The sequence below is a fragment of the Mesorhizobium sp. LNJC391B00 genome, assembly GCF_000502535.1.
Classification (GTDB): Bacteria; Pseudomonadota; Alphaproteobacteria; order Rhizobiales; family Rhizobiaceae; genus Mesorhizobium.
Genome location: NZ_AYWI01000025.1, coordinates 1 through 98,041 on the forward strand (window position 1 = coordinate 1; position 98,041 = coordinate 98,041).

A 98,041-nucleotide genomic window follows, 5' to 3' on the forward strand; every position below is an offset into this window, starting at 1 on the left:
CCGACCCTGCCAGCGGCGGTTTCAAGATGGCGCATCTGACCGCCAGCTATGCCTTCGTCATCGCTTTCCCGTATTTCGACCAGTATCCGATAAATTACGCCACGACTGTCACGGTGCCCCTGGTTGCAAGCTAGGATACGGCCGGCTTGGTTGAGTTGGCGGCCCTGTATTCAGCTTCCCAAGGCAATGCGTCGAAGTCGGGCTTGTGCCCCGCTTCACGGTAGTCAGCCTGAGTGAGGAAACCTGCTTTGTCCCGCGCCACAACGCAAACTAATGGCGGAGTGCCCGGGCACCTATAAACGCCTACAGCTTTTTCCATGCAACAGGTGTGCTACGGGTGCTCGGAGATGTCGTCCTTCATTGCGATGACAGAACATGAGCGAGGATAGTAGCGGCCCGGCATCACTGAAGGTGCGGGTTGGTCAAATTCGTGCAACTCTTTTCATTGCAGAGAGAGTTTCGGCGAGCTTATTAATGTGTCGTTTGCCATTGCCTTTTCTGGGAGGCTGCGATGGTTGCAACGCCCATAGATATCGCTCGATCGGCCACTACGGCCACCTGCTCATGCGCCAGAAGTCCATGGCGGAACCCGCCACATTTCGCTGGGACATGGATCAATCGCGCAGGGCCATCCGAGCCTCACGCGAGCTTCTGAAGCGCCTTCGTCAACGTCGTCGCGACGTGGCGCTAGGCTGGGAAGATGCCGACCCGTCTACTGTTGCCGTCTCCGCGTTTCAAGCCGACGTTTTCCGCTCTGCATTCCGAGCCCTAGTAGGGGAAACGGGTACGCCTGAGTGTCAATAACGTGATTTAGCCAAGGCCCTGGTGCGCGATTTCACTGGGTGCGAGCTGATCGAAACTGGCTTGGTGGATTGGATCATCAGCAAGTAGCCGCTGCCCGCCAGCGGCCCAGCAGCCGTCTGCGGGACTTTGCAGCGGGCGCGCTGGGCCTGACCGGTGGGGCGGTGTGGTATCCGCCGGCTGGCGAACATATGCGCCTCCTCCCAACGCCAGCGAAACATCCAAACGAACGAGGTGATCTAACCGCGATCTCGCCATCCAAGGCCAACATATAGGCCGATAGCAAAGGCCTATAATAGCTGAGAGAACGAAAATGGCCGACGCCCATGGTTGGGGAACCCGGGTGGGTAGGCGCCGGCCACAAGCGGAACAGGCCCGCCGCGCCACACACATGGCTGATTTGTCATCACGTGGTTATGGTGTGATCGCGTAGGGCTAGACCAGCGGAACCTAGTAAACGCCGCTTGGTAAGCGATCCTCGACGCGATCGTTCATCGCCACGACGACTTGGGAAACTTGACGGTTGCAGCCCTCTGCCATGTCGAGCTCAAGTCATGAACATCGGCCCTCCGATCATGAGCAGGCATGCGCCCATCCTACCATATCGCGCTCCCGGTTTCGCAAGGCGCGGGGCAGCAAGGGGGAGCGACCAGAGCCGATGTGAAGGGGACTAGGCAGCTAATATTCGCTTGCGCTAATTTAAAAGTGCCGTAACGTCATGCTCAGGCTTTTGGGGAGGCGCAACGGTGGGAAGTATGATGAGAGTTGCTGCGTTTTGCGCGGCGATCGTGATCGCTGGGACTGGTGTCGCTGTTGCCAAGGAGAAGAAGGTGGTGGTGAGTGACGCCACGGACCTTTGCTCTACGAAGCACTCGGCTAAGAAGCAGGTGCTCGAGCTGGACTGCAGGCCGACCGGAACCGCCAAATTGCCGGCCGGTGGAACGCCGGAAAAGCCGCGCCTCGGATACGACACCGATCCGTGGCTGGTTAAAGGCCTTTAGACACTAGGCGACGGCAACACAGCGCGGCTAAGGGGAATGTGCGCTGGCGGTGAAGCCTTCTTTGTTCTCTCGTCGGTGGAACATTGTCGCCTGGAAACGCTTCGGACGGTGCACTGCCCCATCAGTGCAACGTTCCCTTCCTTGTTTGCACTGGCCGGCTGCCGAAAGGTGGCCGGCTTTTTTGCATATAACCGCGACCTGATGTTTGAGGCTTGTTGATTGGACAGCAGCGAGTGGCCGCTGCTGGCTTAGCGTCTAGTTTAGGATTGGAATCTGTAAAGGCGAGATCACCGAGGCAGGGATGACCAGACTAAATAACGGTTTCGTCTGTTAGCCGCGACGCGGGCGATAATTGAATTCAGAAGGGCGTCGGCCCGGCTGCACAGCCGGGCCAAGGCTGGAAAGAGTTCCGCTCCCGCCCGGCATGATACGCATCGCACCTGGGCGCAAGCGGTACCAACGGCTCGCCTATTCCGCCGCGCCTTTTCGGCAGGAATCCCTCGGCCTCATCACAATGGAGGGCGACATTCGCAGCGCCCTATGGAACCATCCAGAGTGACATGGGCTGTTTCATGGAACTTACTGATGACATCAGGAGGCCTGTTAAGCATGCCAGTTGTTCGCGCTCTTAGCTCAGATGCAGGTTTGACCCTGCCCAGTGCGTCGGTCGGGGAAGCGAGAACTAGGAACCGGGAGTGCTACGAATAGATTGCCGCAGTCGACCTTTTATCAGAGCATGGCAAGGGCTGCCTTTCTCTCCACGTTGGCAGTCGTCCTGTTGCTCGCCCTATTGCCAGACCACCTGCTGCACGCCCTCGGATTGGCCTTTACGTCTCATCACGACAAGCTCAACCACGCCGCTGCGTTCGCCACCTTGTCGGCTTTGGGTAGCCTCGGCTGGCCCCAACAGGTGGTCCGGCTGGCGGTTCTACTTGCTTTAACGGGCGCAGCGATCGAAATCCTTCAATGCGTCACAGGGCGTGACATGAGCGTCTTCGACTGGTTTGCCGACTGCGCCGGAATGGCATACGGGCTGAGAACCATGAGCTGGCTAAAGGAGATTCTAGGGGAACCGGTTATTTGATCGCCACAGGCTCCGCCTTACCGCCGCCGTCTTGGCCCACTTGCCAGCCTCACGCCCGGGGCCGCCCTCGAACCCTCGCTATTTTCAATTTCCGACGCAAAGGCCGACACCAAGGCGAATGGGTTTCAGGGCCGCTCACCATTTAGACTTAGGTCCGATTCTTTCGAGCAAATGGCCGAACCCGGAAACATTTCTCCTTGTACTTTGTTGCAGTGGCCGTGCCGCTGAGGAGAACATGCACAGTGCCTCTATCAAATGAACTGCGCGACGTACCTTTAGAATTCCAATGCCCCTCCTGTTCACGCCCTATGGTGAGAAGGGGATCCTGGCTGCAAACGATTGCCGGTTTCAAATGCGATAGCTGCAGGTCCAGAGTGCGGCTCGGCTACGAAGAGAAGCTGGCCATATTCGACCGGCACCTTAAGCGAGGCGCGCCGGATCTGGGCCGACGACCAATGGAGTGCGATCCCGGCAACGGTTCCTGAGAGTGTGTCGGCAATTCAAGCTCCAACTGCTTGCGGTCTGCCGCAAGTCCAAGCTTTCATCTGGTCGCAAGGTCAGGAGGCTCTTTCGTCCATACGGAACCGATGATGGCGAGAGGTTTCGATGCGCTCGGAGCACCGAGCAGGTCGACACGTTTCTGGTAGCGACCACCAATCTCTAGCTGACCGCTTCCACGTTCTGACGAGGTGCGAGCAACTTGATCTTCAATAGTCTTTTTCGAGCCAGCATGCTCGCCGCCTCTGCGATACGGTCTCCGTAAGCATCGGCGACGAATGATAGCGTCGACAGGTCGATAATGAGGTCGTCGATCGCGCCCGCCAAGACACTGGACCCGCGCCCAAATTGATGCACCAGCGCCCGCACTTCCTTAAGTGCCGTCGAGGCTTCACCCGCATCCAGCAGCGCCTCGATGTCATCGAAAACCTGCATCCCGACCCTCCCGCTTTAAAACGGTGGCAATTTCGCGCGAAAAGAAAGCGCCTGCCAAGGTGCTCACGCGCGAAGGCGGCTATTCAGACAACAAGAAAGACCCTGGTGGCCCAACGATGAAGGGCGTCCATGGAGGGCGTTCAGCGAGACGCAACCGAGATCCGGCGCGACATTAAACGACAGCGATGCTTGAGCCGCGCTCTCTTACGAGCAATCCGAGCAGCGCCCAGCCGCCAGCCGATCGAAGATGTACGCCAAGACCGACAAGCTGGTGCAGCGTTTTGCCAAGGCTGAAGACGCGGTGAAATCCTTCAGCGAAGACATGACCGGGGTGAGGCGGCCACTGCCGAGGTGACCCTGTGGAAGTTGATGGGCCTCGGCGCATTCGGCTCACTGCATCGCAGCGGCGGCGCTCGCGTCGCTAGTTACGCCCTATTGGTCTATCTGGCGCGTGCTGCGTGGCGGATCACGAGTTCTATCCGTGCTGCTAAGTCAGCAGAATTCCACACCACCTCCGGATAGGCCGTATAGATCAGGTAACCGCACATTCTTGAGCACATTGTACGATTGTTACGCAAAGCAGCGGCCGCATCGACTCTCATCATCTTGGAACTACATTGCCACAATGGCTCAGCTCTTAGAATCCGCCCCAGTGAACGCTTCATATCAGCTGATCGTGGACCACTATGAGACAGCGGTTTCACTCCAGGAGCGCATTGTCACTCGCGTTCGACAACGCGGTTTGTCAACGAAAAGTGATGACGAATTCCTGGAGCATCTGAATGCCGTCTTAGCGCGGGCGCGCCAAAGGTTGGCTCAGGCCGATCAACGCAATTAAATAAAAATGGGACATCCGCGGTCCGCAGGCATAGAGTGTGCCATCGACGGCAACTCCAAGGGCGTCCGTCGGCTGTGAGCGATCAACATGCTTCCGCCCCGATAGGGAGAGGGAGCTATGACAGACTCCAGNAAGGGCGTCCGTCGGCTGTGAGCGATCAACATGCTTCCGCCCCGATAGGGAGAGGGAGCTATGACAGACTCCAGGTCACAAACTCACACTGCCGCGCAACGCGACACCGGCCAAAATTCCATCTATCGCAATTCGCTACTGCTTCGAATGTGCTCGGCAGATTTGGCATTGCTGCAACCTCATTTCGAAAGCGTCTCCCTTGGGCTGAAGACGCATCTCGAAGTGGCGGGGTCACCGATCAGCACCGTGTACTTCTTCGAGAGCGGTCTCGGGTCAGTGGTGGGCGAGCTGCGGCCTGGTATCGAAGCTGAGATCGGAATCATTGGTTGTGAGGGCATGACCGGCTCAGCGCTCGTCATGGGCGATGACCGATCAACGCACGATTGTTACGTGCAATTAGAAGCCCGAGCCTTTGGTATAGACGCGGGCCTCTTCAGCAAGGCGCTTTTGACAAGCCCAACCCTGCGAACTTTTCTGCTCCGCTACGTTCACTACTTTCACCTCCAGGCAAGCTTCACCGCTCTCGGCAATGCCCGGATGAACATCGTCGACAGGCTCTCAAGATGGCTGGTGATGTGTGATGATCGCGTCGACGGGAACCGCTTTGCGATTACGCACGAGTTCTTATCAGTTATGCTCGGTGTCAGGCGGCCCGGCGTCACCATAGCGCTGCAAANGCTTTGCGATTACGCACGAGTTCTTATCAGTTATGCTCGGTGTCAGGCGGCCCGGCGTCACCATAGCGCTGCAAACCTTGGAGGGCCAAGGTCTGATACGATCGATGCGAGGAGAGGTCGTCATCCTTGATCGCGCCCGTCTCATTGCGCTTGCCGATGGGTCCTATGGCAGGGCTGAAGCCGAATACGCTCGGCTGATCGGCCAACTGCATTGAGGGCAGACGCCGCGCCCGTGCACAGTGCCCCTGAAACAGAGCCCGCCGGCTGAGCCACGGGTGTTTTTGCGTCAGGCGGGAACATTCCCGCTCTGAGGCTGTTTGGCCACAGCTGGCTCGTTCTTCAGCGGTCCGTGCCGGTGACCAAGATGTCCTCTCCACTCGTCATGGTCGGCCCGCGCAGCCCCCGAAGCAGGCGCGGGCCATCCCTGCAGACGTCGCCAGACGTCAGCGGGCTTTTTATCATTCGCCGTTTATCATGGAAGATTTGCAAGTTCGCGCCTGCCTATCGCGAGCCGGAATGCATAACGGTTCCGGATGTGGCTGTTAAAATAGACGCCCTTGGCAAAGGCAGCTTTGAACGCGGCAAACGCCTCAGCAGGTACGTCCAAAAACTCGTATTTCTTCCCGCTCGCTACAAACCAAACCGAGAGAACCCTGGTGTTCGGGTCATAGTCGAACTTGCGTATCGAGGTCGACGGCATGGTATGCCATTCAAAAACTNGAGAGAACCCTGGTGTTCGGGTCATAGTCGAACTTGCGTATCGAGGTCGACGGCATGGTATGCCATTCAAAAACTCAGTAGCCGAGTTGGATCGCCACCTACAGGCTGAAACTGTATTCGAATATGTGGCCGCGCTTTTCGTCGGCAACCCTGATCCAGATGGGCTCGCTGGTGCGCAGAGTGACGTCGCGCTCTGTCGCTTCCCGCGCCGCCCTGATCGGCGTGACCTGGCGAAAATCGCGCATATCAATCTGTTGCCCGCAAACAGGGCAAGGGAGGAAATGCGCGAGTTCGCTCGCGGGCGGGCCTTCATGTCGGTGCCCGATTAGTGGTCTGCCGAGATCAGACAGCCTGGTCATTGTTTCCGCAGCGCCTTGGCTACCCGCTCCAAAGTCTCGCGTTGGTTGCCGTGCTTCGCGATCAGCTCTTTGACCTGCTGGGGTGTGATGCCGGTCTTTGTTGCGAAATATTCAACTTCATAANGTGCATGCGTTTGAAGTTCATCGAGCCGTTGATGCCGACCCTTGTGGAGAAGCCTCCCGAGGGTGAAGGCTGGACCCACGAAGTCAAGTTCGACGGCTACCGATCGCAGATGATCATTGATGAAGTCGGCACGCGCATTTATACGCGCAATGGCCACGACTGGACGGCAAAATATCGCGACATGGTGAGAGAGGCCAAGCGCCTTGGTGCCGAAAGCGCCATTGTCGACGGCGAGATCGTCGTTCTGAACGACAAGGGCCTTTCGGACTTCGCAGCGCTGCGCAGAGCTATCACCCGCCGGCAGCACGACTTGTATTTTGTTGCCTTTGATCTGCTTCACCTTAACGGCCATGATCTGCGAGACATGGCGCTGGAGGAGCGGCGCGAGATCCTGTCCAGCATGATCGGGCCCGGCGGGCGTATTCAGTTCAGCGAGCCCTTGCCGGGGGAAGCCAAGGCCATCTTTCACTTGCTCGACCAGGCCGGACATGAAGGCATGGTGTCGAAGCGGAAGGGCAGCAAATACCGAAGCGGTCCGTCGACCAACTGGCTGAAGGCCAAGTGCTATGCGATTGACGAGTTCGATCTGCTCGGCGTCGAGCGTGAAGCTGGCAAGCCGGCTTTCGCTCTCATGGCCGAGCGGGGCACAGGGCGCTATGTCGGCAGCGCGTTCGTCACCTTGAACCGGGAAATGCGCGAGAGGCTATGGAAACGCGTCCAGGAGCACCCAGGCACGGCGCCCAAGGGCATCATGAAGCGGCCAGCGACGCAATGGATCAAGCCAGGGCTGATCGGTCGTGTGAAGCACCTGCGCGGCGAGGATGACCTGCGGCATGCATCGCTGCAGGACTTCCACGAGGAGAACAAATAGCAGCTCCACAACTGGTCATCGCTTTTGCGAGAGGCGCGCATCCTAACGCCGCAAAGGCGGAGCTGAACGCGATACCGCAGGAACTCGCCTCACGCTTGTCAACGGTTAACACGGCTAAGAACGCCTAACACAATTCACTTCGTCACTGTCATTGCCAAGAATAGGTATGGAGTTTTTAGATATTCATTCATCTATTCGTGCTTCTAATGAGCTATGTCTTTCAGCATCTTCACCCGGATCTGGTTTGGAGGATGTCGTGGTCACGATCATAATTAATGCCGACAGCGGAGGTTTCCGCATGGCACATCTTACGGCCGATACGCGTATCTGATCGCGTTCCCGTTTTTCGATCAATACCCAATCAATCACTCAACGACCACACCGTCCCGCTGGTTGCGAGCTAAAACACCGCCGGCCTTGGTTTGAAAAATGGGCTGACAGCCTTGGAGGCGCATTATGACAAAGATCTTTGATATCCTGGTGGGAAGCATGGCCATTGGAGCCGTTCTCGCAAATCTTTGCATGCCGGCGAACGCCGCAGTTGGCGACGACGGAACCACTGCACCCATTGGCACGAGCGGTGCCACTGTCGGAACCGAGTCCCCCGACAATCCGACCAATACGGATCTGACTCGCATTGTCGACGCTATGTCGAGCGCCGAAATCACTCGGTTCAAGAAGCGCTGCATCGACGTGATCGAGAGCCGGGGCGCTTATGATCGTGACCTGCGCCAGCTCTGCCTGCTGATCTGGCGCCACTAACCAATCGTTCGCAAGTGCCGGAGCTGTCGACATGACACTCTCCAGTTCCGACACTGGAGGCCCGCCCACCGAAAGGTTGGCGGGCTTTTAGATAGCGGCCCTTACCCTACGGTTGGGTAAGTGTTTCCGCCCGATTACCGCGCCGCATCCCGCTCCATCGCGATCTTCACTGCACTTCCCAATCAATCCCACCGTCTGAGTCCGAATGCTTGGCCCTGAAGGTTTCAAGATAGTCGACTATTTGAGGGTCGTTCGGGTCCAATGCTTGCCAATGTGGATCATCGTCGACGTTGGCCAGATCAAGAAATTCGGTGATGTCCACCCCGCCATTGAGGGCGGCAACGCCAGAGTTCAAAACCAAATATCTCAGGTTGAAGTCAACGCGAAAATCGGGTGACCGGAAGAACTTGGCCCTGCCGCAATTCGCGAAGGGCCGGGCTCGGAAGTGGTCCATCAGGCGCTGCTTTTCAGCAATACCTTCAGTCACTGAAAGCACGTATATTTCCGGCCGTGACAGGCTTTCGTTGATCGGGCCGGCCGGCTTTCTCATGGCGCCCCAGAGATGAGGCAAGCCAATCGCAGAGAAGAAATCCTGGCCGATCGGTTCGCCGGGCCAAAATTTGGCGTTGTATGGTCGAACGACAACACGATCGCGCCGAGTGCCGCAACAAACGGTCGCAGGATTTCCTGGAAATCGAGTTGATATTCCGCGACTTCGATGGGGCCCGTAAGGTAGTCTTTGACGCATGCGAATACACGCTCTCAAGCAAGTGATCGAAGCGCCGCAGATAAAACACCACTTCACCTCGGCGCCAACATCCAACAGGCCTTCGAAAAAGGATGGATGAGCGCTTGCTCTAGAAAATTGCTCGCCTGACATTAGTGCGGTTTCTAAATGCTTTAGATCCATCGCGGCCTCCCTTCCGGCGAAGGGATTTATTCACTCTTTTTTTGCAAAGGAGGTTCAAAGGTACGGTTTCGTACAGGGGAGGCCCCCGGCCTAATCGGCCAACATTGAGCGTGGTCGGCGCTGTCGGGGGCAACGTTACAGTTGGGTGACGTGACGGTGCCGACCACACTGGAGAGTGGCATTAACCACACCCCGATCCTACCCGCAGAATGACAGCGCAGCAATTAAGCCTGATGGTCTAATCCGCGCTGCAACCATAACCCGATTTAAACTCGGTCCCTTCCCGAGTGCCCGTATGAGTTTGAGCTGTGAAGCACCTGCGCGGCGAGGAGGACCTCCGCCACGCCTCACTGCAGGACTTCCGCGAGGAGAACTAGCCCGGAGGCTTCTCCCGCGGCTGTGCCGGTCCTGTCATGTTCGGCTGGATGAATGGCGCCCTCTTGCCGGTAATGGTCTGAACCGACTTCAACAGCGGTCGATGGACCTCACGTAGAGCTTGGTAGTGCTCGCTGTGATACGCCAGGAGCGGCCCGACGATGCCCTTGTGCAGCGCTTCGGCTGCCGCGATGAAGCGCTCGATTTCAGCCCGGGAAAGCTGTTCGGAAGGTTTGGTTCTGGCCATTGGCGATCTCCGCTTGAGGGGGTCGCCGCAACGAGGACTACAATCCTACATGCCGGACTGCCTCACAATAGGGCTCGCTGGCCTACTTCGAGGGAAGCGATAGGACCAGCGTCAGCATGATCCTCATTGCCCCCGTCCGCAAGCGGCCACCGAAGACCCTATTTCCTCAGCCTATCTGGTCTCGGCAAAATGACGCGCGAGGCTCCCCTGGAGCCTTGCGGAATCTTGGGCAGATACCCTCTCTATTCTCTACTCAGGAGCCGAATGCTGGTATCGCGACGCAGTTCGGAATCGGCGCGATCGACGCCTTCAACCGTGATCGCGATTGTCCCGTTCTCAATTCTTGCAATCCACCCCTTTGCCTTCATGTACCAGAGATGAAACTCCAGATGCTCTGGTGGACAGCCTAACAACCGTTCGATTTCGACGTCGCCAATGCCCGGATTGCCGACATCCTGGCGGCGCTTCACATAGAGCAGCGAAAGCAGTTTGGCCTGGACCAAAGCGTCCTTCTCGACCCCTTTGGGGTCGCTTGCCTCCTCGACCAATTTAAGCCGCTCACCGGCATGCTCTCGATAGGAGATATCGTACTGGGCGCGCTTAACGGGATCCCTCAAGACGTTGTGTGCTTCTACTATTTCGCTGAAGCGGGCTTCGTTTCCAGTTTGCTGATTGTCGGGATGATAGCGCATCGCAAAGTAGCGGAATATTCGCTCAAGTGTCTCCGAGTTGGCGTTTGGGCTGATCTCCAAGAGTTCGTAGTAATCGACGAACAATGCGCTGCTCCCTCAAACATCGCTCGACAGCCGCGGGGGCCGACCGCCTACATGGCGATGCAGTGCCCTCACTCGTCGAGTTCATATACGGACAATACATTGCGCCCGGGGTCAAGATGAGCGGGAGCTAATGGACGTCAGCCAAGGCGGCTCCCGCGCGGGTGCAACGAAAATGGCCGGCGCCGCAGTGGGAGATTGCCTGATCAGCGCCGGCCGGACGGTAATCAGGTCCGCCGCAACACAAGCGATATCTGATTCTTGACGTTACGTCATGCGTCTGGCGGGGCTCTGTGAGGACGTTGGAGATACAGTCGAAGGTCGCTTCCGTGACCAGATTCTAGATCGAACCGGATTCGATGTGAATCATCCCCTCGGAACATTGTAGCCTCGAAACACTTCGGGCGTTGCACTGCCCCATCAGTGCACCGTTCCCTTCTGTTGGAACTGGCCGGCTGCCGAAAGGTGGCCGGCTTTTTTGCGTTTGGGAACACAGCGGGCCTTTTGCCGTTTGGTGCAATGGAACAGCTTCGCAGCCAGATGCAGGTATTCGCAGATCCGGGCCTGTGGGTCGCCTTGGCGGCAGTGCTGATCCCTTATGGGATTGGTGTCGCACTGCTTCTGTGGGTAGCCGGTTGACGGACCTGCCGGCCGAAAGCTTTTGCGCAAGGCAAAACAGCGGGTCGTCACGGTGTGTCTAGGACTTGATGCTTGGGGACGGTGGTTTCACCATCACGCGCAGTTGCATCTGGTCGATCGTTGCGACGATGGCAGCAGCCAGCGCTTCCGCCTCATCCATGAGCCCCGGCCCATAGAGACCGTTCACCGCTTCCTCGCTGGGCAGCACGCCAGGCGGGCAGTGGTCCTCAATTGTGCGCCGGATGAGCGTCAGCGCTGCCCGGCATTCGTCGGCTTCGATCTTCATACCCTTCAAACATGCAATTCGTCTAAAATGTTCCGGAACCGATTTCAGGCTGGCGGCTTGAATCGCCGGGTGTGGGTCAGTGTGCATGCGTTTGAAGTTCATCGAGCCGTTAATGCCGACCTTGGTGGAGAAGCCTCCCGAGGGCGATGGATGGACTCATGAGGTGAAGTTCGACGGCTTCGTTCCCAGATGATCATCGACGAGGACGGCACGCGGATCTACACCCGTCGCGGGCTCGACTGGACAACCAAATACCGCGACATCGTGGCTGCAAGCGCAGAGCTCGGCGCCGAGAGCGCAATCATAGACGGAGAAATCATCGTCCTGAACGAAGCCGGCCTTTCCGACTTCGCCGCGCTGCGCAAGGCGATCACACGCCGGCAGCACGACCTCTATTTCGTTGCCTTTGATCTCCTCTATTTGAACGGTCACGATCTGCGGGAAATGGACCTCGAAGACCGTCGCGAAATCCTGGAAGGCCTCATCTTCCCTGATGACCGCATCCAGTTCAGCCAGGCGCTGCCCGGTGACGCAAAAGCCATATTCCACCTGATCGATGAAGCCGGCCTTGAGGGCATGGTATCGAAGCGCCGTGACAGCAAATAGCGCAGCGGCCGGTCGACAGCCTGGCTGAAGATCAAAAGCTACATCGTGGAGGAATATGATTTGCTAGGCGTCGAGCGGGAACCCGGCAAGCCGGCCTTTGCGTTGATGGCCGATCGGAAAACCGGGCAGTATGTCGGCTCAGCGTTCATCAACTCCAGCCAGGCAATCCGCGAACGGCTATGGAAGCGCGTCCAGGAGCACGCTGGGCCGGCGCCGAAGGGCATGAAGCGGCCGGCGACACAGTGGGTTAAGCTCGGCATCATCGGCCGCGTGAAGCACTTGCGTGGTGAGGAAGATTTGCGGCACGCTTCTCTGCAAGATTTTCGAGAGGACGACACAGATAGCGGTGGCTAAGAAGGATCAGGAGCGTGCCACCTATGCGTGGATGTACGGTGCTCAAGCGCAGAAGGACGGCAAGGAGCGCGCCGCCCCGCCTTACTGGCAGGAGCATGCCGACGCCTGGCTACAAGGCTTGACGGTGTGCCGATGGCCGGTTTGGGCAAGAGCAAGACGGTCAGCGACGAGATGGAAGCCGAGGTCGACGAAGCCGCCGTCGAGCGCCCCGACGAATAGCCATTTTCGTTTTTGATTGAAGAAAGGGTTTCGTAGGGCCCATAAAGATTGCGTTTACCATTGCCTTTTGGGGGGATGCGATGGGTGCAACGCCCCTAGATATCGCTCAAGCGGCCACTGCGACTACGGCCACCTTGCTGAAGTGGCAGAAGGAACGGATCCGTCTGAATCTCGACAAGTTCGTGCGGCTTTAATTTTATCGGTCGCGCGGCTTTGCCGGTTCTGTCACCATTCCACTGGATGAACTGTGCCTTCTGGCCGGTGATACGAGCCCTTGAGCTACGGCTGAGTCTGGTGAGGCCACTGCGACTAACCGGGATCGAGGGCCAACGAACAGCTTGCCTGCCCTCCTCAGCATTTGGACTTAGGTCTGATCCCTCCGCGTAAATGGCCGAGCCGCGAAACATTTCACCTTCTACTTTGTTGCATTGGCCGTGCCGCTTAGGAGAACATACACAGTGCCTCTATCAAATGAACTGCGCGACGTACCTATAGAATTCCAATGTCCCTCCTGTTCGTGCCCAATGGTGAGAAGGGGATCCTGGCTGAAAACGATTGCCGGTTTCAACTGCGATAGCTGCAGATCCAGAGTGCGGATCGGCTACGAAGAGAAGCTGGCCATATTCGACCGGCACCTTAGAAAGGTGAGCGCAGCACAAATTCAGTGAACAACCGCCCTTGTTAGCGGCCGCTTTAGAGATCGGGTTGCAGAGGAGGGTACACGGGCTTTTCTCCTTATCCTTTTTTCTCCCTGCGGCGCCACTGTCTATTATCGGTGGCGAGGCTGCTATCACCTTCTGAGCGGGCTAACGATGGAGTGCCTTCGACTGTGAAGATGATTCCGGCGTCTTCAAACGCTTTGCGGACGGCCGCGATGTTGTGGGGACGCGATTTGCTGAATCCGTTCTCAAGATCGCTGATCACCATTTCGCTAACATTGGCCTTTGCGGCAAGTCGCACACGCGACCAGTTCAGTAGGGCTCGTGCTGCTCTGGATTGATCTGCTGAGAGTAAGGTTCGGCTGTCCATAAACAGTCGAACATTCAATATCGCTAAAATGTTCCTCTTGACCTTCTGCGATTTCTAACGGCGTGAGGCCGGCCTCTCGGGTAACGCGGCGGGGCTTTCCAATAACTTTGCGGAACGCTGATCGTCACGCCGCAACGTCTTCTTTTTCGGCTTGGTCTTCTCAACCAGATCTGGCCTTTTCGCTATCAGGTAGTCAGCCTTGTTCGTTCGATAGTCTTCTTTGTGGATGGACATTTCTACAATCTCCATTGTGGAGATCAACGCGGCCGGAAGCCGACACGTTCCCAAAAATCGCTTGTTCAAGGCCGAGCCGAACGGCGCACGGATGCCAAAAACGCGAAAAGGGCGCGGTTCGTGACGCGCCCTTTATTTGAACAGGCTCAACTGTCGTATCCTACGAGTCTTGTCGGCCATACCAGTCGTCGACGTCTCGCCGCACGCGATCCTTCTCAATGCCGTAGCGCTCCTGGATCGTACCTTCGAGCTGATCGCGGTTGCCGGCTATGCGGTCGAGATCATCATCAGTGAGCTTGCCCCACNGTTCCAGTCCATGATGGCGATCTCCTTTCGTTGTCCTTTCGAATAACGGTCGTAGTGGCCATCAGGTTCCGCTGCAGGTAAGCGCGCTTGCTGGTGATCTAGCAATGGAACTTAATGCCCGTCGACCGCTTGTGTGCGCCGGCCTTTTCAGTTTGGAACACAGCGTTGGGTGCAATGGAACAGCTTCGCAGCCAGATGCAGGTATTCGCCGATCCGGGCCTGTGGGTCGCCTTGGCGGCACTGCTGATCCCTTATGGGATCGGTGTCGCACTGCTTCTGCGGGTAGCCGGTTGACGGACCTGCCAGCTCTCGCGTTAAGATGAGCGGATTCCAATAGAAGGCGCCTTAACCTGCGGCTGGGGGTCTTCGCGTTCGGCCATCTGTTCCAAGAGCTTCCGTGACGCAGCCAGGACGCGGCGTGTCTCGTCGATGGTCGTACGTAGGGAGTTGAGTTCGCCAACCGCCCGGCGTTGGTTCCGGCGAGCGCTTTCGAGGTACGAATCGTCAGGCTTCCAACCGTCTGTCATCGGAATGTGCAGCCCGCGTCACGTCACACGTGACTTTCACCTCAAACAGCGAAATGTTGGTGCCGTCATGAACTTGGAAGGCGACTTGGCGGAATGTGCCGCCCGGCACCTGGTCTTTCACTATTTCAAACAACGCCCTTGCCGCCTCATCTTCAGCGGCGGCCGAGTTTGCAAGCTCGGTGCCTTCGGTATCCCGGTAGGGGATAGTTTTCGGTTAGATCGAAGAAGAAGCGGGCCATGGTGCCCTAACAGCGAAGCTTTGAAAAGGTTTCCTCGATCCCGAATCACAGCGGCCAGGTGACGGCCACGGCGCACAAGGGCATTATGAAGCGGCCGGCGACGCAATGTGTCAAGCCGGGCCTGATCGGTCGCGTGAAGCACCTGCGCGCCGAGGCTGACCTGCGGCATGCATCGCTGCAGGATTTCGCAAAGAGGAATAGCGGATCGCATTGCAATGCCTCATTGTGAAAGGCGCCGATTGCTGTAGGCGGCAGACCTTCTCACAAAAGGTGAGTTAATGAATCGATTGTTGTTTTCAGCCGCCGATTTCCTTTCGCGGCCGCCAGGCTTCTACGTGATGCTAGTTGTGATGGCCATATGCACGCTGCTGGTGCCGTTTGGCCTAACGAACGCGGTCACCTATGCTTTGTCTGTCGCTGCAATCATCATCACTGGGGTCGTACTGATCCAGGGCTATCGCGACACTGCAGCAATTCACCCCAAACTGGACGAGATCATTGTGGCTCTAAACGAGACCCGGAATGACGTTGTCGGTTTGGAACACGAGGATCCCGAGACGATCAAGACAAGGCTTGGCAAGCTTGAGAAGGAGGCCTCAACCCGTCCTTCATCCAGACGCAAAAAACGAGAATGAGTCCCATCGGCGCGCGAGGTGACCCGATCGCCTCCAGCGACTTGGCCGATCGACAGCCCGCGCAACAACACGCCGGACATCATCGAAAACATGGGTTTAGGGCCAACCGACCCTTCTGCTCTGTTCCGGCAGCAGGCCAAATCGCGGCAGGAAAATTCGCTCTAGGCAGGAACAGGTTGCCATTGGCCGAGTTCACTTCACAACAACAGGAGTGGAAAACCGTGAACACGTCAATCAGCAACGACCCCACTGGATCATCGAGCGACCTGAACTGGCTACACACTAACGATGCCGAGGTGGCCGACAGCAGCAAGGAAGCGCTCGGCAAACTAAAGTCGAGCGCTGCCGAAACCGCAGGGCATCTCAAAACCGCTGCCGCTTCGGTGACGACTGACGCGAAAAATTATGCCGGTTCGGTTGCGTCGGATGCTGCGGGCGCCTTCAAGGAAGCGGTGGAGTCGAACAAGACCGCCGGCGCCGACGCGATCGCCAACATTGCCCATTCCGTGAAGGAGGCAGCTGATGGAATCGAGAAGCAATCTCCGCAGGTTGCAGGCATGGTTCGGAGCGCGGCCGAAGGTGTCGAACGGATTTCGTCGGATATCAGGGACCGCAACGTGGGTGAACTGCTCGACTCGGTCACGAAATTCGCCCAGCGCCAACCGGCGGCCTTTTTCGGCGTAGGCATCCTGGCCGGCGTTGTGCTGACCCGGATCATGCGAAGCTCCGATCGGTCCTGACACGAAGAGCGTTCCAGATGGATGATGGTTCCAATCTCCGACCCTTGGGAAGCGTTTTCAGCGAAGGGTATAGCCATCTCGCTTCGCTGATGCGCCTCGATCTTCGTCTTCTCCAAGCCGAGATGAAGGTTAAGACGTCTACGATCGTCTCGTCAGGCGCGTGCGGCATCGCCGCACTGGTGCTCTTTGTCTTGGCTGCATTCGCCATGGTCCAGTTCCTGATCCTCGCTATGATCCACTTTGGTGTCGGTCCGATGGTAGCTTGCCTAATCGTCGCAGCGCTTCTGGGGGTAGGCGGCGTGCTGTTTCTCTATCTTGCGAAGCGAGCGCTCGCGGGATGGACCATCACACCTGTCGAAACCGTCAACCAGGTGCGCACTGACATCGCGGCATTGAAACAGGGGATGCGTTTTGGCTCAACCCAGTGAAGAGATGCGCGAGATCATGCTGCAAAGCCGCACAGAGCGGCAGGCTTTGTTTGAACCTGTCAGCGAGATAAGCCGGCGCCTGCAGCCCCGAAATCTGGTCGATGCGTCCACCCGGTACGCGAAGCAGAAGGTGGCGAAGGCGCTAGGCGGTGTGTCGGACGCCGTCAAGAATAATGGCGGCACTGCTGCCGCGGTCGCACTGGGTGCAGTTGCGGTGTTTGACGCCGGCAGGCGAAGCACGCATGGCCCGGCAGGCGCCGACGATATAGCTGTAGATAAGGTCGCCGGCGCCTCGCATTCCGACGCCGCGTCAATTCGTTATGAAGCCCATCCGCGCAAGGCGATCACAAACCTGTTTCGGGCCAAGGTGCTCGCTGGATCTGCGGGTGGCCTGCTGCTCGGCCACATAATCGGTAAGGCGTTTGAGCCCACAGCCAAGGAGCGCACCCTATTCGGCAAGGCTGGAGCTGAAGTTCAGGATGCGACGGATGCATTTATCGCCGAGCATGCACGCGGTGCGAAATTGGCCGCCGCGCAGGCCTTCGGGTTTGCCAGATATGCCGCTGCGTTCTTGGCCGTACTGGCCGCAGCTAGCGACTATCTCGTCCGCGCGGATGAGCACGAGCAGCGAAAGCACTGAGAGTGCGAAACTGAGCGTCAAAGGTATCCCCATGCATATCGTCGGAATCAACATTGGACAGGCGGCCGCGCCTTCCGGCCTGCCTCTTGTTAGAGTGGTGTTTGAGGGCCAGGGGGGTGAATCTATCGCGGTCGAAATGGCGCGAGGCGACGTCGCCGACGGCGCGCTGGAGGCAATCGACCGTGCAAAAGCCCTGCTTGTTCAGACCGCGACCTTCGAAATGCCTGTCGATAGAATTGGCGGTTTCAATAGGACACCGGAATCCGGCAATGTCCGCGGCCGGCAGAGCAATGTCTATACGTTCGAATATCGCGACGGCGACCAGGCTCGCCAGGTTCCGCCTGCCGTGATGCCAAGTTTTGAGGCTGCTCGCGCCGAGGCGATCCGTTGCGTAATCGGCCTGTTGGCTGATCTGGGCGATGACGATATGACCGGATGGTTAGTGCGCATGCGCGATCAGGCAGGCAACGAGCTTTGCACGATCAACGTCTGCGAGGCCGAAGCTGCACCGCAAACGGAAACAAGCCGGTTAGGCAGCACCGCTCACGTCTGTGTCGATACGCCAGCCCTTATTCAATTAGATCGTCGCCGGTCGGAACTTTTGTGATGTTGAGCCCTTGTCCATTGAACAGTGGAGGTACCAATGGCTAACCTGGGAAAATTGGCNATTGGCGATCGCGATGCTCGGCGTCTTGGCATACCAAAATCGCGACAAGATCGGCGACATGATCCGTGGAGCGGGCGATCGCAACCCAAATGATCCGCAAGGCGGGATTCTAGATCAGCTTTCAAACGGCGTTTCGGGGACCGCGCTTGGCGATATTCTCGACCGGTTCAGAGGGGCAGGCGCCGGATCGAAGGTCGATTCGTGGGTAGGCACCGGGCCGAACGAGCCGATCCAGCCAAGCGAGGTGGAAGCAGCCATAGACGAAGACACCCTGACTTCCCTCTCGATGCAGACCGGCCTTTCGCGCGAGGAGCTCATAAGCCGGATCACGCGAGATTTGCCTGAGGCCGTCAGCAAAATGACGCCTACTGGTGAATTGCCCGTTGAGGCGCCGAAAAGCTCCGGTGAGACGACCTTGCTCGACGACGTGCNATGACGCCTACTGGTGAATTGCCCGTTGAGGCGCCGAAAAGCTCCGGTGAGACGACCTTGCTCGACGACGTGCCATCGCACAGGACGCAAGCGAATTCAGGCGGTCAAAGCGATATCTAAGGTGACGGCTATCCATCAGGGAGAGATACTAAATCGTACTGGCGCGCGAGTTGGCATGATCGGGCAGGGCGGTCACGGTGGTGATACAGCAAACGTACTTGCCGAGTTGGATCTATTGGCCGCGCTACTCGATTCCCGCTGGCGCATTCCAGGCACATCAATTCGTTTTGGACTGGATGCGCTCGTAGGTCTGGTCCCCGTACTCGGAGATGCGGCGACGGGCATTGTCTCGGCCTACATCGTCTTGCGAGCTCGAAACGTCGGTGCCGGAAATGGCTTGGTCGCTCGCATGCTAGGCAACGTGCTGCTGGATACGCTCGTAGGAAGTGTCCCAATTCTCGGCTCGATCTTCGACGTCTATTTTAAGGCGAACAATCGCAACGTCACTCTGCTGCGCCGTCACATCAACAAGTGAGGCGGATAACCAATCGTCGCGATGCAATTCTTCTAAAAGGCTCGGAACCGACAGGGGCGCTGGGGCTTGAGTCGCGATTCCTGGAGTCGCGAGCATATGACCAGTGCCATTGACCGGCTTTCGTTCATCGAGTTCCAATCGCCCACACTGGTCGAGAAAGCTCCCGAAGGCGGAGATTGGCTTCACGAGATCAAATATGACGGCTACAGGACGCAGCTGGTCGTTGAAGGCGGAAAGGCGCGAGCATTCACGCGTCGCGGCTACGATTGGTCCCACCGTTACAAGGGGATTGTTCAGGCCGCGGCAAGCCTGCCGGTCAAATCCGCTATCATCGATGGTGAAGCTGTCGTCCTGGGCGACACCGGCCTGCCGGACTATCAAGCCCTGGAACGGGAGCTGGGCAACCCAAGTTCGCTACGGATGACTCTCTACGCTTTCGACCTCCTGTACCTCGATGGCCGTGATCTACGGGAACAACCGTTAGTGAAGCGCAAGGCTGCGCTGAAGAAGCTGCTGACCGAAACCGAGCCAACCCTGACTTATGCCGAGCATCTGGAGGTGAACGGCAAGGATATGTTCGACCATGCCTGCCGGATGGGCATAGAGGGAATCGTATCGAAGCGAGCGGATGCTCACTACCGCTCGGGCGTCCAGACCAGTTGGGTCAAGGTCAAATGTGTCAAGAGCGACACTTTTCCAATCGTGGCTTTCGTCGAGAAACTTGGCGCGCAGCCGCGCCGCATCGCATCGTTGTACATCGGCAGGCGAGAGGGCGACCGGCTGCTTTATGCCGGGAAGGCCCAGACCGGCTATACGCTGGACGCAGCCCGGCGCGTTAGGGAGCGGCTTGATCCGCTTGTTGTCGCCAAGTCACCGCTGTCGGAGCCGATCAAAAAGCCCAAGGCGACATGGGTCAAACCAGACGTTCTCGCCGAGGTGCAATTCAGTGGCGTGTCGGACCGGGGCATCTTGCGTGAGGCGGTCTTCAAGGGACTCCGCGAGGACCTTCAGGCAATCCCGCCCAAGCCTCCATCGCCGTCCAAGCGGAGGTCGGATGGCCAACACGGCGTCCCGCGCGAGAACATTCTCCAACTGCTACCCGATGCGGTTGCACCTTCCAAGGAAGAGCTGGCAGACTATTGGCGGCGGGTCGCTGATCAAGCTCTAGTTCATCTGGTTCGGCGACCGCTGAAGCTGGTCCGCCACGCCTCCGGCGCAACCTTCTATCACAAGGGACCGCTACCTCGGATACCGGCGTCCGTGCACCAGCTCCGCGTTCAAAAGCGCGAAGGCGGCGAAGGCATTCGGGTATGGATAGATGACATGGATGGTCTGCTTGGCTTGGTCGAGATGGATGCCGTTGAGCTTCATCTTTGGAACGCGACGATTGACGACATCGAACATGCGGACCGGCTCGTCCTCGACCTCGATCCCGGAGAAGGCGTGCCATGGGACGCTGTGATCGAGGCCACGCTGGCGCTACGGGGCATCTTGGAAGCGGCAGGCTTGGAGAGCTGGCCAAAGGTCACTGGCGGCAAAGGCATCCACTTGATGGCCCCACTCGTTGCGAAGATGAACCATGACAGCGCCCGGAAACTGGCCAAGTCGCTCGCCCACCGTCTGGTTGATACCGATCCTGACCGATACCTGTTGTCAGCTGACCCCGCCGCCCGAGGAGGCCGGATCTTTCTCGACTATCTCCGCAACGGACGGGGCAATACCGCAATAGGCGCTTTTTCCCCGCGAGCGCGGCTCGGCTTCCCAATTGCCCACCCGGTCACATGGAAGCAAGTCGAGGCGGGCATCCGGCCAGACGTTTTCACGCTCGCGCAGCCATTCAGACCCGCTCGTCGAAAAGCCGCGTGATGCGTCGCGACCATCAGCCGATATCAGCCCGTTTCTTGCCTCGCGTTCGAGCCTCTTCCGGTCGTTGCCGTGTTCTCTGATTAGCTCGCGGACCTGTTCTGGCGTGATACGATGCTGTTTGGCGAAATAGCGAACCTCATAATCTTCATCGACTGATACACGGTTGCGATCTCGAAAATCACGCTTGCTCTTATCGTCTGCCATTATCTTTCCTCCTGATCAGAGAAACAACGACCGACGTTGTATGTTCCCGGCGCCTCACTTCGGCCGCCAGAGGCGCGGGCTGTCCGACCGGACTGGGGCCGCAGGCATTGCGAAGGTGATCTGGCGAAAGTTGGTTGGCCAAAGGCGAGGGTGATTTCGTTTGCTGTTCGGGATAGCTGACCGTCGATCGAGCCTGCCTGCGGGCCTCTTGTTTTTTTACGACGCCAGTCGGAACCCCGACGGGTCGCAGATGATTCAGATGCGCATCCGGCTATCAACGAGGATCGTGATCAAAATGGCGGGGGGTGACCACGAAGGCGACAAAGCTGAGCTCCGGGAGCCCAAAGTTTCGTCTAGGACGCATGACCCGGGTCACAGCGCCGCGGCACGAGTTCGACTTCATCACCAAGGTCGGCCGCATAGACCACGCCGGAGCTCTCGCAATGTTGCAGAGGCATATGGGAGATATAGAGGCGGTCTTTTTCGGAACTGATGTTTTGGCTAAAGCGCTAGACCAGCCTGCCGAGTGACGCTCAGTTAATCCCTATCGCGGCGCCCAGCCTGCCTTTCCGTTGCCGCTCAGTAAGCCGGCACAAGGCGCGTGTTTCGCAACGGCAAGGCCATGGTGAACTGCAAGCCGTCACGATGGTAGTTCAATTCGATCTTTGCGTTGCATTGCACGGTCACGACTTTTTCCAGAAGTGTCGTGCCAAACCCCCGGCGACTGGGCTGCTCGACTTTCGGCCCATCTCGTTCCCGCCAGTCAAGATTGACGATCTGTGTATCGCCGGACCCGCCTAACGACCAGCGGACATCAAGGCGGCCTCCCGTTTGCGAAAGCGCGCCAAACTTCGACGAATTGGAGGCCAGTTCGTGGAAAGCCATCCCGACGGGGACCGCAATGTCGGCGACTAGCGCTACGTTCGGGCCTTCCATAACGATACGCGGCCTGTCGCGCGTCTCATAGTGGTCAAGCTCGCTTTCGAGCAGCTTGTGCAGGGAGGCAGTCTGCCAATAATCGTCGGTAAGCATCGAATGGGTCTGGGCCAGGGAAACGAGCCTGGCTGAAAAATCGCGTACGAAATCATCGACGTTGCCGCTCGACTTGGCCGTCGCGCCCATCATGGCGCGAACGTTGGCCAGCGTGTTCTTGACGCGGTGATGCAGCTCGCGGATGAGCAATTTCTGCCGATCGGCGACCTCCCGCTTCTGTTCGATGTAGGACTGGACCTCACGCTGGCGGGCGCGGGCACGCAAGGCGGAGCGCACCGAGTTGGCGAGGCTCGAAGCCAGAAATGGCCGTTCAAGCACGATCAGATAGCGGTCCAGAAATGCCATCCGCGTGTCGACTTCGTTCCCCCGCATCGTCAGAAGCACGATCGGAAAATCCGACCATGCGGGTTGGGCTTCAAGCCAGGCCGCAAACTGCGTTCGATCGGAACTGAGCAGGGCCTCCTCGGCCACGACAAGGCACTGAGCCTCGTCGAGAAGCGGCACTGCCTCTTCCAAGCTGCCGCACACACGCGAGGCAATCTGGTTTGTAGCCAGGATGGAGGCCGCGATCCTCGCGTCACGGCCAAGCGGCGCCAGCACGAGAACGGCGGGGCTGGACGACATCACAGCGCCTTGTCCCTCAGAAGGTCTGTCTGCTTGCCTTCAAATTCCGGAGATCCCATCAGGATGCCGCGGAATTGTTCCAGTGGCTCACCTACGGCCACGCCGTTACCGCCGATTTTAAACTCACGAATCGTCTCTTCATGGGGGCCGACACGTTTCTTGACAACCGAAATCGCGCGTCTCAACTGACCTGCGTTCTCGAAGAAGCGTAGAAGCATGATGGAATCGCAGAGATAGGTCATATCGACCGGCGCTGCCGTTTGCCCAAACAGCCCGTGATTGGCCAACAGCAGGATCGTCGCCACTGCCTTCTGATTGAGATAGGTGAGGATCTCGTGCATCTGAAGCACCAGATGCTGTTCTTCGGACATGGCATTGAGATAGCCGGTTAGGCTGTCGATCACGACGATCCGCACATTGGATTCTTCGACGGCCGCTTGGATGCGCGAAGATAATTCGCCTGGTGAAAGCTCAGCCGGATTGACACATTCAAGCATCAGCGTGCCGTCCTCGGCAAACGGCTCCAGGTGCATGCCGAGCCCGGCGGCGCGCGCCAAGAAGATGCGCTTTGTCTCGTCAAACAAAAGCACCAGCACACGCTCGCCACGCTCGAGTGCGGCATAGCAATAGGTGCAGGCAATGGTAGACTTGCCAACGCCAGACGGCCCCATCAGCATCGTGCTGGTACCACGGGCCAGCCCGCCGCCAAGCAGGGTGTCGATCCGGTTGTTGCTCATGGCCGGCGTATCATGCTCGGCCACCTCATGCTCGGCTGCAACGAGCCGCGGATAGGCGACAACGCCGCCTGGGCGAATTACGAAATCGTGAAAGCCGCCCCGGATCTGCACGCCGCGCATTTTGATCACGCGTAGCCGCCGACGCTCTCCACCATAGACGGGCGACAGCTGCTCCATCCGAATGACGCCGTGACTGATCGAATGCAAATTGAGGTCATCCTGCTCAGCCGTCAGGTCGTCGAGCATAAGCACCGTCACATTGTTGAGCATGAAGAAGCTCTTCAATGCCAACACCTGGCGCCGATACCGCAATGACCCTTGCGATAAAAGTCGAATTTCAGAGAGCGAATCGAACACCACGCGATCGGGTCTGACGCGTCCGATCTCGGCCATGGCAGACTGCACGGTTTCGCCGAGTTCCAATTCCGAGGAATGGATCAAGGTCTGTAGCTGCGCCGGATCGAAACTGAGCTCCGGCGGCACAAGTTCAAGAATTTGCACCGCCTTCAGGTCCCAGCCGTGACGGCCAGCAACCGAGAGCAGTTCGCGCTTGCTTTCTGACAAAGTGATGTAAAGGCATGTCTCGCCTTTCTTGGCGCCCTCGATCAAAAACTGGAGGCCAAGAGTGGTTTTTCCAGAACCTGGTTTCCCTTCGATAAGATGGGAGCGGTTCCTGGCGTAGCCGCCACGAAGAATGTAGTCGAGCCCGCTAACTCCAGTTGCGATCGCTGAGGCGTCGTCTCTGTCCAACTAATCCCCCAATGTAATTTCGAGAACCAGATAACGACGGGCACCTTTGGCGGTTCCACGTCTCTCCGTGAGCGCTATTGTCGTGAGACGAAAAGGCGACAGGAAGCGCGGCAAAAAAGGGCGCCGTACCTCTCGGAGCCCTTTTTCAAGTTCAGTTTGGAACCGGCGACCTACCAGCCTTGCCGGCCATACCAGTCATCGATGTCGCGCTGAGCGCGGTCCTTCTCAATGCCGTAGCGCTCCTGAATCTTGCCTTCCAACTGATCGCGGTTACCGGCAATACGGTCCAGATCATCGTCTGTGAGTTTGCCCCACTGTTCCTTGACCTTGCCCTTTACCTGCTTCCAATTGCCTTCGACACGGTTCCAGTCCATGGCACCTATCCTTGTTTGTTTCGGACTGAGAAAAACGCCGTAACGCTACCGGAGTTCCCGTCAAGTTTGAGCAGATCGACCGATCGAAGCGTGGCGAGGTAGGCGGCCCCGAAGCAACCCGCTCTGGAACGCGATGATGGCTTGCCGCGCCGGCTGTGTTCTCCACAGTCTTGGCCACAGTCGCTCGCGAGACCAGCTTCGTTGGACAAACAGCGACAGGGACAGCGTGAAGCCAACTATGCTGCGTTGGTCATCCAAGCCTGGCGTCAGATACTAATTCTTGCTGTTGGGAGCCATGTTCCCTGCGGCTTTTGCCCTGAAGCGCCTTACCCGGCTGCGTGTGCCGCAGCTCTCATCCGAGCACCACCGCCTGCGCCCGCCACGCGAGGTGTCAATGAAAAGCCAACCGCAGTTCGGCCCGGTGCACTCGCGCACGCGGCGGCGGTCATTCCTGGACACCAAAAACTCGGCTGTCTCAAAGGCCACGCGGTGGCCGATCGTGTTCAGACTGGCTGCGTCGGTCCACTGCCAAGCGAGGCGGTCGCCGGACGGGAAAAGCGAGCGCTTCGGCAGGGCTAGGGCGACTGCATCGCGCACGATTTGCAAGGCATCGTCCGGCACCCGGGCGCCTGCCGCCTCGGCCTGGAGAGCCGCGTAAACGGCCTCGCGCAAAATCTTGGCCTTTTCCAATGCCGCCTCCGCAAGGAGCGGGCGGGCGGAAGCCTCCGCGAGCAGTGCTCGCGCCTCATCGACGTCGATCAAATCGGCACGTCCAGCCCAGACGACCAGGTCGGCATAGGTCTGCAAGAGGTCTGGGCCCCATACATCGCGTCGCGCGTCGACCGTGTTGACGAAGTCCAGGCAGGCGTGACCGCCAACCATGCGCATGTCGACGATAGTCTTCGCAAAATCCATCCCGGAAACATCGGTTGGCGGAACCGTATTGGCAAGAGGCCGTTGTAACGAAATAAACGTCTTGTGGCCGTTACGACGAACCAACAACGCCCAGCGAAGGCTGCTTCCGATGAACCGCAACACAGCGACATTTTTGGTTTTATGTGTGATCTGGGGCACCACGTGGATCGGTATCAAGGCAGGGATCGCCACCGTGCCGCCTCTGATGTTCGCAGGCACGCGTTTTACAGTAGCCGGCTTGCTGATCCTCAGTGCGACGCGCCTAAGGGGCGCTGCTCTACCAGGGGTGGCGAAAAGGAGTTGGCCGCGCCTTTTCGTTGTTACGTTGTTTATGATTCCGCTTTGCTATGGCCCACTCTTTTGGGGCATGCTCTACATCGATACGGGCACCGCGGCTGTTCTTGAGCTTTCGCTGACCCCCGTCACGCTGCTTGGCTTTGCGTTGCTTCTGGGGGACGAACGCTATGACGGCCGCAGGCTCTTTGCGATTTTGCTCGGTGCGGCCGGTCTGTGCGTCCTGTTCGGGCCCGAAGCCTATGCTAGTTGGACACACGCAGACCAGCAGGGCAGGGGGCTCCGGCTGCTGGCGATGACAGCGGTGGCGTCGGCAGCTGTAATCTATGCATGGGGTTCGGTGCTCGCGCGGCCGCTTCTTGAGGTATATTCATCGGACTTCATCGCCGGCTTCACCACCCTTTTCGGGGGCGCATTCCTAATTCTCATCTCACTCGTTGTGGAGCCAGGCGCGGCCGCGGCTCTAAAAGGCGATTGGGGCTGGCCGGCCTGGGTCGGGTGGCTGTTCCTCGTGCTGTTTGGTTCGTTCATAGGCTACACACTCTTTATCCAGCTCCTGCACGAAATCGGCGCCTCGCGCGCCGGAGCATTTGCCTTCGTCTCACCCGTGATTGCCGTCGTGCTTGGCATCATCACCTACGGCGAGGAGGTTAGCCTGATCGACATCATCGGCATGGCTATCATGCTCTTCGCAGCGTTTCTTGCGCTACGCGAGCGCAAACAGGAAACATCATCCGCTTCCCCGCCGTTGATTCCACGCTCCGCGCGGGCCGATGGCAGAATATGAAAGACGGCGCGCGCATCCAGCCGCCAATCAGCCTTGAGATGGAAAAGCACAAGGTTCGCGTCTATGCGAAAAGAGGGCTTTCCCGGCAGCGTATCCCGCCTACCACCGGCGGCGAGGAAAGCTCCAGCTCATATGACAACACTAGTCGGCGAGGGATTTTGCCGAGTTGCTGTCAAGATTGCAGGCGGGATTTGATGGAAAAATCGCGAGGCTGCAATCAGCGACCTATTCGTTCCGATCGCGATGCAGGCTATCCGCCAACGCGTCGACAAAGTGTCAGCCGCATCGCTTCAGTTCCGCCACCTGAACGCCGAGACGGAATGCCTGACCATCGGCGTAAGAACGTGCATAGCTTTCTGCTTCGAACGGAAACGTCAGGGTGCTGCCGTAGGCGGTGACGCGGACCGTCCACTTCTTGTCGCGAACGAGTTCGACCGAATTGTCGGGCGACGTCATGATTTCCTCCGGCACCAGCAAGGCGAAGGCACGGATAGCGTCGCAAAGGTTGTTTGAATGCAAACAATCCGACACGCTCATGTCGCTTGTTCTATACGCCTCGACTTTCTCTCGATTAGCGTAGCGCCACGGCTGCAATGTTGGTGGCGCTAAGTCCCCTAGCTGCCAAGACCTTTCCCATCGCGTCGGTCCCCTTGCGGCGTCACGCAGCGACCTTTCTGAACCCAATCGCCGAGATCGTCAGCCCGCAGTGTCATCGAGAGAATAGCCGGCAAGCCGCACGGTGCGAATGGCAACTCTGCGACGACTGCTTCAACAACTTTCGCGACTGGCTCATGTGAACGTCGACCACCTGGGCGCTCACACTGGCTTTCTGCGACCAGCCAGCTGCGATGAATTCATCTGATCACCTTTCAGGATTCTCGAGCCATGTGGCGCAGCAACTTGAACTCGATCGGACCAAGAGGAATTTTCCCCGGTGCTGCAAACACGGTGGTATCGAGCTCCATCTCGACGTCGCGATATGTCAGTGGTCTGCGCTTCTGCGCCAATTTCGTGACGGTAGCCCAATCGCGAGCCTTCGCAGGTGGTCGAGGAGCTATTGCGGCGCAAATGGTCTGATGAAGCGTTCGTCGACCCGGGCTGCAACAGCCTGTGCTGACCTTCAGCGCCTGGGGATATCAAGGCGACACAGGGCAGGGAATTGGTCCGGGCATCCCGCTTCAGCCGGCCGCTCCCGTCGCCAGCTCATTGTCTGGCCGACAGTCCAGCACAATTCCCACGCACCGGCCTTTTCGCGGCAAGACCTAGCGCATCATCGATCGAGCGGGCCAGCTTGCTGCCGAAACCATCCACCTGCAGAATGTGGCCTCGGAGCAGGTAGAACTCCGCATCCTGCGAGGGAGATGCACCGGCCGCGGCTCCGTCGAACTCAGCGAGGGAAACGGAAGTCAGCTCTTCGCAGTTCAACTTCGAGAGCAGACGTTCCTGGATTGGCCTTGGCACATTTGTGAACGGTCGATTCCAATGGCTGTCAAAGAGTACGGCGCGATATTGAGGCGCCAGCGAACCAGCTCGAAACCGGTCGAGCTAGTATCCGGGCCGGGTCAATCCGAGACAATTTCGTAGTGAAGAAGCTGGGCTTCGTCGAGGGCCGACTTCACTCCAGGCGAGATGACGCCGGAGCCGAAGAGGATAATATCTTCACGGCGTACGAATACTTCGTGGCCGAGTCCCATGGACACAAATGTGCCCGAAGAGCTTCGTTCGAGAAGCCGAGCTCTGCCATTCAATATGGTGAAGGCGGCGTGGCGCCTCGATACCCAGGGCCGCTCGACGATGATATCGCATTCCGCCGATCTGCCGATTGTCACGGATTCGCCGTTTCGACAGGATCGCAGCTGATCTCTGTAGCGGATGACCAGATGAATCTGCCGCGGCAGGACCGAGCGTCTATCTGTAGTGGCGCCATGGCTGGTGATCTGCGTACCGGGGGCCCCATCGTCGCTCCACAGCGTGTAGACATCGAAGAACTCTTGCTTCCCCTTCAAGGCCATTTTGTCGAGGAGCCGCAGGCCCTTGCGGCTTCTCGGGGAAAGGGCTTCGCAGAAGCTCTGGCTGATCAGCACCTCTCCGGGGTTCGCCGTGGTGGACAACCTTGCGGTGACATTGACAACGTCACCGAATATCGCGCCCCGCGCGCGAATGACCGCCCCGAAATGCAATCCGATACGGGCGCTCAACGGCCCTTTAGTCAGTTGATGGGTAATTTGGCAGACGGCCCTCAGCGCCATTTCCGGGCTCTCGAAGAGGCTGAGTATGTCATCGCCCTTCGAGTAAATGAAATCACCACCGTGCTTGGCGACGATCTCGCGCATCGTGTCCAGGCAATCCGAGACCTGCTGTAGAGCGGCATCGTCTCCGATCCGCTCATAGAGTGGCGTGCTGCCCACGACATCAGCTAAGAGGACTGCGGCAAGAAGCGTTTCCTGGTCCATCGATCTCGTGTCCGACCCAAAAAGTCAGCGTGCGTGTATAACACACGAGGTTGCCTGCGACATATCTGCTCGTGCGCCAGGGGCCGGGGCGATGCCTCAGGTGATCGTCGCGGACGGACGGGCGTATGCCATTCGTCGGCTTCGTGCCGACATCCAGAACCCTCTTCGCCCCAATCGTTCGCGACTTCGGTGCTATGAGTGGACTTGGTCTTTTAGGCTGACCGAGTTGCAACGGGCGACGGCCTTCTCATGCACCATCAACCACGACCCGATCTCGGCCCTCCGACTTCGCACGGAATAGTGCCAGATCGGCGGCTTTGACGAGATCATTCGGGCTCTCGTTCGTATTTGGGACCGGTGGCGACGCCAACGCTGTGCTTTGCGATAAGATCACGGATCCATTGATCAGATTTCAGGTATATTCTCTTTGAAAATCACCTGAAGTCGTGGTTGATGCGGTTCATAGTTCAAGTGCCTGACAGAGTGGCTTAAAATATTGAGCGCTTCCCGCGCCTCGACGCGCGGATTTTGATCTATGACCGCATCGAGCGTCCCATCCAACAAAAGTTCCTTGGTGCCGTCTGTCACCTCGTGGCCGAGAAAGAGAATGTCTTTGGCGCGTCCACGCTCCTTGAGCGCCCGAGCGATGCCGGTGTTGCCGGCGCCGACATTGTAGATCGCGGCAAGATCGGGGTGCCGGTCCAGAAGCGCTGATGCTTCCGAATAAGCCTTCTCTCGGTCATCCAGCATTTCGCGCATCTCGACGATCTTGAGATTGGGCGACTCCTCGGTCAAGATGTGCCGGAATCCCATCTCGCGTTCCTCATGGCCGCGATAGGACAGCGAGCCGGCGAACAGCGCCACCTTGCTTGGGCGTTCCGATCCCATGAAGCGGTTGAGCAGATAGCCGGCCAGCCGCCCCGCGGCGCGGTTGTCGATGCCGATATAGGCCACTCTCGGAACATGCAGGATGTCGGAGGCGATGGTCACCACCTTGACGTCATTGGCCGACAGCGAGCGGATCGCCTCGCGCACCGTTGGATGATCGAGCGCGATCACGCCGACGCCTTGTGTCTGTCCACGCAATTCTTGCAGCAGGCGGGCGAGCCGGTCGGGGTTGAAGCCCTCTATGGTGGCGATGTGGACGTCGAGATCGGGGCGCGCTAGGGCCTGCGCCTCGATGTGTCGATGCAGCATCTTGATGAAGGAATTGGTGCCGGCCGGCAGAGCGAAGTCGAGACGGATGACCTCTCCAGGTGAGGGCCTGGGCGGCGCTCCGTTCGGGCCCTCCGCGATGTAGCCGAGGCGCTGCGCCATTTCGAGCACTATCTCACGCGTGCGCGCCCGCACACCGGGCCTGTTGTTCAGCACGCGGTCGACGGTGGCGGCGGAAACGCCGGCTTCCCGGGCTATGTCAGTCAAGGTGGAACGCACCGTCTTCATCTCCTCAATGCATAAGATCGCACAATGCCGCTAGCCCGTCCGACGGCCACAGCTGCCAGCCATCAGCGATTCTGATGGGAAATGATGTATCCAGCCTAAGCCGATGCGCAAGGAAGTTGGGCTAAATCGCGTCGCCNATCAGCGATTCTGATGGGAAATGATGTATCCAGCCTAAGCCGATGCGCAAGGAAGTTGGGCTAAATCGCGTCGCCCGGCGTGATAGTCGCGTGCCAGAAAGGCAGATTTCCCATCAAATCGAGGCATTGAGCCGGTGTGTCGACCTTTGCATGACGTATTTTCTCCGCAGTTGCGGTGTTACGATGTATTTTGAGTATTTATGATGTTGACAGCCTTCCGGTGCTGCCGTCAATATCCCTCAATGGGCTCGTGGAGGAAACATCGGGCCTGAGGGAGGAATTCCAATGTCTGATTTGATCCGCATATCGCGACGCGGCTTGTTGGCGTCCGGAGGAAAGGCGGCGGCGTTCGTGGCTGCGGCCGGTATCGCACCGCAATTCATCCGTCCCGGCCGTGCCGTTGCGGCCGACGCGCTGGCGCCAGGCATGGTAGGCGGCCCCACCGGTTTCGAGGGCGCCGAGCGCTATCAATATGGCGCCGACACGCCGGAAGGCCGTGCCGTTGAGGCGGCCAAGGCCTTGAAGGGAGCAGGCAAGGCGCCGGCCAAGATCGTGCTTGGCCTGTCGGATGGCTCGATTGGTCAACTCACACAGCCTTTCCCGGCGGGTGCGCCGTCGATCAAGGAGCTGTGGGAAAAGGAAACCGGCATCCAGATCGAGATCGTCGGCCTGCCGAACGGCCAGGAATTCACGAAGACGATGCAGGACATCTCCACCAAGGGTGGGGCCTATGACATCTACTCGACGGAATGGAACCGCCTCGGCGACCTTGCCGAGACCGGCGGCATCGCCAAGCTCGACGACTTCGTCGCCCAGTACAAGCCCGAATGGGACGATCCCAAGACCGGCTATGTCGACGGCGCCAAGGGCGTGTCGCTGCTCAACAAATATCGCGGGTCCAACTATGGCGTGTCGCTGGACGGCGACTTCCAGACCTGGGTCTACCGCACCGACCTGTTCGGCGACGCCGCCGAGCAGAAGGCGTTCAAGGACAAATTCGGCTACGATCTGGCGCCGCCGAAGACCTGGAAGCAGCACAGTGACATCGCGGGCTTCTTCCAGCGGCCCGACAAGGGCCTGTTCGGCTCCACCGACCTGCGCAACCAGGGTTGGGGCTACACCAACTGGTATCAGCGCTATGTCTCGATGGCATCGCCCAACCAGTTCCTGTTCGGCGACGACGGCAAGCCGCTGATCAATTCCGAGCACGGCATTGCCGCCACCAACGAATATGTCGGCTCGCTCGTTCATCACTCGCCGGACGCGATCTCCTGGGGCTGGCCGGAGCAGTATGGAAATTTCGCCAAGGGCGGCGCGGCGATGACCTGCGCCTTCTCGAACCTGCCGAAATTCCTCGACAATGCCGGCAACAAGGATTCCGCCGTCACCGGCAAGATCGGCTCGATGCTGCCGCCCGGCCGCGAAGTCGACGGCAAGCTGATCAGCCGTTCCGTGCTGTGGTTCTCGCTGACCGGCATGGTCTCGTCTCAGTCGAAAAACCAGGAGGTCGCCTACCTTTTGCTGCAGTGGCTGGGCTCCGCCCGCATATATGCCTGGATGAGCGCCAATCCGGGCGGCTATCTCGATCCGTTCCGGCTCTCGGATTTCTCCGATCCGCTGGTGCGCCAGACCTACCACGCCTACCACATCGACGTGGTGCGCGAGACCGTCGCCCGCACGGTGCCGACGATCAACTATCCCGGCGCCACCGCCTTCCACAACGCATTGGACGAAAATCTGATGGCGTCGCTGACCAAGGCCAAGACAGCGGAACAGGCGATGGCCGACACGGAAGCGGAGTGGAAGAAGATCGCCCGCCGCATCGGCGAGGACAAATTGCTCGAAGCCATCAGGACGAACAAGGAGGCCTGGCCGACGGTTCTCGACCCGATCAGCTGATCCGTCTCCCTGGATCAGCGCTGGAGGGGAGGAGCATCTGTTCCTCCCCGCCGCAGTCAACGCCACCAGCAAAGCAGCCAGATGAAGCGTTCCGTCCCCTTCGAGATATTCCGCTACGCCGCGATCTTCGCGGCGATGGCGGTGACGCTGGTACCGATCCTGTGGATGGTGTCGATGGCCTTCAAGCCGATCACCGAATGGTCGGCGACCGGCGCCGACCTGACATGGTGGCCGAAGAACCCGACGCTCGGCAATTTCCAGTTCGTCTTCGGCGAGTCCAACAACAATCTGATCGTGGCGCTCGACCGCACCGCGCTGAAGCCGATCCTGTCGTCGCTGCTGTCTTCGGTGTTCGGCACGGCGATCGCAATGTCGGCGGGCACGGCTGCGGCCTACGGGCTGTCGCGTTTCGGCTCCGGCCAGAACCTGCCGCTGGCGCTGATCCAGCTCAGGCTGTTTCCGCCAATGGCGGTGATGATCCCGGTCATGATCATGTGGGCCTTCCTGAACTTCACCGACAGCTGGTTTGGCCTGGCCCTGATCTACGGCATCGTCACCCTGCCATTCGCTTTCTGGCTCATGAAGACCTTCTTCGACGACATGCCGCGCGAGATCGAGGAAGCGGCGCTTGTCGAAGGTTGTTCGCGGCTGCGCGTCTTCACCCGCATCACGCTGCCGATGATGCGCGCACCGCTGGCCAGCGCCGCCCTCTTCGTCTTCATCCTCAACTGGTCGGACTATCTGATCGCGCTGCTCCTGACGACGCGCGAATGGGTGACGATCCCCATCTACATGGCCTCGCTGTCCTCCTCGATGACCGGTCAACTCTATGGCGCCAAGGCCGCGCTCGGTCTTATCGCGGCGGTGCCGCCGGTCATCATGGGCATTGCCATCCAGCGCCATCTGGTGCGCGGGCTGACGTTCGGCGCGCTCAAGCAATGAGCGCGGTGACCGTGACTGTCTCGAAGGACGCAAAGGCCGCGCTTGGCAAGCCCGCGCTGCGGGACGAGGGAGCGCGGCTGGGATTCCGGCTGACGCTGCCGGCGCAGATCCTGGTGCTCTTCATCTCCGTCTTCCCGCTGCTGATGCAGCTCTACATCAGCGTCACCGACTGGTCGCCGCTCTCCGGCCTCGGCTGGTGGAACGCATGGGAGATGTGGAACAGCTTCGCCAACTACACCGACCTTGCCGCCGATGCGCGCTTCTGGAGCGCGCTGAGGCGCACGGCCATCGTCATGGTCGTGTGCGTGCCCGTCGAATTCCTGCTTGGCCTGGCATTGGCGACGCTGTTCGCGGACGATTTTCCGGGCAAGCGGATCTTATATTCGATCCTGCTGATGCCGATGATGGTGGTTCCAGCGGTGGCCGGCTACATGTTCTTCATGCTATTCCAGTCGGGCGGACCGCTGAACGACATCCTGTCGGCACTCAGCGGGTCACGCGTCACCATCGCCTGGCTGTCGGACCCGACGCTGGCGCTGATCGCGGTGATCATCGCCGACATCTGGCAATGGACGCCGCTGATGTTCCTGATCCTGCTTGCCGGCCTGGTCGGCGTGCCGCAGGACCAGATCAAGGCGGCGACCCTGCTCGGCGCCAATGCGTGGCAGCGCTTCGTCACCATCGTGCTGCCGAAGATGAAGACGATCATCATCATCGCGCTGGCGATCCGTGTCATCGAGAACTTCAAGATCTTCGACACGCTCTACATCATGACCGGCGGCGGCCCCGGCGTCGCCACGGAGACGATCTCCGTCTACATCTACAAGGTCACGACGCAGGACCTGATCTGGGGCTATGTGGCGGCGATCGCGCTGGCCATCCTGGTCGTGCTTTCGATCGTTGCGGTATTGGCCATGAAGCGCATGGCGCGCGCAAGGCTGGTGCCGGCATGAGCGCGATCCAGCTGCGCAACCTGGTCAAGACCTTTGGCGAGTTCACGGCGCTGAAGACCATGGACCTCGACATCGCCGATGGCGAGTTCATGGCGCTGCTCGGGCCTTCGGGCTGCGGCAAGTCGACAACGATGAACATGATAGCCGGCATGGAGGAGCCGACCAGCGGCAAGATCCTGTTCGGCGAGCGCGACATGGCCGGCGTGCCGATGGGCCGGCGCGGCGTCGGCTTCGTTTTCCAGAACTATGCCATCTTCACCCACATGACGGTGCGCCAGAACCTTGGCTACGGGCCGCGGATGCGTGGTGCGGCGAAAGCTGAGATCGACCGCCGCGTCGGCGCCACCGCCGAGCTGCTGCAGTTGACGCCGCTGCTCGACCGCAAGGCCGACCGGCTCTCGGTAAACATCCTGCAGCGGGTGGCAATCGGACGCTCGGCGATCATGGAGCCGGCCATCTTCCTGCTCGACGAGCCGCTGTCCAATGTCGACGCCGCCTTCCGGGCGGTAATGCGGACCGAGCTCAAGCAGCTGCAGCGCCAGTTCAGGCAGACGATGGTCTACGTCACCCATGACCAGCTCGAGGCCATGACCATGGCCGACCGCATTGCCGTCATGGATCAGGGCGTGCTGCAGCAGGTGGGAACGCCGCTGGAAGTCTACAACAATCCAGCCAATGTCTTCGTCGCCCGCTTCATCGGCGCTCCGGGCATGAACCTGCTGAAGGGAAGGCCGGCGGAGAGCGACCGGGGCCTGGTGGTCGATCTCGGGCAGCTGGGGGTCACGCCGACGCTGCCGGATGCGCTGGCCGCCACCTTGCGTGGATCGCGCTCTGAGGTGCTTTACGGCTTCCGGCCCGAACAGGTGTCGCTGGTGCAGAGCGGGCAGGGCCTCGCCATGCCGGTGAGCTTCGTCGAGCGGATCGGCGCGAGGACCATCGTCCATCTCGGCGATGGCGAGACCGCCGTGAAGGCGGTGTTCGACAATAATGTCGGACTGTCGATCGGCGAGCTTGCCGTCGTCGCCCCCGTGGCATCGTCCGTGCGTGTCTTCGATGCCCGCAGCGGCATTGCGATGAAGGCAGGTTGACATGGCCGATATCGTCTTTCGCAATGTCAGCAAGCGTTACGGCACGACGCTCGCCGTCGACGACGCCTCGTTCACCGTCAATGACAACGAATTCTTCTGCTTCTTCGGGCCGCCGCTGTCGGGCAAATCGACAATCCTGCGCCTGGTGCTCGGGCTGGAGACGCCTGACGCCGGAGAGATCCTGATCGGCGGCAAACCGGTCAACACCGTCTCTCCGGCCGAGCGCAATGTCGCCATGGTGTTCCAGAACCTGGCGCTGTTCCCGCATATGAGCGCGCGCGACAATGTGCGTTTCCCGCTGGTCGAGCGCAAGGTCGCCGAGGCCCAGATCGAGAAGCGTGTCGCCGATGTGGCCGCCAAGCTGCATATCGGCCACATCCTTCACAAGCCGCCGGCGCAGCTTTCCGGTGGCGAGCGGCAACGCGTGGCCATAGCCCGGGCCCTGGTGCGCGACCCGAACGCCTATCTGATGGACGACCCGATCTCTGCGCTCGATGCGCGGCTGCGCGAGGAAACGCGCGTCGAGCTCAAGCGCATCCAGCGCGAACTCGGCAAGACGCTGATCTACGTCACCCATGACCAGGAAGAGGCGATGTCGATCGCCGACCGCATCGCGATTCTGGAGAATGGGAGGATCCGACAGATCGGCGCCCCGTCCGAGATCTACGACCGCCCGGCGAACACCTATGTGGCGCGACTGCTTGGTTCGCCGATGATGAACATCCTTAAATCCGTTCGCGGCGAAGATGGCGTCGAGGCCGCCGAAGGCACGGTCAGCATCGACGATCGCGCTGCTCCGGCCGACGCGATCGAAATCGGGCTGAGGCCGGAGGACATCAAGGTCCGGCCCTGGGTCGACGGGGGCGCTGGCCGCCCGGCGCGCGTATTCGAGGTCGAGCCCCTTGGCGGTTACACGGTGGTAACGCTCGCCGCCGGAGAGGCGCGGCTGAAGGCGCTGCTGCGCGGCCAGCCCGACATCAGGCCGGATGCGGTGGTAGCGATATCCTGCGAGCCGGCCCGGGTGCATTATTTCGGGCAGGACGGAGGCGCGTTGGCGAGATGATCGCGGCTGCGAAAACAGAATTGCGGGAGGAAGACATGGCGAGCGAAGGCTTCGAGCCGGACGTGAAGGTCCGCACGAAAGAATACCGGATCGGTTGCATCGGCGCCGGCATGATCATGGCCGAATGCCATCTTGCCGCCTATGCGCAGGCCGGTTTCCCAGTCGTCGCCATCGCNGGCGCCGGCATGATCATGGCCGAATGCCATCTTGCCGCCTATGCGCAGGCCGGTTTCCCAGTCGTCGCCATCGCTTCGCGCACCAAGGCCAGCGCCGAGAAGGTAGCTGCACGCTGGAGCATCCCGACCGTGCACGACACGCCGGAACAGCTGATCGAGGATTCCGAGATTGAGATCGTCGACCTTGCCTTTCCGCCCGACCAGCAGCCGGCGCTGATCCGCCATGCGCTGAAGCAGCCTCACATCAAGGCGATCCTGGCGCAGAAGCCACTGGCGCTGTCGGTCGATGAAGCCGTGAAGCTGCGCGACGAAGCATCAAAGTCCGGCAAGATCCTCTCGGTCAACCAGAACATGCGCTACGACCAGTCGATGCGCGTTCTGAAGCAGATCATCGACAGCGGCGCGCTGGGCGACATCGTCTTCGCGCAGATCGACATGCATGCCATCCCGCACTGGCAGACTTTCCTTCAGGACTACGACCGGCTGACGCTCGCCAATATGAGCGTGCATCATCTCGACGTGCTGCGCTTNGCCTCACATCAAGGCGATCCTGGCGCAGAAGCCACTGGCGCTGTCGGTCGATGAAGCCGTGAAGCTGCGCGACGAGGCAGCCAAGTCCGGCAAGATACTCTCGGTCAATCAGAACATGCGCTACGACCAATCGATGCGCGTCCTGAAGCAGATCATCGACAGCGGCGCACTGGGCGACATCGTCTTTGCGCAGATCGACATGCATGCGATCCCGCACTGGCAGACTTTCCTTCAGGACTACGACCGGCTGACGCTCGCCAATATGAGCGTGCATCATCTCGACGTGCTGCGCTTTCTGTTCGGCGATCCCTCGGAAATCACCACGCTGACACGCAAGGACCCGCGCACGACATTCGAGCATAGCGACGGCATCACCGTCTCGACGCTGCGCTTTCCCTCCGGCGTGCTCGCCGTGTCGCTGGAGGATGTCTGGTCCGGACCGCGCCAGGAGGGCTATCTGGACGACCAGCACATCAACTGGCGCGTCGACGGCACCAAGGGTGTCGCCANGCCTCGACGCTGACCTATGCCTCGACCGAGACGACCGGCGGCGAATGGGTCAGCCCGAGCTGGGACACGATGTGGTTCCCGCATGCCTTCATCGGCGTGATGGAGCAATTGCAGCATGCGGTGAAGACAGGCGCGCCGCCGGCATTATCGGTGGCCGACAACGTCAAGACCATGGCGCTGGTCGAGGCCGGCTATCGCTCGATGGCGCAAGTCCGCACCGTCAAGCTGTCCGAAATCTCGATAAAATCAGCCAACTGAATCGCTTACAGGGAGGAATTCACATCATGATGCAGGCAGGTATTTTCACGGGCTATTTCCCGTACGGCCTCGAAGAGACGGCAAAGAAGATCCGCGGGCTCGGTTTCAACACGGTGCAGCTCGACCTGCATTTTAGGGATATCGATCTGTCGGCCGGGCAGATCACTGAGGAAAAGGCCAAGCAGGTGCGCGACGTCTTCCGCGACAACAACCTGCCGATCTGCTGCGTGTCGGGCTACACCAACATCATTCATCCCGACAAGGCCGAGCGCGATAAGCGCGTCGGGTATCTCAAGGAAATCATCCGCAATGCGCGCAGCTTCGGCTCGCCCTACGTGATCTCCGAGACCGGTACCTACAACACCGAATCCGACTGGGTGCATCACCCGAAGAACAAGACCGAGGAAGGCTTCGAGGAATGCCGCAAGGTGATCGCCGAGCTTGCCCAGACCGCCTACGACCACGGCGCGGTCTTCCTCCTCGAGACTTACGTCAACAACGTCGTGGGCTCGGTCGAGGAGACGGTGAAGATGTTCGCCCAGGTCGACCATCCCGGCCTCGGCCTGTTGATGGATCCGACCAACTATTTCGAGATCCACAATATCGACAAAATGGACCAGATCCTCAACCAGGTGTTCGACACGCTGACCGACAAGATCCGGATCGCGCATGCCAAGGATGTGAAACGCTCCGGCAGCGACAAGTCGGAAAAGCATGCCGACATCGGCGACGAGGATGCGATGGAGAGCCACACGTTCCGCGGCGTCGGCGAGATCGAGCTGCCGGCGCCCGGGCTGGGATCGCTGAATTACGATCTCTATCTGCAGNGTTCCGCGGCGTCGGCGAGATCGAGCTGCCGGCGCCCGGGCTGGGATCGCTGAATTACGATCTCTATCTGCAGCGGCTGGCGGAAAAGCACCCAAACATCCCGGTCATCATCGAGCATCTCTCGGAAGACGACGTGCCGCGCGCGAAGAAATTCCTCGACGGGAAGTTCCGCGCCAACGGCCTGTGAGTGCCGGTTGCGCCGCCGGAGCATGGCGGCGCAGCTCCAACCAAGGGAGGAATGAATGTTGAAATTCGCATTGAAAGTGGCTGCCGCGGCAACGCTGGTAGCCGGGGTCTCCTTGAGCCTGCCGGCATTCGCGCAGGACGGCCAGAAGACCTTCTATCTGCTGTCGCATGGTGGCCCTTCGGACGCGTTCTGGATCGACTGGAATGCCGGCGCGACCAAGGCCTGCGACCAGCTCAAGGTGACCTGCAAGATCTCGTTCAGCGGCGGCGACATGGCGGCGCAGAAGGAGGCTTTCAACTCGGCGCTCGCCGCCAAGCCGGACGGCATCGCTACCACCTCGGCTCAGCCCGGCCTGTGGACGGAGGAGGTGAAGGCCGCCAAGGCCGCCGGCATACCGATCGTGTTCTTCAACACCGACGATCCGGCGACCGGGCGGCAGGCCTATGTCGGGGCCGACCTCAGGGAAGCGGGCGTCATCTGGGCCAAGTATCTCGTCGACCACAAGATGGTGAAGCAGGGCGACAAGGTGTTCCTGCCGGTCGAAGTGCCGGGCGCCAGCTACCAGCAGCTCGAGACCGAGGGCATCGCCAGCGTCTTCGATCCGCTCGGCATCAAGTACGACGTGGTCGATTGCGGCACCGACCCAGCCGGCATCATCGCCAAGATGACCGACTACATGGTCGCCAACAATCCGCCGGCAATCATTGCACTGGGCGATTCCGTGGCAGCAAGCATCAAACGCGTCTTCGACGGGGCCGGTGTGTCGGCCGGCAAGGTCCCGGTCGTCGGCTGGGGCAACTCAAAGGAGACGGCCGAGGCGGTCAAGTCCGGCTTCGTCAATGCTGCGGCCTGGCAGTACCCGTCGGCGCAGGGCTTCATGCCGGTGGCGCTGCTCGGGCTTGCGGCCTCTGGCGAGCCGATCGGCTACGACATTCACACATTCAGCCTCTACGACGCCTCGAGCGTCGAGCCGATCCTGAAACTCTACAACAAGTGACGACAATCGGCGCCCGCCCCGAAATGGCGGGCGCCGGACGAAACGCATGGTCCTGACAGATATGGCAATCACAGCAGACGACGACACGCAGCGAGCGAAGGGCAGGTCTGCGCTGCTGCGTTCGCCGCAATTCTCCTCGCTCGTCATCCTCATCGTGCTGCTCGTGGTGTTCGCCATCGCCGACGGCAACTTCCTGTCGCCGCTCAACATATCCAACATGATGGCGTTCCTGCCCGAGCTCGGCATCATCGCGCTCGGCATGACGCTGCTGCTGACGGCGGGCGAGTTCGATCTGTCGGTCGGCGCCGTGTTCGGCCTTGCGCCCGTGGTGGTGATGCTGCTGGTGCAGAATGGCGGTATCGACATCGGCGTCGCCCTCCTGGCCGGGCTTGTGCTGTGCATCGCGATCGGCGCCATCAACGGGCTGATCGTCACCAAGATCGGCATTTCCTCGTTCCTGGTCACGCTGTCGATGCTGCTCGTCGTGCGCGGCGCGGCGCTCTACATCACGCAGGGATTCCCCCTGAAGTCGTGGGACCAGCCCGGCTTCTTCGTCACGCTGCTTGCCGGCAGCTTCAATGTAGGCTCGTTCCGGTTCTACACCTCGCTCTGGTGGTTCATCGGCCTGTCGCTGCTGGCGATTTACATCCTGCGCTACGCGAAGCTCGGCAACTGGATCAGCGCCATCGGCAGCAACCGCAACGCAGCGGTGGCGCGCGGCGTGCCGGCCGACGCGGTCAAGATCTGGCTGTTCATCCTGACCTCGGTGGTGGCCGGGCTGGCCGGCATGATCAGCGCGTTCCGGATTTCGGCCGCCTCGCCGGTGGCCGGCACCGGCTACGAACTCGAAGTGATCGCCATGGTGGTGGTCGGCGGCACGGCGCTCACTGGCGGGCGCGGCACCATCCTCGGCACCATCGTCGGCGCGCTGATGCTGCGCGCCATCCGCAACGGCATCGTGCTGATCGGCGTGCCGGGCTTGGCATACAACATCTTCGTCGGCGTCATCATCCTCGCCATGCTCATCCTGCACGCTTTGCTGCAGAAGAACGCCGCAAGGAGCTGACGATGGAAGTGCTGCGTCTGCAAGACCTGCAAAAGTCCTTCGGCAACGTGCGTGCGCTGAAGAACGCCTCGTTCACCCTCAACGAAGGCGAGGTGGTTGCCCTGCTTGGCGACAATGGCGCCGGCAAGTCGACGCTGATCAAAGCGATCTCCGGCGTCTTCCCGGCCGACCACGGCGACATCTTCGTGCGCGGCGAGAAGGCGTCGATCCGCTCGACGCGCGACGCAATGGACCTCGGCATCGAGACTATCCATCAGGACACATCGCTCGCGCCGGACCTCAGCATCGCGCGCAATCTTTTCTTGGGTCGGGAGCCGGTCAATTTCGGCTGGCTCGGCGTGTTCGCGCCCCTCGACCTCGCCAAGCTTCGCAACGCCGCCTCGGCGCTGCTGAAGCGGGTCGGCATTTCGAAAAAGCTCGATGCAGATGCGCTGGTGAGCACGCTCTCGGGCGGTGAGCGGCAATCGATCGCGATCTCGCGCGCCATGCAGTTCGCCGCCAAGGTGATCATACTCGACGAGCCGACCAACAATCTTGGCGTCGAGGAAACCCACGGCGTGCTGCGCTTCGTCAAGGAGGTGCGCGACGCCGGCCACTCGGTGCTGCTCATCACCCACAACATCCACCACGTGTTCCAGGTCGCCGACCGCATCATCGTCATGCGCCGCGGCGAAATCGTCGCGGAACAGACGGTCGCCGACACCGACCTGTTGACGGTGGAAAGCATCATCACCGGCGCCGACATGTCGGCCTTGCTCAAGGAGGCGAGGGCAAAGTGAAGGACGTCGCATGGTAGAGCTTTACGGCAAGACGCTGTCGCGAAGGCAGGTGGCCGAGCGGTCCGGCATGCTGTCGCAGTTCGCCGGCGTGCGGCTGATGACGCTCGGCGACGGCGTGGAGCGCGGCATCCGGATGCTCGAGTTCCGCACCGGCTCCGGCCTGCGCTTCACGGCGCTGGTCGACCGGGCGCTCGATATCGCCGATTGCGACTTCCGGGGCCAGGCGATCGGCTGGCATTCGCCGAGCGGCTTTCGCCACCCCGGACTGCACGAGCATGAAGGGGAGGACGGCTTCGCCTTTGGCCGGTCGTTCTCGGGGCTGCTCGTCACCTGCGGCCTCGACCATATACTGGGCCGGGAAGACGTGCCGGCCGAAAGCTACAATTATCCGGGGCGCAAGCGGGTATTGCATTCGCTGCATGGCCGCATCGGCACCGTGCCGGCGCGGCTGACCGGCTACGGCGAGGCCTGGGACGGCGACCGCTGCGTGCTGTGGGCGGAAGGCATCGTCCAGCAGGCAACCGTGTTCGGCGAGGATCTCCATTTGCTGCGCCGCATCGAGGCCGATGTCGGCGGCAGCGAGATCCGGCTGTCGGACCGCGTCGTCAATCATGGTTTCAGCCGCACGCCGCACATGTATTTCTATCACGTCAACGTCAGCCATCCCTTGCTCGACGAGGGTTCGCGCTACCTGGCGCCGATCCGGGATGTCGTCTGGGCGGCGCACGCCGGCGATCGTTACGAGGCTCAGAAGGTCGGCTACCGAACCGTGCCGGCGCCGCAGCTGGGATTCAGTGAGCAGGTCTGGGAGCACGAGCTTGGCGCCGATGCGGCGGGCGAGGTGCCGGTGGCCGTCGTCAATGATCACCTGGGCCTCGGCTTCGAGGTCGTTACCCGCAAGGATCAGCTGCCCTGCACCTATCAGTGGCAGAACTTCCAGGCCGGCCTATATGCGTTGGGAATCGAACCCTCGACGCATCATGTTCTGGGCAATCTCGCCGCGCGCGAACGGGGCGAGATGATCTGGCTGGACCATGGCGAAAGCCGCTCCTATGACGCCGTGTTCCGGGTGCTCGACGGTGCCGGTCAGATCGCCCAAGCGGAAGCGAGGATAGGGTCGATCGCCCGGCAGCCGCAACAGGATTACCCTGCGCCGTCGGGCGCTTTTGCGAGACTGCAGGCGTGACCGGCTTGAAACACACGATCGGTTGCCGCGGCGGGCGGGAAGTGCGCCGGAATACGGAAGCAGGCGCGGCCCGGCCGACCCCAGGCGGCCCTTGCGGAGCGCAGGCGGGAAACGGAGATGACGATGACGGCAAGCAGGAAGCGCGACTACAGCCTGGTCGGTGAAAGCACCAAGCGCGCCATCGAGACCGGATTGGCTTCGGCCGAATGGTATCACACCGATGTCCCGCGCAAGGCGATCAAGGAGTTGATGCAACGCTCCGACGGGCCGGCGATCCGCGACACGATCATCTGGGTCGCGGCGATCCTGGTGTCGGCCGCCGGCATCGTATGGTTCTGGGGCACGTGGTGGGTGGTGCCGTTCCTGTTCGTCTATGGCGTGCTTTACGGCTCGTCGAGCGACTCGCGCTGGCACGAATGCGGCCACGGCACCGCGTTCCGGACGCGCTGGATGAACGATGTCGTCTACCAGATCTCAAGCTTCATGCTGATGCGCAACCCAGTGCAATGGCGCTGGAGCCATGCCCGCCATCACACCGATACCATCATCGTCGGCCGCGATGCCGAAATCGCCGTCATGCGCCCCCCAGATCTGCTGCGGGCGGCGCTCGCCTTCACCGGTATTCTCGATTTCCGCTATTCGCTGCCGACGCTGGTGCGCCAGGCGTTCGGCAAGCTGTCCGATGAAGAGAAGAGCTATATCCCCGAGATGGAGCAGCACAAGGCGGTGATCGCTGCGCGCTGGCATGTCGCCATCTATGCGGCGACAGTCGGGCTGGCGTTGTTCACGTGGTCGCTGCTGCCGCTGGTGCTGATCGGCCTGCCGCGCCTCTATGGCAGCTGGCACATGGTGCTGACAGGGTTGCTGCAGCATATCGGCCTGGCCGACAATGTCGTCGACCACCGGCTGAACACGCGCACCGTCTACATGAACCCGGTCAGCCGCTTCATCTACTGGAACATGAATTACCACGTCGANGGTGCTGACAGGGTTGCTGCAGCATATCGGCCTGGCCGACAATGTCGTCGACCACCGGCTGAACACGCGCACCGTCTACATGAACCCGGTCAGCCGCTTCATCTACTGGAACATGAATTATCACGTCGAACACCATATGTTCCCGATGGTGCCCTATCATGCGCTGCCAAGACTGCACGAGCTGATCAAGCACGACCTGCCGGTGGCGAACCCGTCGATGTGGCATGCCTATCGCGAGGTCTGGCCGGTGCTGCTTCGACAGCTGAAATATGAGGATTTCTATCTTAAGCGGAAATTGCCGCCGACAGCCAGACCCTATCGCGGCGAATTTCACCAGGTGGATATGTCGGCGGCCGCTGAATAGCGACAGCGAATTTTGCCGGAGCCGGAGATTGCTGACTGGATCGAAGCGTGCGCGGTGGACGACATCTCCAAAGAGGATGTCATCTGCTTCGATCCTCCCGGTTTGCCGCTCGCCCGATGACGAGTTCTTCGCCACCGACGGATATTGGACGCATGAGAAGGCGCATCTAGCCGAAAGCTGGTGATCGACGACGTCATCGATGCCCGAAGCACAATGGCCGCTTCAATTACAACACCGGCCAGGCCAGGGCGCGCCGGTCTGCGTCAATCTCGCGATCTATCCGGTGAGAATCGAGGCCGGCAACGTGATGATCCAGATCTGACGCGTGGTAACCGATCCAGCACCGCGTCTAGCAAACACAGAGTGACGTTTTCATGAGCCGAAAGAGGCCGACCGTCGCGATCTGCGCGCGATGAAGCGCCAGCTGACCATGCTGCGCGTGCTGACCATGGACGTAGTCGGGGCCGTCGAGCGGGAGTGGGTCGATCAACTCGGTGCCGCCAGAGCTGTGCTGAACCCTATATCGCGATGCGGCCCCCAGCCTGTTCACCGTGCCGGGCTAGAATTTCTTCGAGATCGGCACCGCCGACGATTTTCTTAGTTGGGCTTTCCGGCTCCGGGCGCCGACGCCGTCATTGCAGCGCCGGCTATGCCACGGTCACCGTGCCCAGACATATGTGCTCGGCCCCTTTGGACCCTGATCGACAAGATCCTGATTCACTGCTGCTTCTGCTGATCAGCTTTGAGGTGCTGATTGTGCGGTTTGATCCGCCAGCGTTGATACTGGGCGCTACCGCGATCGAAGCGGAAGGACAGCGCCTGCCAGCGGCAAAACGACCGCCTGCGCAAGATCAGTTTGAGGGAAGGAGATGGAAATTATTGGTGCGCAGCGAGCGCGGCAAAGCTGCGCAGGTGATCGTGGCTGGAAAGCGTCGCTACAAAGGCGGTGCGTTTGTCAGTTTGGAAGCCGACACGCGTCCGGCAGACGACGGTGATCTCGTGGCTGACTGCGGCGCGGGATTATTGTTGAACGACGGCAGGAAGTAGGCTCGTTGCTACGCCGTGCGTCCAGGACTCGGGTTGGAGTGGATTATGGTTCGGGGTCACGATAGGAGATCTGCGCAGCCTCGAACCTCCAGTGCTTGCCGCATGTTGGGCAGGGTACAATTGTCACTTTCACGCTCGACCTGCCCGCGTGTGCGTCAGCATGACGATACACTCAAATTCTCACCACGGCTCAAGGTCCTCCTCGATAGCGACATGCCGTAAGCGAGCCGCCCCGGGAAACTGACTTCAATTCCTTCGCAGCCGCAACGAGGCGCGGTCATTCCCGGCGGCTATGATGAACTCCATCGCCTGCTCAGGCGTTATGCCGTTCTGCTGGGCAAAATGGAAGTGTTCGTTGCGTTCGTTGGACGAGACCCGGTTCCTGTCGCCAAAATCACGCTCGCTTTTGTTGTCCGTCATCATCTTCTCCTTCAACCTCAATTCGTCGGCCCGAACCGCCCGCTGGAGCAAAACTTCCGAAACCGCCGAACGCGGAGGCTGATCGAGCCTCGCTAGGGCTGCTGCAAGTAGACGAAAGCTCCAACTGGCCAAAGCTGGAGGGTTGTCGAATGCCGGGGTGAGGTCGGCGCACGCCGTGGCATCGCGTCGGCGACCTTCACCACCCGCCCAGAACACGGACGGGAGCAGCCTCGGAATGATTTGCCCGACCGCCAGGCAATGAAGATGGAACTACGCGACACCGAGTTCCTCGTCCTGTGGCATCAGCAGACGCTCTCGTGGATGTCTTACCCGGCATTCTCGCCGGAATGATCGAAGTGGATGGCGAGGCCAAAGGCGAGCGCTCGCTCGGCGATCATATTGACAAGATGGCTTTCGCCGATCGACAGCGCCGGAAGGGCCTCTTTCAACGCCTCGAGAGCATGCCGTGTCGACAAAAGACCCCGCCGCTTGCGGCTGCTCACATATTGATCGATCAGGCACTCCAGTGGCATCTGCCTGCCTCCGCTTCGGACAGGATCTCGTAGCGTGGCTGCGGAGCGACAGCATTCACATTGGTTAAGAGACGGCGGCGAACGCCATCATGCATGCCGCCAACAGACGGCGGTGGGGCTGATTTACGCCGGGTTGGAGCGCTATCCTAGGGTAAGCATGGCGCGACCGTCGCGCCGGGTTCGGACATTTCGATGCTACTGCTCCGGTACCGCGGAGGTTTGTGGATGGTTGCGTGCCGCCTCGGCGATTTCCGGAATGAACTTCGTCGCGGTGCAGCTTCGGTTTACATTGTCGTGGGCGGTAAATACCTCTTGCCCGCAGACTTGCGAAGCGAGCGCGATCGGCACATGCACCGCCAGTGGTAACTCGGTCTCAGCCACTCCTAGATGTCTTGCAACCTGTTGCTTCACCTCCGGCCGGCCGAGCGAGACGTCAACGCCGACATCATCCTTGGCGGTCGGCGACGATCCTTGCGCCGGCAGACGATCGTGCTTGCCTGTTTGCGATGAGTCGCCGGATTGTTGAGCCGGCTGACTTGTCTGCGCAGATGCCTGGGCGCCCAAAATCAGCGAGGCCCCCAGCCCCAAAAAAGCCCGGAGCCCCAAAGACACAATCCGAAGTCCGAATGTGCTCATTGTCATGTTCCTCACCGTGGGTTCAAACTTGGCGCCGCTCAGAGGTCGGTGTTGCTTCGGCCTCTTTCGAAGACAGGGATGTCTTCTTCGTCCTCATCATTGTCACCGTTTGGTATGTCCTCGGCGTAGCTGCGGGTCAGTTCCTCGGTTTCGCTTAAGCCGTCCATCGTCTCATTGGCGCCTGCCCCTTCATCATGACGACCGGTAATTTCGCTGCGGGGCCTTGCGCCGATCGACTGGTCGACATCGTCGGCTCCCACGAAACCTGGCTCCGCGCCGTGCCTGTCTTCGTGGCCCACGGGGCTGTCCAACACGGCGGCATCCTCCGGGCGAATGGGTTCATCATTGGCGAAGTCACTTCGTCTCGAATGCGAGGTCTCGTTTTGCTTTGGCATGTCAGGTCTCCTGTTCGTTTGGCAACTTCGACGACGCTGGTGCTTGCACGCCGGACTACCTGAGCGACGTACCTTTAGAGTTCCTGCATCGACCACCGCTTAAAGGTTGCAGCGTCCCTGAGGGCGGAGGCAGTGTTGGCCACAGACTCCACATCGCCGCGAAGAACCAACGTCGTGGCCAGATCCACTCAGCACTGAGAACCGCTCTTGCTCAGTTGCTGGGCAAGTTTGAAATGCTGCCGGATGACCGGCGCGGTCTTTTTCGCATGGGCCGCCAGATGTTTTGCCTGACCGTTTTCTGCATAGGAGGTCATCAGCGTCAGGGCTTCCTGGTGCGCTGCCACCTGGGCGTCGATATAGGCGTTATCGAACGCCCCGCTGCTGTCGTTGCTCAACGCTTCCAATTGGGCAGCATGCTTGCTTGTCATCTCCGGCGCCACTGCGACGTCGTCCTTCTTTGCCCCGCAATGAGCCGCTTGGAAGAGGTCGTGTGGTCCTTGATCATCATGCGAGCGAATTCCTTCACTCGTGATGTCTTCGATTTCCGCAGTGCCAATTCACTCGACTGGATCTCGAACATATCTGAGCTCGCAGCTGCTTTGACAAATTCCTGCGGGGACGTCGTCGCGGTCTGAGCCATTGCCCCCGGGCTGATGAGACCGATGGCGATCGCAGCTAAAAGCGCTTTGACGAAATGCATGTTGTGCTCCTGCAATATTGCTTAACTGGCCCAACACGGCCGAGCTGCCGTTGTTCCCCTTTTGGTGACAATAAATACGGGGCGGCAGGCGTGGACCCCGGATGGCTCCGGCTCAGGGCTTTGATCATAGATCCGGCCGTAGCCAAGACCGGTGACTGCGCGGAGCTCAGCGCGGCCGTCGGCTTGGTGGGCAGCACGTTGTGCGACATTCAAATCTCCTAAAGAAATCGTCGGCCATCGTCGCGATGCTTCAGGCAGACCAGTGCGATTTTGCAGGGTTGCGCTGACGGGATTCTGATTCGGCCCGCCGGGGTTCGTCAAGAGGAGCTAATATAGCATTGTATGTCAGATCGGCGGTATTAGCCGCTTACTGACGTCGCATGGTCCATCTCTGAATCTTGTTGCACCGCACAATATTATTGACGATGGGGTGCTTAGGCAAGGATATTGAATGACAAGTAGAGGAATCACGTCCGAGTCAAAGTAAAATTTTATTATATCTGACTCTTGCTAATTACCAAGTAATGACCCAAGACGCATCTTTCGCGGGCCGTTAGCTTGTTTTTAAACTTTAGTGCGTCACTATCGGGTCCGTAAATGCCCAAAAATGTCCCATCCTTTGAAGGGCAACAAGGAGGCGTACTATGGCAAGAATTTTTGAAATTCTTATGGGCAGTCTGACTGCCGGATCTGTTCTCGCAATTCTTTGCATGCCAGCGACAGCAGCTGGAATTAGTGTCGGAGGCGTCGGCGGGGTATCCGTCGGCAGCGGAGGCGCCAGCGCTAATGTGGGCGGCAACAGCGGCGCTACGGCTAGCGTNGTCGGCGGGGTATCCGTCGGCAGCGGAGGCGCCAGCGCTAATGTGGGCGGCAACAGCGGCGCTACGGCTAGCGTATCCCTAGGCGGTTCTGGGGCAAATGCCGCAGCCTCCGTCGGCGACACTGGCGGAGCGACTGCTTCCATCGGAACCGGCAGCGCCAATGTCGGTGTCGTCACCGGGGTTGGTACCGACGTAAATGTCGGCGTTGGAACCAATCCAGCCGCCAACCCCAGCAACCCGACCGCTTCGAGCAACCCGAATCTGGCTAGCGTTGTCGGCGATATGTCGAACGCCCAGGTCACTCGGATGAAGAAGCGCTGCGTCGANTGCTGATCTCGCGCCGCTAACCAGCGACCCCTTTCCGACCTGTCGGGGCTGTCGACATGACACTCTCCAGTTCCGACAGTGGAAGCCCGCCCGCCGAAAGGTTGGGCGGGCTTTTACAGTCAGCGTCCTTCCATCCGCAGCAGACAATCGCGCTTGGCATCAGCGACCTGGCCGAGCAAGCGATGGAAGACCGCGCGGACAAGCTGGGCATATCCTGCGCAGAGGAGGTCGGCAGCGTGTACGCGGCGATTCTCGGTGCTATCGTGCACCGCGATGCCGCTTGGCTGACTGACCGAGGCCGCGCTATATCGCGCCCGGCGGGCGTATTCAGTTCAGCGAGCCTCTGCCGGGGGGAAGCCAAGACCATCTTTCACTTGCTCGACAAGGCCGGACTTGAATGCAAGGTGTCGAAGCGCAAGGACAGCAAATACCGTCGACCAACTGGCTGAAGGCCAAGTGCTTTGCGAACGACGAGTTCGATCTGCTCGGCGTCGAGCGTGAAGCGGGCAAGCCGGCGTTCGCTGAGGATGACACAAATCGCCGTGCCTAAGAAAGATCAGGAGCGCGCCACCTACGCCTGGATGTACGGCGCCCAAGCGTGCAAGGATGGCAAGGAGCGTGAGGTGCCATTACTGGCAGGAACATGCCGACGGGTGGCTGCAGGGTTTTGACGGTGTGCCGATGGCTGGTTTTGGATAGACCAAGACCGTCAACGACGAGATGGAAGCCGAGGTCGACGAAGCCGCCGTCGAGCGGCCCGACGAATAGCCATTTTGCCATGTGCCGTATGTTCGTTTTTGATTGAAGAATGGGTTTCGTTGGGCCTATAAAGATTGCGTTTACCATTGCCTTTTTGGGAGGATGCGATGGTTGCAACGCCCATAGATATCGCTCAAGCGGCCACTGCGACTACGGCCACCTTGCTGAAGTGGCAGAAGTCCATGGAGGAACGCGCCACGTTTCGCCAGAACATGGATCAATCGCGCAGGGCGATCCAAGCCTCACGCGATCTGCTGAAGCGCCTTCGTCAACGTCATCGCGACGACGATAGCGGCGCGGATGCGCTAAAGGATTAGCCGCCAGGGCAGATGTGAGACGGAGGTCCGGGAACGGATTGGGGCCACGTGCGGCACCTAATGTCGCGATGGTGATGGCCGATGATGTGCTTGAACAGGAGATTGCCCATCTCCTGCATTGCCGTCATATCCGGGTAAGCCGCTAAAACGGAGCCTTCACCACCGACGCTGCCGAGCAGCGGGATCAACACGAAGCTGTCATCCCGAAACTTGCTTATGGTGGTGATCGTGAAATCGTAGTCGGGATAGGCCTCATCAAGCAGGGCGCTGATCTCGGCGAGGAATTCAGGCGTCTCGAACTGTGCGCCGATCGGCGGCACCACAATCATGTCTTTGCATACTTGCATCTCGCGCCTTCCCAAGCCGTCTCATCGTGAGCGGCTGTTCCGCCAAGGTCAAATCACGTCTTCCCTGCCGATGATCTGGAGTCAGCAAAGTTATTCACACGTCGACAAGATGATTAGAATTGTCGCGGTTCGGTTAAGACCTCGATCATGAGGCGTGGCGCATCGTGTTGTTGGGTCTACATATTGCCTTCCTGACCCTACCCGGTAGCTCAAGCCCGTTGCCGTAATTGGCAACGGGTTTTTTTACGTCTTCATCTGGCACAGTTGATCTAATGGTATGGAAACGCGACGACAACCAAGCAATTCTGCCTTAAGCGGTCGATTCCTCGGATGTAGCCGTGACTACGAAAACCCGCTGTTGCGCGCGCGGCGGGGTTTCTTGGCATCAAGACGCTACCCCGCCATCAGGCCCGTTGCTTAATTGCGGCGGCCTTTACAGGTCCGGCGCCGCTATCTACTGCTGAATAGGTGGAGTCACGAGACCCGGAAAGGGCAACACGTTGCCGCCCGTCCCCCGCCGGCGGCGCAGTTCAATCTCGCGATAGACCAGGGTGCCCATCACCATTTCCGCGCTGGCGATTTCCGATCTCGATGGCAACGACTTGAGCAATTGGTGCAGTTGTCGCGTTTCCATGGTCGCAATGTGGGCGGCAATGGCTTCGATGCTATCGCCCAAATTCGCCAGTAACCCTGCGGACATCTGCATCGCGCTACTCTACAGCCGGGAAAACGTGTTGAGATGCAGACGCGACCTTTGGCCTTCTGCAAAGGCCAAAGCATAGGATTCGAGCTTGAATGATCGGGTGAGTTCCTGGTCTTCCTCGACCACGCGAACAAACCACTCGCCACAGGCTTCGCCAACTTCGACACAAGGGCGTGCTTTGCGAATTGGAATTATATCAGCCAGGGCGTTGCCTCCCAGCAATCAGGCCAAACGGGATTGTAACGTCGTAAGCGGTCTTCAACAAGAAGAGTTTGGGCAGCAATACGAAACTGAGGTGTGGGCCACAAATGGCCGGCGCCATGGGTTGGGGAACCTGGGTGGGCACCGGCCAAGAGCGGACAGGTCCGCCGCGATGCATACATCGTCGATTGGTGCCGCAGTGGTAATGGTGTGATCGCGGAAGCTACGCTTTAGCCTTAGCCGCCGGCCTTGCCTTGCCCGTTACAGTTGCCGTGGGCTGCGGTGCCTTCCTACCCAGACCGATCGACTTCGCCATGGCAGACCGTGAGGCCGCATAGTTGGGAGCGACCATCGGATAAGTGGATGGCAAGTTCCACTTTGTTCGATACGCGTCAGGAGTGAGACCGAAATCCACGCGCAGATGTCGCCGAAGGGTTTTGAACCGCTTACCATCTTCAAGACAGATGATGTAATCGGGAAATACTGACTTCTTCGGATTTACCGCAGGCACTGGTTCTTCGGTCGCGGCAGCCACGCGATGGCCAATCCCAGACAGCGACGCGTGCACTGAGGCTATCAGGTCCGCCAAACCCGCGACCGGCACGGGATTGTTGCTGACGTACGCCGATACCACATCCGCCGTGAGTTCTACCAGTTCAGGGGCGTGGTCGGGGGCGTCGGTCATGGTGTGAGTCCTCGAATTTGAGAACGATCTATTATAGCTGCTGCCGCAGCTGCGCAACTCGAGGCCCGTTGATGGGCCGCTTCCCTCGTAATCCTGTTGAGCCTGTGTTTGCCGATGGAGGAAAGGACCATCCGAAGCAGTGCCAGACTTATCACAGGTTAAGTCGGTCCGGTGTTTATGATATAAGGTCGGGCATCATTCGCGTTCTGCTGGCCGCGGGTGACTGAGAGACCATAGCGCTCCCGCCCAAACGGAGAGCCGACATGCTTTATCAAAGCCCATTAACCGCCAAGTTCCATCGTGCCTTCACCCTCACGTCAGGTGAGCGTCAAGCTCTCGACGCGGTAAGAATAAGGATCGTTGCGATTGGCGCAAACCAGAACTTGGTTCGCGAAGGCGACCAGCCGTCCCGGTGCATAATGGTCCTGGCTGGCTTAGCCAGCACCTCGAAGGTAACAGGAGACGGGAAGCGTCAGGTCACTGCTTATCATGTGCCTGGCGACATGCCCGATCTGTTGAGCCTGCACCTCGATCTGTTGGATAGCGACGTTCGAACGGTGAGCGCTTGCAGTGTTGGCTTCATAGATCACTCGGCTATACGGCTGCTCTGCGAACGCCACCCCAGGCTGGCGGCAAATCTTTGGCGAACGACACTGGTTGATGCATCGATTTTCCGCGAATGGGTGGTCAATGTCGGGAAGCGCCAAGCGCTTGGCCGAGTGGCCCACCTTCTCTGTGAAATCATGCTACGTATGGAAGACGCCGGACTCGCGTCCGATCAAACCTGCGCTTTTGCTGTGACTCAAGCTGACCTTGGCGAGGCGACAGGGCTGTCGGCAGTCCACATCAACCGCACGCTCAAGTCTCTTCGGGAGAAGCGCCTTACATCACTTGTGAATGGCCAATTGACCATCCATGATTGGGAAGGACTGGCCTTTCTTGCTGAGTTCCGGCACGATTACCTGCACTCAGCAAGGACCAATAAAACGGCCGAGTTCATGTCAATGCACTGATTGCTCCAGGGGAAAATCGCCAGAAATGCGGATTGGCTCCAAGGGTAGCCGGACCACTTGTTGGCCTTCGCTGACCATCAGCGGTGCGATCGCCCCCCAAACATGTTTTGCCATGGTGGCGCGGCGGAAATGATCAGCAGGTTGATACCAAGCCTGTCTGGCTTGCTTCTTTTTGATGCGGCAGGCGGGGCCGCCTTGCCCCAGGCCAAACGCAGGCCCCAAACGAAACCGGCCTCACTTGGTGCACGCTCCTTTTACCGCGCGGTCAATGCTTTGATGGCGCGTCGAAGCGTTAGCGCAAGGGGTTCACTTGCGCGCAGAGTGCATTCGAATGCTTACCGGCCCACACGGGCGTTGACTATCCGTATGGCCGTCTGGGTCGTGGAGGTTAACTGGGACGGGACACCTGCTCTCCTTGCCAGCCTTCGGAACGTTTCCTCGCAGCGTGCGCAGGAGGAACGTCGACGTCAATCCCAGAAGCTCGGAGCAATTGGCCGCCTCGCAGCCGGCATAGTTCACGATATCAACAATCTGATAGCAGCGTTCGACTCGGGCCTGCGGCTCCTGCAAAAGCAACTCGCCGAAAATCCCGGCGATCCGAAATCAGCCATCCTGATCGACGAACTGCTCAAACGAACACAGAACGGCGGGGCACTTACGCAGCAATTGCTTGCGTTTTCTCGGCGCCAGTCGCTTACGCCCGAAGGCATTGATCTGAACGGACGGATCGAACAGCTTTCGATGCTGCTGGAACGAACGCTCGGGAGTGCAATCAAAATTGAACGCAACTTGGAAGCGGCGCTTGGCCCTGTTCTGGTCGACCCCAACCAGCTCGATGTCGCCATGCTCAATCTCGATGAACGCCAAGGACGCCATGGCCGGCGTGGGAACGCTCACAATCGAGACTAGCGATGTCCCTGACGACATCGACGACGTGCATTCACTGGCGGGTTCGTGCGTTCGTATGACCGTGCGCGATGCCGGTTGCGGCATGAACAAGGAGATTCTGGCGCAGGTCTTCGAGCCGTTCTTCACCACCAAACCCGATGGACGCGGGACTGGACTTGGACTTAGCCAGGTTTATGGCTTCGTCCAACAATCCGGCGGGCACATTCGGATCGAGAGCGAAGCTGGTGAAGGAACAAGCGTCCATCTTTTTCTGCCGCGTGTGCAGAAGCAGTAACCAAGCTCTGCCGGGATCGCTTTGCATTGGGTATGGCGGAAGTGACGTGGCCAGTCCGCCAAAGCAATCCCGTAGAGCGACATAATGGGTGGTTAGCGGCCGCTTTAGAGATCGGGTGCAGAGGGTACACGGGCTTTTCCCCCTTTATCCTTTTTTCTCCCGGCCGCGCCACCGTCTATTATCGGCGGCTAGTCCGCTATCACCTTCTGAGCGGGTTAACGATGGAGTGCCTTGGACGGTGAAAACGATTCCGGCATCCTCAAACGCTTTGCGGATGGCGGCGATGTTGTGGGGACGCGGTTTCCTGTATCCGTTCTCAAAAGCGCTGATCACCATCTCGCTAAGATTGGCCTTGGCGGCAAGTCGCACACGCGGCCAGTTCAATAGGGCTCGTGCTGCTCTGACTTGATCTGCTGAGAGTAGGGTTCGGCTGTCCATAGCCAGTCGAACATTTAGTATCGCTAAACTGTTCCTCTTGACCTTCTGCGATTTCTAACGGTGTGAGGCCGGCCTGTCGCAAGCCGTCATCGATTATGGCTGCAACCTTTCGGACGGTTGTTACCTCGGCTCCAACAAGACGTGCTGCCTGCATTCTTGCTTGGAGATCAGCCAAGCGGGCAACCAGGGCTTGCGTCCTCTCGAGTTCAGGGTTCGTCATGTTCATTGTCCAGCTGAGTGGCAATTTGAATTTGTCCGGCTGAGTAGCGTTTGAATGCACACACTCGCCACCCAAGGGTGGCGAGCGTGGGTTCGTTCGAAATCTCAGTCGTAAACTTTCACGATCTTGCGGGTGCCCGGATCGACCAGGACCGTGCGGTTGTCGACCACCACGTAACGGTATTTGACGTTCGGGACCTCGTGGATCTCCACAGTTTCCGGCAGAGCTGTCCCGACGTTCAATTCCACGCCGGGAAGGTTCACCGAAGCCAAGGGCTGCTTCTTGACATACTCACGGATGACCGTGTCCTGTTCCGGCTGGATGATAATGTCGTCAGCGGCGGCGGAGCCGATCCCCGCCAAGAGCAACATGGCTGCGGCGGTGTTCACAAAGTGCATCTTCATATCTTCTCTCCTGCAAGGACCGGCACACGACGATCATCGTCCCGCACTGCCCGGCAACCAACTTTGAACCGGGGTAAACGTTCCCGCCTACGCACCTTTGTCTAATCCGATTGGTCTAAAGTCCGACCGTACAACGCAATGGTCTTACCTTTGGACTAGGCGGAACGGATTAGGGCTTCAGGTTGTTGGTTCTCCACAACGGGAGAGAACAAATGGATCAAAGTGTTGGCCAGGCGCGATGGTTGCTCGCACCGATTTTTGCAACAGCCGTTACCTTTCTGGTAATGGCGGTCGTCCTTAGCTGACATGTCTTGGATCGGCGCAGCCAGGTCCCTTCCTGCGCTGATAGGATTCGCGAGTTGCTTGAGCGGCTGGCGAATCCTCTATTTTACCGTGCGCTGGGCCTGCTCCTTCAGCAGGCGGGGCGCTTCGTTCAGCTCATGTAAGTTGGGAGGTTTACTATGGATCGGCGATCCTTTTTGACAGCGATGTTTGGCGTTGCAGGGGCAGCAGCCTTTGCAAGCGCGGTCCGGCCTATCAACGCATTGGCCGGTGTTCCAGCGGCCAAAAGCGGCATTCTCGAAGAACTCGACGCGCCAGACGCCTTCGACAACGAAGGTACTCACGCGGAAGTGGAGCCGGTCAACCATCGGCGCTACTACGACCAAGATTACGACCCAGACTACGACCCAGATTACTACCACCGGCGCCGCCGCCGGCGGGGCTGGAGAAGAGTCTGCCGTAGTTACTGGCGACACGGGCGCCGTCGGGTCCGGTGCTATCGCCGACGTGGTCCTTCGGTCGTCTTGCGATTTTAGCTAGTCGGCTGCTTCTGCCCATGGCCCGTTCCGGCTGACGTGCTGAGAACGGGCCGGTACGATTCCTTTTTCGTGGCAAACGCAATCCATCTGAGGGCACTCATCAGCAGCGCCGATGGACCTGACTTACAGCTTGGTGGTGTCGCTGTGGTGCGCCAGGAGCGGTCTGACGATCCCTCTTGTGCAGCCCTTCGGCTGCCGCCAGCCTGGGAAAGCTTTTCGGAACGTTTGGTTCTGGCCGTTAGGCCACGGGCCAAGCTCAGCCATCAGGACACCCCGCAAGCGATGAGCAGCGGGGCCTGGTAAGGCCCGGCGACCTCCTTTTGACATACGGGGAGAAACCAAGAAGGGCGCCGAGCCTTACCGGCGCTGCTTTGAGGCAGACGACGCCGGACGAGATGAGAGTAGGCGATCATGCTAATCTCTGCGAACCATGCGAATGAGGGAAAGCCGTGTGCGATTCTTCGCTATCCAGCCACGAACCTCTGCCTTTCGGACATGGCGGTCCGTCGCTCGATCGATGATGAAGAACGCCTGATGTAGCTGGTCGACTTCGTAGAGCCCGACCCGGATCTCGAACCCTGTCTGGCCAGTGGCATCGAAGTCACCGGGACCAATGACAGGAAAGGCGACGACGATGGCGAAGCGGACGACGAGCGCGAAGCCAACGATGCCGATTATGGCTTCATAGAGGGAGGGCAAGGCCTATAATTGTCCGGTCGAGAATGAATAGCCCGCTGCCTCACGGTGGACTGGCTTCAGTTTTTGTGCGGCACGATGTAGCGACTGCTCACCGCACCCGCCCCTGTGCCCCGCGTGACGACAATCGTGCTATACCCGGCTGGAACGGAACCTGTAGCGGAGGGGTCGATCGAACTGCATCGCCCGACGATCTCCCCGTTGGGAGCGCCCTCGAGCCTCACGGCTAACGCCAACTGGCATGTGTCAAGGGATCCGAACATGGCCGGTGATGTATCGAGTGGCTTGCAGACTCCCTGGGCGGGACTGCAAGAAAGCAAAATCATCACAGCTGCAGTTGCCGGATCCATTCGTGAAGCTCCGTTGTTCGACGAGCCTCAACGCAGAATAGCGAGCTTTGTTTCGTCGGTGCTAAAATACGAGTTTTCTGGTCTGGCTCACGGTGGCGGGCTTTTCATTGTCACAGCTTTCGCCTCTCAATTGTCCCGATCCCGAACGGTAAAACAGCCATCCGACGAGACACACCGAGGGGATTGCGATGGCCAGAAGGATGCCGCCGGCAATGTTCACCATCAACATGAAATCCATCGGACCTCTCCCTCTTATATGCCGACAGTCGGAAACTCGTGAAATCAACATGGGTGAACAGGTTGCGAACATGCTGCTACGGTTTTTGCAGAGCCACGAGATGAGACGAGACCGACCAGCACGACAGGGGGACTAGCTCTCGTCGCAACAAATTGACAGACAAGGACTGGACGGAGTCGAACGGCAAGGGCAGGGACGCCATCAAGCGAATTTCAAAACAGATGCCTTGGCCGACGGGTAATCGCTGAAAAGATCAAGGTATGCCCTGAGGTGACGTCACAAGGCAGTGTGCTTGGGTGTCGATCGGGCGGGCGGGTCGGAGAGGAACGGCAAATTCGGTGATGTCGCAATCGTCGGCATCACGAGCCCGCTGTATGGCGCTTAGAGCTTCGAACTCCCGCTTCGGCGCGGTGTCCATTTCGTTGCCGAAGCAAGTTCGTGACCGTGAAATCAGCTAACCGGCGCCGAAGGAGCGTCAGCATGGCGACGCCGCAGGCGAGACGCCGGGCCGCCGCCCCAAACGAGGGTGCCGTTTGAAGGCTGGTGATTTCGCCAGAGCACAGGGTGCGATTCTGACTACGCACAAGCCAGACGCTGTCATGGCGATGCTGGGTTGGCCGGGCGTAGCGGCTTCGAAGCCGCCGATTACAAGTATTCTCGCTCTGTGGCTGCCGATTCTGCGATTAAGGATTCGATGAATAGGCATGGGGGAGAAAGGCCGCTATTCTAAGCCTCATTCCCCCTCGATGCAGGAATAACGAGATCATGGAGTAGGAAAATCTCATGCTATGCGGCGGAGGTGCTTACACGGGCGAGATTCACACCCGCCCAACGACAAGGCGCCCATCCGCTGCCCGATGGACGGTGGATAGAGTTTTGGTGCCATGAGCCAAACCCACACATTACAACCGTCATCTATCCGCTTCCCGGTACAACCACGGCTGGTGCCGGCGATCAAGGCGGCGCGTCATCTCCACCTGACGCTGCGGGAATTCATGGAATTTCTGCCCGCGTTGCAGGATCAAGGCTTTCCCAAGGCCTGCCCAATCACCGGCAACTACGACATGGTTGCGATCGACGCCTGGCTCGATTAACGCTCGGGTCTTGCAGGATCAGGATCCGGCGCGCAGTCTAGCATTGACATTGCAAGAGCGAGGCTGGCGATCCTTGGGTAAGATCAAATTGAAGCACTACGTCATCCGTAAGGGCAAATACGGCTACTGGCTGCCGACGCCGAAGATGGTCGAAGCTGGCTTCAGATGCATTTCCTGTGGAATCGACGGGCCTGAGGCTTGGACGATAGCCCGGGAGTGGGAAGACCGCTGGCAGGAACTCCGCAAGGGCAGGGAGCCGTCGCGCCTGCATGTATGGCCAAAGGATTCCATCGGAGACGCCTTTGCACGCTATCGCCGCATGGATGCATGGAAGCGCAAGCCACCGCGCACCCGCGAGGATCGGGAGCGCGGCTGGACCTTCATCGAGCCGTACTTCGCCGACCTGCCGCCAGCCGACATCACCCTCGAGCTGCTCGACGACTGGTATGGCCGTCTGCTGCGGGTCAAAGGTGTCGACATCGCCTACCGTGCCGTAAAGACGTGGCGTTCGCTCTATAATGTCATGGCCGGCATGAAGCTATGCCCGCCCGGCTCCGACCCATCGCAGGCGATCCGCCGCCAGACGCCACCACCGCGCCACCAGACCTGGACGGCAGGCGAGGCGGTGCGCATGGTCAAGGGCGCCTGGCGCGCCGGCTACCGCGGACTGGCCTGCATCATCGCCGTTGCGTGGGACACGAGCTTCTCACCCGTCGACGTGCGCACGCTCACACCGGCGCAGGCAATGCAGACAGCACAGGAATGGGGTTTTCTGATTGCACGCAGCAAGAGTGGCGAGGCGGCTGTCGGCACGCTGTCGTCACGCACGCAGCGCCTGGTGCTGGCCTATGTCGAATCACTAGGCGTCACCCTGCTTGACGATGCGCCGATCTTTCGCTCGCGCGGTTTCGCGCCGGGCCCGAAGGGCGGCCGGCCGCGCGCCGGCGTGCCTTACACGAAGGATTCTCTGGTCGACGACTTTGCCGATCTGCGCACGCTGGTGTTCGGGACATCGGAGAAGCGGCGGCTGATGGACATGCGGCGTTCCGGCGCGGTCGAGGCGAATGCCGGAGGCGCGTCGGTCGAGGCAATCTCGGCCAAGATGGGCAATTCGATCGACGGGAACAAGGGGCTGCAGAAGACCTATATGCCGGTCAATCTGGCCGCCGTCCGCTCAGCCGATGCCAGCCGCCGCAAGGGCAGAAAGCTGCTTGGCCTGGAACGGAACGAATACAGAAAGTTGAAACTCTCCGCAGAATGAGAGTTGAAACTTTTCAAGGGGCGGTAGCTAACCCCTTGAAATTAATGGCGCGAGTGACGGGGCTCGAACCCGCGACCTCCGGCGTGACAGGCCGGCACTCTAACCAACTGAGCTACACCCGCGCATTGGACGAGCACGTGTCAGCCGTGTTCGTCGTTGGGGCGGTGGATAAGGGGTTCGCCACCGGGTGTCAAGCGCAGCTGGACAGCATAAACGCAAACAGGAGAAGGTTTTTTGACGGGCGGCACTTTGCCTGCGAAAACCACTGTGCGGCTAAGCTCGCGGCTGTTCATTTGGCCTTGCGAAGCCGGTTCCGACCGCTTAAAGGTCCGGCCGGAGCGGGCGATTAGCTCAGTTGGTAGAGCGCTTCGTTTACACCGAAGATGTCGGCGGTTCGAGCCCGTCATCGCCCACCACTAACCTGTTGATTTTATTATACTTTGTCATCGGTATACCTTGTTTTACGAAGTGCTCTGTCGGTTCACTGAACCTAGAGCTCCAGCGAAGCAGTCAATTTTCGCAGGTATTCCGGGCTGTAGCGGGCATAAACCCGGTACGTCATTGCGGTGTTGGAGTGGCCCAGGAACTGGGCAACAGCCTCCATTGAATGGCCATCTTCGACGAGCCAGACGGCAGCTGAATGCCTCAGCATGTGGGGCGAAGCATCGGGCCTTCCGATCTTGGTTCCGGCCGTCTTGATGCCCTTCTTGATCGACAGGATCTTGTCGCCGGCCCACTCCAGAACGTATGGGGTCAAGGCGCCTTCCTGAGCCTCTTGCAGGGCAGCGAGCAGGCCATCAATGATCGGCACTGTGGCGCGTCCCTTGCGGTGCGCCTTGTCGAATGGATTGCGCAGCTGGATCATGCGCCGGTCGAAGTCGACCCGATCCCATGTTAGCTGCAGGGCAGCGCCCACTCTAGCTCCGGTGGCGATCATCAGCTGGATGGCCAGCTTGACGTGCGCCGAGTTTGCTGCGGCGAGGAGCTGGGTGATCTCGGGCCGGGTGAGATATCCCTCCTTTGGATCGGGCTTCGCCGGGCGCTCGATGTCGGGAGCAAAAGCGATCAGCCGCTGCTTGCGCGCCCAGACCAGGACTGAGCGAAGGTGGCCCAGTTCCGTATGGATCGACCCATCCTTCTTGTTGTCCTTGCGCCGTGCCGCGGTATAGGCGCGGCAGTCGGCGAGCGTCACCGCTTCGCCTTCCTTGTCGGCAAAGAACGGGGCCAGGGCCTTCCAGGTGTAGCCCATGGTCGTGACGACTGATCGGCCTGCCTTGTCTAGGCAGTAGGCTGCCCAGAGATCCTTGACGGTGGAGCCTTTCGGACGTGTCAGTTCCGCATATCGAGCCGGGGCGCGGCGGGCCGCCTCCTTCGGATCGTTGGTTCCAAGTCGATAACGTCGGCGGATGTCGCGTTCGTACCAAGAGATACAAAGCTCTCCTCTGAGCTTTGTGATTGTCCATTCGGGTTCGTTTGACATTCGACTTTCTCCACCTCCTCCCCTCTGATGCGCAATAGCTTGCCGGCCAATCTAAAGGCGGGCAGTTCGCCCGACGCAATCATATTGCGAACATGGCGCTCCGAACATACCCACCGATCGGCGAGCATCGCTGGCGTATAGACCTTGGGAAAGTTCATGGGTTCCCCCCGCTTTCATTCATCTCTATCCGGTCAATTACGGCATCAGCGAGCCGTTGATCGCTCGCAGATAGTGCTTTCGAGGACCGGTCAATCCTTCGAGCTGGAGTAAGCTTTTGACAGACGCGAGAACCAAGTCGCCCTTGCCTCCGATCTATTCTGTCCTGCAGCTCTCCGTCGGGTTTTCTTATGTAAAATCTAGTCCTGTAACATTTGGCAGGCAAGATGATTTTGCTTTCCGTCTAACACAATATATTGTGGGGTCTCGGCGCTATTAACTTTTGTCTTATTAAGAGATAATCATTGGAAAATCGCAAAATATATTATCGATTAATTGGGAAGGCCTCTCTGCGATAAACGACAACATTGGCTGGGCGCGGCCGTCTGCCGCGTGCCGGTGGCGAAAGTTGGCCGTTACCCTTTAGACGCTCTATCGTCTTTTGAGGTGGGAAGTCGAAAATAGCATTTAGAGGGTTCCACTGATGTCGCGATGGGTCTCAACTTTCCGAATCCAATCGACCATACCGGACGCGTTGGGAAGGCCAGTGCATATGCTCGTTTCGAAGGCGGGCGAGGTATGGGTCCTCACCCGCCTTCACTTCCAACTCACGCTGCGGCGCGTAGCGCTGTGGAAGATCTATGCCAACTCCATCGGACTCAGGCGGACGAGTGAAGTGCTTGCCGATGAGTAAGGCTGCGATCTCAGGGGCCTCAGCCGCTGATGGCCTGCCGATTGACGACGTGCTCGCTGACGGGTCGCCAGGTGGTCGTCGCTAAGAGTTGGTCCGCTTTGCCGACGGTTTTCTTATGCAGACCTTATTGCATCTTCCGGGTTTGCATCGTCTGGCGCCGCCGCTCTAGGCAGGGGCGGTATTGCTTCATGAACTCCTCAGAGAACAGCTCTCAGTGGAGACGTCTCAAAGGCTGATTGCGGCGCAGGAAGTAGTAGCGCTTGGGGCCGTCGGCATTGGTCCGTTCGGTCAGGTGTTCGAGATTGAACAGCATGGAAGCACCACTCACAGTTTCGGCTTCCTTAACAGCCGCACAGCGCTGCCGTCATGGGCAGAGACTGTAACTGGCCTTTCCCCATGATCCTGAGCGATCTCAACGGAAAGTGATTCGCCGTCGAAAACGACCTTGCCAATCGGCAGGCCGAGATCCCGAACAGCTTTCACTATCCGGGTGACCTCGTCATGGGTGATGCGTGCGGCTCGACGGCTCATGGCTTCTGGGCGAACCTCGGAAGATGCGAGTCTAATGGTCTGTGCATACGTTGCATTGAGGATTTGGCCTCCGTCAATAGACGTGCCGAGGAGATCAAGGCGACCTTTGCATGGCTCAGCGATGATCCGCTCCGTCTCAGCCGTTTCGAAGTTACGCTGTGCCCCCTCTCGATAGGCGGAAACGACTAGGCTCTCGGGCACCGGCCGGCATCTCAGCGTCCCCTACATCAACAAAGCAGCCTGCTTAAAGGTCGCCACGACGATTCGTTGAGATCCTGGTGTTGGGTGACGTGGCGCAAGCTTGCGCCGCAGTGTGCTGGTCCGCTTCCGGGAGCGGCTGAAGTCTCGGATCGAGATCCTCATTTGGCATCGGACCCGTGGAGGGCTTGCTTCACCGTTGCCCGGTCGGAGAGCCGACCGCCCACTCCTTGGGCGATTCATTGGGTCAAAGGATGGCCAAGCCGATCGGTTTTGGGAACTTTCGACACCCGCGTTGTCGGTCGCCAAGCGTTCAGCCGGTTGCCTGCTGAGAAGCAAGTACCACGACGTGATCCGCGGCCAACTGGCCCTGGAAGCAGGTTCAATGAATTGGGAACGTGCGACGATTCTCACAGCGTAGACTCCGATGGTTTACTGTTGGTGATTTTGCTCTGCGCTTGAGCGATCCCAAGCCAAAAAAAGCGATGGAATTTCAACTGCTCATCAAGCCGCAGTTTCCAACAGAGCATCGTGTCGGTTCTCGATCGCGTGGAAGAAGCCTTCGACCAGGATTGCAACAGGCAACCGGCCGTTCTTCGGATGGAGCGTCTAACAAAAAGTCGACCTGGCTCACCATACGAGAGACGCCAGGGCGGATCCCATAGCCTTTAGAAGGGGTTTAGGTGGGTGGATATTCCGGCTGGGTTACAGTTCGATCGGGAATTTGAAGGTATCCCACGACAGTATCGGCAGGGCGCTTAGCTAAGTTGGGTCGGCGTTCCCTCGACCTCAAAGGCACGAAACAAGGGAACCATGGAACCATGGAACCAAGGGAATCGAGGTCGATGATCGATGGATGGAACCAGTAGCTGACTGCCATCCTGGGACGGCTGTAAGGTGGGATGTCGTGAGGCGCAGAACCTCAAATTCGGACCGAGGCAGACCACGTGTGAATGCCCCGGGTGATTAGCTATAAAATCCCTAGCCAGCTTCGCCTCCGCATTCCCTTCGCTCGCTGCGCTCCCTCGGGACGCTCGGCGAAGCTGGCTCGCGTCGGCTGCGTATCATCATTTTAATTATCTCTATAATATATATAACATATATAATATTATTATATATTATAAGGGTATATTATAAACGTATATTTTATATAATAATCGGCGGTGGATTATTTATATAATATATCATGATGATTGGTGACAGAAATGGAACAGGGGATTTGGAACGGAAAGACGGGGGCGGTGGAGGAATTGAGGATTTTTTAACAGTGCGTCAATGGCCTGGCAAGCCAGATTCTTCCATCCCACAATATACTGTGGTTCGCAGGTTACGGTGATTAAGCGAATGACTCTCGGATCCCTTTGACCTGGTAATGACGTTTGAACTCTATGGCTCTCCGCGGACCTATACGGGCCTTCCGATCCAGCACGCCAAGCCAGGCTTCACGGCTACTCTGTCGAGACGGGGCTAGGTGATCCCAGCATCCGACGCTTGGATCGCTCTTATGGTACGCATGAAGGCATGACAGCTGCCCATGTAGCTTGGAGTCTGATCCAGAAGAAATGGCCGTGTTCCGACACTCGAGAGGCGACGAGCCCAGTGGACAAGCCGCAGTTTCTTCATTGAAATTCAAGCGGCGTGCCAAGCTAAATGCAATGGGCCTGACTCGCTCAAGCCTAGCCGCAAGGCGCTGGAGGCATCAACGTGAGCAAGAAGCTCGTTGTCAGTGCTTCATGACTGCCCCTTGGCTCAGAGCTGGTGCTGATAGCTACTGCTTCCTGAGCCATGGGGATCAACCGCCTGCCAAGATACGGCGATGAGAACACTTCCCGTTGGCTCAGCTGGCACCAGCCGTGCATGATCCACAGGCGACGGACAGCACCGGGCCGGACTACCCTGATCAAGTCCAGCCACTTCAGGCGGTGGCAAAGCACTCTACGCTAGACTATCGCCGCGATTTTGAGTTGGTCGAAGGGACTATCTACCCTTTAGCGTGTGGCCCAATGTCTGCAGCAAGGATTGCAGCGGTTGTTGTGGCAGCGGCGTACGGTCTCGCCCAAAAGATGGCTCGACGCAAGCAACGAACACCAGAACTGTAGCCATGATCGTGGCCTCCATCGGTTTATGTCATCTTGATCCAAGATGCCAAACGGCGCGAAGCGCCTGAACCATAGAGAAGACCCGATCCCTGGAACCAGAAAGAAGACGGGGGGAGGGTGTAATGGTGTGACGAGGCACACCCGGGGGGTAGTAGTTCGAACCAGGGATGGAACCCTGGTGTGATACAGCCCTGAGGCGTCGCTATCATCATCCGGGTACTGCGATTATAAAGAAAAATGCCTCACTGATTATCTTGATAATGCGGGAGACGCCTATCCCTCCCAAGCCAGTGAGAAGAGTTCCAGCGAGCCAGGTGAGCCGGAGCATCCCGAGCGAGCGCAGCGAGCGAAGGGTAATGCGTGAGGCGAACCTGGCGAGCATATTAGAGATAATGAGCCAGAGAAAATATATATAATATTATCTTGATAATGCGCGAGAAGCCTACCCCACCCGAGCCAGATGAACCAGGGAAAGGAGCTAAGCGACCCGACCGAACCGGAAGCATCCCGAGGAGCGTAGCGACGAGGGTAATGCTGTGAGGTGAGTGTCGGGGAGCATTATATAGATAATGGGACCAAGATAATGAACCAGGTAACTCACTTAATGATTATCTATTAAAATCCCCAAAAAAATAGCGCGAGGATTTTGGTATAATGGTTTTCAACTTACCGTGGTAATGATTAACTCTTTAATGAACCAGAGTCCCCACTCGGTTCAGGGTGGTTCCTCTAGGGAACCCACCTATAGCTTCGCCCGTCCGTATCTCTCTCTTATATATTCTTCTTAGAAAGAATATGGGGGATGAGAAATACAGAGGTAGGCCGGGGGGGGGGCGTCGTAAAGAGCAAGTGCTCTTTAACTTAGGGAAGGGGGGTCTGGCAAGCCCCTTCCTCTCGCTTTCGAGTGATGTCTAACGTTTTTAAGGGAACAGCGGACAAACCCTCCTTCCGCTACATCGATCTCGTACCCGAGATGCCTGTCGCCAGCCGAGAGTGTCTGGTTGGACCTCATCATCGTCACGGGGAGGGTGACGAGTTCGCTGCGGTCTACACGGCAAGGCAAGCTAGTGTACTGGTGTTCTCACGTCCAAACCATGTCCAGAAGGCTCCCCTCTGGAACCAATGGAACGAACTCCGCAGGGTCCTGAGACTCAGGAGTCCATGCGAGCCAGGTGAGCCGGAAGTATCCGGAGTGTAGCGCAGGGAGCGGAGGATGCGGTGAAGGGTCATCCTGGCTCGCATTATCACGATAATGCCAATGATTATCCTGATAATGCCCTTTGACAATGAATGGAGTTCCCGATCCCATCAGGCGAAAGATCCCTTCAGGTTCGGTGCATTTCTTTGCCCATTTGTCTCTCTCTCTCTCTCTCTCTCTCTCTCTCTCTCTCTCTGTCTCTCTCTGTGTGTGTGCGTGCGCGTGCGCGCGCGCGTGTGTGTGTAGAACCTCTCCGAATGGAGATTGTGACAAAAGAGTCAGATGTTGGCCGAAGCGTTTTGCCGGAGGGGCAGACGCTCTCTGACTTGCGGCAAGGGGGTACCCCGGTGAATTTGTGGGTCGTCGTCCGTCCCTCAATGAAATGTAGGCCGCTCTCTGGATCCGGCTTCGCCTCCTCGGTGCTCAGTCTTCGCGGGCGAGAGCGCGCGGCTGAACTTCCGGTGGGGCTTCGGCTGGGTCTGCCTGAAACAGCAACCTGGTGGTTGGAGGAGGGACTTCCCGTGGGGCTTCGGCGGGGTCCGTCTGAAACAGCGACTTGGTTGGAGAGGAATTGGTTGGAGGAACTTCCGATGGGTCTGCTCCTGGGCCAGGGCCTCCGAAGTTAGTTCGCTGAGTTTTAGGCGGGGCTTCGGCTGGCGCGGACGGATCGAGCGAGTTGGTTCGAGGAACCTCCGATGAGTCTGCGGCCAAGTCGAGTTCGACATGGACGGTCGACATCAGCGGATGGCCGTCAGAGGCATGCTGGTCCTTGCCGACCTCCGAGTGTCTGGGTTCTGCATCACGACTGGCTTGCGAGCTAAGACGGGCTTCTCTCGATTCCGATGGAACAGCGGCCTCCTTTTCGGAGCCACTGTCTTCTATCGGAGGAGCGACAAGCAGATAATAGCTGCCTTCGATCTTCCGAAGCTCATGATTCTTCTCCAAGCGAGACAACACGTTGTAGACGCGGTTGCGATTGCGCTGGACCCCTTCTTGGAACTCCTGGGTTTGCAAGAGATGGTCGATAATCTGGCCACTTGTCGCTCCATTCGTCTGGGTCTTCAAGAACCGCTTAACCTCGTCTCCCATGCGGGAACGACGCGGATGGGGCTCTGAGGGTAGGATCGCCTCATTTGATGTGCTCACCTGCGCCGGCAGCAGAACGTCACCTATTAGTTGATGGGCTCGTTCAGGACCAATCAACTTGGCGACAAGGTTGAGCCATGCATGCGTTTCGGCCACCTGCTTCTGCAATGCGGTAATCTGGGCGTTCCACTCTCGGAGGTCTTTCAGGCGCTTTTGGACCTCAGTGGCGGTGAGTAGCACATCAGAATTGAAAAAAGAACGGCCATCACGAATCCTCAAAAAAGTCACGAGACGATTACACCGCCCCGCTCCGCCTCCGCAAGATCGGGAGGAACGCACGTGAGTGCTAGGAGGTAGGCTGCGAAATGAGGGGTCCGCGAACATGACGCTAACGTACGTCAAGGGGGTAATTCCCTTGTTGTCTTCGTAATCTTGGTTCCCAAACCTTGGGGGGGTGGAATCGACCTGATTCCGCCCACTACTTCGCCCGTCGGTGTAACTTCTCTATAGACGCTCTCTCAGATTCTTTAGCGGTCAGAAAAGCACCGGCAGAGACAGGCCGAAGCAGTTCTCCGTAGGGGGCAATTGCCCTCTACCTCGGGAGGAGGCAACCCCTTAGTCGAGAAAGGTGGTCCGTGTCTATCGAACTCTCAGTGGAATCTGGACCGCACCCATGATCCATGTTCCACATTCGACTCTTGCAGGCCGAGATCGGCCGAGCCGGCGAGGAGGGTCATGGCTCCGTGTTCGATCTCGGTGAGGTTGCTGTCTTGTCGAGCAGGGCCGCGCGGACCTTTACTCGCTGGGTAAAATTCCTTCCGCTTAAAATATGAATATTCGATAGCCCTAATTCAGTCTATGCTTATGTCGATTGGTGTCAGGGGTGGGGACACAACGTGATTGACGCAGACGTATTTGATTTTGTCGAGCGCTGTAGGCAACACACAGCGACTGGGCCACTTCTAGGCGATCTTCTAAAAACTGTGAGGGATCTCGGCTTCGAGCACCTTATTCTTAGCGGCGTTCCACTTGGCGGACAGAAGCTTGCCCCAATGGTCGAACTGAATGGCTGGCCAGCAGGCTGGTTTGAACGCTATGTCGAAGCCGAGCACGCCGCCATTGACGGCGTCTGTATCTATTCAGCAAAAACCCTGAAGCCGTTCCTGTGGTCAGAAGTCCCTGCAAAATGGTCCGATACCGAAGGTTCCCGACGCGTTGCGGGCGAAGCGACGGAATTCGGCATCTGGAGCGGCTTTGCCGTGCCGATGCTCAGCGCTCACCACTGGCAATCGGTTCTATCGTTCGCCTCCTCGCGAAAGCGCTGCAGCCTGTCGCCGCGCCAACAGGTGCAACTTGTCACCATGGCGGTCTACGCGGGTATGTCGATCCAGGCCTTGTCGGATATCGAAGACGAAGGTGATGGTGTCCTGACAGATCGGGAAAAGGAAGTGCTTCTGTGGGCGGCCGCCGGCAAAACGTCTTCAGAAACATCCCAGATACTCGGCCTAGCCGAGCGGACCGTCAAATGGCATACAACAAGAGCTCGCGAGGCATTTGGAGTGGCCACGACTACGCAAGCTGTCGTGGAGGCAGTACGCCGACGTTTGATCCACCCCTAAAACATGTCACCTGTCCGGTCGGACAGGTGACATGTTTTAGGCTGCAACTATTCCTTCGAGAATACCGCCGATCTTAGGTTTCGGCCATTCGCCACTGAGATGCAGTTGGCCCACATCGTGAACCCTATTGGTGCGCACCGCTCGCGAACCCAAAACGGAGCGAAGAAAAGGCAAACCCTCCGGCTCCTCCCAGTAATTTGCAGTTGGACTTAAGTCAGATGCGACATGGCTCAGGGGCCGGCCTCGCAATCTTCGAAAATTAGATATCGCCAGACAAGGCGTTAATATACTTCTGATTTGCTTCCAAGAGTCTTTTGTTGACTCCGAAAACCGCTCCGGTCCCACCGGCATCTTGATATTTCTGATAGCCGTCCAGAGCCATCGAGTTGATTTCCTTCGCTTCCGCCAAGGCGCCATTCTGCACCAGCCTCGGGACCAGCCCAGCCAGGCGAATCTGCTCGGCTTCCAGCAGCCTCAAAGTGGCACGGACTTCGGCGACGTTTAGCGGTGCAAACCCACTATCTCTCGCGATGTTGGGTCTTGCATCGCGGTCTATTTCTTTGAGAAGCTCCACAAGTTCCGTATTGAGTCCGTAGGGCGAGGGAGTCGCTCTTGTATAGAGGTAGTAGTTAGCTCTAAACCAACCGCTTAACGCTCGGCGATGGACCCTCGTCCATTTTCCGAACTTTTGCTCAGCCGACTTCGCGACTTGCTCGCAACGGAAAAAATTCATGAAAGCGTCGCGAACCCCCGATGGTCTCTCATCCAAACAAATGCTCGCGTCAGGTTGGCCAGTGGTCGCCTTCTCGAATTGTATTTGTATAGTTCGACCTTCAAACCCGCTGGACAGAAATATCGGGAAGGACGACGAAGTGCCGTCTCTCCAGCGGGCGACAATGTTGTAATATTGTCTTGCTAGATCGTTGAGGGTAACCTTTATAAGTGCCCTTCCATCTTGAAATTGCGTATCTTGGCGCTCATCTCCAAAATCTCTAACGATATAGACCCCCTCGATGTCGCCCTGCGATGCAAATACTTCAATCTGCATGTCCGCAGCTCGGACCGCGCTTGGCTGCAGCGAGGCGATGAGAACGGCGACGCCTATACCAGCGCAAGCGCGAACTGATTGCATTTGCTCATTTCTCCGCCATTTTGAGGCCGACTAACATCATCACGTAGACCGCCAGATTGCCAGCAATATTCACAAAGAATTGCGTTATTATGCCACGCTCCTGAGCGGCCTCGGCCACAGTCAGAACCGAGGCAACATTGAAGAGAAGTGCGTCAACCAGACAAACAAAAATAGTTGCTAGTGGCAGAAGGAATAGGAATGACATAGCGCGCGACTTAAGAAGATCTGCGCCGCTCGCCGCTGTTATAGCTGCGACGGTTGGGACAATCATCTGATGAATAATGTTCGCATATTTGCCAGGATCACTCGAGAGTTCTTTTACAACATTAAGTAGAAGAGACTCGTCTATCTTGTGTGCCGGCCAAAAAGTTATCTGTACGGTTCCGAATAGAAAAATCAACCATGGGGAAGCGCAGTAGAAGGCAAGCAGGATAAACAAAAGCAATGACTTCTGCCGAAAAGGGTCCACTCGATATTCTCCTCCGATGAAAATTGCCCTATGTAGATCGAGCGACATGGCGGTTAATGATTGCGCGCCATGGACAGGTAACAAACGCCGGCGCGGCGCTACGGATTTCTCGCAGATAAACTCAAGCATGTCGCCCAATGGGGTCGTTGCTTTCTGAGGCACTATGAAGTTTCTGAAGCCCAGAAGCCCCTCAGTTTTGTTTCATCTCCATTAAACATGTCGCGGTCAGAACGACCAATTCCACGAACGCTATGGGGCTCAGGACCAAACGCCCCGTCGGTGTACTGCCACATTGTCCAAGTTGGCCAATTAGGAGGGACGACAGGGGTTGGGCCGTACTGAGCTAACCAGAACCAGCATTTTGCTAGAATAGGGTCAGAGTTGGTGCCAAGCAGTTGCTTAATATAGTGCCCGGAATACAGACCTGGGAAATGCCCCGTCTTTTCACGGACGTGGGTGACGAAAGCTCTGGCCTCTTCCAGGCTCATGCTCGGGCCAGTTGGGTTTGGTTCGAGATCGAGAACCAGAAGCCCTGCTCTATTTCCGACCACGCCGAGAAAATTCTCTGCTTGCCTGACTCCATCGCTTCCCGTACCGAAGTGGTAGGCGCCCCATAGTAACCCGGCTGTAGCTGCCCGTCCGCGATTCCTAGCATACGTTGGGTCGGCGCCCCTCTGTCCTTGGGTCGCTTTCTGGATGACTCCAACGATTCCGTCAGCTTTGGCGGTGGTCAAGTTGACGTTGCCATTATGATGCGAAATGTCGATAACGCCGTTGAAATTAGGCATTGTCCTCTTCCTTTTGCTAGCGTACTTGCTCTCGTCAAGTGCAGATAAAGTCTTAAGCTCTGAATCCTCTGGGGCGGCGAGCTCAGTGTTAGAACGCAGGCAGAGCAAGAAGACCCATACTTGCACCCGCTAGTGCCTTGTTGATCGCACCCCAAAGCACTTTGACGGCTGCATTCCATACTTTTTCGAGTGTCAGAATGGTCAATGCCGCCACGTCACTGGCCAAACCTCTGACGGAGTCGGCCAATTGATCGGAAAATAAGCGCTGCAGCGGAGGATCATTCTTAAGCCTGCCGGTTATACTGCTTTCTGCTATCCACGCAGCTTGTTGTGCCATCATTTTGGCTTGCTGGGTGACCAACGCCGATATTGTACTCCAACCTTGCTTTGCTTGTTTCTGGATCGCATCGACCAAAGCCTTAAGAATAGCGTCAACATCAAGAATGGCGGCCAAGTGAATCTCCTATCGCTGCAAAGCAGTCTCGAACACCAGAATTCGGCTCATTTCTATTTCGTATTGGCCCTTGAAGCCGCCTTGGCCGTTAAATCCGGCGACCAACTCACCCGCGAGCTTTCCTTGCTGGTGAGTGTCGCGCATTGCGGTCAAGAGCGTGATCACCTTCTCCAGGTGATGCGGCGTTGGGTTGACGCAATTCGTGGGGTCATTCCCGCAAACGCCGTTCAAGTGCGAGATACCCAGAAGCCTTTGGCTGGGAGCTGGAACATCTCGCGATGCCGTTGCTACGCGAGCGGCCGAGAAGCCCCCGATCAGTTGATCATAAGTCACCTTATATTTCGGAAAATCGCCCGCCGTGCCGCCGCGAGAAAGCGACGCCAAGAGCGTCTCAGTCTTCACGTTAAGATCGGAGATGCTGGTAAAGGTCGCCTGGTCGTAAGCTGGGGAAAGTTGGACAGAGCAGCCGATGGAGATCAGAACTGCAATTACCGCAAGCAGGGCAATGGGTACTCGGATGAATAATCGGCGGTGCAACCGAGAATCCGAATGAATGTTAAACATCAGGTTGATCTCATAACTTAGGGAAGTCCAAACAGTGTTTCTATGCGACGTTGCTAAGTGTATGGGCATCTGTGATGAACGGCGATTGCGTCCCTCTCCGGACCAGCAGCGAATGATCTATGCCAAGGATCTTGCGGACACTAGCGAGAGCCGCGTCATTCACCTCGATATACGCGACGATGTACCATTCGCCACTTTGTTCCCTTGCCATGCCCATTGGCTCGGCACGCCATTTGAGCGCTCCATGGTGCGGCATGAAGTAGGTTTCCTGGACACCGCCTACCGCGCTAAGGCCCTCGTCCAGGGCGTACTCCATCACCGAGCAGCACAGCTGTGTCAGCGTGCCCCGCAACCCGGCTGAGCGTTTGTCGGGAACTACGAATGTGCGCGTCCATTCGGCCCAATCAGGACGTCTGGGGACGCCAGACTTTTCACACATGTGAGAAAAGACCTCCGAGACCATGTGCGGTTCGCTCGTTGGGATTAGTCTAGCCGAGGTCACTACGCGGTCGTCTTCAATGCCCAGCAGGTAAGTTGCTGCGTCAGCGTCAAACTGGTCTAGCTCTCGACCGTCCGGGCTCGGAGGGCGCCAATGTTTCTGGTGCACAAAGAAATCATGTCTGCGGCGCAGGAACTCGTCGAATTCGTTCTCATAAAGATGCTTGTTAAGCGTATTGACGACATGAGCTGCAATCATCGCGCTACCCCCAAAATATCCCCGACAGGATGATTGCAGTGATGCCAAAATACGTCACCTGTCCGATCGGACAGTTGACGGGTTTAACTTGCGCACGCAAAGAGTCCGTCTTCTTGTGGCTGCTGCCTGTGGTTCACCATCCGGGCGGTTAAGCCATAGCGTGCCGGCCTCGATGTCGGACACGGGAGACGTCGCATGCTACGGTTCTTCAAGCGTTTGATTACTGCATTTGTCGCAGCCAGCGCGTTCTACTTCACGTCAGCGCCAGCTCATTCGAACCCAATACCCAGCGCAATTCTGGACGAATTGCTCGCGGATGGCGGCTGGACACCGAGCGCCGACGACAACAATGAAGGGGAACGTCTGAGGATCGAGCTGGTGCAACGGCTGGTAAGAGAGTTTGCAAGCGATCCTCGCACCATTGGCCTCCTTAGTCTGACGCTCAGCGCCGCAAAGTGGGGAGTTGAGCGTGAGGGCTCACTGCCGGCAGATCCTGCAGGAGATGCGTGGCGCGGGCCGACACGAGCAAGCGGGAAGCACCTCATGAGTTACAAGGTAGGGGGTATCGGCCTGCCCCATCTTGATGTTGGGGAACTCGCCAAGTTTATTGAATACCTCCTTGCTGAGCACTCAACGATAGGAGGTTCGGTCGAACGGGATTACTTACGCAAATTAGCAAGAGATCTGCGTGCCGGGAAGAAATATGACCAGGTGAAAACCAACGCTGTGTTTCGAAAGTGGATGCTGGAAGGCTTGAGGCGCCGCGACGCGCAAGAGTGGATACTCACGTCTTGGCTTGATACCTTTTGGGTTCCAGCATATCGCGCGAGCAACGGCGATGTCAGGTTGGCGCTGGTACTTGCGCGGATCTGGAACACCAGCCCCCGCCTGGGAGCCTGCGCTGCCAAACGCGCAGCACGAAGCGGGGACCCTATTCAAGCCGCTCTGCAAGCCTATGTCGATTGTCCGGGAGGCCGCCGGGACTATAAGGCGAGACGTTGGGGCTGGATGAAGAGACCTGTGGTTTTGTTTGACGCATTCGCGTCAACAAAGTCCCAGCTCAATCCGTAGAACTCAGCACGAAAATCGACTGATGGACGGCGACCGCTACGGAGTTTGGATCTACTCAACTTCAATAGGCCGACCCGCGTAAGCTTGATGCGCTGTTTCAAAGTCCGTCTTAATTAATCGAACGACACTGCCTTGGGAGGAAGCCATGCCAACTGCTAGCTACAATCATCCACTTTTTGGGCTTGTTACTTTCAAGACAAAACACTCAACGTGGGTGCGAGGTGACGACATCACCTTCATAAGCGGGTTCGACGTCAGCCAAATTAAGAAGGTTCATATACCGCAATTGGAAAAAATACCTGGAACACACGGTGGCAACCTTGAATTTCATCAACGAGCACATGCTCAAGTGCTAGCGACCTTCGCTGAGATCGAGCGCCTTGGACTATTACATCACATCAAGACATGCGCCGGCTCGCTGAATTTCCGGCTTAAGAAGCCAACATCCGGCAGGCTCAGCAAGGAGCCCTCCAACCATGCATTTGGCATTGCCATTGATCTTAACGCAGATGACGGGTCACTCGGCGCCTCCGTCGCACCAGTCGCACCTGTGTTTGAAAATCTTGGGTTTCGATGGGGTAAGGCCTTCAACGATCCAATGCATTTCGAGGTAAAGACTTTCATTGACCATCCTAAGGCTCTGTCGAGCCCTGTGAGCGTCACAATCGATGGGAAGAAAAGCGACCTCGAGGCGAAGAATCTTTTCGGCGAAGTCGTCGCCAAGCTTTCGGATCTAGAGACCACGTTTGATCTCGACGTGTCGCCGATGTCTGAATCAACCATCATCGCACATGGCAAGATGGGCACCGCTCTGACGGAACTGAGGCAGTTCGGCGACCAAGTATATGCACCGCTTCCTCCATTGGCGGGTGCTGGGGGGTACCACAGCTACTTCGACAATGTGTCAAAGGTCCTGCACCTGAAGAAGGCATGACCGGCCGCGCTACGTTTTTGGGCGGCACCGCGTGTTGTCTCAGATAGACAGGATCCGCGCGACAATTGGAGAAGGTGCAAGCGACGATCTAGTTCCCATAGGCGCTTGCGCAGGCCGAGATAGATCTCGCCGCGACGAACCGATAGCGGTATCAATGCCGACGAGCCGCAGGCACGGCTTTGCGAATACCTCTGTGTGCGAGAGAAAATGGCTACGCTCTCTGCCTTACAAGCGACGTATCGACGGCAAATCGATTCGTCTTGATTGCCTTGTCAAATCTTCCCTTCAGGTCAGCCTCGAGGAACATGAGCTTCGATACGTCGTACTGTGAGATGAATGCTGCGAGGTTCGTCGACAGCATCGTGTCGATGCCCTCGCAAAACTTCAGATCGTACTCTGCGGATTCGTCCATCTTAAAGTTGCACTGACCGAAAATCCGCTCTGGCTGCTGCAGGCTCATGATGACGACGCACCTAACAGTCTGGGGAACCGAGTAGAGGACACGTTTTCCAAGGTCTCCATACGCATCGAGACCACTGATAGCGGCCAGTTGGCAGTACATTGGGAAGGGGTATACACCCTCCTTCAGTCTACGAAGCACAGTGGGTCGATCGCCCCACGCCATTTCAACGCCGGTTGGCCAGAGTGCATCCCTTAGCTGTGAGAGGCAGGTTCGCAATTCGGCATTGGCCGACAGAGTTGAAGAGAGGGCGACAAGTTCCGGGACAGTTTGCGACGCGAGGATGTCCATCCGATGTCCCAACACTAGTCGCCCAATAAGCAGCTGTGCCTCTGCTGGCTGACCCGCGGCAAAGTTGTACAAAACCTTGTTGGATGTCAGCGTAGGATTCTCGTCGCTCGCCCAAACATCGGTGGCGAGTAGGTTCTTCGCTGTGGCTCGCAAATTCATCGCATCGCCACGTCGCGCTTCCCACAAGGCCAACTGATAGCGGTAGTACGGCTCATCGGGATTGCCTTCAATCACAGCCTCGACGAGCGTCCTTGAATTCGGTTCATTCAACACAATTGCCATCTCTGCCAGCGCGCTTCGAACTGACAAAAACTCCGGGTTGCGTGACAGAATGTCCGCGTATTCGTCGTAAGCCTTGTGGTGCTGTTCAGTTATTCGATAAAGTACCGCGACTTCCAGCCTCGCGTCTTCGAACCATGGATCGCCAGGCTCGATAGCCACCAAGTCGGCTAGAGCGAGATCAAATTTTCCACTGTCCCTCCATATCTTCGCGCGAGCAATGAAAAGCTCGGACTCGCGGTCGCGATTGCGAACTATTGCGTAGTCAATCCAGTTTTCAGCTTCGTCTAGCCTGCGAATGCGATGCAGGATTTCTGCGGCAGTCGGCAAAAACCAATCAGGCGCGACTTCTCTCGTTAGTTGGAGGACGTCTTGAGCTGCGCGATCTAACTCCGATCGAGCGAGACAGATGGAGGCGCGCCTCGCTAGCGCATAGGCGTTCCCCGGTTCTATCTCTAGCGCCTTATCAAACGCGACGAGGGCATCGTCGCTACGCGCGACCGATTCCAGGGCATTGGCGTAAATGCCTAGTCGCCAACTATTCTTCGGATCCAGGCTGAAGGCTTCTTCGCAAAGCTCAATGGTCGCTTCGGCGTCTCCCATCCGATACTTAGTAAAGAGCCGTCGATCCAGAAGTCGCGTTCGCTTTTTGGTCCGTTCCTCGAAGAAAGTAGAGAGCAGCGTTGCCGTTTCCTCATCAAGGCTCGGCAGGTTATATAGCTTCTCAGCCGCGCGACGCCTTAGGCCATAGGGCAGTGATCCGGCGACCACCTTGCGAAGTTCATCGGTCAGATTTTCCGCAATCAGTGCGCGCAGCGCCATAAGCTTCAGCGAGGCGGAAACTTCTGACGCCTGGACCACTTCAAGTAGTGCCGATGCGTCCTTTCTACGGGCAAGAAGGGCTACTGCGGCCTCAGCTACCTTCGGCGAGGACGTGTTTTTCGCGTATGCCAAAAGGTCGCTGGCGACCCTTGTTGCCCTCACGCGGCAAATATCCCGTTGACTCGCAGTGAGTGAGACGTTGTCGATGAGGTCCGCTAGGACCTTCTCATTGGCATCGTCCAACTCAGTTAGAAGAACGCGCCACTGCTGATCGGTGATGACCCCTGAAGTTGCTAGCCGCGCGTAAAGGTCGGCGGACCCCACCTTAGCGACGACATTCGAAACGGCCGGCCAGCTTTTCGCGTTGTCTTCAGGTCGACTCAGTAGATCGAACAGCGCGGATTCTGCCGCCTTAGTTTCGCGCAAAGTGAACAGACTGCTCACTGCATCTAAGCAAACGGCGAATGGCGTTGTCTCGTCGCACGCCAGTCTGAGTAGCACATCGATGGCGTGCAGGCCCTCGAGATCCTCGATAGCTGCAGATTGCCGCTTGCCATATCTTACGGCGTCCTCTGCAAGGTGGTTGGCTAAGGCGTCGTAGTATCGTTGCAGGGAAATATCTGTTCCGGAGAGAACGAGCAAGGCTGTCCGTAGCCTCGCGACTGACGTCGTGTTGAGCGACAGCAGTCGTTCACAGAGATTTCCGTGGGAGACCTCTTTGAGGGCATCCGCTAATCTTTGCATCTGCTCAGCCGCAAATGCCGGTGCTACGTCAACCCCCTCCGCAATTGCTACTCCCACAAGTTCGCGGCTATCGGGACGGCTCGCGAGAAGCTGCTCGAGGAGGTGCTGCGCTGACGTCTTTTCGCTAACGATCGATAACAAAAAAAGCGCGATTTGGCGCCAGGTCGGATCCGCTGACCGTCCCAGCGCCTCGCTCTGGTCGATATCGACCTCTTTCAGGGCAATGGCCTCGGCTGCCAGGAATTCCCGAAAAGTTGGGTGCAACCATTCGAACTCTTGCTCCTTGCAGACAAAGACGCCGCTGTGGCTGCCCAGGAAAGCGATCAGCGCGCTTGCACGACTTTCCGCAACGAGGGAACTTACGCCAAGACTCTTGGCCACTACCTCTTGAATTTTGCGTTCGATGATGGGCGCATCCTCGGCGAAATCAAGAGCTGGGCCTGCCCCTTTTCGGTCGGTCATGACGACCGCGATTTGTCGTAGACACAGAGGGAGCAGCAGAGGAGCTAGTTCACGTAGCGGTTCTCCGAGGTCGACTTTGCCTCGATTCAATCCTTCCTTCCAGCACTCCGCCACGAAGTCGCGATACAGTTCGCTCCGTTTTCGAGGAAGTTGGCCACTACGCCGAAACACATCCATGGCGATCGCGAGCAGCAAGGGGGTCCCACCCAGTTCACCATCCGAAAACCGTGACCACTCCTGCAAGAAAGCATTGGCGGCTTCCGGCATCCGACTCCTAGCCAAAGCGGCTTGTTCATCTCTTGTGAAAGGGAGAATCTCAAACTGCGAGAAAAGGAGACCGAACTCCTGAGGTGTGAAGCTGATCGGGCGGCTTGTTATTACAACCCGGCGCCCTTCGTGGACTAATCGCTCAATCCACCGAAGTGCCTCTTCGCGTTTCTCGGAAGCCACTTCGTCAAGACCGTCTATTAGAAATAGCCACGGTGCTCGGAGTAAATCTGCCCAGTTGTCAAGGAAGCCGTCCGGGATCTGAGAAGACCGCAGCTCGACATCATTCGCTCGGGCAAGCGCCCCGAGAATCTTTTCCTCCAAACTGGAACCGCTAGACTCCGCGACGAAACGCAGTCTCAGAGGCAAGGCGATGTGCCGCTGGTCTAGTCCGCACTCCTCGGGCTGATCCCAGGCCATATGGGCAAGATGCCGAAGTAGGGTTGATTTCCCGGCCCCTGGAGACCCCGTGATGAAGATCTGATGACGGTTTCTGCGGAAGGAGGTCTGGAGTGCGGACGCAATATCTGTGGCTCCCAGGAACTCACCCTTCGCTCTAAGTGGCACGTAACTTTTGGCACTGCCCAATCTGAGGTAGGTTTGTACTTCGTATTTTCGAAGCGCTTCGAGATATGCCGTCGACGTTTGTCGGAGCCGAGCAACCTCTTCCTCGCCGAGGCGTCGAGTGAGTAAGTCAACTACCTCGGCCTCATTAAGCCCATCGAAGACGGAAACTGTTAGATTGCCCTCAACCCTTGCGTAGTTTGCTGAGGCTGTAAGTGTTTTGCCTTTGAGTCCTTCAGCGCTTGTCACGAGTCCCGCTCGAGACGTCCAGATTTCCACCGATCTCGCTATTGTCGGCGGATGCTCGGCCGCCTGTCTCTACAGAAATCGTCGCGTTCCTGGCCACCTTCGCACCGTCGGCCGTCGCGGTACTTTGATGTGAGCCTGCGTCGATACCAGCCTTGCCTAGGACATTTACTCTGAGAAATTGTAGGCGGCCGCGGAGAACAAGAGCTAAAACCACGACCATCACTACGGCAGCCACGACCAACCAAGCGACTTCGTTCATGACGGCTCCTCCCTATTACTTACTATCCTCCCGATTGGTTCGTTGAGTCAACAAATTGAGTCAGTTGGTCGAAGTATCGTTGGCATACACATAGTGATGTCACCCGCGGTGGCTGTTTGGGGGGCCAACCGTGACGCTGTCGACCTTGCTTCTGCTGGCGATCATAGCCTCGGTTTCATCGCGTGCGATGGTGGCACGGCACCTTAGGGTCTACGAAAGCGGAGTGAGAACCAGGGAGGAGAGCATGACGCCGGTGATCATTGGGCTTTCCATCTCTCGACGCCGACATCGGACCAACTCGCGTGATCTGGCGAGAGGCGTTCGGACCTCTTTGAGATCGTCCGGCTCTTCGCCATACATTTCCAGTGGCATGCAGATTGGAAGAGCAGCCCGATGTCGACTATGGCACCCCTCAAGGGCATGCCGGGGTGTGACGCAGAGCCAGCGCACAATTAGATCGCCAGATCCTGTTCGAGCGTGCTGCCCGGCAGCTAGGCACCAGAGAAAGCTGTAAGAAGGCTCACAAAAATAAAAATAATACTATCTGGACGATAATATAAATTATTATCAGCATATTAATGTAGATAATTTTAAGTTTATAGTAGAGATAACGTATTATTTAAGTTAAGCTTAATAGTTGACCATAAACTATGTGCTTCATTTATGAAAAATAAGTCCGGTTTGTATCGCGAAAATCAAATATCTATAATTTCACATTTGCCCTGTTAGTTCATAGTCGACACACTTGTGGGGCTGCAAATTGAACGTTAAACAGTTGACGGGCAGCGAGGGGCTTGGCCAGCAGTATCAGGGTATTCGGAGCTTTCATCCGCCACGAGTGCGAAACGCGGGAGATCGAAGCATCGGCTTCGGACCCTTAAATGTGGATGAAGAGATGACAGATGAGCTGCCGAGGATGCATCGAGTGCGTTCCGGCTGCTGTACTTGGCGAGCATGGGTTTGCGCACGCGACGAACTCGTAACATCAATTGGATTGGCGCAAGAGGGATGCAGATGGCGATAGTTGGAGGACTCAGCGCGATCGAATTGGTTCTGTCGGCTCAGCGCAAATATGCTGATCGAAAGTTTCGGCAGAGCCAAACTGGGCTCACGATCCCGGAGGCCTTTGTCAGAGGCATCAGACACGTCGGCTATCGCAGCAATATGGACGCGATCGCCGAACTCATTGACAATGCCATCCAGGCCCACTCCCGGCGCGTTGACCTGGTCTTCGGCTATCACGAAAGCGTCTCGCTCAAGAAACCTTCTCAACTGGCAGTCATCGACGATGGGCACGGGATGGCGCCCGAGATGCTGCGGCTCGCGATGATGTGGGGCGGGACCCACCGGGAGAATGATCGCACTGGACTAGGTCGCTACGGCTACGGCTTGCCCTGTTCAGCGGTCAGTATCGGACGACGTTTCACAATCATTTCCAAATTGGCGGGAGGCCAACTATTCGCCGTTACGTTGGATCTCGATGCCTTAGATGCGGGGAAGTATCGCAATTCCGCCGGGGATGTGACGCTTCCGTCGGCTCGACGAGCAAGACTCCCGGCCTTCGTCAGCGAGCATCTAAGAAAGACTTTCTCAGAGGGATGGGATTCTGGAACTATTGTCCTCATCGAGAAGCTCGACCGTCTTGATTGGACCACAACGTTGGGAATGCGAACCAACCTCGTCCGACATTTCGGCGTGACTTATCACAAGCTGGCCAAAGAGACTGCGATCCATGTTGATGGCCATCGTATTGTTCCCATTGATCCTCTGTTCCTGACCCCCGAATGTGAGTTCTTCCTGCTAGACGAAGATCGTGCCCAACCGCTCGACCGGATAGATATCAAGGTCCGCAATCCTGCTGCACCCGAGCAGGAAGGCCAGATATCCCTCCGCTACGCGTGGCTTCCGCCGAGTTTTGGCGCGATAGACAAGACGCGCGACGCCGTTGGCCTCAACGCGAACGCCCGCTTCCCGATCCTCAGGGATTATCACGGTCTGATTTTCAGTCGGAATGGACGGATCATTGACGTTCAGACGAGCGCGCCTTGGACGGTCTTCGTCAACAACGACCGGTACATTCGTGTTGAAGTGGAGTTCTCCGCGCCGCTTGATGAGATGTTCGGCGTCACTACGTCCAAGCAGCAGGTCTCAGTAACTCCCGCAGTTTGGGACGCCCTCCGCGAGGCCGGCCTGCACAAGGCGATCGAGCAACTCCGAGGCAAGGTGCGATCGGCAAAGCTCGAACAGCGCAGTGTTGACCGGTTACAGGGCGATCCCGCAACGCACAACGAGATGTCGAAGCCGTCGGTTTCGGGGCGAAGCCGCCGACCCGCGCGCAAGGTTCCGCTGCTGACACGAGGCGGCCCCGGCCTGGTCCTCCGACCCAGTGACAGGCATCCGCTTTTCAGCGGGGCAACTCCAGCCATCGAGACCGCTCAGGCACTTCGCGCGCTTGTGGTCCAAATTGGCGATCGCGCCATCTCGTCAGGAGGCCGACGCCGGTCCGATTATGAGCGCCTGCTTCAGGATTGGTCAGATGGGTTGGTCTCGCGCTCAATTCCCGCCACTGACGGTGGGAACGTAAGTGCATAAGTGGACCGGGCACTAGCGCATGGTGCGCATTTTTGGCATGAGCAGTGTCGTCGGCGAAGTGGCCAAGGAAAGGGGATTCGAAAGGGATGTCAGAGCGCGAGGATCATTTTGGTCCGGGCCGATTCCGCGCCTTCTCTCCCTTCCTGGCGCCCGACGAGCGCAAAGAACTCCACTTGCTTCTCAATTTCGCCGAAGGGTCGCCTCCGAGTTTTGCCGACGCACTTCGATCACTTGCTCGGCGCTATGTCGACGATGGCTCTAGCGCAAAGCTCAGGGCAGTCTGTCTTCTAGTGGCGGACCTGTTCGAGCAGGGATGGCGTATTGCCGTTGACGAAGACCAAATCCTTTTCGAGCCGCCCGGTATTGCGCGAACTGACAGCCAGACCGTCGACGAGGTCAAGGCGCGGGTCCGCGCAGCGCTACAGATCGCTCGACAGCGGCAACTCCGCGAACCGGCAGTTGCGACCTTCCTTCGACACATGGAGCGGCGCACGGTGCGGCCACCTGGCGTTCGAAGCTCGGTCCTTGATCTGATAGACGAGGGCGCGGTGCTAGCTAAGGAGTTGCGGCGCGTTTCGAAGTTGCCCGAAGCTGATCGGGTTGCGGCACTTGCCAGCGTCGTCGATCCTGTAGTCGAAATTTGCCATTCCGGGGCCAGGTGCAGTGACACTGGCCTGCCGCTGATCGATATCTGGCGCTATTTCCGTCACACCTGGGCTCACGAATATCGCGCGATCCCGGGTCGCCAACTCCTCATCCTTGTCCGCAACGCCGCACGCCGAAATCGCCCCGTCATCGGCATAGCCATGCTGGCGAGCCCGGTGATGCGAGTGAGCGTTCGGGACAAGTGGATTGGGTGGCTGCGAGACGAGGCTGAGACACGCCTAAATGATGGTAGGTGGGAGCCGTCCGCGCTGGCCGCAGCGCTGCTTGCCCGTCTCGAGGAATCGATCGCTGCCATTCGATGGGACGATCTCGCGACCGCCGCTGAGATGGTCGAGCCGACGGAGAGCACGGTTCTTCGACTGGAGCAGAAGGCGTCGGGCGCAGCCTTCGCGCGTGAGCTTGAGCTTCGCGCCCACTACGAGATAGAGCGTGAAGTGGGCGAGAAGATCAGACCGATGCGTGGCGCGTTGAAGCACGCTGGTCATGAACCTGACTGGTTGGGGGCATCCGAAGACCTTCTATTCGTTCGCAAGCGCGCCGAGGTGTTGTCGCACCTTCTCTTCGCTAAACAGATGTTTCGCGCGGCGGGACTCACAAGCAACCCATCCGCCGCGCTCGAACAATTGCTCGCTGCACGCAGTGGGCAGCGCGCCATCGACATCGTGCTCACCGAATTCCGGAAAGCTGGCCTCTCTAGCCGCGTTGCCGATGTCAGCGTTTGCGGCGCCATCCATCCTTACAATGAGATCCTCGGCGGAAAGCTTGTGGCGTTGCTCCTCGCGTCGCGCGAGGTGCATGAGGCCTATTCCGAACGCTATAGCTCGCAGGTCAGCGTGATCGCATCACAGATGGCAGGACGTCCAATCTTGAAGCCCGCAGACCTCCGCGTCCTCACAACGACGAGCCTTTATGGGATCGGGTCGAGCCAATACAATCGGCTGTCGCTCAAGGCGGCGCATCACCCCGGGCTCAGTACAGACGTGCGTTGGAATGCGATCGGCAAAAGTCTTACCGGCGGTTTCGGGACGCTCCATCTTGGGAGTGAAACTGCTCAGGCGCTTCGTATAATGGCGGAGACCCGACACGTATCCCGGCGCGTCAACAATCGGTTCGGCGAAGGCACAAGCCCACGCCTACGGCAAATCCGCGAGGGCCTCGACGCGCTGGGCTTGGAAAGCGACACTATCCTCCATCACGCAACGCCTCGCCTGTTCTACGCATGTGAACTCGGTCCCGATTCTCGCGACGCGCTCTTCGGAATGGAGGCCGCGGACTTCCGACCTGAGACTTCGGCTGCAATTGGCGAAGCCTGGCGTCAGCGGTGGCTCTCCGGTAGATCGCAACGAGAAAAAACACTCGAAGCCATGGCTGATCTGGGTCCAGCGAGTGTCCAAGCCAGTCTTCGGCCACCGTCGAATGCAGACTTATTGGATTCCGTGGCGGCCGGGTAAGCCGGGTTCTAAGGCGCTCGGACCGATCCACTCTATGAAATCACCGCGCTTCCGGTATGTACTCAACAGCACGTCTTTGAGAACGCTAGAACTGCCAGTGATGTTGATGACAAGTGTATCGATCGACCTGGTCAGAGGTATCATTACCCAACGCGATGCATGGCTTCTCGCTGCTTCGTCGGCAGTCTGATATAGATCGTCGAACTGATGCCCTTCGGTAAACCACTGGCGAAACTTGTATTCCCACAGTTCGTCGAGACCATAGTTAATCGTCGTCCAGCCTTCCAGGCCGCGGCACGAATCGTATTGCACGAATCGTAGTTGGTCTCGATGGGTGGGAAAGTGCTCCCGAACATCGCGAGCGGTTCCGTCCCAGACGGCCCCACCATGCTTCACAAAATTCGCTGCAGGGCGGCAAAGTTGATCGACTACGCCTACCTGCACCATTGCCGGTGGCACGCAAGCCAGCATGTCGACAGGAAAGTTGCCAAGCCTTAACGCTTCGGCGCTGAGGCGCGTCAAGATTGACGGGTCCGACGCGAGATCGCCCTCCACAACGATCACTCGGCCTCCAGCCGCCTCGATATTGGGTTCGAGATCCCAATCCGGAAGTTGCAAGCCGCTGGCCATGTCTCCGACGAAGCATGCGAGGTTCGACTTCATTCGCATGCAACGTGTCAGGCGTCGGGAGCGAACGGTTGTTCGGGCGAGTCCACCTGACCAGTCCGCCATCGACTCGCGCACATATTGGTCGACGCCATCCGAGACGGTCAGCCGTTCCGAGCCGTAGATCGATCGCAAAATTGATATCTCATCGTGGGGCCAGTCCTGTCCCTCGTCGACGAACACAAGGTCCCAGTCGAACTCCGATGCTTGCCGGAGGAGCAGACTGTCGATGTCTTCCCGGGTGACTGTTCCGCTTTCCAGATAGCTCAGAAGTGTCGCCTTACTTTCCTCATAGTTGGCGAGGAAGTCTGCATAATTGGCCATGATCCCAAGGCCAAGCATCAGCCGACCAAAGAAAGCGTGGGCCGTCTCGACCCCAATGCCGCCACCTTCCACGCTTCGTGGCACGCCAAGGAGCGCCATTGTCCGCCGTACGTCGGCGACGAGCGCCTTGTTGAAGGTGAGGACCAGCGATCTGAACTGACGCAGTTCGAATGCTCGATACGCCATCTGGAGGAGAATGACGGTCTTCCCGACCCCGCCGCGGCCCCTCACGACTACCTGTCGTTCTCCCAAATCATCCAACCAGGTATCCGGTAGCGATTTCTTGGCAATCATGTCCATGCGCCGGCGGTCGAGCGGCGTCGGCTCTAACTCATCGAACAGCGGAAACGTCGATGATAGGACGTCGTCGAAGGCCTCGTCCGATCCGAAGGCGATGTTGACGCGGTTGCCGTTCCGGTGTGGCCGGGAAATCTGTCCCAACACGTTGAGGATACGTTCGAAGCTAGCATCGCCGGCAATGCAGTTATGCGGCCGTTTCGGCAAGTCGCTCTCGCGAAGACCAGTGAGGAGGATCAGATCCTGGACGTGGATTCGGTCCAAGCCCTGCCGCGAGAGATATTTCTTGAACTCGAACATCTGCGTCCGGTTCTTCTCTGTAACGCATTCCCAGAAGCCTTTGCCACCTCGCACGTAACGAACCGAAGCGACCTTGTTGTCGAAGCGGACACCGCTGGCGTCGTGCGACTTAGCTTCGATGACGAACGCGAAGTTCTTCACGCTCGCCGCCTTTGGTACGAAAGGATCACCGTCGCGCGGATAGAACTGAAATTCTACGTCGAACTCGCGCGCCGCGGCGAAGCTGCCGATCACGATAAGGTCGAGGTCTTCAACCTTGTATCCGTACATCTTGAAGCCGACGAAGATTTTCACAATATCGTGCCGGTTCTGCGCGAGATCAGGCCATAGCTTGAGCATTAGGCGACGGAGATGGACCGCAGCCTCATATTCCTGTCCTTCGTTCAAACCGATGATCTGAATCACACCGACTCTGCCTCCATGAGCGCCCCTTGCAGTCGTTGCGACGGGAAGCCGCTCTAAGTGCCGATTTGCGACTGCACCGACCGCGTGGCTGCTGGCAAATTGCCCCGGACGAGCAATTCGTTAATCGGAATGACCTCGATACCGTCCCACGTCTCCCACAGTTTGGCGATGGCCGGATCGGCGGGGTGGTCGGTGGTGAGAGCGCCAGACAAGGCGATTGCGAAGCGTCGCCCACCAGGCAGTGTTGCGAGGATGGGGATCGACACGTCACCCAGCTCCGGGACCGAGACGTTCTTGTTCAATTCGAATATTGTGCCGTCCGATTGCCGCTCAAGATCCTGCTTTAGCAACTCGGTGGATGCCTTGATCCGACGCCGGTTGAACGGCTGCATCTCGCCCGTGATCAGATATTCGAGCAACTCAGCTCCAACGTGGCGATCAAGGAGCCCGTGTTCGAACTTGTTTTTAAAGCTGCGCAGGCAGCGATAGCACGAGCCGTCGCAGGCTTCCGGGCAGGTTTTCATCAGCGATAGGGCGCGCTGGAGCAACTCATCACCTTTATCAGCGAGTTGACCCGAGAAGCCCGCCCCACCGGGCAGCGTGTCGTAAAGAAAGATCTCGGCCTCGAGCCCGTTTCGTCCTGCGGGTGTCAGTGCTGGCCGGTATTCGGCCATCAACTCGCCGGCCTCGATCTCCAGCATATGGCACGCTGCCTTCGCAACCGCTTCGCTCACTGTTCGAAGTGCAACGTCCGTGGGGTAGAAGCCGGGCTTAAGCTTTAGCGGCGCCGCGACCCGCAGCGAGAAAAGCGCTATGTCGGTGATAAAGTCTGTGCCGAGCACCAGGTGGCGCGTAGTTCCACTGCCCGCGCAATTCGGCTCCTTCTCATCTGGATATGGCTTGGGGTGTTGGCCCATCATCGCTGCCGATCCTTCGGCTGAGGCCTCGATCCGACCGCACTTCGTGCAGTAATTGTATCCGTCTTTCTTTGGTCCGGTGTTTGACACCAGTAGATGGGTCCGATCAGGCATCACCCGAACGCGATCATTGACCGCTATCCATTTCTCCTCATCAGATGGCGTCGGCATCGTCAGCTTGGCCCGCGTGGCATAGGCCGTCTCTGGCATGTCGTCCGGAGAAGTGAGTTCCTCTTCATAGATAGGATGAGCGAAGCCGGGCGGGCGAAGCCAGTAATGTGTGGGTCCGAACGACCCCTCGGCGCCACAAGCATGGCAGTCGTGCACCGCGCCTTGCTGGAGGCTGCTGTCGATCGGCACAGTTTCGGCGAAGCTGCATTCGGAGCATTCACGGTAGAGGCGGCGATTCTGCCAAGCGTCAAACCGGTCGTCCGCCATGGGCGAGTAGATCGCGCCAGACGTATAGCATTTGCCCGAAATCCAGACCTGCTTTCCAGGCGCATATTGGGACAATGCTATAGGGAGCCCCTGTGAAGGTGCGAACTTCATGATCGGGCGATACGAGGTAGAGCGGTCGATATCGAAGACGTTGAACGTAGCGACGTCCGTCGGAAAGGCATATCGCGGTAGGACGCCTTTGTAGAGCAGCCGGTCCAACAGCTTGCCCGTGAGCGCTTTCTGGGGTGGGCTCTCTTCTCCTTCCTCAGGAGGAACTTCCTCGCCGCTGGCGCTCTCGCCATCCGCGTCCTCCGTTTCCTGAGCGAATTTCTGGCCGGCTAAACTTGTGGCACCAAGTGCGCTATCGACTGCGTTCAGGCAGTCGACGACCATTTCATCGAGAAGCATTTTCCGGTCCGCATCGCTTAGTTGGTGAGGAATCCAAGACGAAACCCGTTTGCGAAGAACTGTCGCGTTCGCGTGGAGCCAGGTTGCAAAGTCGTCGCGGTTGAGCACCGCAGTCGCAGTCTGGAAATCCTCGACTGAGCCCAGAACCGAAAACAGGTCGGGATTGGCGCTGGGGTCAAATGCGGGAATCTTCTCCTGGTGATAGCCCTGAAGAAGATAGGCCCGGACATGGCGTTGGACGATGTCAGCGTTGTCGAGTGTCAGTTTCGGATCGACAACCGGTCCGGCGATCATCGCCTCAGGCTCGCTGAAATAGTGTTCGTCGTGGCTGTCGGCGCTGCCGAAGGCCACAACCGTGGCAACGGCGTTACCGCGACGCCCGGCGCGCCCCGCTCGCTGCTGGTAGTTTGCACGGCCCGGTGGCATGTTGCGCAATGCGACGCCTGACAGGGCGCCAATGTCGATACCGACCTCCATCGTCGTGGTGCTCGATAGAACATCGATCGCCGTAGCGCGCTTGGCGCCTGCCCCCCACGTCAACTCCACGTCCTGGAAGAGGAGTTCGTTCTCTTCGGCTTTCGAGAAGACGTCCTCACTCTGAGGCGCATTCAATTGTGCCGTGTGCTCCGCAGCGATCAGCGCCATTGGCGCCCGGGTCGGATCCATGAGTGCCGCGACGACCGGCGCGCGATAGTAGCCCTTGCGCGCGACGAAAACCGCATCGTCGACCGGATCAAGTTTTGCTACCAAGTGGCTTCCGCAATCGAGACAATGGGGTAATGTGGGCACGGGCCGATGCACAGACCGGCACGCACCGCAGCGCATCCAATCGCCGGTGAGTTGCAGCGACAGATTCTTGCCCGAGAGGCGCTTAAACCCGCTTTCCATTTCGGCAGTGAAGATAGTCATCAAGGCGGGCTGCCAAGTCTTGTCGAATGCCTTGTAAGCCAAACTGTCGGGCAGCACCTTTCTCATTGCCTGGAACGAGCCTTTTTGCGCTCGAACGCTCGTTCCGCGGCCTTTGCGCTTATACCAAGAGGTCGGCATCGAGTTCAGCCAGAAGCCGGCCGAACGCCAGCAGCGCAGCCACGCCCGCGCAAGGGCGATTTTGTCCTCATTGGTTTCCGCGACGCCCGGGATGGAAGGGAGCGCGTGAATGTCCTTGACCTTGTTCGCGCTTTCGCACAATGACGCGAGTGCAAGCGCTTCCAGGCCAAGGTATCTATCCTTCACCGTCTTCACGATGTCATCGAGGAGAGATTCCGGCGGAGTATCGCTGCGAACTTCCATCCAAAGCAGTTGCAGAGCCGTGTCGTCTGCAAGAGCACCTTGGGCGACTGCATGTTCAACAGTTGTTTCTGCCGCGAAAGTTTCTCCCGCCTTCAACTCCGGGCGTAACCTGACGCCCAGACCCTTAGAGGCCAGGAGGACCGCTAGGTAGAGGTCCTCCAGATTGAGCATTGTCCGGATCATCGACTGCTGGTGAAGCTTGTCAAAGCCCCAAACAATCAGCGAACGCAGGGAATCGCGGACTGAATACATTTGAAGGTTGGGCGCAAGGCGTGCCGCGACTTGACGGGAATCCGAGAAGACTAGGACCTTCCGGCCTCGCAAGGGTGCGAACGATGATTGCGCCTGTGGCCCGGGCGGCTGAACCTGAATCTGCCGGGACACCAAGGCCTGGAAAGGCTGATCTCCCTTCGTTTGGTGATCTTGGATGGATGTGCGGCCAAATGTTGCGCTCTCGCCGCAGACGGCGCATGGGGTAAATTGTCCCCGAACTTCCGCTCGCGTGTCCGCCTCGCCATCGTCATCCACAGCCGGAGTGATGCGGTCCCTTCGAATATGTACGGAGCGCGTCCTCGGCCCCAGCACTTGCGGATTCAGTCGGCCCGTCTGCAGGTCATAGTCGGCAACCTCGGCAAGTTCGGATATGCGCGGCTCCTCCAGTAGGAGATCAAGATCTAGAAGCGGCGCCGTTTCGCCGCCCGGCATCCGCAGCCGGCGTCCTGGCTCGGACCAGAGCGCGTTGGGACTGTCGACGTCATCGGAGTGCGCTCTTGCATGCGCCGCACCGCAATTTCTACAGGTATAGAGTTGCAACACGCGTGCGCCGCACCCACAGACTTCCCTCGGCTGGCTATACATTCGACCGCAGATCCCGGACCGCTCGGCCTCGGTGATTTCGGCGCAGTCTTGGTCCATGCACACCCAAAGACCCGGTAAACCTCGATAAAAATTGTGTACGCGGCAAGGAAGGAGGCCCGACGCATCAGGGGATGCTCGGGCCACACTTCCCAACGCCAGCAAAGCCGTCACCGCTGCGTCGGCGATTTCCAGCGAGTCGGGGAAAAGTTCGATGCCAAGGCTCGCGACCGGCCTCGCGGCCTTCATGGTAGTGTTCACCATTAGCCCAAGCGGAGCAAACGTCTCCAATGCATCGAAGAGGTCCTTTTCTGCTCCGGCCCCGCCCTCTACGCCTCGGTGCTGCAGGAGCGGAGCGATGGCCGCGATTCGTTCGTCCTCGTCGGGCGAATAGAAATTCGCTAGATCGATTGACGCTAGGACAGATGCATCGGCGCTGTTGCCGGCTGCCGCGTGAGCGCACAGATCGAGGTCGCCCGTGATGGGCTCGAAGTTGGCTGCCTGCACACCGGACAACTGTGATCCGAATTCCTTTGCATATTCGGGGTCGCTGAAGCTAGCCGTGGCGCAGATGATCTGGAACCGCTCAGTCGGGATGCCTAGGCGATCTCTGAGCCGACGCAGAAGCAATCCGACTTCGGCTCCCGCCGCGCCGCGATACAGGTGGGCTTCATCGAGGACCACGGTCATCTTTTCATCGGGATTGGCCGTGAGCCAGGCGCGCGTCCCGTCGAAAATCGAGCGCTCAATAGGCCGCATAAGCATGTATTCGAGCATTGAATAGTTCGTTACCAGTAGGTCTGGCGCAGCATCCTGAACCTCGTGCCGAGTGATCAACTCGGCGTCCTCGGGCAAGGTGACAGCACGCAGAAACTCCCCCGTCTTCCGATCGATCCAAGGGCTTCCTTTGGCGCCGAACCATTTTTCGAGATCGGGTTTGGCCGGCCATTTTCCTCGCGACTTCAATTGACCCAGCAGTTCCTGCGCCTTGACCTGCTCTTCGCTCGGTGGACCCGAGGCCTGACGCTCTATCTCGACATAAAAGCTCTCGAAAGAGGCCAGCTTTTTGCCATCCTTCTTCGCGGTCCTCACACCGGCGTAAGGCGTCCTGCTGGTGTAGCGCGCAAACGTTGGTGTGCGGGCGGCCCAGCCGTTGAAGTGATCTGCAAGCCGAGGGTCGCCGAAGATTGCTCGGAGACGGCCTAGCTGATCATTTACGAGCGCGTTCATCGGATAGAGAAGCAGCGCACGCATCGCCCGCTGTTGACCAAATGCTTGTGGTCGCTCTGAAGCTTCACGTGCGAACTTGCCCAAGATCGGCAACAAGAAGGATTCGGTCTTGCCCGAGCCCGTTCCGGTCATGATGACAAGATTCTTGCCGTCGATAAGCGCATGCCGGATAGCGTCGCCCTGGTGCCGATACGGTGGATCGAACAGCAGACGAGGTTGGCCGTCCTGCGCTTTCGATAGGGCTTCATAGACGCTGAGGGCCGCCGCGGAGAGGCCTTGCATCTCCTTGAACCGTTGGCCCTGTTGATACTTCGGCGTCGATTCGAGAAACGGGACCTGGTGCGTTACGCCCACGCGGTTCAGCAAAGCGCGGCGATGGCCGATCAAGGTGGCGTCGCCGATGTGATAAGTTGCCTCTATGTATTCTTTAAGCGAGGCGTGAAGATGATCAATAGTTTCCTGAATTGTTCTTGTCATATTTCTTAGTCTCTCTCACTCACGCGTCCGCACGGTCAAGAAATAGGTGGTCACGAAGGAACTGCTCTTCGGAATTCAAGTCTTTTTCGGGGAGTAGGAATGACAGCAGGCAGGCCCTTGGCTCGGCCTGCTCTCCGATAGTGGATAGCCGACGCCGCGCCCAGTCGGGGATCGGCGAGAAGAAATCTATCCTCGCCACCTCTTTGGAAACCTCGACGCTGAACCTTTGTGCATTTCCGGCCAACGAATCGATCGCCATCTGCACACGCCACGCCATGTCGCAGCCGCGCCAGCGAAGACCAGGCGGAGGGAAATCGATCAGTTTCGCCGGCTTTCCCTCCCGCAACTCGGCATAACCCCAAAGATCGGCGCCATAAGCCTGAGCGCGACGCACGATGAACCGACCGCTCTGGGATATAGGGGCACCCCACCGATCCCTGTAGCGCCGAGCGTTGCGGGTATGGTCGAGGATTCGAAGGTCCACAATTTCCCCGCACGGCCCTTGTGCCGATAACTTCGCATCAAGGTCCCTAAGAACTGTCGTCTCCGACTGCACTTTCGGGTGACGGAGCCAGCTTTCCATTGAAAGCTCACGCAGTCCCATCCCTCGAAGTGTAGTCTCAAGGGCTTCCAATGGCGTGGGATCGATGGATCTTGCTACGCCTCGATATTTGATCCGAATCCGCAATTCGACAGGCAACGGCGTGGCCTCGTCTGCAGAGACGCCAAGGAGGAACGCGCTACCAGCGGGGTGCGGCACGAATGAAGGCGGAGCTGTAAAAACCCATGTGCTCTTCACGGTCTCATCAAGCGTGGTGACATCGCTCAGTTCCAAAAGATCGCCGATGGCGACGAGGGATTCCAAGACGCTCTCAATGCGGTCGAGCAATCCATTGTCGATTTGCTTAATGAAGCGATGGCTGTCCACCATCGATCCGATTAGCGTCTTCGGCGAGCAAGGGCACATAAAGCCTGCCAAGCGCCGTAGAGATGCAGCGATGTAGATATCATCGATCTCGCCAGATGTGGGCAAACCCAACGACTTTCTCGCGGTTGCGAGAACGTCGGCGTCGGTAACTACGGATATCAAATCACTTCCCCCCGCAGGTCATATCAGGAAGAATCCGTCGGCCCGGCCTCGCCAAGGACAGCAAACGCGCACCTCGAACAACTTCGGGGTGTTCGCGGATTTCTGCTACGTAGCGGTTGACGGTTGCACCATCCCAGGTCAGCCCCGCCTCGATCCCCTCCCACAGTTCAAGGGCCGCTTTGCACGCATTGCTGTTTGCAAGGCCATAGCGCATAGCCAATTTCGTAAATTCGGCGAGGCGATCGGAAGACGGCATACCGCGAAGCAGAACAGCTTCTCGATTAAGATTAAGTGCGAAGGCAGACCTACCTCCGATGCGGCTAGACAGCCTGGTTAGATCGCCACCATTTCTTGGCGACCTAAGATAATCAGCTTCGGCCGTGGCCCATCCGGGGCCGCAAAAAATACTGACCAGATGCTGCTTGAGCTTCTGCAAAACTCGTTCTCTACGTTCGAATGCTAGTGGTCCAACGAGCCGAGCGGTCGCCCACCTCTCCAACAAGCGAAGAAGGGGGTTCACAGCTCCTTCGCCGCGCGGCAAATTGTCGATGCTTGGCTCAATCAAGAGGCCAGCGAAACCGCCATCCACCTTGGGCATGCTGACGACCAATGACTGCCGCTGGTTGGGATAGCTGGCAACGAAGAGCCCTCCAGGTGTTGTAGGTATGAAGTCCGTTTTGATCCGCGCAGGCTCTATTGGAACTTCAACCGCCGGGCGCGAGAAGGAGTGAAATCTTACAGACAACGGGTGGTCGCCCTCGTAGTCGTCGATTAACCGCAGGATGGTCCCTCTGTTGTTCTTGTGGCAAGCCCATCGGAGTGGTGCAATCTCGCGGTGTAGTGGAATTCGATAGCTCCCCAATTCGTCGCTCTCGATCACCAGGTTGCCTGAACTGGCCGCGAGATACCCCCAGGGATCCGATTCTTTGAGTGAGAATGCATCGGAAGCGCGACGCCAACTGTCGTCACTCATTGGAAGCGACAAATCCGCAACTTGTTCCGTAGCGAGCTTGTTGCCGGCTCCATCCATTAGCTCGACGCCGATGTTGATCCGGTGGCCGGCGGGACCAACCACTTGAAGCTTTGTGTCGCCCTCCCAAAATTGGTCAAGACTTGGTTCCGGAGGCTCGAGGGTAGCGACGAGCCCTGCGTGGCCAGTCGTACCGCTGACCCACGGTCGCGGTGTCCGCACCACCAGAGTTACGCGGCCTTCAATCAGAGGCTGATCTATAATTCCGGTGGCGCCGGGGTCCTGTTTCGATCGCACCAGCAGAGAATGTTTTCCGATCGGCAGAGGTGGTAGCTTGATGAAAACTGCTTCCCCGGGTGCCGCCGCCGGCACATTCGCGCTCGGTCCGCCGTTTATCTGCACCTCGAACCCGCTGACGGGGTGGTCGTGATTAAGGCCGAAGCACGGCCTCTCGCCCTCCAGCCATTCCGTGAACCCTTCACCGTCCCAGTTCCTGGCTCCAAGACCTGCGGGCCAGATTCTCACGGTCTGAGCGACCGACAGCCAGACTGACTTCAGTTCGGCAATTTGCTTGGTAGTGAGATGATCCGGTAAGGTCAGGCGTTGCGCTACAACTCCCTCACATTTGATCGACGTTGGTTGGCTCAGCGACAGGGCTGGGGGCAGAGTGCGAGAGACAAGGATGTAGCTATTGCCTGGCCGTACCAAACGGCCGACGATCTCGTGCGCGAGGCCGTCGGACCCGATGCGAAACACCCAAAGTGGCCCCGATGTGATCCGTCCGTCACTCTGGAGCAGATGGTCGAGCGCTGCGTTCGCGTGATCAAATTGTACAATGGGCCGATCGGTTCTGGGCCATGACGACAGCACTCGCCGTTGCTGACCGGCCAGCAGCCAGCCCGCAGGGAGCAGGCCAACGGACCCGGCTATCGAACAACGGGTCCGCCGTAGAAACTGGCTCAGGTCAGGGGTGAGTTCCGCAACGTCACGCAGGCTCGGCAACTCCAGAACTGCGGTCCACTCTTCGGTGGCAGTTCTCCGAAGCACCAGGCTTGGGCGGATCGGGAGGCTCTGACTTTTCGCCGGCTGAAGCCCAACCTTTTGTGCGCTCGGTGAGTGTGTGTCTGACCGAGCCGCACCCTTCAATTTGACGCTATCGACAACTCGCCGGGTGTCGTGGAGCCACTCGCGCGCGTTGCGAGTCCGTTGGAGATCGCCGACGATACGTGCCAGCGTGGGCGGGTGGATGGACTGTTGGACTTCGTCCGAGCGCCCACCTAAAAGAGCCAAGACGATTCGGCCCGCTATCTCTTCCTGCTCCAGGAAGTTTCGGAAGCGCGAGCTAGTATCGTATGACGCCCTGGCAATGTATCGACCGATTTCGGCAGGCGATTCGTTAACGCGCGCCGCGATCTGATAGCGGAGAGCATAGAGTGCTCGCGCCAATTGATACTGGAGATCTTTAGGCAGTAGGGCATGGGTAATCGGCCATGCAATAATCGAAAACCACTCTGCCCAAGGACCGGTGGGCTTCAGTCCGTTATAGATCTTGTGGAATTTCAAGAACCATCCGCGAAGCGATCGGCGGTCGGCACGCAGCGTCCAATATGGCGATCGGCTCTCGAACGTCGTCCAATATTCATCGCCATCATAATCATAACCCTGCTCGGCGGCGTATACCACCCAGACGAGCCAGTGATCGCTCAGTCGTCCGCCATCACGCAGGCGCTCATTCAGTAGAGTTGAAATGTGTGTCAATTCACTGTGTTCGAGCCCGTGTTCAAAAGCGAACACCGGTAGGTTTTGTTCACGTCGAGCGCCCTCGAGCGTGGCAAAATGCCTCTCCAATCTCTTCTGCCAATGATCAAGATCGCCGGTCATCGCGACAACTTGGCTAGGAGCGCGAGATCAACCTGAACCGCCGCAAAGGCAGATGCACACTCCATCCGACGCTGAATTTCATTCCTCCCCCAAATAAGGCCCGACTCTGGAGTCAGACCTTCCCCAATATCTATTACATCGCTTTAGGAGGGGGATTGCAACCAGCCAGCAACTCAAACGCTGCCCTAGACGGCATTCAAGAAAAACTAACGCGCTCCGCGCGTATTCTCCGATGATTCTGCAGTCCAGGGTTACTCCTCTGCCGGGTCAGGCGTTTGCAAACTCACGCCCTGAATCCAGTGGGCGCGGTCCCTTTTGCGCTCGTGTAACCCTCGGTGACGATCCCTTACCTGACAGAAGGTTCTTAAGGCGATGCTCGATCACCGCTGGCTTGTCGCCCAGGAGAACAAAAAGCGAAATCACGTTACACCAGGGTATGGTTTGGGGGCAGAAATGGGGTCGCGTTACACAAAAAACCCAATCAGTTCAATGCTCGTGGAATTCCGAAGCGGGGCTCCAGATGCCAGAGCTCCTTGCATCGGAGCGGAATCGCCCGGTTGATCGGACGCGGGCTCCCAGCCGCGCCTATTCCTGGGATTATCCCTAGGACCGCCAACGTGCCCTCAACTGACGAGACTGCCATCACTGGAGGAGTGTCTTCTGCGGACGGAGTGGGGTCCTGTCCGTGCAAACAGCATTTCACACTTAAAGCGCCTCAAATGAATTTCAGGGCTTTTAACCGTGTTGCTTAGCCGCCACCGATGTCCGGAAGTTGCAAATTGTCTGACATTTGAGCGGTAGGCGTGAGATTTACGAAGTGCTCTTCGGTTCAATGAACCTGAAAAGTCGAACACAGGCAGAACAACATGCCTAAAACGTCATATTGCGAAGTGCTCTTTTCCCGGATTTCCAAGGGGTTCAGGGGGGAGCCGGCTGTTTACACCGAAGATGTCGGCGGTTCGAGCCCGTCATCGCCCACCACTCAATTTCTTGATAAATCGGTGCTTGCCCGGAGTTACGGTCTCATATCCGGTTGTATGCGTTGTCGGCATTCTGCTTCCTGGCCTTGTCGCGTTCGAAAGGGGTGACGCAGACCAAGTCGCTCTCGAACGCTTCACGCCAGACGTAGCCGTCGCGGCAGGTGCTGTCGCCGTAAGGTCCGCCGGTCGGCGAACGATTGTTGCGGGCATTGGCATTCTGCGCCTGCACCTCGCCGTAGTCGGCAGGACTCACGCACACGCTGTCGCCGAAGATCGCCGATCGCCAGACGAATCCTTCCTTGCACCCTTTGGCCTCGATCGCTGCGGGCTCGATAGGCGACGGCAAAGGGGAGGGCCTCGGCCACAACGCCACCGTTGTCCCGCCGATGCCGAGCGCGATCGTCGCGACCAGCCCGTACAGCAGCCAGAGCCTCGGCCGCCGCGCCGCTGGCTCGCTATCGCCGACGCAATCGCCGCCATATCGTCGTTGAAGCGCTCGTGGCGGACCTCCATGGCTTGACGCTTGGCCAAGTCCTGCAGATCGGGTGGCAAGGCGCTTTTCTTTGGCATGCTGGCGCCGTTGACGAGCACGGGGATGACGCGCACCCCAGCCTGGAGTGCCGTACGGATCTCCTTGCGCACGAAGTCGTCGGGGGACTCCAGCCGAACCTGGCCCTGCTCATCGGTAAGCGCGGCCCACTGCGGCCCCACGATCGCCAGCATGATTTTGCAGCTGGCCAAACTGCGGGCAAGCGCCACCTCAAAGTCATCGCCGGGGTTGAGCTTGTCGACGTCCATGAAGATGGATGCATCAGGAAGCGCGCGGTTCAGATTATCGTAGACGCGGCCCGCCACGCCGGAATCGGTCTGCCGTCGGTAGTTGATGAATACGTCGCCAAGCAAGGCCTGCCTCTTCCCACATCAACGAGAAGGCCCCAAAGTAGCATGAGCGGTGACCTCGCAGCTAGTCTGGCGACAGACTGGCCATTACTGCGGATGCAGTCCGTTTCACGTCTCGCCAGAGGACACATGCACCGGCCCTTCGCGGTTGTGTGCGTCAAGTTCTGCAAAATGGGGCGGCCATGATGCTGGTCATGCGGCTTGGCGCAGAGCGAGCTTCTTG

The 98,041-nt window shown here is 58.4% G+C and carries 84 protein-coding genes, 2 tRNA genes and 8 pseudogenes; 45 read left to right on the plus strand and 49 right to left on the minus strand.

The genetic code is table 11. From position 1 onward, the window contains the following. Positions 1-1,556: 1,556 nt before the first annotated feature. Positions 1,557-1,802 carry a hypothetical protein gene (locus X750_RS135095; protein ID WP_023730768.1) on the plus strand — a complete coding sequence of 82 codons (246 nt, stop codon included), beginning with the start codon at positions 1,557-1,559 and terminating at the stop codon, positions 1,800-1,802. Positions 1,803-2,511: 709 nt separating this feature from the next. Further along, positions 2,512-2,886 carry a VanZ family protein gene (locus X750_RS135090; RefSeq protein WP_245271925.1) on the plus strand — a complete coding sequence of 125 codons (375 nt, stop codon included), beginning with the start codon at positions 2,512-2,514 and terminating at the stop codon, positions 2,884-2,886. A 660-nt stretch (positions 2,887-3,546) separates the two neighbouring features. Here X750_RS135090 and X750_RS135085 read toward each other — a convergent pair. After that, positions 3,547-3,819 carry a hypothetical protein gene (locus tag X750_RS135085; protein ID WP_023748966.1) on the minus strand — a complete coding sequence of 91 codons (273 nt, stop codon included), beginning with the start codon at positions 3,817-3,819 and terminating at the stop codon, positions 3,547-3,549. A gap of 59 nt (positions 3,820-3,878) precedes the next feature. On the opposite strand from X750_RS135085, the gene X750_RS1000000165390 reads away from it, so the two are divergent. Next, positions 3,879-3,995, plus strand: coding sequence for a glycosyl hydrolase 108 family protein (locus X750_RS1000000165390; RefSeq protein WP_245260116.1), 117 nt, complete (start codon positions 3,879-3,881; stop codon positions 3,993-3,995). A gap of 941 nt (positions 3,996-4,936) precedes the next feature. Beyond that, positions 4,937-5,681, plus strand: a pseudogene (locus X750_RS1000000167655) (Crp/Fnr family transcriptional regulator). 257 nt (positions 5,682-5,938) lie between these two features. Here the strand turns inward: X750_RS1000000167655 and X750_RS135075 are convergent. The 3 genes from X750_RS135075 to X750_RS1000000165410 form a co-directional block, all read right to left on the minus strand. After that, the gene (locus X750_RS135075) at positions 5,939-6,166 is read right to left on the minus strand and encodes a KTSC domain-containing protein (protein WP_023748968.1); all 228 of its coding nucleotides are present in this window, start codon (positions 6,164-6,166) and stop codon (positions 5,939-5,941) included. Between the two features lie 118 nt (positions 6,167-6,284). After that, a complete protein-coding gene (locus tag X750_RS1000000166605) occupies positions 6,285-6,431 on the minus strand; it encodes a hypothetical protein (protein ID WP_023740336.1) in 147 nt (48 codons plus the stop codon). Positions 6,432-6,541: 110 nt separating this feature from the next. Further along, on the minus strand, positions 6,542-6,748 hold the full coding sequence (locus tag X750_RS1000000165410) for a DUF3606 domain-containing protein (protein ID WP_084567225.1): 207 nt from the start codon (positions 6,746-6,748) through the stop codon (positions 6,542-6,544). On the opposite strand from X750_RS1000000165410, the gene X750_RS135070 reads away from it, so the two are divergent. Beyond that, positions 6,674-7,540 carry an ATP-dependent DNA ligase gene (locus tag X750_RS135070; RefSeq protein ID WP_023748969.1) on the plus strand — a complete coding sequence of 289 codons (867 nt, stop codon included), beginning with the start codon at positions 6,674-6,676 and terminating at the stop codon, positions 7,538-7,540. The two genes, X750_RS1000000165410 and X750_RS135070, sit on opposite strands and share 75 nt — an antisense overlap. A 456-nt stretch (positions 7,541-7,996) precedes the next feature. Next, a complete protein-coding gene (locus X750_RS135065) occupies positions 7,997-8,302 on the plus strand; it encodes a hypothetical protein (protein WP_023740338.1) in 306 nt (101 codons plus the stop codon). A 166-nt stretch (positions 8,303-8,468) separates the two neighbouring features. On the opposite strand, the gene X750_RS1000000166180 is transcribed toward X750_RS135065, so the two are convergent. From X750_RS1000000166180 to X750_RS135040, 4 genes are all read right to left on the minus strand, one after another. After that, positions 8,469-9,212, minus strand: a complete 744-nt coding sequence (locus X750_RS1000000166180) for a hypothetical protein (protein WP_156932488.1) — start codon at positions 9,210-9,212, stop codon at positions 8,469-8,471. A 373-nt stretch (positions 9,213-9,585) separates the two neighbouring features. Next, entirely contained in the window at positions 9,586-9,834 is a 249-nt protein-coding gene (locus X750_RS135055; RefSeq protein ID WP_023748970.1) for a hypothetical protein, read from the minus strand. Positions 9,835-10,076: 242 nt separating this feature from the next. Next, a complete protein-coding gene (locus X750_RS135050; RefSeq protein WP_023740342.1) occupies positions 10,077-10,610 on the minus strand; it encodes a J domain-containing protein in 534 nt (177 codons plus the stop codon). Positions 10,611-11,304: 694 nt separating this feature from the next. Next, a complete protein-coding gene (locus X750_RS135040; protein ID WP_245271926.1) occupies positions 11,305-11,634 on the minus strand; it encodes a hypothetical protein in 330 nt (109 codons plus the stop codon). Here X750_RS135040 and X750_RS01000000163510 point away from each other — a divergent pair. Further along, positions 11,618-12,492, plus strand: a pseudogene (locus X750_RS01000000163510) (ATP-dependent DNA ligase). The gene X750_RS135040 and the pseudogene X750_RS01000000163510 overlap by 17 nt on opposite strands. A 954-nt stretch (positions 12,493-13,446) precedes the next feature. On the opposite strand, the gene X750_RS1000000167475 reads toward X750_RS01000000163510, so the two are convergent. After that, the gene (locus X750_RS1000000167475) at positions 13,447-13,740 is read right to left on the minus strand and encodes a helix-turn-helix transcriptional regulator (RefSeq protein WP_084567219.1); all 294 of its coding nucleotides are present in this window, start codon (positions 13,738-13,740) and stop codon (positions 13,447-13,449) included. 394 nt (positions 13,741-14,134) lie between these two features. Continuing rightward, positions 14,135-14,287 (minus strand): CsbD family protein, encoded by a 153-nt coding sequence (locus X750_RS1000000165430; RefSeq protein ID WP_084567227.1) that lies wholly within the window; start codon positions 14,285-14,287, stop codon positions 14,135-14,137. 1,037 nt (positions 14,288-15,324) lie between these two features. Here X750_RS1000000165430 and X750_RS135020 point away from each other — a divergent pair. From X750_RS135020 to ligD, 8 genes are all read left to right on the plus strand, one after another. Further along, complete coding sequence (locus tag X750_RS135020; protein ID WP_023748978.1) at positions 15,325-15,681, plus strand: low affinity iron permease family protein; 357 nt, start codon at positions 15,325-15,327, stop codon at positions 15,679-15,681. A gap of 182 nt (positions 15,682-15,863) precedes the next feature. Further along, complete coding sequence (locus tag X750_RS135015) at positions 15,864-16,421, plus strand: hypothetical protein (RefSeq protein ID WP_245260344.1); 558 nt, start codon at positions 15,864-15,866, stop codon at positions 16,419-16,421. Between the two features lie 17 nt (positions 16,422-16,438). Then, positions 16,439-16,849, plus strand: a complete 411-nt coding sequence (locus tag X750_RS135010; RefSeq protein ID WP_023713090.1) for a phage holin family protein — start codon at positions 16,439-16,441, stop codon at positions 16,847-16,849. 4 nt (positions 16,850-16,853) lie between these two features. After that, the gene (locus X750_RS135005; protein ID WP_023699163.1) at positions 16,854-17,489 is read left to right on the plus strand and encodes a hypothetical protein; all 636 of its coding nucleotides are present in this window, start codon (positions 16,854-16,856) and stop codon (positions 17,487-17,489) included. Positions 17,490-17,520: 31 nt separating this feature from the next. Further along, entirely contained in the window at positions 17,521-18,096 is a 576-nt protein-coding gene (locus X750_RS135000; protein ID WP_156932490.1) for a hypothetical protein, read from the plus strand. 61 nt (positions 18,097-18,157) lie between these two features. Further along, complete coding sequence (locus X750_RS134995; RefSeq protein ID WP_023748980.1) at positions 18,158-18,592, plus strand: YidB family protein; 435 nt, start codon at positions 18,158-18,160, stop codon at positions 18,590-18,592. Positions 18,593-18,763: 171 nt separating this feature from the next. After that, a complete protein-coding gene (locus tag X750_RS134990) occupies positions 18,764-19,123 on the plus strand; it encodes a DUF4112 domain-containing protein (protein ID WP_032891802.1) in 360 nt (119 codons plus the stop codon). 96 nt (positions 19,124-19,219) lie between these two features. Then, entirely contained in the window at positions 19,220-20,989 is a 1,770-nt protein-coding gene (ligD, locus tag X750_RS134985) for a DNA ligase D (RefSeq protein ID WP_023705656.1), read from the plus strand. Positions 20,990-21,040: 51 nt separating this feature from the next. Here ligD and X750_RS1000000165440 read toward each other — a convergent pair. The 5 genes and pseudogenes from X750_RS1000000165440 to X750_RS1000000167275 all read right to left on the minus strand — a co-directional run. After that, positions 21,041-21,193, minus strand: a pseudogene (locus tag X750_RS1000000165440) (DUF3606 domain-containing protein); the annotation flags it as partial. 579 nt (positions 21,194-21,772) lie between these two features. Beyond that, positions 21,773-22,813, minus strand: a complete 1,041-nt coding sequence (locus X750_RS134980; RefSeq protein WP_023682268.1) for a sensor histidine kinase — start codon at positions 22,811-22,813, stop codon at positions 21,773-21,775. Beyond that, positions 22,810-24,297, minus strand: a complete 1,488-nt coding sequence (locus X750_RS134975) for an ATPase domain-containing protein (protein WP_023682267.1) — start codon at positions 24,295-24,297, stop codon at positions 22,810-22,812. Before X750_RS134975 ends, X750_RS134980 begins: the two co-directional genes overlap by 4 nt. Positions 24,298-24,467: 170 nt before the next feature. Next, on the minus strand, positions 24,468-24,671 hold the full coding sequence (locus tag X750_RS134970) for a CsbD family protein (RefSeq protein WP_023682266.1): 204 nt from the start codon (positions 24,669-24,671) through the stop codon (positions 24,468-24,470). A 273-nt stretch (positions 24,672-24,944) separates the two neighbouring features. Next, on the minus strand, positions 24,945-25,709 hold the full coding sequence (locus X750_RS1000000167275) for a CGNR zinc finger domain-containing protein (RefSeq protein WP_156932491.1): 765 nt from the start codon (positions 25,707-25,709) through the stop codon (positions 24,945-24,947). Here X750_RS1000000167275 and X750_RS134960 point away from each other — a divergent pair. Then, positions 25,696-26,667 carry an EamA family transporter gene (locus tag X750_RS134960; RefSeq protein ID WP_023682264.1) on the plus strand — a complete coding sequence of 324 codons (972 nt, stop codon included), beginning with the start codon at positions 25,696-25,698 and terminating at the stop codon, positions 26,665-26,667. The two genes, X750_RS1000000167275 and X750_RS134960, sit on opposite strands and share 14 nt — an antisense overlap. Positions 26,668-26,943: 276 nt before the next feature. Here the strand turns inward: X750_RS134960 and X750_RS0134115 are convergent, their stop codons facing one another. The 3 genes from X750_RS0134115 to X750_RS134940 form a co-directional block, all read right to left on the minus strand. Further along, positions 26,944-27,204: a hypothetical protein gene (locus X750_RS0134115; protein ID WP_023682263.1), complete on the minus strand. Its 261-nt coding sequence runs from the start codon at positions 27,202-27,204 to the stop codon at positions 26,944-26,946. Between the two features lie 1,025 nt (positions 27,205-28,229). Then, positions 28,230-29,120: an adenylate/guanylate cyclase domain-containing protein gene (locus tag X750_RS134945; RefSeq protein WP_023715432.1), complete on the minus strand. Its 891-nt coding sequence runs from the start codon at positions 29,118-29,120 to the stop codon at positions 28,230-28,232. A gap of 405 nt (positions 29,121-29,525) precedes the next feature. Beyond that, positions 29,526-30,554: a LacI family DNA-binding transcriptional regulator gene (locus X750_RS134940; RefSeq protein WP_023669472.1), complete on the minus strand. Its 1,029-nt coding sequence runs from the start codon at positions 30,552-30,554 to the stop codon at positions 29,526-29,528. A gap of 431 nt (positions 30,555-30,985) precedes the next feature. On the opposite strand from X750_RS134940, the gene X750_RS134935 reads away from it, so the two are divergent. From X750_RS134935 to X750_RS1000000166205, 16 genes and pseudogenes are all read left to right on the plus strand, one after another. Further along, a complete protein-coding gene (locus X750_RS134935; RefSeq protein WP_023682259.1) occupies positions 30,986-32,599 on the plus strand; it encodes an extracellular solute-binding protein in 1,614 nt (537 codons plus the stop codon). A gap of 81 nt (positions 32,600-32,680) precedes the next feature. Next, positions 32,681-33,541, plus strand: coding sequence for a carbohydrate ABC transporter permease (locus X750_RS134930; protein ID WP_023715433.1), 861 nt, complete (start codon positions 32,681-32,683; stop codon positions 33,539-33,541). Then, positions 33,538-34,494, plus strand: coding sequence for a sugar ABC transporter permease (locus X750_RS134925; protein WP_023748981.1), 957 nt, complete (start codon positions 33,538-33,540; stop codon positions 34,492-34,494). The genes X750_RS134930 and X750_RS134925 overlap by 4 nt, the downstream gene beginning before the upstream one ends. Beyond that, on the plus strand, positions 34,491-35,582 hold the full coding sequence (locus tag X750_RS134920) for an ABC transporter ATP-binding protein (protein WP_023715434.1): 1,092 nt from the start codon (positions 34,491-34,493) through the stop codon (positions 35,580-35,582). Before X750_RS134925 ends, X750_RS134920 begins: the two co-directional genes overlap by 4 nt. A gap of 1 nt (position 35,583) precedes the next feature. Continuing rightward, positions 35,584-36,645, plus strand: coding sequence for an ABC transporter ATP-binding protein (locus tag X750_RS134915; RefSeq protein WP_023748982.1), 1,062 nt, complete (start codon positions 35,584-35,586; stop codon positions 36,643-36,645). Between the two features lie 35 nt (positions 36,646-36,680). After that, positions 36,681-37,349, plus strand: a pseudogene (locus X750_RS134910) (Gfo/Idh/MocA family oxidoreductase); the annotation flags it as partial. 7 nt (positions 37,350-37,356) lie between these two features. After that, positions 37,357-38,120, plus strand: a pseudogene (locus X750_RS1000000167280) (Gfo/Idh/MocA family oxidoreductase); the annotation flags it as partial. A 26-nt stretch (positions 38,121-38,146) separates the two neighbouring features. Further along, positions 38,147-39,135 (plus strand): annotated as a pseudogene (locus X750_RS01000000163520) (sugar phosphate isomerase/epimerase). 55 nt (positions 39,136-39,190) lie between these two features. Then, positions 39,191-40,132 carry a substrate-binding domain-containing protein gene (locus X750_RS134905; RefSeq protein WP_023689426.1) on the plus strand — a complete coding sequence of 314 codons (942 nt, stop codon included), beginning with the start codon at positions 39,191-39,193 and terminating at the stop codon, positions 40,130-40,132. A gap of 61 nt (positions 40,133-40,193) precedes the next feature. Beyond that, positions 40,194-41,198, plus strand: a complete 1,005-nt coding sequence (locus X750_RS134900) for an ABC transporter permease (protein WP_050588831.1) — start codon at positions 40,194-40,196, stop codon at positions 41,196-41,198. Continuing rightward, positions 41,195-41,977 carry an ATP-binding cassette domain-containing protein gene (locus X750_RS134895; protein WP_023693351.1) on the plus strand — a complete coding sequence of 261 codons (783 nt, stop codon included), beginning with the start codon at positions 41,195-41,197 and terminating at the stop codon, positions 41,975-41,977. The genes X750_RS134900 and X750_RS134895 overlap by 4 nt, the downstream gene beginning before the upstream one ends. A gap of 10 nt (positions 41,978-41,987) precedes the next feature. Beyond that, positions 41,988-43,163, plus strand: coding sequence for an aldose 1-epimerase family protein (locus X750_RS134890; protein ID WP_023708922.1), 1,176 nt, complete (start codon positions 41,988-41,990; stop codon positions 43,161-43,163). A 117-nt stretch (positions 43,164-43,280) separates the two neighbouring features. After that, a pseudogene (locus X750_RS1000000167480) lies at positions 43,281-44,138 on the plus strand (fatty acid desaturase); the annotation flags it as partial. A 4-nt stretch (positions 44,139-44,142) separates the two neighbouring features. After that, positions 44,143-44,505 (plus strand): fatty acid desaturase, encoded by a 363-nt coding sequence (locus X750_RS1000000167485; protein WP_280805627.1) that lies wholly within the window; start codon positions 44,143-44,145, stop codon positions 44,503-44,505. Between the two features lie 27 nt (positions 44,506-44,532). Continuing rightward, a pseudogene (locus X750_RS01000000163525) lies at positions 44,533-44,827 on the plus strand (Rieske 2Fe-2S domain-containing protein). A 368-nt stretch (positions 44,828-45,195) separates the two neighbouring features. Then, positions 45,196-45,552, plus strand: coding sequence for a hypothetical protein (locus tag X750_RS1000000166205; RefSeq protein ID WP_156932493.1), 357 nt, complete (start codon positions 45,196-45,198; stop codon positions 45,550-45,552). 246 nt (positions 45,553-45,798) lie between these two features. Here the strand turns inward: X750_RS1000000166205 and X750_RS01000000163530 are convergent, their stop codons facing one another. From X750_RS01000000163530 to X750_RS1000000163925, 6 genes are all read right to left on the minus strand, one after another. After that, positions 45,799-45,972: a DUF3606 domain-containing protein gene (locus X750_RS01000000163530; RefSeq protein WP_023708918.1), complete on the minus strand. Its 174-nt coding sequence runs from the start codon at positions 45,970-45,972 to the stop codon at positions 45,799-45,801. 326 nt (positions 45,973-46,298) lie between these two features. Further along, positions 46,299-46,505, minus strand: a complete 207-nt coding sequence (locus X750_RS134875; protein ID WP_023708917.1) for a hypothetical protein — start codon at positions 46,503-46,505, stop codon at positions 46,299-46,301. 195 nt (positions 46,506-46,700) lie between these two features. After that, positions 46,701-47,141 (minus strand): hypothetical protein, encoded by a 441-nt coding sequence (locus X750_RS134870; protein WP_023709414.1) that lies wholly within the window; start codon positions 47,139-47,141, stop codon positions 46,701-46,703. A gap of 38 nt (positions 47,142-47,179) precedes the next feature. Next, the gene (locus tag X750_RS134865) at positions 47,180-47,536 is read right to left on the minus strand and encodes a hypothetical protein (RefSeq protein WP_023708915.1); all 357 of its coding nucleotides are present in this window, start codon (positions 47,534-47,536) and stop codon (positions 47,180-47,182) included. A gap of 188 nt (positions 47,537-47,724) precedes the next feature. Further along, the gene (locus X750_RS1000000163920) at positions 47,725-47,964 is read right to left on the minus strand and encodes a DUF4142 domain-containing protein (RefSeq protein WP_023709413.1); all 240 of its coding nucleotides are present in this window, start codon (positions 47,962-47,964) and stop codon (positions 47,725-47,727) included. After that, on the minus strand, positions 47,961-48,236 hold the full coding sequence (locus X750_RS1000000163925; RefSeq protein WP_023708912.1) for a DUF4142 domain-containing protein: 276 nt from the start codon (positions 48,234-48,236) through the stop codon (positions 47,961-47,963). The genes X750_RS1000000163920 and X750_RS1000000163925 overlap by 4 nt, the downstream gene beginning before the upstream one ends. Positions 48,237-49,440: 1,204 nt before the next feature. Between X750_RS1000000163925 and X750_RS1000000167290 the strand changes: the two genes are divergently transcribed. Further along, positions 49,441-49,833, plus strand: coding sequence for a hypothetical protein (locus X750_RS1000000167290; RefSeq protein ID WP_023708909.1), 393 nt, complete (start codon positions 49,441-49,443; stop codon positions 49,831-49,833). 417 nt (positions 49,834-50,250) lie between these two features. After that, positions 50,251-50,460, plus strand: coding sequence for a hypothetical protein (locus X750_RS134855; RefSeq protein WP_023708908.1), 210 nt, complete (start codon positions 50,251-50,253; stop codon positions 50,458-50,460). Here X750_RS134855 and X750_RS134850 read toward each other — a convergent pair. From X750_RS134850 to X750_RS134835, 3 genes are all read right to left on the minus strand, one after another. Then, positions 50,457-50,789, minus strand: coding sequence for a hypothetical protein (locus X750_RS134850; protein ID WP_023708907.1), 333 nt, complete (start codon positions 50,787-50,789; stop codon positions 50,457-50,459). The genes X750_RS134855 and X750_RS134850 overlap by 4 nt on opposite strands. A 472-nt stretch (positions 50,790-51,261) precedes the next feature. Next, on the minus strand, positions 51,262-51,513 hold the full coding sequence (locus tag X750_RS134845) for a hypothetical protein (protein WP_023708906.1): 252 nt from the start codon (positions 51,511-51,513) through the stop codon (positions 51,262-51,264). 421 nt (positions 51,514-51,934) lie between these two features. Next, complete coding sequence (locus tag X750_RS134835; protein ID WP_023708904.1) at positions 51,935-52,396, minus strand: MucR family transcriptional regulator; 462 nt, start codon at positions 52,394-52,396, stop codon at positions 51,935-51,937. A 263-nt stretch (positions 52,397-52,659) separates the two neighbouring features. Here X750_RS134835 and X750_RS134830 point away from each other — a divergent pair, with 263 nt between their 5' ends. From X750_RS134830 to X750_RS1000000165455, 3 genes are all read left to right on the plus strand, one after another. Then, a complete protein-coding gene (locus X750_RS134830) occupies positions 52,660-53,409 on the plus strand; it encodes a Crp/Fnr family transcriptional regulator (protein ID WP_023708903.1) in 750 nt (249 codons plus the stop codon). Positions 53,410-53,775: 366 nt separating this feature from the next. After that, on the plus strand, positions 53,776-54,318 hold the full coding sequence (locus X750_RS1000000166215; protein WP_023750619.1) for a hypothetical protein: 543 nt from the start codon (positions 53,776-53,778) through the stop codon (positions 54,316-54,318). Further along, positions 54,266-54,592 (plus strand): ATP-binding protein, encoded by a 327-nt coding sequence (locus tag X750_RS1000000165455; protein ID WP_196814989.1) that lies wholly within the window; start codon positions 54,266-54,268, stop codon positions 54,590-54,592. The genes X750_RS1000000166215 and X750_RS1000000165455 overlap by 53 nt, the downstream gene beginning before the upstream one ends. 144 nt (positions 54,593-54,736) lie before the next feature. On the opposite strand, the gene X750_RS1000000165460 is transcribed toward X750_RS1000000165455, so the two are convergent. From X750_RS1000000165460 to X750_RS1000000166225, 4 genes are all read right to left on the minus strand, one after another. Further along, the gene (locus X750_RS1000000165460) at positions 54,737-55,030 is read right to left on the minus strand and encodes a helix-turn-helix transcriptional regulator (RefSeq protein WP_081726104.1); all 294 of its coding nucleotides are present in this window, start codon (positions 55,028-55,030) and stop codon (positions 54,737-54,739) included. A 324-nt stretch (positions 55,031-55,354) separates the two neighbouring features. Beyond that, positions 55,355-55,654, minus strand: a complete 300-nt coding sequence (locus X750_RS134825; protein WP_023669226.1) for a DUF1236 domain-containing protein — start codon at positions 55,652-55,654, stop codon at positions 55,355-55,357. Between the two features lie 1,235 nt (positions 55,655-56,889). Continuing rightward, a complete protein-coding gene (locus X750_RS134815; protein WP_023748984.1) occupies positions 56,890-57,174 on the minus strand; it encodes a hypothetical protein in 285 nt (94 codons plus the stop codon). A 408-nt stretch (positions 57,175-57,582) separates the two neighbouring features. After that, positions 57,583-57,759: a hypothetical protein gene (locus tag X750_RS1000000166225; RefSeq protein WP_023708898.1), complete on the minus strand. Its 177-nt coding sequence runs from the start codon at positions 57,757-57,759 to the stop codon at positions 57,583-57,585. An 884-nt stretch (positions 57,760-58,643) separates the two neighbouring features. Between X750_RS1000000166225 and X750_RS1000000166230 the strand changes: the two genes are divergently transcribed. Both X750_RS1000000166230 and X750_RS134810 read left to right on the plus strand, forming a co-directional pair. Further along, positions 58,644-58,853: a hypothetical protein gene (locus tag X750_RS1000000166230; protein ID WP_156932495.1), complete on the plus strand. Its 210-nt coding sequence runs from the start codon at positions 58,644-58,646 to the stop codon at positions 58,851-58,853. A gap of 73 nt (positions 58,854-58,926) precedes the next feature. After that, complete coding sequence (locus X750_RS134810; protein WP_050588829.1) at positions 58,927-60,114, plus strand: hypothetical protein; 1,188 nt, start codon at positions 58,927-58,929, stop codon at positions 60,112-60,114. Positions 60,115-60,159: 45 nt separating this feature from the next. Here the strand turns inward: X750_RS134810 and X750_RS134805 are convergent. Beyond that, positions 60,160-60,236, minus strand: a tRNA-Asp gene (locus X750_RS134805). A gap of 218 nt (positions 60,237-60,454) precedes the next feature. Here X750_RS134805 and X750_RS134800 point away from each other — a divergent pair. Further along, positions 60,455-60,530: transfer RNA gene (locus X750_RS134800), tRNA-Val, on the plus strand. A 74-nt stretch (positions 60,531-60,604) separates the two neighbouring features. On the opposite strand, the gene X750_RS134795 is transcribed toward X750_RS134800, so the two are convergent. From X750_RS134795 to X750_RS1000000166245, 3 genes are all read right to left on the minus strand, one after another. Then, positions 60,605-61,594 carry a site-specific integrase gene (locus tag X750_RS134795; RefSeq protein WP_023748985.1) on the minus strand — a complete coding sequence of 330 codons (990 nt, stop codon included), beginning with the start codon at positions 61,592-61,594 and terminating at the stop codon, positions 60,605-60,607. Positions 61,595-62,768: 1,174 nt separating this feature from the next. Beyond that, on the minus strand, positions 62,769-63,176 hold the full coding sequence (locus tag X750_RS1000000166665) for a hypothetical protein (protein ID WP_023748988.1): 408 nt from the start codon (positions 63,174-63,176) through the stop codon (positions 62,769-62,771). 3,717 nt (positions 63,177-66,893) lie between these two features. Then, positions 66,894-67,844 carry a hypothetical protein gene (locus X750_RS1000000166245; RefSeq protein WP_156932498.1) on the minus strand — a complete coding sequence of 317 codons (951 nt, stop codon included), beginning with the start codon at positions 67,842-67,844 and terminating at the stop codon, positions 66,894-66,896. A gap of 695 nt (positions 67,845-68,539) precedes the next feature. Between X750_RS1000000166245 and X750_RS134780 the strand changes: the two genes are divergently transcribed. Beyond that, complete coding sequence (locus X750_RS134780) at positions 68,540-69,175, plus strand: LuxR family transcriptional regulator (protein ID WP_245271928.1); 636 nt, start codon at positions 68,540-68,542, stop codon at positions 69,173-69,175. Positions 69,176-69,434: 259 nt separating this feature from the next. On the opposite strand, the gene X750_RS134775 is transcribed toward X750_RS134780, so the two are convergent. From X750_RS134775 to X750_RS134755, 6 genes are all read right to left on the minus strand, one after another. After that, positions 69,435-70,307, minus strand: coding sequence for a hypothetical protein (locus tag X750_RS134775; protein ID WP_031243810.1), 873 nt, complete (start codon positions 70,305-70,307; stop codon positions 69,435-69,437). Positions 70,308-70,311: 4 nt separating this feature from the next. Then, complete coding sequence (locus X750_RS134770) at positions 70,312-70,938, minus strand: hypothetical protein (protein WP_156932499.1); 627 nt, start codon at positions 70,936-70,938, stop codon at positions 70,312-70,314. Further along, positions 70,938-71,564, minus strand: coding sequence for a glycoside hydrolase family 25 protein (locus tag X750_RS1000000165475; protein ID WP_084567230.1), 627 nt, complete (start codon positions 71,562-71,564; stop codon positions 70,938-70,940). Before X750_RS1000000165475 ends, X750_RS134770 begins: the two co-directional genes overlap by 1 nt. Before the next feature lie 88 nt (positions 71,565-71,652). After that, positions 71,653-72,018, minus strand: a complete 366-nt coding sequence (locus tag X750_RS0134160) for a hypothetical protein (RefSeq protein ID WP_023748996.1) — start codon at positions 72,016-72,018, stop codon at positions 71,653-71,655. A gap of 9 nt (positions 72,019-72,027) precedes the next feature. Continuing rightward, positions 72,028-72,582 carry a hypothetical protein gene (locus X750_RS134760; protein WP_023748997.1) on the minus strand — a complete coding sequence of 185 codons (555 nt, stop codon included), beginning with the start codon at positions 72,580-72,582 and terminating at the stop codon, positions 72,028-72,030. Between the two features lie 40 nt (positions 72,583-72,622). After that, entirely contained in the window at positions 72,623-73,279 is a 657-nt protein-coding gene (locus X750_RS134755; RefSeq protein WP_023748998.1) for an acyl-homoserine-lactone synthase, read from the minus strand. 195 nt (positions 73,280-73,474) lie between these two features. Between X750_RS134755 and X750_RS134750 the strand changes: the two genes are divergently transcribed. Then, positions 73,475-74,350, plus strand: coding sequence for a hypothetical protein (locus tag X750_RS134750; protein WP_023748999.1), 876 nt, complete (start codon positions 73,475-73,477; stop codon positions 74,348-74,350). Positions 74,351-74,495: 145 nt separating this feature from the next. After that, on the plus strand, positions 74,496-75,284 hold the full coding sequence (locus tag X750_RS1000000165480; protein ID WP_084567220.1) for a M15 family metallopeptidase: 789 nt from the start codon (positions 74,496-74,498) through the stop codon (positions 75,282-75,284). Positions 75,285-75,495: 211 nt separating this feature from the next. Here the strand turns inward: X750_RS1000000165480 and X750_RS134745 are convergent, their stop codons facing one another. Together X750_RS134745 and X750_RS1000000166250 are read right to left on the minus strand one after the other, a co-directional pair. Next, entirely contained in the window at positions 75,496-78,609 is a 3,114-nt protein-coding gene (locus X750_RS134745; RefSeq protein ID WP_245271927.1) for a hypothetical protein, read from the minus strand. A 799-nt stretch (positions 78,610-79,408) separates the two neighbouring features. After that, positions 79,409-79,681, minus strand: coding sequence for a hypothetical protein (locus X750_RS1000000166250; protein WP_023749003.1), 273 nt, complete (start codon positions 79,679-79,681; stop codon positions 79,409-79,411). Between the two features lie 1,014 nt (positions 79,682-80,695). On the opposite strand from X750_RS1000000166250, the gene X750_RS01000000163545 reads away from it, so the two are divergent. Together X750_RS01000000163545 and X750_RS134735 are read left to right on the plus strand one after the other, a co-directional pair. Next, positions 80,696-82,273: an ATP-binding protein gene (locus X750_RS01000000163545; RefSeq protein WP_050588832.1), complete on the plus strand. Its 1,578-nt coding sequence runs from the start codon at positions 80,696-80,698 to the stop codon at positions 82,271-82,273. Between the two features lie 86 nt (positions 82,274-82,359). Beyond that, positions 82,360-84,390: a Druantia anti-phage system protein DruA gene (locus X750_RS134735; protein ID WP_023749005.1), complete on the plus strand. Its 2,031-nt coding sequence runs from the start codon at positions 82,360-82,362 to the stop codon at positions 84,388-84,390. On the opposite strand, the gene X750_RS134730 is transcribed toward X750_RS134735, so the two are convergent. From X750_RS134730 to X750_RS1000000165485, 6 genes are all read right to left on the minus strand, one after another. Continuing rightward, complete coding sequence (locus tag X750_RS134730) at positions 84,364-86,382, minus strand: hypothetical protein (protein WP_023749006.1); 2,019 nt, start codon at positions 86,380-86,382, stop codon at positions 84,364-84,366. The two genes, X750_RS134735 and X750_RS134730, sit on opposite strands and share 27 nt — an antisense overlap. Positions 86,383-86,435: 53 nt before the next feature. Beyond that, positions 86,436-91,997 carry a DEAD/DEAH box helicase gene (locus tag X750_RS134725; RefSeq protein ID WP_023749007.1) on the minus strand — a complete coding sequence of 1,854 codons (5,562 nt, stop codon included), beginning with the start codon at positions 91,995-91,997 and terminating at the stop codon, positions 86,436-86,438. Between the two features lie 19 nt (positions 91,998-92,016). Beyond that, positions 92,017-93,036: a hypothetical protein gene (locus X750_RS134720; protein WP_156932500.1), complete on the minus strand. Its 1,020-nt coding sequence runs from the start codon at positions 93,034-93,036 to the stop codon at positions 92,017-92,019. 52 nt (positions 93,037-93,088) lie between these two features. After that, entirely contained in the window at positions 93,089-95,938 is a 2,850-nt protein-coding gene (locus X750_RS134715; protein WP_023749009.1) for a hypothetical protein, read from the minus strand. A 1,023-nt stretch (positions 95,939-96,961) separates the two neighbouring features. Beyond that, on the minus strand, positions 96,962-97,171 hold the full coding sequence (locus X750_RS01000000163550; RefSeq protein WP_084567222.1) for a hypothetical protein: 210 nt from the start codon (positions 97,169-97,171) through the stop codon (positions 96,962-96,964). Next, complete coding sequence (locus tag X750_RS1000000165485; RefSeq protein ID WP_084567223.1) at positions 97,168-97,821, minus strand: toll/interleukin-1 receptor domain-containing protein; 654 nt, start codon at positions 97,819-97,821, stop codon at positions 97,168-97,170. The genes X750_RS01000000163550 and X750_RS1000000165485 overlap by 4 nt, the downstream gene beginning before the upstream one ends. Positions 97,822-98,041: the final 220 nt, after the last annotated feature.

Coding starts and splice junctions, on each gene's coding strand:
- X750_RS134830 (WP_023708903.1), top strand. CDS start 52,660: ATGCTTTATCAAAGCCCATTAACCGCCAAGTTCCATCGTGCCTTCACC.
- X750_RS1000000165455 (WP_196814989.1), top strand. CDS start 54,266: ATGAACGCCAAGGACGCCATGGCCGGCGTGGGAACGCTCACAATCGAG.
- X750_RS134890 (WP_023708922.1), top strand. CDS start 41,988: ATGGTAGAGCTTTACGGCAAGACGCTGTCGCGAAGGCAGGTGGCCGAG.
- X750_RS1000000166225 (WP_023708898.1), bottom strand. CDS start 57,759: ATGGATTTCATGTTGATGGTGAACATTGCCGGCGGCATCCTTCTGGCC.
- X750_RS134870 (WP_023709414.1), bottom strand. CDS start 47,141: ATGAGCACATTCGGACTTCGGATTGTGTCTTTGGGGCTCCGGGCTTTT.
- X750_RS134855 (WP_023708908.1), top strand. CDS start 50,251: ATGGTTGCAACGCCCATAGATATCGCTCAAGCGGCCACTGCGACTACG.
- X750_RS134755 (WP_023748998.1), bottom strand. CDS start 73,279: ATGATTGCAGCTCATGTCGTCAATACGCTTAACAAGCATCTTTATGAG.
- X750_RS135070 (WP_023748969.1), top strand. CDS start 6,674: ATGCGTTTGAAGTTCATCGAGCCGTTGATGCCGACCCTTGTGGAGAAG.
- X750_RS01000000163545 (WP_050588832.1), top strand. CDS start 80,696: ATGGCGATAGTTGGAGGACTCAGCGCGATCGAATTGGTTCTGTCGGCT.
- X750_RS135010 (WP_023713090.1), top strand. CDS start 16,439: ATGGATGATGGTTCCAATCTCCGACCCTTGGGAAGCGTTTTCAGCGAA.
- X750_RS134945 (WP_023715432.1), bottom strand. CDS start 29,120: ATGGACCAGGAAACGCTTCTTGCCGCAGTCCTCTTAGCTGATGTCGTG.
- X750_RS0134115 (WP_023682263.1), bottom strand. CDS start 27,204: ATGAGCGTGTCGGATTGTTTGCATTCAAACAACCTTTGCGACGCTATC.
- X750_RS134930 (WP_023715433.1), top strand. CDS start 32,681: ATGAAGCGTTCCGTCCCCTTCGAGATATTCCGCTACGCCGCGATCTTC.
- X750_RS01000000163530 (WP_023708918.1), bottom strand. CDS start 45,972: ATGACGGACAACAAAAGCGAGCGTGATTTTGGCGACAGGAACCGGGTC.
- X750_RS135065 (WP_023740338.1), top strand. CDS start 7,997: ATGACAAAGATCTTTGATATCCTGGTGGGAAGCATGGCCATTGGAGCC.
- X750_RS134960 (WP_023682264.1), top strand. CDS start 25,696: ATGAACCGCAACACAGCGACATTTTTGGTTTTATGTGTGATCTGGGGC.
- X750_RS1000000166180 (WP_156932488.1), bottom strand. CDS start 9,212: ATGGATCTAAAGCATTTAGAAACCGCACTAATGTCAGGCGAGCAATTT.
- X750_RS135005 (WP_023699163.1), top strand. CDS start 16,854: ATGCGCGAGATCATGCTGCAAAGCCGCACAGAGCGGCAGGCTTTGTTT.
- X750_RS135075 (WP_023748968.1), bottom strand. CDS start 6,166: ATGCCGTCGACCTCGATACGCAAGTTCGACTATGACCCGAACACCAGG.
- X750_RS1000000166250 (WP_023749003.1), bottom strand. CDS start 79,681: ATGAACGAAGTCGCTTGGTTGGTCGTGGCTGCCGTAGTGATGGTCGTG.
- ligD (WP_023705656.1), top strand. CDS start 19,220: ATGACCAGTGCCATTGACCGGCTTTCGTTCATCGAGTTCCAATCGCCC.
- X750_RS134845 (WP_023708906.1), bottom strand. CDS start 51,513: ATGCAGATGTCCGCAGGGTTACTGGCGAATTTGGGCGATAGCATCGAA.
- X750_RS1000000165480 (WP_084567220.1), top strand. CDS start 74,496: ATGCCAACTGCTAGCTACAATCATCCACTTTTTGGGCTTGTTACTTTC.
- X750_RS1000000166215 (WP_023750619.1), top strand. CDS start 53,776: ATGGCCGTCTGGGTCGTGGAGGTTAACTGGGACGGGACACCTGCTCTC.
- X750_RS134900 (WP_050588831.1), top strand. CDS start 40,194: ATGGCAATCACAGCAGACGACGACACGCAGCGAGCGAAGGGCAGGTCT.
- X750_RS1000000163920 (WP_023709413.1), bottom strand. CDS start 47,964: ATGACAAGCAAGCATGCTGCCCAATTGGAAGCGTTGAGCAACGACAGC.
- X750_RS134925 (WP_023748981.1), top strand. CDS start 33,538: ATGAGCGCGGTGACCGTGACTGTCTCGAAGGACGCAAAGGCCGCGCTT.
- X750_RS134915 (WP_023748982.1), top strand. CDS start 35,584: ATGGCCGATATCGTCTTTCGCAATGTCAGCAAGCGTTACGGCACGACG.
- X750_RS134735 (WP_023749005.1), top strand. CDS start 82,360: ATGTCAGAGCGCGAGGATCATTTTGGTCCGGGCCGATTCCGCGCCTTC.
- X750_RS1000000163925 (WP_023708912.1), bottom strand. CDS start 48,236: ATGCATTTCGTCAAAGCGCTTTTAGCTGCGATCGCCATCGGTCTCATC.
- X750_RS134990 (WP_032891802.1), top strand. CDS start 18,764: ATGATCGGGCAGGGCGGTCACGGTGGTGATACAGCAAACGTACTTGCC.
- X750_RS134920 (WP_023715434.1), top strand. CDS start 34,491: ATGAGCGCGATCCAGCTGCGCAACCTGGTCAAGACCTTTGGCGAGTTC.
- X750_RS134835 (WP_023708904.1), bottom strand. CDS start 52,396: ATGACCGACGCCCCCGACCACGCCCCTGAACTGGTAGAACTCACGGCG.
- X750_RS135055 (WP_023748970.1), bottom strand. CDS start 9,834: ATGGCCAGAACCAAACCTTCCGAACAGCTTTCCCGGGCTGAAATCGAG.
- X750_RS134775 (WP_031243810.1), bottom strand. CDS start 70,307: ATGCAATCAGTTCGCGCTTGCGCTGGTATAGGCGTCGCCGTTCTCATC.
- X750_RS135095 (WP_023730768.1), top strand. CDS start 1,557: ATGATGAGAGTTGCTGCGTTTTGCGCGGCGATCGTGATCGCTGGGACT.
- X750_RS135040 (WP_245271926.1), bottom strand. CDS start 11,634: ATGAACTTCAAACGCATGCACACTGACCCACACCCGGCGATTCAAGCC.
- X750_RS135020 (WP_023748978.1), top strand. CDS start 15,325: ATGAATCGATTGTTGTTTTCAGCCGCCGATTTCCTTTCGCGGCCGCCA.
- X750_RS1000000165475 (WP_084567230.1), bottom strand. CDS start 71,564: ATGCCTAATTTCAACGGCGTTATCGACATTTCGCATCATAATGGCAAC.
- X750_RS1000000166605 (WP_023740336.1), bottom strand. CDS start 6,431: ATGCGCGATTTTCGCCAGGTCACGCCGATCAGGGCGGCGCGGGAAGCG.
- X750_RS134865 (WP_023708915.1), bottom strand. CDS start 47,536: ATGCCAAAGCAAAACGAGACCTCGCATTCGAGACGAAGTGACTTCGCC.
- X750_RS134825 (WP_023669226.1), bottom strand. CDS start 55,654: ATGAAGATGCACTTTGTGAACACCGCCGCAGCCATGTTGCTCTTGGCG.
- X750_RS135000 (WP_156932490.1), top strand. CDS start 17,521: ATGCATATCGTCGGAATCAACATTGGACAGGCGGCCGCGCCTTCCGGC.
- X750_RS134715 (WP_023749009.1), bottom strand. CDS start 95,938: ATGACCGGCGATCTTGATCATTGGCAGAAGAGATTGGAGAGGCATTTT.
- X750_RS134750 (WP_023748999.1), top strand. CDS start 73,475: ATGCTACGGTTCTTCAAGCGTTTGATTACTGCATTTGTCGCAGCCAGC.
- X750_RS135085 (WP_023748966.1), bottom strand. CDS start 3,819: ATGCAGGTTTTCGATGACATCGAGGCGCTGCTGGATGCGGGTGAAGCC.
- X750_RS134850 (WP_023708907.1), bottom strand. CDS start 50,789: ATGATTGTGGTGCCGCCGATCGGCGCACAGTTCGAGACGCCTGAATTC.
- X750_RS134935 (WP_023682259.1), top strand. CDS start 30,986: ATGTCTGATTTGATCCGCATATCGCGACGCGGCTTGTTGGCGTCCGGA.
- X750_RS1000000167475 (WP_084567219.1), bottom strand. CDS start 13,740: ATGGACAGCCGAACCTTACTCTCAGCAGATCAATCCAGAGCAGCACGA.
- X750_RS1000000165460 (WP_081726104.1), bottom strand. CDS start 55,030: ATGGACAGCCGAACCCTACTCTCAGCAGATCAAGTCAGAGCAGCACGA.
- X750_RS134760 (WP_023748997.1), bottom strand. CDS start 72,582: ATGTTTAACATTCATTCGGATTCTCGGTTGCACCGCCGATTATTCATC.
- X750_RS1000000166230 (WP_156932495.1), top strand. CDS start 58,644: ATGAGCCAAACCCACACATTACAACCGTCATCTATCCGCTTCCCGGTA.
- X750_RS134745 (WP_245271927.1), bottom strand. CDS start 78,609: ATGCCGGAAGCCGCCAATGCTTTCTTGCAGGAGTGGTCACGGTTTTCG.
- X750_RS134905 (WP_023689426.1), top strand. CDS start 39,191: ATGTTGAAATTCGCATTGAAAGTGGCTGCCGCGGCAACGCTGGTAGCC.
- X750_RS1000000167290 (WP_023708909.1), top strand. CDS start 49,441: ATGACACTCTCCAGTTCCGACAGTGGAAGCCCGCCCGCCGAAAGGTTG.
- X750_RS134725 (WP_023749007.1), bottom strand. CDS start 91,997: ATGACAAGAACAATTCAGGAAACTATTGATCATCTTCACGCCTCGCTT.
- X750_RS134875 (WP_023708917.1), bottom strand. CDS start 46,505: ATGCCACTGGAGTGCCTGATCGATCAATATGTGAGCAGCCGCAAGCGG.
- X750_RS134970 (WP_023682266.1), bottom strand. CDS start 24,671: ATGGACTGGAACCGTGTCGAAGGCAATTGGAAGCAGGTAAAGGGCAAG.
- X750_RS134795 (WP_023748985.1), bottom strand. CDS start 61,594: ATGTCAAACGAACCCGAATGGACAATCACAAAGCTCAGAGGAGAGCTT.